We start from the raw sequence: 110,329 nt of genomic DNA, 5'->3' as shown, positions 1-110,329 counted from the left end.
CCACAGGCCGCGACCGAGGTCAGCGCCGCCACCACAGCGACGGACAGGCCCACGCGCCGTACGGTATTGGTCAACATCTGTGATTCCACCCCTCGTTCGACTCTCGGTCACCCACGCTAACGCAGGGCTCCGACAGTCATGTCCACGTACGAATGAGGACGAGCCCCGCACCTCGAAAGGTTGCGGGGCCCGTCCAATGTCACACGTGACGCGGCGGTCGTACGAGCGCGAGGGCTCAGACGGCGGCCGGGTCCTCCTCGACGAGGAGGTTACGGGTGCGGTTGGGGTCCAGCGGGATGCCGGGGCCCATCGTGGTCGCCAGGGCGGCCTTCTTGATGTAGCGCCCCTTCGCCGCGGACGGCTTCAGGCGGAGGACCTCCTCCAGCGCCGCTGCGTAGTTCTCCACCAGCTTGGTGTCGTCGAAGGACACCTTGCCGATGATGAAGTGCAGGTTCGAGTGCTTGTCGACGCGGAACTCGATCTTGCCGCCCTTGATGTCGTTGACAGCCTTCGCGACATCGGGGGTGACCGTACCGGTCTTCGGGTTCGGCATCAGACCACGCGGACCGAGCACGCGGCCGAGGCGGCCGACCTTGCCCATGAGGTCCGGGGTCGCGACGACGGCGTCGAAGTCCAGACGGCCCTTCGCCACCTCGTCGATGAGCTCGTCGGAGCCGACGATGTCGGCGCCGGCGGCTTCCGCGGCCGCAGCACGGTCACCGGTCGCGAAGACCAGGACCCGGGCGGTCTTGCCGGTGCCGTGCGGGAGGTTCACGGTGCCGCGGACCATCTGGTCGGCCTTGCGCGGGTCAACACCCAGGCGGAAGGCGACCTCGACGGTGCCGTCGAACTTCGTGGTGGCGGTGTCCTTGGCGAGACGGACGGCCTCGAGCGGGGCGTACAGGCGCTCCCGGTCGATCTTGGCGTCCGCAGCGCGGAGGTTCTTGCTGCGCTTCACTTCTACTCCTGATGGTTTTCAGAATGTGGAGTCGTGGTGCGGACCAGCGCCGGTCCTACCACTGAGGGAGTGGGGCTGAATCAGCCTTCGACCGTGATGCCCATGGAGCGGGCGGTGCCCTCGATGATCTTCGACGCGGCGTCGAGGTCGTTGGCGTTCAGGTCGGGGAGCTTCGTCGTGGCGATCTCGCGGACCTGGGCGGCCGTCAGCTTGGCGACCTTGGTCTTGTGCGGCTCGCCGGAGCCCTTCTCCACACCCGCGGCCTTGAGGATCAGCTTGGCGGCCGGCGGAGTCTTGGTGATGAAGGTGAAGGAGCGGTCCTCGTAGACCGTGATCTCCACCGGCACGACCATGCCACGCTGCGACTCGGTCGCGGCGTTGTAGGCCTTGCAGAACTCCATGATGTTGACGCCGTGCTGACCCAGTGCGGGGCCGACCGGCGGGGCCGGGTTGGCCGCACCGGCGTTGATCTGGAGCTTGATAAGCCCCGTGACCTTCTTCTTCTTGGGAGGCATGTGCTCTCTCCGGGTCCTAGTGAGAGTTTTCGCCGTCATCCGGTCATCCGGATGCAGGCATACCGCACAACGATAACGGGTATAGCCGTGCGACCAAAAACCAAGCAGGTCAGACCGGCTTCGAGAGCCTGTCTGACCTGCTCGGTAGGCATGTGTCCAGAAGCGGGCGGAAAGCTCAGTTCTTCTGGATCTGGTCGAAGCTCAGCTCGACCGGGGTCTCGCGACCGAAGATCTCGACCAGGCCCTTGACCTTCTTCGAGTCGGCGTTGATCTCGTTGATCGTCGCCTGGAGCGTCGCGAACGGGCCGTCGGTGACGGTGACCGAGTCGCCCACCTCGAAGTCCAGCACCTGGACCTCGACCTTGCGGGCCGGAGCCGGCTTGCCCTCGGCCTCGGCGGCCTCGCGGGCGGCCTTCTCCTCGGCCTCCGGAGCGAGCATCTTGACGATCTCGTCCAGCGTCAGCGGGTACGGGTCGTAGGCGTTGCCCACGAAGCCGGTGACGCCGGGGGTGTTGCGGACGACGCCCCAGGACTCGTTCGTCAGGTCCATGCGCACCAGGACGTAGCCCGGGAGCTTGTTCTGGCGGACGTTCTTGCGCTCGCCGTTCTTGATCTGGACGATTTCCTCCTCAGGCACCTCGGCCTGATAGATGAACTCCTCCACGTTCAGCGAGACGGCGCGCTGCTCCAGGTTCGCCTTCACACGCTTCTCGTAACCGGCGTACGTGTGGATGACGTACCACTCGCCCGGCAGCCCGCGGAGCTCCTCGCGCAGGGCCGTGACGGGGTCGACGGGCTCGGCCGGCTCGGCCTCCTCCTCGTCGGCCGCGTCCGCGGTCTCGTCCGCGGTGTCCTCGGACGTCTCGTCGCCGGCCTCGGGGGTCTCGTCGGCGTCGGCGGCCTCGGCCTGGTCCGACTCCTCGGCGTCCGCCGCCTCGACGTTGTCGAGCTCGTCCTCGGCGGACTCGAAGGCGCCCGCCGTCGGCTCGACGGCGTCGTTCAGGTTCGGGTCAGACACGGTGGCTTCTTCCTGGATACATATGGGTGGAACATGCGAAAGGGGCGCCCATCAGGCGCCCTTCGCGTGGATCAGCCGAAGACGGACTTCACGACCCGCGCGAAACCCAAGTCAATCACGGTTACGAGGCCGATCATGACGACGACGAACGCGATCACCACAGTGGTGTACGTCGTCAGCTGGTTGCGCGTCGGCCAGACGACCTTGCGGAGCTCCGCGACGATCTGGCGGTAGAAAAGCGCGAGACGGCCCAGCGGGCCCTTCTTGCCGCGCTTGCCGCCCTTCCGAGTCTTCTTCTTCGACTCGGGGGCCTCGTCCTCGGCATCAGGCTTGTCGATGGAGCCCACGGCGTCCGTCACGCTTCTCACCTGATTCCGGGTCGTGGCCGTGCCGCGCCCGGTGGAGCCGCACGGCGGTGCATTGAAGTACGTACATGCGCACACATCCTGGCGAAGGAGTGTGTAGCAGGGCCGGAGGGACTTGAACCCCCAACCGCTGGTTTTGGAGACCAGTGCTCTACCAATTGAGCTACGACCCTTTGTGGATTCCACCAACCTACCGCATGTTCCCGGATGACCCGAGTGCAGGAACGGTGCGGCTGGTGAAGGCCAACGACAGGAGAGTGTACGTGCTCAGCGGCCCGGCGTCGAACAGAAAGCTGCTGATCGCTCCCGGTCGCTTCGTGTCCGCATGCTGTCCGAGTGCTGTCCGGTCCCTGAAACCCCTGTGCCGACGCGGAAAACGGTCTGCGAGCATGGGGTCATGAGCGCTGCTACTTCTCCGTCCGAGAGCCGGGTCTCCGCCCGCATCGGTGCCATCTCCGAGTCCGCCACCCTCGCCGTCGACGCCAAGGCCAAGGCCCTCAAGGCCGCCGGCCGCCCGGTGATCGGCTTCGGTGCCGGTGAGCCCGACTTCCCGACCCCCGGCTACATCGTGGACGCCGCCGTGGAGGCGTGCCGCACCCCGAAGTACCACCGCTACACCCCGGCGGGCGGGCTCCCCGAGCTCAAGGCCGCCATCGCGGAGAAGACGCTGCGCGACTCCGGTTACGAGGTCGACGCGTCCCAGATCCTGGTGACCAACGGCGGCAAGCAGGCGATCTACGAGGCGTTCGCCGCGATCCTCGACCCGGGCGACGAGGTCATCGTCCCGGCCCCGTACTGGACCACCTACCCCGAGTCGATCCGGCTGGCCGGCGGTGTCCCGGTCGAGGTCGTGGCCGACGAGACCACGGGCTACCGGGTCTCCGTGGAGCAGCTGGAGGCGGCCCGTACGGAGCGTACGAAGGTCGTCCTGTTCGTCTCCCCGTCGAACCCGACCGGCGCGGTGTACAGCGAGGCGGACACCGAGGCGATCGGCCGCTGGGCCGTCGAGCACGGCCTGTGGGTGCTGACCGACGAGATCTACGAGCACCTGGTGTACGGGGACGCGAAGTTCACCTCGATGCCGGCGGTCGTGCCCGAGCTGCGCGACAAGTGCATCGTGGTCAACGGCGTCGCCAAGACGTACGCCATGACCGGCTGGCGTGTCGGGTGGATCGTCGGCCCCAAGGACGTGGTGAAGGCCGCGACCAACCTCCAGTCGCACGCCACGTCCAACGTCGCCAACGTCTCGCAGGCCGCCGCGCTGGCCGCCGTCTCCGGGGACCTGGACGCGGTCGCCGAGATGCGCACCGCCTTCGACCGCCGCCGGAAGACCATCGTGCGGATGCTCAACGACATCGACGGCGTCTTCTGCCCGGAGCCCGAGGGCGCCTTCTACGCGTACCCGTCGGTCAAGGAGCTGCTCGGCCGGGAGATCCGCGGCAAGCGCCCGCAGACCTCGGTGGAGCTGGCCGCGCTGATCCTGGACGAGGCCGAGGTGGCGGTCGTCCCGGGCGAGGCGTTCGGCACGCCGGGCTACCTGCGCCTGTCGTACGCCCTGGGCGACGACGACCTGGTCGAGGGCGTCTCCCGGCTCCAGAAGCTGCTGGGCGAGGCGAAGTCCTGACCACCACGCCGTCATTGCGTATAAGCGGGTCCCCGGTCGAGCCGGGGACCCGCTTATACGTTCAGGCAAGCGCTCGTTCGATGAATCCGGCTGCCTGGTGCGAGACCCTTGCGGCAGGATCTTGCAGTGACTCCTCCCCCTGCGAAGGGGGTTTCTCGTATGTGCACGCGGGCCATACGACGGACAAGCCCTGCCCGTGGCCTTTCGGCACAATGCGGAGCGTAACAGCTACAGAAGGTGATCGGCCATGGAACGTGATGTACGGCTGCTGCCCAAGGCCCACCTGCACCTGCACTTCACCGGGTCGATGCGGCCCACGACGCTGCTGGAGCTCGCCGACAAGTACGGGGTGCGGCTGCCCGAGGCCCTGACCGGCGGCGAGCCGCCCAAGCTGCGCGCCACGGACGAACGGGGCTGGTTCCGCTTCCAGCGGCTGTACGACATCGCCCGGTCCTGCCTGCGCGCCCCCGAGGACATCCGGCGCCTGGTGCGCGAGGCCGCCCAGGAGGACGTGGCGGACGGGTCCCGCTGGCTGGAGATCCAGGTCGACCCCACCTCGTACGCGCCCCTGCTCGGCGGGCTGATCCCGGCGATCGAGATCATCCTGGACGCGGTGGACGCCGCCTCGCGCGAGACCGGGCTGCCGATCCGGGTGGTCATCGCGGCGAACCGGATGAAGCACCCGCTGGACGCCAGGACCCTCGCGCGGCTCGCCGTGCGGTACGCGGACCGGGGCGTCGTCGGCTTCGGCCTCTCCAACGACGAACGGCGCGGGATGGCCCGTGACTTCGACCGGGCGTTCGCCATCGCCCGGGAGGGCGGCCTGCTGGCCGCCCCGCACGGCGGCGAGCTGTCGGGCCCGTCCAGCGTCCGGGACTGCCTGGACGACCTCGACGCGGCCCGCGTGGGGCACGGCGTGCGCGCCGCCGAGGACCCCCGGCTGCTGCGGCGGCTCGCGGAGGCGGGGGTGACCTGCGAGGTGTGCCCCGCGTCCAATGTGGCGCTCGGCGTCTACGAGAAGCCCTCCGATGTCCCCCTGCGCACTCTGTTCGACGCCGGGGTGCCGATGGCCCTCGGCGCGGACGACCCGCTGCTGTTCGGCTCCCGGCTGGCCGCGCAGTACGACCTGGTGCGCCGCCACCACGCGTTCACCGACGAGGAGCTGGCCGAGCTGGCCCGCCAGTCGGTGCGCGGTTCCACGGCGCCGGAGGCGGTGCGGGCGGAGCTGCTGGCGGGGGTCGACGCGTGGCTGGCGGGGCCGGTGGCCTGAGCCCCGGCCTGTGGGGCCGGTGGCCTGCGGCTCAGCCCGCGAGGCCGTTGAGCAGGGTCCGGGCCAGGGACGCCGCGAAGTCGTCCAGCGTCTGGGGCGGTTCGCCGGTGCCCGTGGCGTCGTAGGCGAACGCGCGCTGGGCGCAGGCGCCGAGGAGCAGTGAGGCGGCGGCGTAGGTGTCGGCGTCGGGCCGGACGCGGCCGGCGCTCTGTTCGGCCCGCAGATACGTGTCGACGCCGCGGATGGGCAGGTGGGGGCCGGTGCCGAGTGCGCGCATGGCCGCGTCGTGGCGCTCCTTGAGCCTCGGTTCGGCGTACAGGGAGGCGGCGATCGGGAAGCTCTGCTCGTAGAACAGGGCGGCCTGGCGGGCGATCCCGGTGAGGTTCTCCTCGACCGACCGCTCCCCCGCGCCCGGGTCGGCGATGAGCTCACGCAGGTCGACCTTGGGCAGCCGTTCCTGGAGGACCACCACGAACAGCTCCTCCTTGCTGAGGAAGTGCTTGTAGAGCGCGGCCTCCGAGCAGCCGGCGGCCTTGGCGATCTCCTTGGTGGTGGTCCGGGCCAGGCCCTTGGTGAGCATGAGCTGGTGGGCGGCGTCGATGAGGCGGACGCGGGCCGGCTTCTGCTCCATGGGCACTCCGATGAGACTTGACGGGTGAGTGATTACCCACCCACTCTAGAGGTGAGTGAATACTTACCCACCTCGAAGGGGTGTGCCATGAAGCTCACGGTTTTCGGTGCGACCGGCGGTATCGGGCAGGAGATCGTCCGCCAGGCGGTGGCGGCGGGGCACGAGGTGACGGCGGTGGTCCGCGACCCCGCCCGGCTCGCGCTCCCGCTCTCGGACGTCACGGTGCACACCGCCGCCCGGGTGGACGACCCGGAGGCGCTGCGGGAGGCGGTGGCGGGCCGGGACGCGGTCCTCTCCGGCCTCGGGTCCCGGGGCCGGAAGGCCGACGGCATCGCCGAACGGCTGACCCGCGCCGTACTGACGGCCATGGAGGCGGAGGGCACCCGGCGGCTGCTGGTGGTCAGCGCCGCCCCGGTCGCCCCCGCGCCCGCCGACGAGCCGCTGCTCGACCGGATGATGCTCTCGGTGATCGGCGCGGTCCTCAAGGAGGTGTACGCGGATCTCACCGCGATGGAGGCGGCGCTGGCGGCCTCGGCCACGGACTGGACGTCGGTCCGGCCGCCCAAACTGACGAACGGGCCCCTGACGGGCAGGTACCGGACGGTCGTCGGCGGCAACCCGCGCAGCGGCCGGTCGATCTCCCGGGCCGATGTGGCCCACGCGATGCTGGCCCTGACCGGCGACCCGGCGTCGGTGAAGCAGGGCGTGGGCGTGGCGTACTGAGGACCAGGGGGCCCGGCGCGGGGGCACGGGAAGCGGGGCGCGGGGCCAGGGGGCCCGGCGCGCGCTACAGGCTGACGCCCACCGTCACCGGTTCGTTGACCAGAGTGACGCCGAAGGCCGCGTGCACCCCGGCCACGACCTCGCGCGCCAGGGCGAGCAGGTCCTCGGTGGTCGCCGCGCCCCGGTTGGTGAGGGCGAGCGTGTGCTTGGTGGAGATGCGGGCGGGCCCGGTGCCGTAGCCCTTGGTGAAGCCGGCCCGGTCGATGAGCCAGGCGGCGGAGGTCTTGGTGCGGCCCTCGCCGGCGGGGAAGGCGGGGGGCGTCACGTCGGGGCCGAGCCGTTCGGCGACCCGGGCCAGGAAGGCGTCGAACTCGCCCTGCTCCAGGACCGGGTTGGTGAAGAAGGACCCGGCCGACCAGGTGTCGTGGTCCTCGGGGTCCAGCACCATGCCCTTGCCGGCGCGCAGCCGGAGCACGGTGTCACGGGCCTCGGCGGCGGGAACGCGGTCCCCTTCCCGGACGCCCATGGCCCGCGCGGTCTCCGGGTACTTCAGGGGTGCCGAGAGCCCGTGGGCCTCCTCCAGGCCGAAGCGGACGCGCAGCACCACGTACCGGTCGGCCTCGGCCTTGAAGCGGCTGTGCCGGTAGGAGAACGCGCACTCGGAGTTGGGCAGGACGACGGTTTCCCGGGTGCGCCGGTCGTAGGCGACGACCTCCGTGATGGTGGCGGACACCTCCTGCCCGTACGCCCCCACGTTCTGGATCGGCGTCGCGCCCGCCGAACCGGGGATGCCGGCGAGGCATTCGAGGCCCGCAAGGCCGGCTTCCACGGTGCGGGCGACGGCGTCGGTCCAGACCTCGCCGGCGGCCAGTTCCAGGGAGCCGCCGTCGAGGACGAAGCCCTTGGTGGCGATGCGCAGCGCGGTGCCCTCGAAGCCCTTGTCGCCGATGACCAGGTTGCTGCCGCCGCCGATGATCAGGAGCGGGGTGCCGCTGTCGTCGGCCTCGCGCACGGCGTCGATCACCTCGGTGTCCGTGGTGGCCGTGAGGAGCCGGGTGGCGGGGCCGCCGAGCCGGAAGGTGGTCAGGGGGGCGAGGGGGGCGTCGTGGAGTTCCTGCACGGGGACAAGGGTACGGTCCGTGGCTCCGCCGGCGGGGCGGGGCCACGGACCGTGTGGCGTGCGCGGGGTGCGTCAGGCGGGTACGGAGACCGGTTCCTCGGTGTGGGTCCCGGTCCCGGCCGCCCCGGCGGCGGGCTCCTGCGTACCGGCGGCGCGACGGCCGGGGATCAGCAGGGCGACGAGCGCGGCCAGGGCGACGACCCCGGAGCCGATCCAGACGGCGGGCACGGTGCCGTCGGTGAAGGACCGCGCGGATTCGAGGCCGCCCTGCGAGGCGAAGACGGTGGTGAGCACGGCGACCCCGAGGGCGCCGCCGACCTCGCGGAGGGCGTTGTTGGCGCCGGACGCGATGCCCTGGTCACCGGGGCGGACGCTGGACATCACCAGGCTGGCGGCCGGCGCGAAGTACAGGGCCATCCCGATGCCGCCGACGATCAGCGCGGGCAGCTGCGAGACGTAGGAGGCGTCCGGGGCGATGACCAGGGCGAAGAGGGCGAGGCCGAGCGCCTGGAGGGCGAGGCCGGCCACGACCACCGGCCGGCCGCCGAACCGGTCGGAGAGCATCCCGGCGAGGGGCGCGACGAGCATCGGCATGCCGGTCCAGGGCAGCATCCGCAGTCCGGCCTCGGTGGGCGAGTAGCCCAGGACGCCCTGGAGGTACTGGCTGAGCAGGAAGATCGCGCCGAACATCCCGAGGTACATCAGCATGCCGGCGATGTTGATCCCGAAGAAGCCGCGGTCCCGGAAGAGCCTCATGGGGAGCATGGGCTTGCGGCCCCGGAAGCCGTGGCGGACGAAGGCGCCGAGGAGCGCGGTTCCGGCGACGAGGGAGGTCAGGACGGTGGGGCTGGTCCAGCCGTCGGCGTTCGCGTTGACGAGCCCGTAGACGAGGCCGAAGAGACCGCCGCTGACGAGGAGCGTGCCGGGGACGTCGAGCCGGGCGCCCGGGGCGTACGACTCCGCGAGGCGGAAGCGGGCGAGCGGCAGCAGGAGCAGGCCGATCGGGACGTTGAGCCAGAAGATCCACTGCCAGGAGATGTGCTCGGTGAGGCTGCCGCCGATCAGGGGTCCGCTGGCCACGGCGAGGCCGGTCGCGGCGCTGAAGATGCCGAGCGCCATGCCCCGGCGGGCGGGTTCCACGGCGGCCGTGAGCAGGGTGAGCGTGAGCGGCATCATGATCGCGGCGCCGACGCCCTGGACGGCGCGGAAGGCGATGAGTTCGCTGATGCCGGGCGAGAGGGCGGCGGCGGCGGACGCGCCGGTGAAGACGGTGAGGCCGGTGAGGAAGAGCCGGCGGCGGCCGAAGCGGTCACCGAGGGCGGCGCCGAACATCAGCAGGACGGCGAAGGTGAGCGTGTAGGCGTTCACCGTCCACTCCAGCTCCTCCATGTCTCCGCCGAGGCTTTCGCGGATGGACGGCAGGGCGGTGGTGACGACGAGGTTGTCGAGTGCCGCCATGAAGCCGGCGACGCTGGTGATGACGAGGGCCCAGGCCGCTCCCGCGCGGCCTTTCGATTGCTGGTTCACTGCTCCCCCTGAGGGTTAGTTATTGATTACTAACTTTTCCGGGCAGAAAACCGGGCGGAACCCGGGGTCGGACGCGATCAGGAGACCGGCTGGGCGGAGGCGTAGAAACCGGACCAGATCCGGTGTCCGGCCGGAAAGCCGAGCGAGGTCAGCGTGTTGGCGAGCATGCCGTACGCGAGGAACGTGGTGGTGTCGTTCACCTCGGCGCCGAGCGCCAGATGGACGGAGTCGAAGAGCTCCAGCCAGCCGGCCCGCACCGATTCGCCGAACGCGTGGTCGCCGGCGGCTTCCGCGGCGGCCACGGCGGCGTAGGTCTGCATCTGCATCAGCAGCTTGTCGGGGTCGTCGGCGACCAGCAGCTGGTAGGCCCTGGCCATGGCGTGCAGCGCCTCTTCGCCCTCCAGCCCTTCGGCCGCCCCCGCGAAGACCTGCCGGGTCTCCGCGAAGCAGCGCTCGGAGGCCGCGAGGAACATCGCCTGCTTGTTGGGGAAGAGGCGGAAGAGGTACGGCTGCGAAACGCCGACCCGCTTGGCGATCGCCTCCGTGGAGGTCGCGCTGTACCCGCCGCGGGCGAACTCGGTGATCGCCGCGCGGATGACGCTCTCGCGCCGCTCATCTGCACTCATCCTTGCCATGGCAGTAAGTTAGTACTCAATCACTAACTTGGTCAAGCGGTGCGTGGGGCGGAGTCGCGGGCGGGGGTACGCGTAAGGGGCACGGCCCCATGGACCGTGCCCCTTACCTCGCGCCGCGTCGCCCCCGGACAGGCCCTAGGCGAGCTGCACCACGGCCCGGGACATGCCCAGGACCTTCTTGCCGTCGCTCATGACCGTCAGGTCCACCCGCACCCGCCGGTCGTCCAGCAGCGCGCCCACCTTGCCGCTGACCTCGATCCGCGCGCCCTTGTCGTCGTCCGGGACCACGACGGGCTTGGTGAAGCGCACCCCATACTCGACCACCGCGCCCGGGTCGCCCGTCCAGTCGGTGACCACGCGGATCGCCTCGGCCATGGTGAACATGCCGTGCGCGATCACATCGGGGAGCCCGACCTCGCGCGCGAAGCGCTCGTTCCAGTGGATCGGATTGAAGTCGCCCGAGGCGCCCGCGTACCGCACGAGCGTCGCCCGGGTGACGGGGAAGGACCGCGCCGGCAGCTCCGTACCGACCTCGACCGACTCGTAACTCACCTTCGCCGTCATCACGCCTCCTCGGCGGCGCGCGCCACCAGCTTCGTCCAGGCGGTCACGACCAGCTCACCGGACTCGTCGTGCACGTCACCGCGGACGTCCAGGATGTCGTTGCCCGCCATCGACTTCACGGCCTCGATGGTCGAGACGACCGACAGCCGGTCACCGGCGCGCACGGGGCGGACGTAGACGAACTTCTGGTCGCCGTGCACCACCCGGCTGTAGTCCAGACCGAGCTGGGGGTCCTCGATGACCTGGCCGGCGGCCTTGAAGGTGATCGAGAACACGAAGGTGGGCGGTGCGATCACATCGGCGTGGCCGAGCGCCGCGGCGGCCTCGGGGTCGGTGTACGCGGGATGGGCGTCGCCCACGGCCTCGGCGAACTCGCGGATCTTCTCCCGTCCGACCTCGTACGGCGCGGTGGGCGGATAGGTCCGTCCCACGAAGGACTGGTCGAGCGCCATGAACTCGCAACCTCCTGATGAAAGAACGTCTGGGCCGGCCTGTGGCGGCGTCCGGCACCATTCAACGCCACACCCGCCGCACAACGACACGAGGCCGCCCCCCGAAGGGGACGGCCTCGTGTACGAGCCTGATTCAGCGCGTTTCGCGGTGCGCGGTGTGCGAGTTGCAGCGCGGGCAGTGCTTCTTCATCTCAAGACGGTCCGGGTTGTTACGCCGGTTCTTCTTGGTGATGTAGTTCCGCTCCTTGCACTCCACGCAGGCCAGCGTGATCTTCGGGCGGACGTCGGTGGCAGCCACGTGAGTGCTCCTTGGACGGACGATGGACGGATGAACGCAGAAAAGAGTAGCCGATCGAAGGACCGACCCCACAATCGGCTACTTTTAGTAGCGGTGACCGGACTTGAACCGGTGACACAGCGATTATGAGCCGCTTGCTCTACCGACTGAGCTACACCGCTTTGATGACTGGGCCCCCCGCCGAAGCGGGGTTTCCGATCACCAGAGCCCCAATGCGGAATCGAACCGCAGACCTTCTCCTTACCATGGAGACGCTCTACCGACTGAGCTATTGGGGCGAGCGATGAAGACATTACACGCTCGGTCGCCGATCGCCCAAATCCGTTTCCCGGCGCCCGGCCAACCCGGGCCCGTACCCCGCTTCGGGCGTCCTCACACCGCTGATCAGCAAGGCCGCACCGGTACGACTATTGCGCTCCTCCTCCGGCCGGGCCCCGCCCGCCCCTAGGCTCTACTCACTCTGCGTGATCTTGACCCCTTCCCAGGAGCGCGATGCCCGACAGCCAGCCGCGGCAGCCCGACGACCACGCGGCCGACGCCACCGGCGGCCCGGAGACCTCCGCCCTGACGCTCTGCGGCGCCCGCCTCACCGACGGCCGCGTCGTGGACGTACGCGTCTGCGGCGACCGCATCGAGGCCGTCGGCACCGCGGGCAGCCTGACCGCCCCCGGCGCCCGCCTCGACCTGCGCGGCCACCTCCTGCTCCCCGCGCCCGCCGAGCCGCACGCCCACAGCGACACCGCCCTCACCGCGGACGGCGCCGGACCCGCCTCCGAGCGGCCCGAGGACATCCGGCGGCGCGCCACGGAGGCCGCGCTGCTCCAGCTCGGCCACGGGGCGACCGCCCTGCGCTCGCACGTACGGATCGGCGACCCCCAGGGCCTGGCGGCGCTCGAAGCCGTACTCCGGGCCGGGCGCTCGCTGCGCGGCCTGGCCGACCTGACCCCGGTCGCCGTCCCCCGGCTGCTCACCGGCGTCGCCGGGGCGGACAACCTGGCGATGCTCCGCGACGCGGTGAAGATGGGCGCCGGCGCGGTCGGCGGCCGGCCCGACCTGGACCCGGACCCGTCCGGATACGTCGAGGCCGTCCTGGCGGTCGCCGCCGAGCACGGCTGCCCCGTGGACCTGCACACGGACGGCGACGACCCCGCCCGGCTGGCCCGGTTCGCCGCGCTGGCGGGCGGGATGCGCCAGGAGGTCACCATCGGCCCGTGCGCCGGTCTCGCCCGCCTCCCCGTCGACGTCGCCGCCCGGACGGCCGGGCGGCTGGCGAACGCCGGGGTGAGCGTCATCTGCCTCCCCCAGGGCGGCTGCTGCGGTACGGAACACCGGGGCGCCGCCCCCGTACGGCTGCTGCGCGACGCCGGCGTCCGGGTCGCGGCGGGCGGCGGGGCGCTGCGCGATCCGGCCAACCCGGTGGGGCGCGGCGACCCGCTGGAGGCGGCGTTCCTGCTGTCCTCGCAGGGCGGCCTGAGCCCCGAGCACGCCTACGCGGCGGTGTCCGCCGAGGCCCGGCACGTCATGGGGCTCCCCGAGCTCCGCGTCGAAGCGGGCTTCCCGGCCGAGCTGCTCGCCGTACGCGGGGAGGGACTGGCCGGGGCGCTGTCGCTGGCGTACAGCCGGATCGTGGTGCACCGGGGGCGGGTGGTGGCCCGGACCAGCGCGGTGCGCGAGTACGGCGACCCGCAGGCCGGCGGCGGGCCGGGCCTTCCCCGCCAGGGACGGCCGGAATCCACCGGCGGGCCGTGAGCGGCGTGGCGCGCTCCGGCGTACCGTCGGTCGTATGCGCATTGTCATCGCAGGTGGACATGGTCAGATCGCGCTGCGGCTGGAGCGGTTGCTCGCCGCGCGCGGGGATGAGGCGGCCGGCGTCATCCGCAACCCGGGGCAGAGCGACGACCTCAGGGCGGTGGGCGCCGAGCCCGTGGTGCTGGACCTGGAATCGGCCACGGTCGACGAGGTCGCCGAGGTGCTGCGCGGCGCCGACGCGGCGGTCTTCGCGGCCGGCGCGGGCCCCGACAGCGGCACGGCCCGCAAGGACACCGTGGACCGCGGCGCGGCCGTGCTCTTCGCGGACGCGGCGGAACGGGCCGGGGTGCGGCGCTACCTCGTGGTCTCGTCCATGGGCGCCGACCCGGACCACGCCGGGGACGAGGTGTTCGACGTCTACCTGCGGGCCAAGGGCGCGGCGGACGCGGACGTACGCTCCCGCTCCGCCCTGGACTGGACGATCCTGCGCCCCGGGATGCTCACCAACGACGCCGGCACCGGCCAGGTCCTCCTCGCCGCGTCCACGGGCCGGGGCCCGGTCCCCCGCGACGACGTGGCGGCGACCCTGGTCGAACTCCTGGACACCCCGGCCACGGCGGGCCTGACCCTTGAGCTGATCTCGGGCAACGTGCCGTTGACGGTCGCGGTGAAGGACATCGCGGGCAACTGACCGGCACGCACGAAGAAGGCCCCCGTTCGAAGAACGGGGGCCTTACTTGTGGCGGCGCCAGGGTTCGAACCTGGGTAGGCTGAGCCGGCAGATTTACAGTCTGCTCCCTTTGGCCACTCGGGCACACCGCCAAGGGATGCCGCCGTCGAGTCCCGGTTTCCCGCGGTGCTCTCTGGCAACGACGTAAACAATACCTGATGACCGGGGGTGCTACGCCACCGGATTGTTCGGAGGCCCGTACGGCCCGGGGTGGCTAGGCTTTACGCGGCCGCTGCGCCAGGTACGCACTTTCCAGCACCCCCGATCCAAGGAGCCACACGTCATGGCCGACTCCAGTTTCGACATCGTCTCGAAGGTCGAGCGGCAGGAGGTCGACAACGCCCTCAACCAGGCCGCCAAGGAGATCTCCACCCGTTACGACTTCAAGGGCACGGACGCGTCGATCGCGTGGTCCGGCGAGAAGATCCTGATGCAGGCGAACGGCGAGGAGCGGGTCAAGGCCATCCTCGACATCTTCCAGTCCAAGCTGATCAAGCGCGGGATCTCGCTGAAGTCGCTGGACGCCGGTGAGCCGCAGCTGTCCGGCAAGGAGTACAAGCTGTTCGCCTCGATCCAGGAGGGCATCTCCCAGGAGAACGCCAAGAAGGTCGCGAAGATCATTCGCGACGAGGGGCCCAAGGGCGTCAAGGCCCAGGTCCAGGGCGAGGAGCTGCGGGTCACCTCGAAGAGCCGGGACGACCTCCAGGCCGTGCAGGCGCTGCTGAAGGCCCAGGACTTCGACTTCGACGTGCAGTTCGCGAACTACCGCTAGAGCCTCGTGGTCCGGGCGCGGAACGAGAAGTCCCGCGCCCGGACTGCATGTCCGAATACCGCCGGTTCCGACGGTTCGGGCGCAGCAGACTGGTCTGTGACGGACGGCGTTCCGGCCGGTCGTACGGACGAGGAGAGGGACCGGCCATGACCATGTACGCGACGGTCGACAGCCCGCTGGGTGAACTGCTGCTGGTCGGGGAAGAGGCCCCGGGAGCGGCTCCCCGAGCGGCGGGTACCGCGCTCGTCTCGCTCTCCGTGCCGGGCCAGAAGGGCGGCACCGTCGTCCAGGACGGCTGGGTGCGCGCACCGGAGGCGTTCGCGGGTGTCGCCGCCCAGCTGGACGAGTACTTCGAGGGGCGCAGGACGCGCTTCGACCTGGTGTACGCGGAGGGGCGGGGCACCGAGTTCCAGCGGCGGGTCTGGGCGGCGCTGGACGCCGTTCCGTACGGCGAGACCGTCTCGTACGGGCAGATCGCCGCGCGCGTCGGCGCCAGTGGCGCCGGGGTGCGGGCGGTGGGGACGGCGATCGGGCGCAATCCGCTGCTGGTCGTGCGGCCGTGCCACCGGGTGATCGGCGCGGACGGGGCGCTGCGCGGGTACGCGGGCGGGCTGGAGCGCAAGGAGCGGCTGCTGGGGCTCGAAGGGGCCCTGGCGGGGCGTTGAACGGGGCGTTGAAGGACCACCGCTGATGGACGGGCTCTTCCCGAGGTCGCGTGCCGTCGTCGCGCCGGGGGCCGTGCACGTGCCCGACTGGCTGTCACCCGCGCGGCAGCGCGAGTTGGTGGTGGCGTGCCGGGAGTGGGCGCGGGGGCCCGTGCCCTTGCGGCACACGGCGTTGCCGGGCGGCGGGGTGATGTCGGTGCGGACGGTGTGCCTCGGGTGGCACTGGCAGCCGTACCGGTACACGCGAACGGCGGACGATGTGAACGGTGCTCCGGTGGCCCCGTTCCCCGCCTGGCTCGCGGAGTTGGGCCGGGCGGCGGTGGCGGAGGCGTACGGGCCGGGAGGCGGCTCGGAGGCGTACGCGCCGGATGCCGCGCTGGTCAACTTCTACGACGGTACGGCCCGGATGGGCATGCACCGGGACGCCGAGGAGCGGTCGGACGCGCCCGTGGTGTCGCTCAGCATCGGGGACACCTGTGTCTTCCGGTTCGGCAACACGGAGGGCCGGGGCAGGCCGTGGACCGACGTGGAGCTGGCGTCCGGCGACCTGTTCGTCTTCGGCGGCCCGGCGCGCCGGGCGTTCCACGGGGTACCGGTGGTCCGGCCCGGCACCGCCCCTCCGGGCACGGGGATGAGCGGTGGCCGACTCAATGTGACGCTGCGTGAGACCGGGTTGAACGGCTGACGTCAGCGGCGTTCGCGGGAGTTGCCGAAGAGCAGTCGGTAAGCGATCAGCAGGACCAGTGAGCCGCCGATGGCCGCGACCCAGGTCGCCGGGTCGAAGAAGTCCTTGGTGATCTCGCGGTCCAGGAAGCGCGACGATATCCAGCCACCGAGGAACGCGCCGACGATCCCTATGAGCGTCGTGCCCACCAGGCCGCCGGGGTCGCGCCCCGGCAGCAGGATCTTGGCGATGACGCCCGCGACGAGCCCGAGAATGATCCAGCCGATAATGGTCATGCGTGCGAACCTACCCGTCCGTCCGTCCTGGAAGCCAAGACGCCGGGGACGGGCGGGCGGTTGCGCGCGACGGCCTGCGGGCCGGTGGTCTACCAGCCGGCGAACTGCTCGTCGGTGCGCACGATCTCCTTGCCGAAGGGCATGAGGGAGACCGGGATGAGCTTGAAGTTGGCGATGCCCAGGGGAATCCCGATGATCGTGACGCACAGGACGATGCCCGTGGTGATGTGCCCGAGCGCCAGCCACCAGCCGGCGAGGATCAGCCAGAGCACGTTGCCCACACAGGACGGCCCGCCCGCGTCCCGGCGGTCGACCACCCGGTACCCGAAGGGCCACAGGGCGTAGACGCCGATCCGGAAGGCGGCCAGGCCGAAGGGGATGCCGATGATCGTGATGCAGAGCAGGAGTCCCGCGAGCAGGTAGCCGAGGAACATCCAGAATCCGCAGAGGACCAGCCAGATGACGTTCAGAATGGTTTTCACGGGCGAGGACCTGCCATCCGTTCGAGTCGGGCGATGCGCTCCGCCATCGGCGGGTGGGTCGAGAACATCTTGGACATTCCCTGCCCCGCGCGGAAGGGGTTGGCGATCATCATGTGGCTCGCGGTCTCGATCCTGGGCTCCGGGGGGAGCGGGAGCTGCTGCGTCCCGGCCTCCAGCTTCCGCAGGGCGCCGGCGAGGGCCAGGGGGTCGCCGGTGAGCCGGGCGCCCGAGGCGTCCGCCTCGTACTCCCGGGAACGGCTGACGGCCAGCTGGATGACGGAGGCGGCGAGCGGACCCAGGATCATGATCAGCAGCATGCCGAGGAGGCCCGGGCCCTCGTCGTCGTTGGAGCGGCCGACCGGGATCAGCCAGGCGAAGTTGACGAGGAACATCACGACGGAGGCCAGTGCTCCGGCGACGGACGAGATGAGGATGTCCCGGTTGTAGACGTGGCTCAGCTCGTGGCCGAGGACGCCGCGCAGCTCGCGCTCGTCCAGGAGGCTCAGGATGCCCTCGGTGCAGCAGACGGCCGCGTTGCGCGGGTTGCGGCCGGTCGCGAAGGCGTTGGGCGCCTGGGTCGGGGAGATGTAGAGCCGGGGCATGGGCTGACGCGCCGACGTGGAGAGCTCGCGGACCATGCGGTAGAGCTGGGGCGCCTCGAACTCGCTCACGGGGCGGGCGCGCATGGCCCGCAGCGCCAGCTTGTCGCTGTTCCAGTACGCGTACGCGTTGGTGGCGATCGCCACCAGGAGGGCGACGATCAGGCCCGTACGCCCGAAGAAGCTGCCGATGACGAGGATGAGTGCGGACAGGCCCCCGAGGAGTACGGCGGTTTTCAGCCCGTTGTGCCGGCGGTGCACGGTACGCCCTCCAAATCGTGCAGCAGGGGAGCCCTTGGCGGGTGGGCTCCACCGCTCAGTGGAGCCTCCCGTACTGGTCAACGCCAGGCGGCGGGAGCGAGTTCCCCGGTGCGGACGGCCCGACGGCCCAGGCAGGCCCCGCTGTACGCGTGGGACCGTGCTCTGGGCCGTCCGGGTGGAGGTGCGGGGTGCGCTCAGCGCTGGGCGGGGAGCTTGGCGAGCTCCAGCGCCTCGGGGTCGGGCTCGACCTCGCTGGTGCAGTGGGCGCAGCGGGAGGCGATGGCCGGGATCTGCGTGTAGCAGCGGGGGCAGTCGCGCAGGGCGGCCTTGATGTCGACCGGCTCGTCGGCCTTCTTGGCGGTGAAGCGGTCCTGGACCTTGGCCATCGGCATGACGACGGCGAAGTAGAGGACCGACGCGGTGATGAGGAAGGCGATCGCGGCGGCGATGAAGAGGCCGTACGGGAAGTCCACCCCGTCGACCACGAAGTGCGCCTTGCTGAAGTCGCCGGTGCCGCGCGTGATGACGCCGATGAGCGGCACGATGAAGGCGTTGCTGAACCCGGTGACGACCGCGGTGAACGCGGCTCCTACGGCGAGACCGACCGCCATGGAGATGACGTTCCCGCGCAGGATGAAGTCCTTGAACCCGCTCAGCACTGCTCTGGCTCCTTGTGGTGAGGTGAACGTCGTACGCGTTCCAAGGCACCGACCTTGCCCTGTGCGGGCGGCCGGGGGCAAACCGATCTTGTCACCTTTCGAACAGGTGACCGAGATCAGAAGAGACTGACGGCGGCGAATCTCAGGACGGTCTGCGGGGCGCCCGACAGGACGACTCCGGCGGCGGCGGTGAGGACGATCGCGGCGGTCAGGGACGCCGGGACGCGGTGCCGTACGGCGGGCGCGGCCTCTTCCCCGTCCGCGGGCGCGCGGAACAGGGCGGCCGTCCACCGGAGGTAGTAGTACAGCGCGACGACGACGTTGACGGCCATCACCACGGCGAGCCAGCCCAGGCCCGCGTCCACGGCGGCGGAGAACACCGTGACCTTGGCGAAGAGCCCGATGATGCCCGGCGGCAGCCCGGCCAGGCAGAGCAGGAAGAACGCCAGCGCGAGGGCGGCCAGGGGCCGGGTGGCGTACAGGCCGCGGTAGTCGTCGAGACGGTTGCCGGGGCGGGTACGGGCGACCAGGGCGGCCACCGCGAACGCGCCGAGGTTCACGACGGCGTACATCAGGGCGTACGCGACGGTGGAGCCGATCCTGCGCTCCCCGGCGTACGCGGCGGCGGCTACGGGGACGAGCAGGTACCCCGCCTGGGCGACGGAGGACCAGGCGAGCAGGCGTACGGCGCCGCGGGCGCGGGAAGCGCTCTGGCGCAGCGCGGCGACGTTGCCGACGGTCATCGTGAGCGCGGCGAGGACCGCGAGGGCGGGGCCCCAGACGTCCGCGTACGCCGGGAAGGCGATCACGGTGACGAGGATGAGGCCGGTGAAGCCGACCGCCTTGCCGACGACCGAGAGGTAGGCGGCGATCGGCAGGGGGGCGCCGACGTACGTGTCGGGCACCCAGAAGTGGAAGGGCGCGGCGGCCGTCTTGAAGGCGAAGCCGACCAGGGTCAGCGCGACGCCCGCCCCGGCGAGGGTGGCGAGCTCCGGGTCGACGTGGCCGAGGCGGCCGGCCAGGTCGGTGAGGTGGAGCGTGCCGGTGGCCGCGTACACGAAGCTGACGCCGAGGAGCATCACGGCGGTGGCGGTCACGGAGGACAGGAAGAACTTCAGCGCGGCCTCGGAGGAGCGCCGGTCGCCGCGCTTGATGCCGACGAGCGCGAACGCGGGCAGCGAGGCGACTTCGAGGGCGATGACCAGCGTGGCGAGGTCCCGGGACGCGGGCAGGAGCGCGGCGCCGGCGGCGGACGAGAGCAGCAGGAACCAGAACTCGCCGGCCGGGAGCTTGCGGGTGTCGCCGAGCGAGAGCAGCGCGGTGAGCAGCGCGCCGCCGAGCACGAGGGCCTGGATGACCAGGGTGAAGTGGTCGGCGGTGTAGCTGCAGGCGTGGCTGCCCGTGGTGAGGCAGAAGGTGGAGCGGTCGCCGTCGTGGAGCGGGATGATCAGGGCGAGCGCGGCGACGAGTCCGGCGACGGCCCCGTGGCCGAGGAGCGGTTTGCGGGCCTCGGTGACGAAGAGGTCGGCGACCAGGACGACGAGGGCGACGGCCGCGGCGGTGAGCGGGGGCGCGATGGCGAGCCAGTCGACGGACTGGACGAGGCTGGTGGCGCTCTCGGCCGCTGTGGTCACGACTTGCCTCCTGCGAGGAGCTTCTGCACGGCCGGGTCGGTGAGGCCGAGGAGGACGGCGGGCCACAGGCCGGCGAGGACGGTGAGGGCCGCGAGGGGGGTCCAGGCGGCGAATTCATAGCTCTGGACGTCGGCGATCGCCTGCGGTTCGTCGCGGTTCGCGCCCATGCAGACGCGGCGGACCACGATCAGGAGGTACGCGGCGGTGAGCAGGGTGCCGAACGCGGCGACGGACATGAACGTCAGGAAGGCGGGCCGGCTCAGCCCCTCGGCCGGGTCGAACGCGCCGAACAGGGCGAGCATCTCGCCCCAGAACCCGGCCAGCCCCGGCAGCCCGAGGGAGGCGACCGCGGCGAACGCGAGGAGGCCGCCGAGGCGGGGCGCGCGGCCGTAGAGGGCGGCTCCGGTGGCCCCGGCGAGGGTGTCCAGGTCGGCGGTGCCGTACCGGTCCTTGACGGCGCCGACCAGGAAGAACAGCAGGCCGGTGATGAGCCCGTGGGCGATGTTCGCGAAGAGCGCGCCGTTGACGCCGGTGGGGGTCATGCTCGCGATGCCGAGGAGCACGAAGCCCATGTGGCCGACGGAGGAGTACGCGATGAGCCGCTTCAGGTCGCCCTTGGCGCCGGGCCGGGCGAGGGCCAGGCAGGCGAGCGATCCGTAAACGATCCCGGCGACGGCGAAGGCCGCGAGGTACGGGGCGAAGGTGTGCATCCCGTCCGGGGCGACCGGGAGCAGGATGCGGACGAACCCGTACGTGCCCATCTTCAGCAGGACGCCCGCGAGGAGCACGGAGCCGACGGTCGGGGCGGCGGTGTGGGCGTCGGGCAGCCAGCTGTGCAGCGGCCACATCGGGGTCTTCACGGCGAGCCCGATCCCGATCGCCAGAACGGCGGTGACCTGCACGGACGAGGTGAGCCCGCGGCCGTTGTCAGTGGCGAGTGCCACCATGTCGAAGGTGCCGCTGTTCAGTCCGATGAGGAGCAGGCCCAGCAGCATGACGACCGAGCCGAGCAGTGTGTAAAGGATGAATTTCCAGGCCGCCGCCTGCCTCCCGGCACCGCCCCATCGGGCGATCAGGAAGTACATCGGGATGAGCACCATCTCGAACGCCAGGAAGAACAGGAGCAGGTCGAGGACGGCGAAGGTGGCGAGGGTGCCGGATTCCAGGAGGAGGACCAGCGCGACGAACGCCTTCGGCGAGGGGCCTTCGGGCAGCTTGAAGTAGCTGTAGAGCGCGCAGAGGAAGGTCAGCAGCGCGGTCAGTACGAGCAGGGGGAGCGAGATGCCGTCGATGCCGAGGTGGATGCGCACGTCGAGCGCCGGAATCCAGCTGATGTCGGTGGTGGCCTGCATCTTCGACGGGTGGTCGTGGTCGAAGCCGGCGGCCAGCACCAGGGTCGCCAGGAGGATGACCCCGGTGACGGTCACGCCGTGGCGGAGCACGGCCTGGTCGGGGCTGCGGCCCTTCAGCCCGGGCGGGGCCGGGAGCAGGGCGGCGACGGCGCCGATGAGCGGGCCGACGACGACGAACGCCAGAAGGAACTGCATCACGGATGCGCTGATATCGATCACGGCTCAGGACCCCGCGTTGACGTTGGCGTAGACGACGGCGGCGACCGCCAGGACCAGGGAACCGGCCAGCAGTGCGCTGAGGTAGGTCTGCACGTTGCCGGTCTGGGCGCGGCGGACGGCGGTGCCGAGCCAGCGTGCGCCGGTGGCGGAGCCGCGTACGTAGGTCTCGACGACCTCGCGGTCCAGGAAGCGGACGAGGCGGGCCGCGGCCTGGACGGGGCGGACGAACAGCGCCGCGTACAGGGCGTCGAGGTGGAAGCCGGTGGCCGCGTGGCGGTGGAGCGGGCCGAGCAGCAGGCGTCCGGGGTCGGCGGGGTCCGGGGCGTCCCCGGCCGGCCCGTAGGCGGCGGTGCGGGCCTCGATGGCCTCGATCTCCACGAGGGCCGGTTCCGCGTCCGGGTGGGCCACGACCGAGCCCATGGGGACGCGGGCGGCGAGTGCGGTGGTGTGGCGCCAGGCCCCGTAGGTGACCAGTCCGCCGACGAGGCCGACGCCGGTGGACAGGACGGCGGTGGTCAGCGAGGGGACGAGGCGGTGGCCGTCGAACCAGTCGCCGATGACGCCGACGCTCAGCCCGAGGGCGATGGTCGGGACGGCCAGCACCCAGAGGACGGCCGTCATGGCGGCGGGCTGCCCGCCGTGGTCGGGGGCCTCGGCGCCCCGGCCCCGGAAGGCGAGGAGCCAGAGCCGGGTGGCGTAGGCGGCGGTGAGCACGGCGGCCAGCAGCCCGGCGACGAGGACCGTCCAGCCGGCGGCGGCCGGGGCGACGTGCCGGTCGCCGAGCGCGGTGTGCTCGGCGGCGACGAGGACGGCTTCCTTGGAGAAGAAGCCGGCGAACGGGGGGATGGCGGCGAGCGCGAGCAGCGCGACGGTCATCGTCCAGTAGGCGTCCGGGATGCGGCGGGCGAGGCCGCTCATCCGGGACATGGCGGCCAGTGAGTTGGTGCCGGCGGCGTGGATGACGACGCCGGCCGCGAGGAAGAGGACCGCTTTGAAGGCGCCGTGCGAGACGAGGTGGAAGACGGCGGCTCCCCGGTCGCCGACGGCCAGGGCGCCCGACATGTAGCCGAGCTGCCCGATGGTCGAGTAGGCGAGGACGCGCTTGATGTCGTCCTGGGCGAGCGCGGCGAGCCCGGACCCGATCATCGTGACGGCCGCCATCACCGCGAGCACGACGAGGGCCGCGCCGGACGCGGCGAAGACGGGGAGGAGGCGGGCGACGAAGTAGACACCGGCGGCGACCATCGTGGCCGCGTGGATCAGCGCCGAGACGGGGGTGGGGCCGGCCATGGCGTCGGGCAGCCAGGTGTGCAGGGGGAACTGCGCGGACTTGCCCGCGACCCCGGCCAGGAGGAGGAGCGCGATGAGCGTCGGGTGGTCGAGGCCGCCGTGGGCGACGGCGCCCAGGATGCGGGTGATGCGGAAGGAGCCGGTGTCGGCGGCGAGCGCGAACAGGCCGATGAGGAAGGGGACGTCGCCCAGCTTGGTGACCAGGAACGCCTTCAGGGACGCGGCGCGCGCCTCGGGCGTCTCCCAGTAGTGGCCGACCAGGAAGTACGAGCAGATGCCCATGACCTCCCAGCCGACCAGCAGCACCATCAGGTCGCCGGAGTAGACGACGAGCAGCATCGCGGAGGTGAAGAGGGAGACCAGCGCCGCGTACGAGGGGTAGCGGGGGTCGTCGCGGAGGTACGCGATCGAGTAGATCTGCACGCAGCTCGCGACGAGGGCGACCAGCACGGCGACGAGGACGGCGAAGCCGTCGAGGTGCAGCGCGAGGTCGATGGGGACGGAGCCGGTGGGAGTGAGCCGGGTCGCCGCGTCGACGGCCCGGCCGCCGCCCTGGCGCGAGGCGACCACGGCCGCGAGAACGAGCGAGACGAGCGTGGGCAGGACCGCGAGCGGGCGCACGTACGCGGGCGCGGTGCGGCCGATGAGCAGACCGGCCGCCGCGCCCAGGAACGGGAGGAGGGGGACGAGGACGGCGAGGGTCGTGGTGGTCACGGGGTGGCCTCCGCCTTCTTTGCCTTCCCTGCCGCAGCAGTGGCCTGGTCTTCGGGGTCGGTGAGGGCGTCGGCCGGGGCGTCGTCCTCGTCGTCGCCGGCCGGCACGGTCTCGGCCTCGTCGGTCTCGGCGGTGTCGCGGAGGCGGTCGACGTCGGAGCTGCCCCGGTTGCGGTACACGGCGAGGACGATCGCCAGGCCGATGCCGATCTCCGCCGCCGCGATGGCGATGGTGAACAGGGTGAGGGCCTGGCCGGAGTGGAGGCGGTCGCGGAGCCAGACGTCGAACGCGACCAGGTTGAGGTTGACGGCGTTGAGCATCAGCTCGACGGACATCAGGACGAGGATCGCGTTGCGGCGGGCGAGGACCCCGTACAGCCCGGTGCAGAAGAGGAGGGCGGCGAGCACCGCGGGATAGGCGAGGTGCATCAGCGCGCGTCCTCTCGGGGCGGGGTGGTGCCGGCCCGGTCCGCTGCCGTGCCGCCCTTGCGGGAGAGGACGATCGCGCCGACCAGGGCGGCGAGCAGCAGGACGGAGAGCGCTTCGAAGGGGAGCACCCAGTTGCGGAAGAGGAAGGCGCCGGTGGCCTTCGTGGAGCCCTGGGCGGGCCCGTCCAGCTCGATCCACGTCGTACGGAAGGCGTCCACCACGACCCAGACCAGGGTGCCGGCGGAGGCGACGGCCACCGTGAGGGCGGCCCAGCGGTTCTCCGAGTCGGCGTCCGGGGAGCGGCCGATGGGGGCCCTGGTGAGCATCAGGCCGAACAGGAGGAGGACGACGACGGAACCCACGTAGATCAGTACCTGCACCCAGGCGATGAACTCCGCCGTGAGCAGGAGGTACTCGACGGCGAGGCCGCCGAGCGCCACGATCAGCCAGAGGGCGGCGTGCACCAGCTGTCTGGTCGTCACGGTCACCAGGGCGGCGCCGAGGGTGGCGATGCCGACGAGGACGAAGGCGATCTCCACGCCGGTCGGGGAGAGGAAGCCGGGGGCCGCCGAGGCGGCCGCGAGAGCGGTGCTCATGCCTCGCCCTCCTCTGCGCCGGCATCCCGCGCCTGCTGGGCCTGCTCGGTCTGCTCGATCTGCTGTTCCTGCTGGGCCTGCTGGGCGCGGAGCTTGTCGGCCGTCTTGCGGGCCGCGGCGAGCTCCTTCGGTTCCTCGGCGCGCGGGTCGAGCGCGGGCGGTTCCGGGACCGTCCACATCCAGTCGCGCAGCTTGTCGCGCTCATGGGTGAGGTCCAGGATGTCCGTCTCCGCGTACTCGAATTCCGGCGACCAGAACAGTGCGTCGAACGGGCACACCTCGATGCAGATGCCGCAGTACATGCAGAGCGAGAAGTCGATCGCGAAGCGGTCCAGCACGTTGCGGCTGCGTTCGCGGCCGCCCGGGGCGGCGGCCGGCACCGTCTCCTTGTGGGAGTCGATGTAGATGCACCAGTCGGGGCACTCGCGGGCGCACAGCATGCAGACCGTGCAGTTCTCCTCGAACAGCGCGATCACGCCGCGCGAGCGGGGCGGCAGTTCGGGCTGCACGTCCGGGTACTGGGCGGTGACGGTCTTCTTCGTCATCGTCCGCAGGGTGACGGCGAGGCCCTTGGCCAGACCTGAGCCGGGGATCGGGGGCACTAGTCGATCGCCACCTTCACGATGCCGGTGAGCGCGATCTGCGCGAGAGCGAGCGGGATGAGGGTCGTCCAGGCGAGCTTCTGCAGCTGGTCCTCGCGCAGCCGCGGGTAGCTCACGCGCAGCCAGATCACGACGAACGCGAGGATGCCGGTCTTCAGCAGGGTCCAGACCCAGCCGAGTCCGTCGGCGCCCAGCGGGCCGTGCCAGCCGCCGAGGAACAGGACCGTGGTCAGCCCGCACAGCACGACGATGCCGGCGTACTCGGCGAGCAGGAAGAGCGCGAAGCGGAGGCCGGTGTACTCGGTGTACGCGCCGAAGATGATCTCCGAGTCGGCGACCGGCATGTCGAACGGGGGCCGCTGGAGTTCGGCGAGTCCGGCCACGAAGAAGACCAGGGCGCCGGTGATCTGCCAGGGCAGCCACCACCACTCGAACGCGTCGAGGATGCCGGGCAGCGAGACCGTGCCCGCCGCCATCGCCACCGAGGCGGCGGCGAGCAGCATCGGCAGCTCGTAGGCGAGGAGTTGCGCGGCGGTGCGGAGGCCGCCGAGCAGGGAGAACTTGTTGGCCGACGCCCAGCCGGCCATGAGCGAGCCGAGCACGCCCACGCCCATGACGGCGAGCACGAAGAAGAGGCCCGCGTCGACGGCCTGTCCGACCGCGCCCTCTCCGGGGCCGATCGGGATCGCGACCAGCACGAGCAGGTACGGGAGGAGGGCCACGGCCGGCGCCAGGCGGAAGACCTTGCGGTCGGCGCCGGCGGGGACGATGTCCTCCTTCTGCGCGAACTTCACGCCGTCGGCGACGAGCTGCGCCCAGCCGTGGAAGCCGCCCGCGTACATGGGGCCGAGGCGTCCCTGCATGTGGGCCATGACCTTGTGTTCGGTCTGGCCGACGACGAGCGGGAGGACCATGAAGACGGCGAAGACGATGACGATGCGGAGGGCGACGTCGAGGGCGTCGTTCACTCGGGATCGCCTCCGTTCTCGGGGGTGTCGGTGTCGGTGTCGGGTCGGGCCGGGGGCCGGGCCTCCGGCGCGTTGCGCCACGGAGCGTCCGCCGCCGGGGGCGGCCCCGGCTCACGCTGGCTCGCCGAGCCCTGGGACGCGGTGCGGCTGCGGCGCGGGCGGGGGGCCGGGGCCTCCGACGGGGTGCCGGGCGTCGCCTCGCCCGCCGTGCGGGTGCGCCTCGCCGGACGGGACGGGGCCGGCGGGAGCTGGCCCTTCAGCGGGCCCCACTCGTTCGGGTCCGGGACGCCCGGCGGAAGCATCGTGCGGCGCTTCGGGCCGCCGTGGTCCGACTCGCCCGGTTCCTTCGCGCCCGGCCACGCCTTCGCCACGCGGGCGGCCAGGACGAAGTCCTTGCGGAGGGGGTGGCCCTCGAAGTTCTCGGGGAGGAGGAGGGGGACCAGATGGGGGTGGTCCTCGAAGACGACGCCGAACATCTCGTGCGTCTCGCGTTCGTGCCAGGCGGCCCCCGCGTACACACCGATCGCCGTCGGCAGGGCCGGGGTCTCGTGCGGCACCGTCGTCCGCAGCAGGAGGCGGCGGACGCCGGTCCCTGCGGCGGACGGCAGCGCCGCCACATGCGCGCACACCCGGAAGCCCGTGCCCGGTTCGTCCACCGCGCTCAGCCAGTCGAAGTACGTGCAGCCGAGGGTGGAGCGGGCGGTTTCGAGTGCGGTGATCCACGCGGTGGGCGGGACGTCGACCGTCAGCAGGTCGTACGCCTGTGCGGCGGTGGCGTCCTCGCCGAAGACCTCGGTCACCGCGTCCGGGAGCCGGTCGAAGGGGGTCACTGCCCGGCCCCCTTCACCAGACCGCTGCGCAGCGCCTCCGTCGACGGGCGCCCGCCCGCCGCCTCGGCGTAGCGCGCGCCCAGCGACTCGCGGGCGATCTTCTCCTGGAGCTTCAGGATGCCCTGGAGCAGCGCCTCGGGCCGGGGCGGGCAGCCGGGGACGTAGACGTCGACGGGGATGATCTGGTCGACGCCCTTGGTGACGGAGTACGAGTCCCAGTACGGGCCGCCGCAGTTGGAGCAGGCGCCGAAGGAGATGACGTACTTGGGTTCGGGCATCTGCTCGTACAGGCGCTTGACCGCCGGGGCCATCTTGTCCGTCACCGTGCCGGAGACGATCATGAGGTCGGCCTGGCGCGGGCCCGGTGCGAAGGGGATCACACCGAGCCGGATGAAGTCGTGACGCGCCATGGAGGCGGCGATGAATTCGATGGCGCAGCAGGCGAGCCCGAAGTTGAAGACCCAGAGGCTGTAGCGGCGGCCCCAGTTGAGGACCACCTTCATCGGTTCCGGCGCGAGTCTGGACAGGAGGCCCAGGCGCTTCGGTTCCGGGAGGAACGTGGGTACGGCGGCGGGTTCGTCCCCCGCCCCGGCCGACTGCGGGCTCGTCACGTCCATTCGAGGACGCCCTTCTTCCATGCATAGAGCAGTCCCACGGCCAGGAAACCGAGGAAGATGAACATTTCCACCAGCGTGGTCGCGCCGTAGCCCGGCGCCGCGAAGACCGTCGCCCAGGGGAAGAGGAAGATCGAGTCGACGGCGAAGATCACGTACAGGAAGGCGTACACGTAGTAGCGGACCTGGGTGTGCGCCCAGCCCTCCCCCACCGGGTCCACACCGCACTCGTACGCGAGCAGCTTCTCCGGCGTCGGCACCACGGGCCGCAGCAGCCGGCCCGCGCCGAACGCGACGGCGACGAACAGGACGCCGACCAGGGCGAGCAGTCCGACCACCGAGTAGCTGTGGAAGTAGTCCGACGACGCGAGCACCGTCCGCGCCGGTGTCGATGCCGCACCGGGAAGGCCCGTCACGTCCGCCCCTCGCTCCCTCGCCCCGTCCCACGATCTGTACGCACGGGAGTCTAGGCCCTGTAAAGGACGGGTAAGCAGTTGCGTCGGGCAACGGACGGGGAACGGGAGCGGCACGGGTGGGGCGCACGGGTAGGGATATCCCTACTTCACCTCACCCACGAGCCCCATGGCATCCGCCTCGCGTGCCCGGCAGGCTGGTCGCATGACCATGAGCCCCCAGGTGCCCGCCCACGACGGGCCGCCTCCCGTCCACTTCGCCTTCGGCCGGTGGACATGGAAGGAGGTCGCGCACCTCCTCGCCAACCTGCCGATGGCGATCATCGGATTTGTTTACACAGTGTTGATGATCTCGATCGGCGTGGGCCTCGCGGTCACCGTGGTCGGTCTGCCGCTGCTGGCCGCCGGGCTCCAGGGTTCCCGGCTGATCGGGCGCGCCGAGCGCGCCCGCGCCCGGAAGCTCCTGGGGGTGCGCGTCGAGGAGCCGAGCCCGCCGGCCCGGGGCCGCGAGGACGACGGGTTCTTCGCGTGGCTGTGGACGGCCCTGCGCGACCCGGTCGCCTGGCGGGCGGCGCTGTACTCGTTCGTCCGGCTCCCGTGGGGCATCCTCACCTTCGCCGTGACGCTCGTCTGCCTCGTCGTGTGGCCGGCGCTCCCCTATACGGCGCGGCTGATGGGCAACGCGGACCGGGCCATGGTGCGCGGGCTGCTCTCCCCCTCCGGCGACCTGGAGCGCCGCATCGCGGAGCTGGAGTCGGACCGGGGTGTGGTGGTGGACACGGCAGCGGCGGACCTGCGCCGCATCGAGCGCGATCTGCACGACGGGGCCCAGGCCCGGCTCGTCGCCCTCGCCATGGACCTGGGCCTCGCCAAGGAGAAGCTGACCGACGACCCCGAGGCCGCCGCCCGCATGGTCGACGAGGCCCACGGCGAAGTGAAGGTCGCCCTCCAGGAACTGCGCGACCTCGCCCGGGGCATCCACCCCGCCGTCCTCACCGACCGCGGCCTGGACGCCGCCCTCTCCGCGATCGCCTCGCGCTGCACCGTGCCCGTCACCGTACGGGTGGATCTCCCGGGGCGTCCGGCGCAGGCCATCGAGGGCATCGCGTACTTCACCGTCTCCGAACTCCTCCAGAACGTCAGCAAGCACAGCGGGGCCCGTACCGCGTCCGTCGACGTGTGGCGCTCCGGCGACCGGCTGCTCATCCAGGTCGGCGACGACGGGCGGGGCGGGGCCTCGATGGACGCCGGTACGGGCATGGCGGGGCTCGCCGAGCGCCTGGACGCCGTGGACGGGGTCTTCGTACTCGAATCGCCCGCCGGGGGCCCGACGACCGTCACGGCCGAGCTGCCGTGGCGCGACCGGGGCGCCGAGAAGAGCGCGCAGCGCGTGAAGGGGTAGGGAAAACCCCCGGTCCGAGACGGCGACCGTCCTCATGGTGCGGCGGCCCGCCGCCCAGCACCCTTGAAGTACAGAGCACACGCGCATTCACCCACACGGCAGAAGAAACGGACGGACCCCCATGGCCACGGCATACGGACCGGACACACGGGAGCCTCAGCGGTCGGGCAGCGGCCTCGGGAACCGTCCCCCGCGGCGGCACGCCCTGCCGGCCGCGCTGCGGGCGCCCCTGGAGGGCAGGACCTGGCGCGAGTTCTGCTACCTGCTGCTGAGCCTGCCGATCAGCATCGTGCTGTTCACCTTCGCGATCACCATGGTCTCGCTGGGCGCGGGCCTGCTCGTCACCTTCCTGGGCATTCCGGTGCTGGCGGCGGGCCTGGCCATGTGCCGGGGCTTCGGGATGCTGGAACGGACCCGGGCGCGGGCGCTGCTGCGGCTGGACGTGGCCGATCCGGCGCCGGTGCGCGGCCGGAAGGGCGGGCTGATGTCCTGGGTCGGCGCGGTCCTGAAGAGCGGGGTGTCCTGGCGCCACCTGCTGTACGCGCTGCTGCACTTCCCGTGGGCGGTCTTCGCGTTCTGCCTGGCGCTGACGCTCCAGGCGTGGGGCTGGGCGGCGCTCACCTACCCGCTGTGGCACTGGTTCGTGCCCTCCCACACGGGCGTCTCGGGCATCCAGCTCTACGGGGACGCCCAGCACGAGGTCTACCTCGACTCGGGCGTCGATCTCGCGCTGACCGCCGGCCTGGGCCTGGGCATCGTCATCCTCACCCCCTGGGTGATCCGGGGTCTGGCGACCGTGGACCGGCTGATGGTGGCGGGGCTGCTGAGCCCGTCCCGGCTGGCGGAGCGCGTCACGGAGCTGGAGTCGGACCGGGGCGTGGTGGTGGACACGGCCGCGGCGGACCTGCGCCGTATCGAGCGCGATCTGCACGACGGGGCCCAGGCCCGGCTCGTCGCCCTCGCCATGGACCTGGGCCTCGCCAAGGAGAAGCTGACCGACGACCCCGAGGCCGCCGCCCGCATGGTGGACGAGGCCCACGGCGAAGTGAAGGTCGCCCTCCAGGAACTGCGCGACCTCGCCCGGGGCATCCACCCCGCCGTCCTCACCGACCGCGGCCTGGACGCCGCCCTCTCCGCCGTCGCCTCGCGCTGCACCGTGCCGGTCACCGTGGAGGTGGACCTGCCGTCCCGGCCCGCGCAGGCCATCGAGGGCATCGCGTACTTCACCGTCTCCGAACTCCTCCAGAACGTCAGCAAGCACGCCGGCGCCACCCGCGCCTCGGTCGACGTGTGGCGCACCGAGGACCGCCTGCTGCTCCAGGTCACCGACGACGGGCGCGGCGGCGCCGACCCGGCGTCCGGCAGCGGGCTCGCCGGTCTGACCGAGCGGCTGGACGCCGTCGACGGGGTCCTGGTCGTCGACTCGCCGGTGGGCGGCCCGACGAAGGTCACCGCGGAGCTGCCCTGGCGCGGCTGACGGCGGTCGCCCACGGCACGGCACTCGGAGGTCAACCCCGCGCACGCTCGCGACGTCACTGCCATTGCTGGGATGCTGGACGGCACAAGGGTCGTACCGGCGAGCGAGCAGCGGGGGAAACAGCGTCGTGGTGGAGGACAGGGTGCGCGTGGTCATCGCCGAGGATTCGGTACTGCTCCGGGAGGGACTGACCCGGTTGCTGACCGATCTCGGGCATGACGTCGTCGCGGGCGTCGGGGACGCGGAGGCGCTGATCAAGACGATCGGGGACCTCGCCGGGCAGGGCGCGCTGCCGGACGTGGTGGTCGCGGACGTGCGGATGCCGCCGACCCACACCGACGAGGGCGTCCGGGCGGCGGTGCGGCTGCGCCGGGAGCACCCGGGGATCGGGGTGCTGGTCCTGTCGCAGTACGTGGAGGAGCAGTACGCCACCGAGCTGCTGGCCGGGTCCAGCCGGGGCGTCGGGTACCTGCTGAAGGACCGGGTCGCCGAGGTCCGGGAGTTCGTGGACGCGGTGGTCCGGGTGGCGCAGGGCGGTACGGCGCTGGACCCGGAGGTGGTGGCGCAGCTGCTGGGCCGCAGCCGGAAGCAGGACGTGCTGGCCGGGCTGACGCCGCGTGAGCGCGAGGTGCTGGGCCTGATGGCGGAGGGGCGTACGAACTCCGCGGTGGCCAAGCAGCTGGTGGTGAGCGACGGGGCGGTCGAGAAGCACGTCAGCAACATCTTCCAGAAGCTGGGCCTGGCCCCGAGCGAGGGCGACCACCGCCGGGTGCTGGCGGTGCTGACGTATCTGAACTCCTGACGCGGCGCGACCGGCCCGGGCGCGCGGGTCCGACGGGGAGCGGGGCGGCTGGTGGATCATGACCGGCAGCATCGGGAACCGTCACGGCATCCGGATGCGCGACGCCATATCGCAACGTGCCGAATCGCGTCTCAAATTGCCGTCCATCATGTGATCTGCCGGAGGAAGGCGACCCTTACGGACGTAGGGTGGGCGGGGGACCTCCGGCGGGCCGGACGGTTCCGAGCCGCCGTGCCGAGGGAGGTCCAGTAAGTGACCAGCCAGGTCAGTAGCCCAGCCGAGCAGGCCGACGAGGCCAGCGAAGCGCTCGTAGGGGGACAGCGTGCCCCCCAGTCCGCAGCCGCGGGAAGCGGTGAGAAGGAAATCCGCCGTCTCGACCGGGTGATCATCCGCTTCGCGGGTGACTCGGGTGACGGCATGCAGCTCACAGGTGACCGGTTCACCTCGGAGACGGCGTCCTTCGGGAACGACCTGTCCACGCTGCCGAACTTCCCCGCCGAGATCCGCGCCCCCGCGGGCACCCTGCCGGGGGTCTCGTCGTTCCAGCTGCACTTCGCCGACCACGACATCCTGACCCCGGGTGACGCGCCGAACGTGCTGGTCGCGATGAACCCGGCGGCGCTGAAGGCGAACATCGCCGATGTGCCGCGCGGGGCCGAAATCATCGTGAACACCGATGAGTTCACGAAACGGCCGATGGCGAAGGTCGGATACGAGACCAACCCGCTGGAGGACGGCTCGCTGGAGGCGTACAACGTCCATCCGGTGCCGCTGACCACGCTCACGATCGAGGCGCTGAAGGAGTTCGGGCTCTCCCGCAAGGAGGCCGAACGCTCGAAGAACATGTTCGCGCTCGGGCTGCTGTCCTGGATGTACCACCGGCCGACCGAGGGCACCGAGGCGTTCCTGCGGGCGAAGTTCGCCAAGAAGCCGCAGATCGCCGAGGCGAACGTGGCCGCGTACCGGGCCGGGTGGAACTTCGGCGAGACGACGGAGGACTTCGCCGTCAGTTACGAGGTGGCGCCGGCCTCGCAGGCGTTCCCCGCCGGCACGTACCGGAACATCTCGGGGAACCTCGCCCTGGCCTACGGGCTGATCGCCGCGGGCCGTCAGGCCGATCTGCCGGTCTACCTCGGCTCGTACCCGATCACGCCGGCCTCGGACATCCTGCACGAGCTGAGCAAGCACAAGAACTTCGGCGTGCGCACCTTCCAGGCCGAGGACGAGATCGCGGGCATCGGTGCCGCGCTGGGCGCCGCGTTCGGCGGTTCGCTCGCCGTGACGACGACGTCCGGGCCCGGTGTGGCGCTGAAGTCGGAGACCATCGGGCTGGCGGTCTCGCTCGAACTGCCGCTGCTCATCGTGGACATCCAGCGCGGCGGCCCGTCGACCGGGCTGCCCACCAAGACCGAGCAGGCGGACCTGCTCCAGGCGATGTACGGGCGCAACGGCGAGGCGCCGGTGCCGATCGTGGCCCCGCGCACCCCGGCCGACTGCTTCGACGCGGCGCTGGACGCGGCCCGGATCGCCCTGGCCTACCGCACCCCGGTCTTCCTGCTCTCCGACGGCTACCTGGCCAACGGCTCCGAGCCCTGGCGCATCCCGGAGCTCGACCAGCTCCCGGACCTGCGCGTCCAGTTCGCCGGCGGCCCGAACCACGAACTGGCCGACGGCACCGAGGTGTTCTGGCCGTACAAGCGCGACCCGCAGACGCTGGCCCGCCCGTGGGCGGTCCCGGGCACGCCCGGCCTCGAACACCGCATCGGGGGCATCGAGAAGCAGGACGGCACCGGCAACATCTCGTACGACCCCGCCAACCACGACTTCATGGTCCGCACCCGGCAGGCCAAGGTGGACGGCATCGAGGTGCCGGACGTGGAGGTGGACGACCCCGCGGAGGCCCGGACCCTCGTGCTCGGCTGGGGCTCGACGTACGGCCCGATCACCGCCGCCGTGCGCCGGCTGCGCGCCTCGGGACGCTCCATCGCCCAGGCCCATCTGCGTCACATCAACCCGTTCCCGCGGAATCTGGGCGAGGTCCTGAAGCGTTACGACAAGGTGGTCGTCCCCGAGATGAACCTCGGTCAGCTGGCCACGCTCATCCGCGCCAAGTACCTGGTCGACGCGCACAGTTACAACCAGGTCAACGGCATGCCGTTCAAGGCCGAGCAGCTCGCGGCAGCTCTTGAGGAGGCCATCGATGCCTGAGACGAACGAACTGCTCCAGCTCGTGCCCAAGGCCGAGGCGAAGCAGTCCATGAAGGACTTCAAGTCGGACCAGGAGGTGCGCTGGTGCCCCGGCTGCGGTGACTACGCGGTCCTGGCGGCCGTGCAGGGCTTCATGCCCGACCTCGGTCTGGCCAAGGAGAACATCGTCTTCATCTCCGGCATCGGCTGCTCCTCGCGCTTCCCGTACTACATGAACACGTACGGGATGCACTCGATCCACGGCCGCGCCCCGTCGATCGCGACCGGCCTGGCCACCTCGCGGCGGGACCTGTCGGTGTGGGTCGTCACCGGTGACGGAGACGCGCTGTCCATCGGCGGCAACCACCTGATCCACGCGCTGCGCCGCAATGTGAACCTCAAGATCCTGCTGTTCAACAACCGGATCTACGGGCTGACCAAGGGGCAGTACTCCCCCACCTCCGAGCTGGGCAAGATCACCAAGTCGACGCCGATGGGCTCGCTGGACGCCCCGTTCAACCCGGTGTCGCTGGCGATCGGCGCCGAGGCGTCGTTCGTGGCCCGGACCGTCGACTCGGACCGCAAGCACCTCACGAGCGTGCTGCGCGCCGCCGCCGACCACCCGGGCACGGCTCTGGTGGAGATCTACCAGAACTGCAACATCTTCAACGACGGCGCGTTCGAGGTCCTGAAGGACAAGGACCAGGCGCAGGAGGCGGTGATCCGCCTGGAGCACGGGCAGCCGATCGTCTTCGGCGCGGAAGGCTCCAAGGGCGTCGTGCGGGACTCGCTGACCGGTGACCTCGAGGTCGTCGCGGTCACCGAGGAGAACAAGTCGCAGATCCTGGTCCACGACGCGCACGCCCCGAGTCCGACGACGGCGTTCGCGCTGTCCCGGCTCGCCGACGCGGACACGCTGCACCACACCCCGATCGGGGTGCTGCGCAGCGTGGAGCGGCCGGTGTACGACACGAAGATGGCCGAGCAGCTGGACACGGCGGTGGAGCGGCACGGCAAGGGCGACCTGGCCGCCCTGCTCGCCGGGAACGACAACTGGACGGTGGTCGGCTGACGCCGGTCCCCCGATACGCGAGAGCGCGCCGGACCTGCCCCTCGCGGGCGGGACCGGCGCGCTCTCGCGTGTCCGGGACAAGGGTCACTCCCGGACCGCTTTCTTTTAGTTAGCGCGTTCCGTAGGGTGGTGTAAGAACGAAGCGAACGAACGAGGAGAACCCCATGAGCATCGTCGTCACCGGAGCCACCGGAGCACTCGGCCGGCTCGTCGTGGACCACCTGCTGACCGCCGTCCCCGCCGCCGAGGTCGTCGCCGTGGTCCGCGACAAGGAGAAGGCCGCCGGTCTGGCCGCCCGGGGCGTCGAGCTGCGCATCGCCGACTACAGCCGCCCCGAGACCCTGGCGGACGCCTTTCGCCCCGGCGACCGGGTCCTCCTCATCTCCGGCAACGAGATCGGCAGCCGCATCCCCCAGCACGCCGCGGTCATCGACGCGGCCAAGGCGGCGGGCGTCGCCCAGCTCGCGTACACCGGGGCACTCGGCGGGCCCGACGCGGACTTCACGCTGGCCGACGAGCACCGGGCGACCGAGCAGCTGATCCTGGACTCCGGCCTGCCGTACACCTTCCTGCGCAACGGCTGGTACACGGAGAACCTCACCGAGAACCTGGCCCCGGTCCTGGCGCACGGCGCGGTCGTCGCCAGCGCGGGCGACGGCCGCATCGCCTACGCCTCCCGCGACGACTACGCGGCGGCCGCCGCCGCCGTCCTGACCGGCGAGGGCCACCTGAACCGCGCGTACGAGCTGAGCGGGGACACCGCCTGGTCCTACGCCGCATACGCGGCGGAGGTCGCGAAGGCCACCGGCAAGGAGATCGTCCACAACGACGTCCCGGCCGCCGTCCACCAGGAGATCCTGACCGGCGCCGGAGTGCCCGAGGGTTTCGCGGCGATCCTGGTCGATGTCGACCAGGCCGTCCGGCACGGGCGTCTCGCCGGCACCAGCGGCGACCTGGCCCGCCTGATCGGCCGCCCGACGACCCCGGTGCCCGACACCGTCGCCGCCGCGGTCGCCGCGCTCTGATCCGCACCCCGTCCGGTGTCATGACCGTCTGACGATACGGGTATGACACCGGACCCCGGCGGCGCTACCTTCATGTGGTTGACGGTCGTACGACAGCCACCCACCAGGAGGGGCCCGTGCAGGGGACGAATGACCAGCGGGCCGGACTCCTCTCCGGGTTCGCCGCGTACGGGATGTGGGGCCTCGTCCCGCTGTACTGGCCGCTGCTGAAGCCCGCCGGGGCGGTCGAGATCCTGGCCCACCGCATGGTGTGGTCGCTCGGCGTGGTGGCGGTCCTGCTGCTCGTCCTGCGCCGATGGTCCTGGATCGGCCCGCTGCTGCGGCAGCCGCGCAGACTGGGGCTGCTCGGCATCGCGGCGACCACGATCACCGTCAACTGGGGCCTGTACATCTGGGCCGTCAACAGCGGCCATGTCGTCGAGGCGTCCCTCGGCTACTTCATCAATCCGCTGGTCACCATCGCCATGGGCGTCCTGCTCCTGGGCGAGCGGCTGCGCCCGGCGCAGTGGGCGGCGGTCGCCACCGGCGTCGTGGCGGTGCTCGTGCTGGCCGTCGGCTACGGGAAGCCGCCGTGGATCTCGCTGATCCTGGCGTTCTCCTTCGCGACGTACGGCCTGGTCAAGAAGAAGGTCGACATGGGCGGCCTGGAATCGCTCACCGTCGAGACCGCCGTGCTCTTCCTGCCCGCGCTCGGCTATCTGATCTGGCTGGGCGCGCAGGGCACCTCGACCCTGACCTCCGAGGGCGCCGGGCACACCGCGCTCCTCGCCTCGACCGGTGTCGTCACGGCGGTGCCGCTGATCCTGTTCGGGGCCGCCGCGATCCGCATCCCGCTCTCGACCATCGGGCTGCTCCAGTACATGACCCCGATCGCCCAGTTCCTGCTGGGTGTCGCCTACTTCCACGAGGAGATGCCGCCGGAGCGGTGGGCCGGGTTCGGTCTGGTGTGGGTGGCGCTGATCGTCCTCACCTGGGATGCGCTGCGGACCGCGCGCCGCAACCGGGTCCGGGCGCAGGCGGCCCGCTCGGCCGCGACGGCGACGGGCGCGGGAGCGGAAGCGGACCGGATCGAGGTCTCACCCGGCAAAAGCCCCGGCGCCGGGACAGAATGCCGGTCATGACCCTTGAGTGGAAAGTCGTCATCGACGCCGCCGACCCGCACGCCCAGGCCGGCTTCTGGGCCCAGGCCCTCGGCTACGAGATCGAGGACAACAGCCCCCTGATCGAACGCCTGCTGGGCGTCGGGGCCGTACCGGAAGCCCTCACCACCACCGCGCACGGCCGACGCGCCTGGCTCGACCTGGCGGCGGTGCGGCACCCCGACGACCCGTACGACGAGGACAGCGGCGCCGGACACGGCCGCCGGCTGCTCTTCCAGCGCGTCCCGGAGCCGAAGACCGGGAAGAACCGCCTCCACCTCGACCTGCATGCGGGCCCGGAGCGCCGCGAGGCGGAGGTGGCGCGGGTGGTCGCGCTGGGTGCGAAGGTCGTGCGCGAGGCCGAGGAACCGGGCGGCCGGTGGACCGTGCTCACGGACCCGGAGGGCAACGAGTTCTGCGTCCAGTAGACGCGGGACGGGAGTCTGAGGGCGCCACCCGACTCGCCTGCTCGGGCCCGGTGTGTGCACACACCGCGCCCCCTCCGCAGCCCGTTACGCCCGCTCCGGCAAGTCCATCCGCGCCAGTTCCGCCGGGTCCACCCGCGCCGTGATCTCCGTGATGCGGTCGTCGGTGACCGTGAAGACGAGCAGCGAGAGCGGGGTGCCCTCCGGGGTCCAGGCGAGAATCGCCGGGAGGCCGTTGGCGGTGGCCGGGAGGCCGTGCGCTGCGGCGGCGCCCACACGGGCCCGGGTGGCGACCTCCGTGGCGCCGAGGGTGACGAACGTGCCGTCCGGGGTGTGCGCGGTCAGCTTCACCTCGGGGTGCAGGACCTCCAGCAGCCGCTCGAAGTGGCCGTCCCGGGCCGCCGCCAGGAACGCCTGGACCACCTCGCGCTGCCGCCGGTCCGCGCTCGCCGGCCGCTGCGCCCCCTGGACCTTCCGCCGCGCCCGGCTCGCCAGCATCTTCGTCGCGTCCGCCGACTTGCCCAGGATCGGGCCCACCTCCGCGAACGGCACCGCGAACACGTCGTGCAGCACGAAGGCGAGGCGTTCGTCCGGCCGCAGCGAGTCCAGCACCGTCAGCAGCGCGAGGCCCACGGAGTCGCCGATCGTCGCCAGCTCCTCCGGCGCGGGGGCGTCGTCCAGTGTCACGGTGTACTCCGGCCCGTCGTCGTACGACACCTCCGGCCGCGTCCGGCCCGACCGCAGCACGTCGAGGCTGATCCGGCCCACCACCGTGGTCAGCCAGCCGCCCAGGTTCTCGATCGTGCCGGGCTCCTGGCGCGACAGCCGCAGCCATGCCTCCTGGACCGCGTCCTCCGCGTCCGCGTGCGACCCGAGCATCCGGTACGCGACCGCCCTCAGCCGGTCGCGGTGGGACTCGAAAGCATCGGCGAGCGTCATCTTGTTACCTCCGTGGCAGCGGCTCCGTCATAGGGGTGACGCACACCAGCGCCGCAAGGTAACCCCACGAAGGAGCTTTCCCCCATCATGGAAAACCGCCTGAAGGACAAGAACGCCGCCAACCCCGACCTGTGGACCGCCGTCCGGCACCTCCACCAGGCCATCGCCGCCGGCGGCGTCGACCCTCGGCTGCTCGCCCTCGTCCATCTGCGCGTCAGCCAGATCAACGGCTGCTCGGCCTGCGTCTACGCCGCCGTGACCGCCGGGAAGAAGGCCGGCGACACCGACGAGCGACTCCACAACGTCGCGGCCTGGCGCGAGGCCCCCTTCTTCACCGACGCCGAGCGCGCCGCCCTCGCCCTCGCCGAGGGCGCCACCCGGCTCCAGGACGGTGCGCCCGGCGTCACCGACGAGATCTGGGACGAGGCCAACGCCCACTTCACCGAGGGGGAGATCGGAGCCCTCAACCTGGAGATCGCCATGACCAACTTCTTCAACCGCATCAACCGCACGATCAAGGAGCCCGCCGGGAAGACGTGGGGCTGACGCCCGCGTGCGCCGCCTCCACGTGCCGCCTGCGCAGCACCCGGGCGTCCGTCTCCCGGCTCCCGTCCCGCTCGCTCCGGGCGACGGCCTCTTCGAGGTCGAACTCCTGGCACGTGCGGCACGGTTCGGGCTCCTCCGGGGCGCTCACGCGACCTCGCCCCGGCTGCGGGCGTTCTCCCGGGCGGTGCGCGCCGCGAGCCGTTCGGCGGGGGTCGCCTCCCGGGTGTGCTCGGGCCGCACCTCCCACTCCGTACCGCCCTTCGGTGACCGGAGCGTCCAGTAAGGGCCGGCAACCCCTCGGAACTCCCCGACCAGCGGCTGATCCCACCGACCGACGTCCACGATGATCGCCCCGACGGCGGGAGTCTGTTCGTCCACAGACATAGCTCGTACCTCTCCGTAGTCGTTCCACTACCAAGCGGGCTCAGCGTGGCCTACAGTGCAGAGGTCTTCAACTTGCACGATTTGTACGGAGAGTTGGGCGGTGAGCCGTGAACCGCAAGGAGCTGAACCCCGAGGATTCACTAGTCGCGGCCTTTGGCGAACGTCTTCGCAGGTTACGAGACGAGCGCGGCTGGACCCAGGACGAGCTGGGAGCGATCATGGGGTACTCGGGGACGCATATCTCGGCCGCTGAAACTGGTCGACGACCTCCAACTCCCCGCTTCGCGAACAGAGCTGACAGAGCCTTTGGAACCGGGGATCTGTTCGAGCGCCAGGCGCGGGCGGCACGGGACACGGCCTTACTGGAGGGCTTCCCCGAGTACGTGAGACACGAGAGCCGGGCCGCCGAGATCCGGCTCTACGAGGTCGGCGTCATTCCCGGCCTGCTTCAAACCCCGGAGTACGCGAGGGCACTGACTGAGAGCGCCGTCAAGCGGGGGGCGATCACGACCGACCAGGCGCTCCAGCGGGTGGAACTCGTCGCGGAGAGGCAGGCTTCGCTTCTGCGGCCGAACCCCCCGCTGGTCCTAGTGGTGCTGGACGAGAGCTGCGTTCGCCGCCCCATCGGCGAACCCGACGTCATGAACGCACAGTTTGACCGCCTGCTTGCATTTGCAGAGCTGCCTACCACGGTGCTCCAGATTGCCCCGTTCACGATGGGCGCGAGTCGCCCCTTCGACCTGCCTCTCTACATACTGACGATGCCCGATCGCTCGCTGATGTCCTACGCGGAGTCCGCCCAGATGGGCCACTTGGAACGTGAAAGCTCGTTCGTCCTGCCTCAGTTGACGGCCTACCATCAGCTACAAGCCGGGGCGCGCTCTCAGGCGTCGTCCGTGGCCATGATCGAGCAGTTACGAAAGGGCACTCCGTGACGACCGAATCCCCCCGCTGGTACACGTCCTCCTACAGCAACAACGGCGGCGCCTGCGTTCAGGTCGCCACCAACCTCGCCGCCACCACCAGCACCGTCCCCGTCCGCGACTCCAAGAACCCCACCGGCCCCGCCCTCGGCCTCCACGCCGACGTGTACGCCGCCTTCGTCACGGGCATCAAGGACGGCAGGTTCGACACCGCCTGATCCCCCCTACGAAGGGAAGCCCCGTGGCGACAGAGACCCCCCGCTGGTACACCTCCTCGTACAGCAACAACGGCGGCGACTGCGTCCAGGTCGCCACCAACCTCGTCGCCACCACCGGCACCGTGCCCGTCCGCGACTCCAAGGCCCCGGACGGGCCCACCCTCCCCCTCCACGCCGGAGCGTTCACCGCCTTCGTCGCGGGACTCAAGCGTGACGGGTTCAGCCCGGCACGGGACCTGTCCTGACCTGAGATCGCCCCCACCCCCTCCGTGGCGAGCCACGCACTCATTGCGTAAGGTTCACTCGACGCTATTACCTATTACAGCTCAGGGGGCGGGCGGCGATGCCGGACATAGGGATCAGCGAGCTTGTGCGGATGTGGATCGACGGCTGGATCGTGTCCCGGGGCGCCGCGGACCCGGTCGCGGAACCGTGGGGATGGACGATCGACGTCGGACAACCCCGACACGTCGCCCGGCACGTGCTGCCGGAGCCCACCGAGGCCGACGTGCGCAAGATCGTCGCCGGAACGAGCGCGCCCGGGACGTGGCTGAAGCTGTTCGCCGAGGACGAGGCGGTCCTGCCCTGGCTCGGGCCGGGCTGGAAAAGCGACGTTCCCGGCTTCCTGATGACCCGCCCGCTGGCGCCGGAGCCTCACGAGGCGCCGGCCGGTTACACGCTCACCAGCTGGGCCCGGGGCGGCGTCATCCGCGTGCTGGTCCGCACGCAGGCCGGGCACTTCGCCGCCCGTGGGCAGATCGCCCTGGTGGGCACCCATGCCGTGGCCGACCAGATCGAGACCGCCACCGACCACCGGCGCAAGGGGCTCGGCAGCCTGGTGATGCGCACGCTGCAGAGCACCGCGTACGAAGCCGGCGCGAGGACCGGCCTCCTGGTCGGCACGCCCGAGGGCCGGGCGCTCTACTCCTCGCTGGGCTGGGCCACGCGCTCCCCGATGGCCAGCCTCTGGTACGAGCCGTCGGAGGCCGCCCGCTGACCTACGCGGCGCCGTTCCGTTCCCCGTGCCGCGAGATCAGAGCGGCGCCTGGTCGAGTCCGCTGATCCGGCGCAGCATGTCCAGGAACCGGGCCCGCTCGTCCGGGTTCAGCGGGGCCAGCAGTTCCGCGTTGGCCCGGTCGCCCGCTGCCGTGCACTCCTCCAGGCGGCGGCGCCCCGCCGCCGTCAGGCTTACCGCGTTCTTGCGGCGGTCCTTCGGGTCCGGGGCGCGGACGATCAGGGACTCCTGCTGAAGGTCGTTCAGGATGCCGACCAGGTCCTTCGGGTCGAGCGCGACCGCGCGGCCCAGGTCGGCCTGGGCCACCGGTTCCAGGTCCTCGGCCGCCGCGAGCACCACGTGGTGCCACATCTTCATGCCGTGCCCGGCCAGCGCATCCGCCACCAAGGACCGGCCGCGGGCCGCCGCCCGGCCCAGGAGCCAGCTCGGGAGCGGGTGGATGCGGCTCGGAGCCGTCGTGGCTGCTGCCTTGTCTGCCATGCCTCGCATCGTATCCAGGAATCGTTGGACTTCCCCACGACTTTGAGCTTACCGTTGGGATTCCCAACGAAGCCGGTCGGTCGGAGGTCATCGCCATGCGGCGCATGCGGTATGAACACAGCGGCGGGCCCGAGGTGTTGTTCGAGGAGGACGCGCCCGTGCCCACGCCCGGACCCGGCGAACTCCTCGTCAAGGTCCAGGCGGTCGGCGTCACCCTGCCGGTCGTGCGAAAGGTCCGCGAGAGCCGGGAGCCCATCCCGCTCGGCGGCGAAATCGCCGGGGAGGTGGCGGCGCTGGGGGACGGCGCGAGCGCGCACACCGTGGGCGACCGCGTCACCGGCCTCTGCTTCGGGCACGCGTACGCCGAGTACGCCCTGCTGAACCAGACGATGGCGTCCGCCATCCCCGCCGGGGCCACCGCCCAGGACGCCGTCGCGCTCGTCCGCAGCGGCGCCATCGCGCTCGGGGTCCTGGAGGCCGCCCGGCCCGAGAAGGGCGAGTCGGTCCTCGTCACGGCCGCCGCGAGCGGGGTCGGGCACCTGGCTCTCCAGTTCGCCCGGCTCCGGGGCGCGTCCCGGGTCGTGGCGGCCGTGGGCGATCCGGCGAAGGCGGACTTCGTACGGTCGCTGGGGGCCGACGAGGTGGTGACGTACACCGACGAGAGCTGGGGCGAGCCCTGCGACATCGTCCTGGACGCGGTCGGCGGCGATCTCCTTCCCCGGGCCGTCCGCGCACTCGCCCCCGGTGGCCGGCTCGTCGCCTACAGCTCGGGCGGCGGCACGATCGAGGCGTACGACCTCCTCGTCGGCGGCACGTCGGTCATCGGCTTCCAGGTGGCGCACATCGCCAGGACCCGGCCCGCGCTCTACGCCCAATGGATCGCCGAACTGTGGGCGCTGCACGCCGAGGGCAGCCTGCGCCCCGCCGTCCACGCGGCCCACCCGCTCGCCGACGCGGCCCTCGCGCACGCCGCGATCGAGAACAGGACCAACCGGGGCAAGGTCGTCCTCACGGTCCCGTGAGATCTCGCCGCACGCCGGCCGGTCGGGAAATCCGTTGCGGCGGAACAGGCGGATGCGGCAATACTCCGCCATGAGCAGAGACGCCGAGGTCATCGTGCTCGCCCGCCGGGCGCACGAAGTGATGGAGCCCCTGACCAGGGACGATTCGGAACGAACGTGGCGGGGCCGCTTCGTTCCGATAGTGGGGCACTGGGACTACGGGATCGGGTGGGCCCTGGAACTGGACAAGGTACGTGCCCGCAAGGGCCTGCTCAGGCACCTGGAGTCGCTGCCGTGGCCGGATCCGCTGACGGTGCAGGTCCTTCTGCGCGACCAGGACGACGACTGCTTCGGGCTGTGGATGTTCCAGGAGGGCCGGCTCGTGGAGGTCGCCCTCCCGCGCACCGAGCGCTTCCACATGCCGGCACCGCCCGACGAGTACTTCGAACCCGACCCCGGCATGCTGCTGCGCACGGACGGGCACGAGTTCCTGCCCGAGCAGACCCCGGAGGCGCTCCGCGACACCCGCCCGCCCTGGTGAGCCGCGCGCGAGAAGGCCGGCTCGCCGCCAGAACGCCCCCTACTCCGCATGCTCCTTCAGGAACGCCCCCGCGTGGGCCGCCGCCTCCTCCTTCGTCGGGAACGCGCGCCCCGCGTCGTCCGTACCGTCGGCGCCCCGGCCCGACCAGCACCAGCCCCCCGGCACCTCGTCCCAGCTCAACTCGACCCTCCCGCCGAACAGTTCCAGCGTGCTCGCCTCGCGCCGCCTCCCCACCGCGTCCGGCCACTTCTTGCGGGCGCCCTGCCGCGTGATCCCCCAGGCCGCCCCCAGCCGCTCGTAGCTCGCCCCGTACGAGCCGGCCGTCCCGGCGGCTATCGCGGTCAGCCGCTTGACCTCCTCGTCCACGACCTTCCACGCGGCCAGGACGGACAGCGACACCTCCACCGGCTCCGCCGCCCACATGCGGTCCGGCGGCAGCCCTGTCGCCCGCGCCTGGAGCGACGCGGCCACCGGGTTCAGCGCCTCCAGCAGCGCCGCGTCCAGCGCCACCCGGTCCACGTCCTGACCCGTCACCGCGTTCTCGATCTCCCCAGAGTTCCCCATGTCTCGTAACTTTAGTTGTCGAGACGTGATTCGACAACCCTTGTTGTCAGATTCCTCGCCCTCTACCTCACGCGCCTGCCCCGCCACAACTCACGGCCGGGCGCCGGAATCCGGCGCCTACGCTTGCCACCATGCCCATCCCACCCGCATATGCCCTCGTCGCCACGGACCTCGACGGCACCCTCCTGCGCGGCGACGACACCGTCAGCCCCCGCACCCGCGCCTCGCTCGCCCTGGCCCGAGCGGCCGGCGCCCGCCACCTGGTCGTCACCGGGCGGCCCGTGCCCGGCGTGCGGGAGCTGCTGGACGGGCTCGGGTACGAAGGGCTGGCCGTCTGCGGGCAGGGCACGCAGGTGTACGACGCCGGGGCCCGGCGCACCGTGCGGGCGGTCACGCTCGACCGGGAGGCGGCCGGGACCGCGCTCGGGAAGATCGAGGCCCAGGTGGGCCAGGTCTTCGCCGCCGTCGACCAGGACGGGGCCGAGGGGCGCACGCTCATCGAGCCCGGCTACCGGCTGCCGCACGCCACGCTGCCCGCGCAGCGGACCCGGCACCGGGACGAGCTGTGGACCGAGCCGGTGATCAAGGTGCTCATCCGGCACCCCGAGCTGAGCGACGAGGCGCTGACCGCCGAGGCCCGGGCGGTCGTCGGGGACCTCGCCACGGTGACGCACTCCGGTCCCGGGACCGTCGAGCTCCAGCCGTACGGCATCGACAAGGGCGCCGGGATCGCGCTCGCCGCCGAGGAGTTGGGCGTGGACCCGCGCACGGCGATCGCGTTCGGCGACATGCCCAACGACCTGCCGATGTTCCGCAGCTGCGGCTACGGGGTCGCCATGGGCAACGCCCACCCGGAGCTGCGCGCGGCGGCCGACGAGGTGACGCTGTCCAACGAGGACGACGGCATAGCGGTCGTCCTCGAACGGCTCTTCGGCTGAGGTGCCGGTCCGCCCGACGCCGCCGGGGCAACCCTGTGGCCGCGTGCGCGGTCATACCGGCATGGCCTCCCCTCTGATCCTGCGCGGCCGTGGCATCACGGCCCACTTCGACGACCGGTCGGTTCTGCTGGAGAAGGACGGCGCCCTCCGGCGCGTTCCGGTGCGGGCGATCCGGGAGGTGCGAGCGGGAGGAGCGGGCGGCGACACGGTCGAGATCGAGCTGACCAGCGCCGGCGGCGATCCCGCCGTCTTCGTGGTGTCCCGGGCCTCACCGGCCGCCGTGGCGGCCTTCGTCACGGCGGTGACCGCCGCGCTGCCGGAGGAACGCGCCCCCCGCGACGGCATGGAGCTGGTGACCGAGGAGGCGCCCGAGGCCCCGGCCTGGCGTCTGCTCCTGGCCCGACGCACCGGAGCGGTCGTGGCGGCCGGGTGCGCGGTGGCCGTCTGGGCGGCCCTCGTGGTCCACGCCGCGGCGACGGGAGGGCCCGGCCGGTGGCTCATGCCGGTCTTCGGGGCGCCCCTGCTGCTGGCCGTGGGCCGCTTCGCGCAGCTGGGCGCCGGCATCGCGCGGGACCACCGGTCCACCCGGCGTCACGGCATCACGGTCGCGGCGGACTTCGCGGGCCGGAACAACGCGCACAAGGAGACCTGGCGGTTCACCGACGCGGAGGGCCGGGAGCGCCTCTACGTCGGGAGCGGAAGGGTGGTCAGCCGCGACCCGCGCAGGATCGAGGTGCGCTACGACCCGCGCCGCCCCGACGAGCCGTACGCCCCTCAGCCCACGATCCTGTACGTGGTCGTCGGACTCGTCGTGGGTCCCATGCTGGCGGGCGTCCTGACCCTGGGCCTGGGGCTCACCTTCTGGCCGCTCACCGAGGCGCTCACCGGCTAGTGCCGCACTAGACCGTCGCCCCCAGCGCCCGCAGCACGTGGTCCACCAGCTTCCCCACGTCCTCCGCGTCCTGCATCGGCTTTCGGAGCACATGGCGGTAGTACAGGGGGCCGTAGAGCATCTCCACCGCGAGGTCGAGGTCCGCGTCCGGGGGGATCTGGCCCCGGTCCTGGGCGCTGCGCAGCCGGCCGACCGCCTCCTGGAAGCGGGGGTCGATGAGCCGCGTGCGAACCGTTTCGGCCAGTTGGTCGTCGTGGTGGAGTTCCGAGAGGATGCCCGCGTAGGCGGGGCCGAACGGGGGTACGGCGAGGACGTTCACCGCGCCCGTGAGGTGGGTGCGCAGGTCCCTCGCGATGTCGCCGGTGTCCACGAACGGGGTCGCCGACACCAGCATCTCCGTGAAGGCTTCCAGCAGCACCGCGCTCTTCGACGGCCACCAGCGGTAGATCGTCTTCTTGCTCACGCCCGCCCGCGCCGCGATCGCCTCGACCGTGACCCGCCCGTAGCCCCTCTCCGTACAGAGGTCGAGGGCGGCTTGCAGGGTCGCCCTGCGTGAGCTCTCGCTCCGGCGCAGTGAACTCGGCGATGTGTTCATTCGGTGAGCATAGGTCTGTTTGAGCCAAACCTTATTGACAGCGCGTCGCCACAAGTCGAACAATGCTTTCGCGGAAACGGAACGTACCGTGTCGGCTCGTTCCTTCGGTTTCCGCGCCGTTCGTGCCGTTCGTGCCGCGACGAGCCGATCGGGGGACGGCTCGCCGGCCGACGGTACGGGCGCGGCTCCCGGTCAGGCGGTGATGTCCTTCGCCGTGAACCGGGCCCAGGCCGCAGAGCCGAACACCGCCGCGTACAGCGCCTGGAGCTCCAGGTTCTTGACCACCTCGGTCCAGTAGACGGGCTCGCGCAACAGGTCCGCGAAGGACAGCCAGTAGTGCGGGAAGAGGTAGGGGTGGACCCCGCTCAGCTGGGGGATGGTGTCCACGATCTGGACGGTGATCAGCACCCCGACCGTCGCCGCCATGGCCGCGATCCCGCTGTTCGTGAGGGTCGAGACGAACAGTCCGAGCGCCGCGAAGCCGGTCAGGGACGCCGCCACGAACACCGCGACGACCCCCGCCCGTACCAGGCCCTCGCCGAAGCCGATCGTCGTCCCCGAGATCGTCGTGACGTCCCCCACCGGGAACAGCAGCGCGCCCACGGCCAGTGCGGACGCCGCCACGACGAGCGTCGCGACCAGGCAGAAGGCGAGCGTGGCGGCGTACTTGGCGAGCAGCAGCCGGGTCCGGCCGGCCGGGGCGACCAGCAGATAGCGCAGGGTGCCCGCGTTGGCCTCGCCCGCGACCGCGTCGCCCGCGATCACGCCGACGGCCATGGGCAGGAAGACCGGGAGCGTCGCGGCGAGCGCGGCGAAGACCAGGAAGAGCCCGTTGTTGGTCACCTGCGACAGGAACGCGGGCCCGCCTTCCCCGCCGCCGGGCCCGGCCGGGGAGCCGTCCGCCGTCTCGATGCGCACGGCGATCCCGATCAGGACGGGAACGGCGGCCAGCACACCGAGCAGGGCGAGGGTGCGCCAGCGGCGCAGGGTGGTGAACAGCTCGGAGCGGAGGATGCCGAACGTCCACAGGGGGCTGCGGGCGGCGTCCGCGCGGACGGGCCCCTCGGCTCCCGGACGGACGGCCCCTGCGCGGGCGGCCTCCGCGGCCGGCTCCCCGGCGGCCCCGGCCGCCCCCTCAGCTCGCGACATCGAATCCCTCTCCCGTCAGGGCCACGAACGCGTCCTCCAGCGACGCCCGTTCCACGCCGAACGCGCGCACCCGGACGCCCGCCCGCACCAGCGCCGCGTTGAGGTCGGCCGGCTCCACCGTGCCCGGCGGGGCGTCGGCGCGGACCCGGTCCCCGTCCACCGTGACGCCCGTGACGCCGTGCTCCTTCAGCACCCGCGCCGCGTCCGCCGGGTCCGGTGTGGTGACGGCGAGCCGGCCGCCCGTGGCCAGGCCCGCGACCGGGCCCTGGGTGAGGAGGCGGCCCCGGGCCATCACCGCGGCGTGCGTGCAGACCTGCTCGATCTCGTCCAGGAGATGGGAGGACAGGAAGACCGTGGTGCCGTCCGCCGCCAGCTCCCGGACCAGGGCGCGGATCTCGCGCATGCCCTGCGGGTCCAGGCCGTTGGTCGGCTCGTCCAGGACGAGCAGCCGGCGCGGCCTGAGCAGCGCGGCGGCGAGGCCGAGGCGCTGCTTCATGCCCAGCGAGTAGGCCCGCGCCTTCTTCCCGGCCGCCGGGGCGAGCCCGACCCGCTCCAGCGCCTCGCCGACCCGGGCGGCGCGGGTGCGCGGATCGGCGGTGGGGTCGGCCCGGTCGAACCGCAGGAGGTTGTCCCGGCCGCTCAGGAACCCGTACAGCGCGGGTCCCTCGATCAGCGCGCCGACCTCGGGGAGGACGGTGCGCGAGGCGTCCGGCATGGGGCGGCCGAGGACGCTCGCGGTGCCGGAGGTCGGGGCGATGAGGCCCATCAGCATCCGGATGGTGGTGGTCTTGCCGGAGCCGTTGGGCCCGAGGAAGCCGAAGACGCTGCCGCCGGGGACGGTGAGGTCCAGGCCGTCCACGGCGAGCTGGCCGCCCCGGTAGCGCTTGGTCAGCCCGCGCGTCTCGATGACGGGCACTGCCATGGTGTGCTCCCCACTGGGTCGTACGCTCGCGCCCGCCCCGCCGCGAAGCACACGGCGGGGCGGGCGGGGCACCTGGGCGTCAGCCCGCGTTCGCGGCGGCGACCAGCGCGTCCTTCGTGACCGCGCCCACGTAGACGCGGCCGTCGTCCGTCATCAGCGCGTTGATCAGGCGGGTCTTGAAGACCGTGCCCGAGCCGAACTTCCCGCTGACCTTGTCACCGAGCGCGTCCAGGAACTGCCCGGCCTCCGCCGGGAGGTCCTTCGACGCCTCGGACGGCAGGGCCGCGCCGCCGGGGGTCTTGAAGGCGGCGATGCTGTTCCAGCCCTTGCCGATGATCTTCGGGGCGACGGCGCCCTCCGCGTCCCCGGACGTGACCAGGTCGCGCCGCGCCTTCTCGGCGGCCTCGCGGGCCTCCTTCCCGTGGCCCTTGGCCCCGGCGTCGTCGGCCTCGGTGACCTTCGCGCCCTTGGGCGGGGTGAAGGCGAACGAGGAAGCGGCGGGCTTCCCGAAGTCGACCGAGGTGAAACCGGCGTCCACGACCGCCTTGCCGCCGCTGCTGGGCTGCAGCATGAACTTCAGCGGCACGCCGTTCTCCGCGTCCACGGCGATGGTGACGGACCCGACCGTGGAGCCCTTCTGCTCGGGCTTCAGGACCAGGCGGTACGCGTCGCGCCCGGCGACCCGCGCGGTGCCGTCCACCGTGACGGACGTGGTGCCGTCGGCGGCCTTCAGCGCCTCCTCGGCGAGCTCCTTCGGCGTGGACGGGACGCCCTCGGGGGCGGCCCGGTCCTTGCCGTGGGGGGCCTCGCCCTCGCCCTCGGCGTGGTAGACCGCGTTGGAGCCGCTGTCGTACGCCCAGACGTCGTCGCCGTTGTGGACCAGGCTGTACTCGGACGCCTTGTCCAGGACGGACAGGCGCTGCTTGTCGGGGCCGTCGGCGGCCACCCGGAGGGTGTGCGTGCCGGAGGCGAGTTCGGTGAGCTTGGTCTGCGGGTCGGCGCTCGACGTGTCCTCGCCGCCGTCGCCGCCCCCGGCCGCGCCGGACAGGAACGAGCCGGCCAGGCCGCCCATGGACGGGATGCCGAGGTCCGTGCTGATCTTCACCGTGCCGGAGAACTGCTCGGTGTCCGAGGCGGCGATCTTCTCGATGAGTTCCTGAGCGGTGATCTTCGGCAGATCGGGGTCGCCCGAGCTGGCGAGCGCCGGGACGAGGCCGATCGTCGCCGCCGCCACCCCCGCCACCGCTACGGGGACGATGTAACGCGCGGCCTTGCGGCGGCCGGCGGGCCTCCGGGCGGCCGTGCCGCCGGTCTCCGCGCTGTCGTTCGGTGCCATGTGTGCCCTACCTCCGTGGTCGGCGGCTTCCGTCGGGATGCACTCGTCCACTCCGTGCCGCCATTCTCACCCGTTTTGGTCAGGAGTGGTTGTTCTCCATCTGACCAAATCGGGCGGCCCGAAGCGTCAGCCCCCGGGAGCAACCTCGCGTACCTCTTCGGTATGACTGCGGACGGCCGTTTCTCCGCCGTCCAGTAGGGGTTGGGCCGTCAGGGACCCGAGGCCCCGTCAGCCGGCGCGGTGGACCACCGCGTCGCACATCTCTTCCAGGGCGAGCTTCGCGTAACACTCGGGCAGCGGCTTCAGCACGGCCCGCGCCTCCTGGGCGTACCGGACGGTGTCGCGGCGGGCCTGGGCCAGCGCCGGGTGGGCGCGCAGCCGGCGGAGCGCCTCGGCGAGCCGGTCCGGGTCGGCGAGGTCGCCGTCGAGCAGTTCCACGAGGGCCAGGTCGTCCGGCTTGCCGTCCGCCGCGGCCTGGGCCCGGAGGTGGAGGACGGGGAGGGTCGGGATGCCCTCCAGGAGATCGGTGCCGGGGGTCTTGCCGGACTCGTGGGAGTCCGACGCGATGTCCAGGACGTCGTCGGCGAGCTGGAAGGCGACGCCGAGCCGTTCACCGTACTGGGTGAGGATGTCCACCGCGGACTCGTCGGCGCCGGCCATCAGCGCGCCGAACCGGCAGGCGACGGCGATCAGGGAGCCGGTCTTGCCGCGCATCACTTCGAGGTAGTGGTCGACCGGGTCGCGGCCGTCGCGCGGGCCCGCGGTCTCCAGGATCTGGCCGGTGACCAGGCGCTCGAACGCCTCCGCCTGGATGCGGACGGCCTCCGGGCCGAGGTCGGCCAGGATGTGCGAGGCGCGCGCGAAGAGGAAGTCGCCGGTGAGTACGGCGACCGAGTTGCCCCAGCGGGAATTGGCGCTGTCGACGCCGCGCCGCACATCGGCCTCGTCCATGACGTCGTCGTGGTACAGCGTCGCGAGGTGGGTCAGCTCGACCACGACGGCCGCGGGCACCACGCCCGGTGCGTCGGCGTCACCGAACTGGGCGGCGAGCATCGCGAGCAGCGGCCGGAACCGCTTGCCGCCCGCGCGCACCAGGTGCTGGGCGGCTTCCGTGATGAAGGGCACGTCGCTCTTGGTGGCATCGAGCAGGCCCGACTCGACAGCAGCCAAACCGGCCTGGACACCGGCTTCAAGAGCCTGGTCCCGCACGCTCAGTCCGAACGGCCCGACGACGGTCACGAGGGGATCTCCTGTCTGCTGACGATCACACGGAATGTCGATGTGTCGTTGTCACCACTCAAGTCAGCGTATCCGGTCCCCTTTGGATCACCGTGGGCGCCTTCCCGCCACCGCCGGTATGTTCGGGATCAGCTCATACGATCAGGAGTTGCCGCTTTGTCCCACGCCGCAGCAGACACCGAACCGGCGCAGCCGCCCCCGGCCGACGACCACGCCTTCTTCGGCCAGCCCCGGGGTCTGATGACCCTGTCCGGCCTGGAGGTCTGGGAGCGGTTCTCCTTCCTGGGCATGCAGGCGATCCTGGTCCTCTACTTCGCGGACACGGTCGCCCACGGCGGCATGGGCATGGAGGCCGGGACGGCCGCGTCCGTCTCGGCCGCGTACGGCACGCTCGTCTATCTGGTGTCGGTGGCGGGCGGCTGGCTGGCCGACCGCATCCTGGGCTCGTACCGGGCGGTGCTCTACGGGGGCGTCCTGATCGCCTGCGGGCATTACGCCATGGCGGTGCCCACCGACGCGATGACGTGGGTCGGCCTGGGTCTGATCAGTGCCGGTACGGGGCTGCTGAAGCCCAACGTGGCGACGATGGTCGGCAAGCTCTACCGCACGGACGACGAGCGGCGGGACGCGGGCTTCGCCCTCTATTACATGGGCATCAACATCGGCGCGTTCCTCGGTCCGCTGATCACCGGCTGGCTCGGTGACCACGCGAGCTGGCACTGGGGGTTCTCGGCCGCCGCCTTCGGCATGACGCTGGGCCTCATCCAGTACGTGGCGGGCCGCCGTCACCTGGCCGGGCGAAAGCACGCCGCCGAATTCGCCCTGGCCCCCGGGCCGATGCGGCGGGCGGTCCTGCTCATCGTCGTCGGGGCCGTGGTGGTGGCGGCCGTCGCCACTGCGCTGGCCCTGGCCGGGTGGCTGACCATGGACCGGTTCGTGGACGTGCTCACCCTGATCTCGGTGATCGCGCCCGTCGTCTACTTCGCGGTGATGTTCCGCAGCCCCCGGGTCACCGCCGACGAGCGCGGCAGGCTGCGCCCGTACGTGGTGCTGTTCCTGGCGTCCGTGGTGTTCAACTTCATCCTCTTCCAGGCGTACTCGACGATGATGCTGCTCGCGTCGACCAACGCCCGTACCGAGATCTTCGGCTTCCACTTCCCGGCGAGCTGGTACGCCTCCGCGCTCGGCGCCTTCGAGGTGCTGCTCGCCCCGGTGGTCGCGGCCGTCTGGGCGAGGATGGGGCCGCGTCAGCCGCACGCGTCCAACAAGATCGCGATCGGAGTGATCCTCGGCGGTCTCTCGTTCCTGCTGATGGTCCTGCCCACCTCCGGGCACACCGGCGACACCTACAAGATGGCCGCCTGGTGGATCGTCGGCTCCTATCTGCTGCTGGGTCTCGGCGACATCCTGCTGGAGACCTCCGGCATGTCGGCGACGACCAAGCTCGCCCCGCGGGCGTTCGCCAGCCAGACCATGGCCCTCTGGTTCCTCTCGCTGGCCCTCGCCAACGGCATCCAGGCCCAGATCGTGAAGCTGTACGGCGAGGTGTCCAACCCCGCCTACTTCGGTGTCAACGGCGCCGTGGCGGTGGTGGCCGGTGTGGCCGTCATCGCCGCCGCCCCCTGGCTCAGGCGCACGATGCACCCCGTCCACTGAGGTACGCCCATGCACATCCAGACCGCGTTCCCGTACGAGACGACCCGCGAGGACCTCTACATCCCGCTGTCGGACGGCACCCAGCTGTACGCCCGGATCTGGCGGCCGGTCACGGACGAACCCGTGCCCGCCCTGCTGGAGTACCTGCCGTACCGGCTGAGCGACTGGACCGCGCCGCGCGACTGGCAGCGCCACCCCTGGTACGCCGGACACGGCTACGCCTCCGTCCGGGTGGACGTGCGCGGGCACGGCAACAGCGAGGGCATGCCGGGCGACGAGTACGACGCGACGGAACTGGCGGACGGGGTCGCCGTCGTCCACTGGCTGGCGCAGCAGGAGTGGTGCTCCGGCCGGGTCGGCATGTTCGGCATCTCCTGGGGCGGCTTCAACTCCCTCCAGATCGCCGCGCTGGCCCCGGAGCCGCTGAAGGCGGTCGTCACCGTGTGCTCGGCGGACGACCGCTACGACAACGACGTCCACTACATGGGCGGCTCGGTCCTCGCGGTGGACATGCACGCCTGGGCGGCGACCATGCTCGCCTTCGTCTGCCGGCCGCCCGACCCGGCGGACGTCGGCGACGACTGGCGGCAGATGTGGCTGGACCGGCTCGAAGCCGTGGACCCCTTCATCCACACCTGGCTCTCCCACCAGACCCGGGACGACTACTGGAAGCACGGCAGCGTCTGCGAGGACTACTCCGCGATCAAGGCGAACGTCCTCGCGGTCGGCGGCTGGCACGACCCGTACCGCGACACCGTCCTCCGGCTGGTCGAGCACCTGGACCCGGCGAAGGTGCGCGGGATCATCGGCCCCTGGTCGCACCAGTACCCCGACCGGGGGCTGCCGCCCGGACCGGGCATCGGCTTCCTCCAGGAGACCCTGCGCTGGTGGGACCAGCACCTGAAGGACGAGGACACCGGGGTGATGGCGGAGCCGCTGCTGCGGTCCTGGATCAGCGAGTCGCACCGGCCCGCCACGGTGTACGAGACGCTGCCCGGCCGCTGGGTCGGCGAGACCAGCTGGCCGTCGGAGAACGTCACCCCGGTCGCGTACGCCCTCCAGGGCGGGCCGCAGATCGTCCACTCGCCGCAGCAGACCGGGCTGGACGCCGGGCGGTTCTTCCCCTTCGGCAACGACGCCGACCTGCCGCCGGACCAGCGCGACGAGGACGCCAAGTCGCTCTGCTTCGAATTCCCGGTCGCCGACGCGCCGATCGAGATCCTGGGCAGACCCCGGGTGAGCCTGCGCATCACGATGGACGTGCCGCGCGGCCAGGCCGTCGTCCGGCTCTGCGACGTCGCCCCCGACGGCTCCTCCACCCTCGTCACGCGCGGCGCCCTCAACCTCGCCGCCCGGGGCGGCCGCGACCGCACCGAGGACTGGACCCCCGGCGCCACCGAGGACGTGACCTTCGAGCTGAACGGCATCGGGCACACCTTCCCGCCCGGCCACCGCATCCGGCTCGCCGTCTCGTCCTCGTACTGGCCCTGGATCTGGCCGCAGGCGGGCTCGGCCGGCTTCACCCTGGAGGCGGACGGCAGCCTCCTCGAACTCCCGGTGCGGCGGCACACCGAGGACCCCGCCATCCGCTTCGAGGAGCCCGAGCAGTCCGAACCGCTGGGCGTGGTGTACCCGGAGACGCTGGACGCGCCGCGCCCCGAACGGCTCGTCGTCCGCGATGTCGCGAAGGGCGAGTGGCGGCTGGAGGTGGACCCGCGCTACGGCGGCACGCGCGTCTACCCGGACGGGCTGGAGTTCACCGAGGACGCGGTGGAGACGTACACGATCCAGGAGGGCGACCCGCTCTCCGCGCGGACCCGGTCCGACTGGACGATCCGGCTGCACCGGCCGGAGATGTCCTGGGACGTGCAGATCGACACCCGCTCGGAGATCACCGCCGACGCGGACGACTTCCACACCGTCAACGAGGTCGTCTGCACCGAGGGCGGCGAGGTCGTCTTCCACCGGACCTGGGAGAAGAGCATTCCGCGCACTTCCGGGTGACAGCACAAGTGAGGCGTACTTTCCGGGGCATTGGGGATGGTTGGGGCACTGCCCCGCGGCAGTCCTCCCGACGTAACGTTGTCCCCAAGCGACCCGGAAAGCGAGGCAGCGACCGATGCCCGAGCAGAGCAGTCCGCTCGATGTGGCCGAGGGCGACCCCTTCGGCCCGCACAACCTGCCGTACGGCGTGTTCTCCACCCCCGACCGCCCGGGCGAGCGGCGCGTCGGCGTCCGCATCGGCGACCACGTCCTGGACGCCGGGGCCGCCGCGCTCGCCCTCGGTTCGCCCTACGCCCGGCTGCTGGCCCAGCCGGACCTGATGGCCCTGCTCTCGGCCGGGCGCACCGCCTGGCGCGATGTGCGCCGGGCCCTGACCGCGTGGGTCACGGTCCCCGCACACCGCGCGGACATGGAGCCGCTGCTGCACCCGCTGCACGCGGTCACGCTGCACCTGCCCTACCAGGTCGCGGACTACGTCGACTTCTACGCGAGCGAGCACCACGCCACCAACGTGGGCCGGATCTTCCGGCCCGACGCGGACGCGCCGCTCACCCCCAACTGGAAGCACCTCCCGATCGGTTACCACGGCCGCGCCGGGACCGTCGTGGTCTCCGGCACCGATGTGGTCCGCCCGGCGGGCCAGCGCAAGGCACCGGCCGACCCGGCGCCCGTCTTCGGCCCGTCCGTGAAGCTCGACATCGAGGCGGAGGTCGGCTTCGTCGTCGGCACCCCGTCCGAACAGGGCAGGCCCGTCGCCCTCACGGACTTCCGCGAGCACGTCTTCGGGCTCTCGCTGCTCAACGACTGGTCGGCGCGCGACATCCAGGCGTGGGAGTACGTCCCGCTCGGCCCGTTCCTCGGCAAGTCCTTCGCGACCTCCGTCTCCGCCTGGGTCACCCCGCTGGAGGCCCTGGACGCCGCCCGCACCGCCCCGCCCGCCCGCGACCTCCCCGTCCTCCCCTATCTGGAGGACGCGGACGAGGACGAGCCCGGCGGCTACGACCTGCGGATCTCCGTCGCGGTCAACGGGCACGTCGTCGCGGAGCCGCCGTTCTCCACGATGTACTGGACGGCCGCCCAGCAGCTCGCCCAGATGACGGTCAACGGCGCCTCGCTGCGCACCGGCGACCTCTACGCCTCCGGCACGGTCAGCGGCCCCGAGCCGTCCCAGCGCGGCTGCCTCCTCGAGCTCACCTGGAACGGCCGCGATCCGCTGGACCTGCCCGGGGGCGAGCGGACCTTCCTGGAGGACGGCGACACGGTGACGATCACCGCCTGGGCCCCGGGGCCGGACGGCACCCGGGTGGGGCTGGGCGAGGTGTCGGGGCGGGTCGTGGCCGCGGGGTGAGCGGGGGGCGTGAGGGGGCGGTCAAGGGCGCGTGAGTCGCTCACACGTTCAGGGGAGCCGCTTCCGGTTCCCGGCGGATACGCTGGACGGACCCGCCAGACTCCGGCTCATGGGAGCACTGATGAGCGTCGAACCCGAGGCCCCCGAGCCGCGGTGGGCGGTTCCGCCCGTGGGCGGCTGGACCGCCGATGACCTGGACACACTCCCGAATCTGCCTCCGCATACGGAGCTGATCGACGGGAGCCTTGTTTTCGTGAGTCCGCAGACCGTGTTCCACGAGCGCGCGATCGACTACCTCAAGTGGCAGCTGCAGTCGGTCGCCCCTCCGGATCTGGAGATCTTCCGCGAGTTCACCATCGACGTCGACTTCCAGAACCGGCCCGAACCCGATGTGGTCGTCGTGCGCGCCGACGCCGTCGAGAGTCTGCGGCAGACCCGGTTCCCCGCGAGCAGCGTGCTGCTGGCCATCGAGGTCGTGTCCGACGAGTCCGTCACCCGCGACCGGGAGACCAAGCCCGTGAAGTACGCGCGGGCGAAGATCCCGCACTACTGGCGGGTGGAGAACCAGGACGGCCGCCCGGTGGTGTACGTCTTCGAGCTGGAGCCCGCGACCGGCGCCTACACCTCCACCGGGATCTTCCACGACCGCATGAAGGTGTCCGCGCCCTTCCCGGTCGAGCTGGACCTGGCCGCGATCGTCTCGCGGCGGCGGGCGGCGGACCCGCAGTAGATCCGCCGCGCCACCCGCCCGGCTCACTCGTACTCCGGGGGCTCCTCGTCCCAGCCGAACTCCGTGTCGTCGGGGGCGGCGGGCGCGGGCTTCTCGGCAGGGGCCGGGGCGGCTGCCGTCGGGGCTGCCCGGGGCGTGGCCTCCGGGGCGGCCGCGTCGAGCTCTGCCAGGACTTCCAGCACCCCCTCCCCGTACGTCGCCAGCTTCTTCTCGCCCAGGCCGCTGATGCCGCCCAGCTCGCCCAGCGTCGTCGGGCGGACCGTGGCGATCTCGCGCAGGGTGGCGTCGTGGAAGATCACGTAGGCCGGGAGGCCCAGTTCCTTGGCCTGGGCGGCTCGCCAGGCGCGCAGGGTCTCGAAGACGGGGACGGCCGCCTCGGGGAGGTCGGCGGCGGCCGCCGCCTTGGGCTTGCGCTCGCCCCGGGCGGAGGAGGACCGGGCGGTCGTCGGCTTCTTCGGCTCCTTGCGGAGCTGGACCTCGCGCTCACGGCCCAGGACCGCGCCGCTCGTCTCCGTGAGGACCAGCGTGCCGTACTCGCCCTCGACGGCGATCAGGCCCTGGGCCAGGAGCTGGCGGACCACGCCGCGCCACTCCGCCTCGGCCAGCTCCTCACCGATGCCGAACACCGACAGCTGGTCGTGGTCGAACTGGATGACCTTGGCCGTGCGGCGGCCGAGCAGGATGTCGATGATCTGGCCCGCGCCGAACTTCTGGCCGCGCTCCCGCTTCAGCCGGACCACCGTGGACAGCAGCTTCTGCGCGGCCACCGTGCCGTCCCAGGTCTCCGGCGGGGTGAGGCAGGTGTCGCAGTTGCCGCAGGACGCGGCCGTGGGCTCCTGGCCGAAGTACGTGAGGAGCTGGGCACGGCGGCACTGGGCGGTCTCGCACAGGGCGAGCATGGAGTCCAGGTGCGAGGCGGCCCGGCGGCGGAAGGACTCGTCGCCCTCGCCGCCCTGGATGAGCTTGCGCTGCTGGACGACGTCCTGGAGGCCGTACGCCATCCACGCGGTGGACGGGGCGCCGTCGCGGCCGGCCCGCCCGGTCTCCTGGTAGTAGCCCTCGACGGACTTCGGCAGGTCCAGATGGGCGACGAACCGGACGTCCGGCTTGTCGATGCCCATGCCGAAGGCGATCGTCGCGACGACGACCAGGCCCTCCTCGCGCAGGAAGCGGGACTGGTGGGCCGCGCGGGTCCCGGCGTCGAGCCCCGCGTGGTACGGGACGGCCTCGATGCCGTTGCGGCAGAGGAATTCGGCGGTCTTCTCCGTGGACGCGCGGGAGAGGCAGTAGACGATGCCCGCGTCCCCGGCGTGCTCCTCCTTGAGGAAGGCGAGCAGCTGCTTCTTCGGGTCGGCCTTGCCCACGATCCGGTACTGGATGTTGGGCCGGTCGAAGCTGGCCACGAAGTGCTTGGCGTCGGGCATGCCGAGCCGCTGGGTGATCTCGCGGTGCGTGGCGTCCGTCGCCGTGGCCGTCAGGGCGATGCGCGGCACGTCGGGCCAGCGCTCGCCGAGGACGGACAGGGCGAGGTAGTCGGGGCGGAAGTCGTGGCCCCACTGGGCGACGCAGTGCGCCTCGTCGATCGCGAAGACGGAGACCTCGCCCCGGGCCAGCAGCGCGAGCGTGGAGTCCAGCCGCAGCCGCTCCGGGGCCAGGTAGAGGAGGTCCAGCTCGCCCGCGACGAACTGGGCCTCCATCGAGCGGCGCTCGTCGAAGTCCTGCGTGGAGTTGATGAAACCGGCCCGCACGCCGAGCGCCCGCAGCGCGTCGACCTGGTCCTGCATGAGGGCGATCAGCGGGGAGATCACGACGCCGGTGCCCCGCCGGACCAGGGCCGGGATCTGGTAGCAGAGGGACTTGCCGCCACCGGTGGGCATCAGCACGACGGCGTCCCCGCCGGCCACCACGTGGTCGACGATCGCCTCCTGCTCGCCGCGGAACGCCTCGTAACCGAAGACGCGGTGCAGCGTGCGCCGCGCCTCGCTCTCGGTCGCGGCGGCCCCGCCCGTGCTCACTTCCGTGGTCATGCCCGTCACGCCCGTCCCGCTCATCGCTCTGTCCCCCGATACCGGTCCCGCTGCGTCCCAGCGCTCTCCCCTGCCACGATAGGCGCCGCCTGTGACAACGCCGGACGGGCTTGACTTCCCGAGGGAAGGCCAAGCCCGTCCGGCGTTGCCGTCTAGCCGCTTCCGGCTACCTCACGAACGTGCCCGCCTGGCCCGCCAGGTCCAGGAAGTACTGCGGGGCCACGCCCAGCACCACGGTCACGGCCACGCCGATCGCGATCGTGGCCATCGTCAGCGGGGACGGGACGGCGACCGTGGGGCCGTCCGCCTTCGGCTCGCTGAAGAACATCAGCACGATGACCCGGATGTAGAAGAACGCGGCGATCGCCGAGGAGATCACACCGACCACGACCAGGCCGCCCGCGCCACCGTCCGCCGCCGCCTTGAACACCGCGAACTTCCCGGAGAAGCCCGAGGTCAGCGGGATACCGGCGAAGGCCAGCAGGAACACCGCGAAGACCGCGGCGACCAGCGGCGAGCGGCGGCCGAGCCCGGCCCACTTCGACAGGTGCGTCGCCTCGCCGCCCGCGTCCCGCACCAGCGTGACGACGGCGAAGGCGCCGACCGTCACGAAGGAGTACGTGCCGAGGTAGAAGAGGACCGACGAGATGCCGTCCGGGGTGGCCGCGATCACACCGGCCAGGATGAACCCGGCGTGCGCGATCGAGGAGTAGGCCAGCAGTCGCTTGATGTCGGTCTGGGTGATCGCGACGACCGCGCCGCCCACCATCGTGACGATCGCGACGCCCCACATGACCGGCCGCAGGTCCCAGGTGAGCCCCGGCAGCACCACGTACAGCAGGCGCAGCAGCGCGCCGAACGCGGCGACCTTCGTGGCGGCGGCCATGAAGCCGGTGACCGGGGTCGGCGCGCCCTGGTAGACGTCCGGGGTCCACATGTGGAACGGCACGGCGCCGACCTTGAAGAGCAGGCCGGTCAGGATCATCGCGCCGCCGATGAGCAGCAGCGCGTCGTTGCCCATGGTGCCGGCGAGCGCCGGGTCGATCTTCTGGATCGTGCCGTCGACCACGGTCGCGATCTGCGCGTACGAGACGGAGCCCGCGTACCCGTAGAGGAGGGCGATCCCGAACAGCAGGAACGCCGAGGAGAACGCGCCGAGCAGGAAGTACTTCACGGCCGACTCCTGCGACATCAGCCGCTTGCGGCGGGCGACGGCGCACAGGAGGTACAGCGGGAGGGAGAAGACCTCCAGGGCCACGAACAGCGTCAGCAGGTCGTTGGCCGCCGGGAAGACCAGCATGCCCGCCACCGAGAAGAGGACGAGCGGGAAGACCTCGGTGGTGGTGAACCCGGCCCTGACCGCGGCCTTCTCGCTGTCGCTGCCGGGCACCGACGCGGCCTGCGCGGCGAAGGAGTCCACGCGGTTGCCGTGGGACTCGGGGTCGAGCCGCCGCTCGGCGAACGTGAAGACCGCGACCAGGGACGTCAGCAGGATGACGCCCTGGAGGAACAGGGACGGTCCGTCGACCGCGATGGCGCCCATCGCGGCGATGTGCGCCTTGGTCGTCCCGTAACCGCCGGCCGCGAGGCCGACCACCGCGGCGAACGCGGCGACCAGCGCGACGACGGTCAGGAACACCTGGGTGTGGTACCGGGCCCGGCGCGGCACGAACGCCTCGACCAGGATGCCGACGACCGCGACGCCGATCACGATCAGGACCGGCATGAGCTGGGTGTACTCGATGACCGGGGCGGTGAACTTCTCGTCCGGGGCGGCGGATGTCACCCCGCCCGCCGTCGTCCACAGGCTGTGGACAGCTGTTGCGCTCACTTGGCGGCCTCCACCTCGGGCTGGGGGTCCTTCTTCTGTACGTCCGACATGGTGTGCCGCACCGCCGGGTTGACGATGTCCGTCAGGGGCTTCGGGTAGACCCCCAGGAAGAGCAGCAGCGCGATCAGCGGGACGACCACCACGAGCTCACGGGCCTTGAGGTCCGCCATGCCCTGCACCTCGGCCTTGACCGGGCCGGTCATGGTGCGCTGGTAGAGGACCAGGACGTAGATCGCGGCGAGCACGATGCCGGTGGTGGCGATGATGCCGACCGCCGGATACGCGGCGAACGCGCCGACCAGGACCAGGAACTCGCTGACGAACGGGGCGAGCCCCGGCAGCGACAGCGTGGCCAGGCCGCCGATCAGGAAGGTGCCGGCCAGGACCGGGGCCACCTTCTGCACCCCGCCGTAGTCGGCGATGAGGCGCGAGCCGCGCCGGCTGATCAGGAAGCCCGCGACCAGCATCAGCGCGGCCGTCGAGATGCCGTGGTTGACCATGTACAGCGTCGCGCCGGACTGGCCCTGGCTGGTCATCGCGAAGATGCCCAGGATGATGAAGCCGAAGTGCGAGATGGACGCGTAGGCGATCAGCCGCTTGATGTCGCGCTGGCCGACCGCGAGCAGCGCCCCGTACACGATGCTGATCAGCGCCAGGACCAGGATCACCGGCGTCGCCCACTTGCTGGCCTCCGGGAAGAGCTGGAGGCAGAAGCGGAGCATCGCGAACGTGCCGACCTTGTCCACCACGGCGGTGATCAGCACGGCGACCGGCGCCGTCGCCTCACCCATGGCGTTGGGCAGCCAGGTGTGCAGCGGCCACAGCGGGGCCTTCACCGCGAAGGCGAAGAAGAACCCGAGGAACAGCCACCGCTCGGTGCTGGTCGCCATGGAGAACGTGCCGTTGGCCCGGGCCTCGGCGATCTCGGAGAGCGAGAACGAACCCGCGACCACGTACAGGCCGATCACCGCGGCCAGCATGACGAGGCCGCCGACCAGGTTGTAGAGGAGGAACTTCACGGCGGCGTACGAGCGCTGCGCCGCCGCGTTCTCGTCGCTGCCGGTGTGCGCCCGGTCCCCGAAGCCGCCGATGAGGAAGTACATCGGGATGAGCATGGCTTCGAACAGGATGTAGAAGAGGAAGACGTCGGTGGCCTCGAAGGAGAGGATCACCATCGCTTCGACCATCAGGATCAGGGCGAAGAAGCCCTGGGTGGGGCGCCAGCGCGAGGAGTTCGTCTCCAGGGGGTCGGCGTCGTGCCAGCCGGCCAGGATGACGAACGGGATCAGCAGGGCGGTGAGCGCCATGAGCGCCACGCCGATGCCGTCGACGCCCAGTTCGTAGCGGACGCCGAAGTCCTCGATCCAGGCGTGCGATTCGGTGAGCTGGAAGCGGTCGCCGCCGGGCTCGAAGCGGGCGAGCGCGATGCCCGCCAGGACGAGCGTGGCCAGCGAGAAGAGCAGCGCCAGCCATTTGGCGGCGGTGCGCCGGGCGGCCGGGACGGCGGCGGTGGCCACCGCGCCGATCGCCGGGAGCGCCGCCGTCGCTGTCAGGAGGGGAAAGGACATGTGATCAGACCGCCCTCATCAGCAGGGTCGCGGCGATGAGAACCGCCGTACCGCCGAACATCGAGACCGCGTAGGAGCGGGCGTAGCCGTTCTGCAGCTTGCGCAGCCGGCCGGAGAGCCCGCCCATGGACGCGGCCGTGCCGTTGACGACGCCGTCGACCAGGCTGTGGTCGACGTAGACCAGGGAGCGGGTCAGGTGCTCGCCGCCGCGGACCAGGACCACGTGGTTGAAGTCGTCCTGGAGGAGATCGCGGCGCGCGGCGCGGGTGAGCAGCGAGCCGCGGGGGGCGGTCACCGGCACCGGCTTGCGGCCGTACATCGCCCAGGCGATGGCGACACCGACGACCAGGGCGACCATGGTGGCCGCGGTGACGGTCGAGGCGCCGATCGGGGCGTCGCCGTGGTCGTGGCCGGTGACGGGCTCCAGCCAGTGCAGGAAGCGGTCGCCGATCGAGAAGAAGCCACCGGCGAAGACCGAGCCGAAGGCCAGCACGATCATGGGGATCGTCATGGACTTCGGGGACTCGTGCGGGTGGGGCTCCGCGTACTCGCCGCGCGTCTCGGCGGCGGGCTCGACGTCCGGCGCGTCCGGGGACGGCGTCGCCGTGCGGCGCCAGCGCTCCTCGCCGAAGAAGGTCATCAGCATCACGCGCGTCATGTAGAACGCGGTGATCGCGGCGCCGAGCAGGGCCACGGAGCCGAGGATCCAGCCCTCGGTGCCGCCCTTGGCGAACGCCGCCTCGATGATCTTGTCCTTGGAGAAGAAGCCGGAGAGGCCGGGGAAGCCGATGATCGCGAGGTAGCCGAGGCCGAAGGTGACGAAGGTGACCGGCATGTACTTCCGCAGGCCGCCGTACTTCCGCATGTCCACCTCGTCGTTCATGCCGTGCATGACCGAACCGGCGCCGAGGAAGAGCCCGGCCTTGAAGAAGCCGTGCGTCACCAGGTGCATGATCGCGAAGACGTAGCCGATGGGGCCGAGCCCGGCGGCCAGGATCATGTAGCCGATCTGCGACATCGTGGAGCCGGCGAGGGCCTTCTTGATGTCGTCCTTCGCGCAACCGACGATCGCACCGAACAGCAGCGTGACCGCGCCGACGACCACGACGACCATCTGGGCGTCCGGGGCGGCGTTGAAGATCGCGCCGGAGCGGACGATGAGGTAGACACCGGCGGTGACCATGGTCGCGGCGTGGATGAGGGCGGAGACCGGGGTCGGGCCCTCCATCGCGTCACCGAGCCAGGACTGCAGCGGCACCTGGGCGGACTTGCCGCAGGCGGCGAGGAGCAGCATCAGGCCGATCGCCGTCAGCTTGCCCTCGCTCGTCTCACCGGTCGCCTCCAGGACGGGGCCGTACGCGAACGTGCCGAAGGTGGTGAACATCAGCATGATCGCGATCGACAGGCCCATGTCGCCGACGCGGTTGACCAGGAACGCCTTCTTCGCGGCGGTGGCCGCGCTGGGCTTGTGCTGCCAGAAGCCGATGAGCAGGTACGAGGCGAGGCCGACGCCCTCCCACCCGACGTACAGCAGCAGGTAGTTGTCGGCGATGACCAGGATCAGCATCGCCGCCAGGAACAGGTTCAGATAGCCGAAGAAGCGGCGCCGGCGCTCGTCGTGCTCCATGTAGCCGATCGAGTAGATGTGGATCAGCGTGCCCACACCGGTGATCAGCAGGACGAAGGTCATCGACAGCTGGTCGAGCTGGAAGGCCACATCGGCCTGGAAGCCCTCGACCGGAATCCAGCTGAACAGCTTCTGGTGCAGCGCCCGGTCCTCGGCGCCCTTCCCCAGCATGTCGGTGAAGAGCACCACGGCCACGACGAACGAGGCGCCGGCGAGCAGGGTGCCGAGCCAGTGCCCGGCGCGGTCGAGGCGCCGGCCGCCGCAGAGCAGCACCGCCGCTCCGAGCAGGGGCGCCGCGACGAGCAGCGCAATCAGGTTCTCCACAGTGCAAACGCCCCTTACAGCTTCATCAGGCTGGCGTCATCGACCGAGGCCGAGTGGCGGGAACGGAACAGCGACACGATGATCGCGAGCCCGACCACGACCTCCGCGGCGGCGACGACCATCGTGAAGAAGGCGATGATCTGGCCGTCGAGGTTGCCGTGCATCCGGGAGAAGGTCACGAACGCGAGGTTGCAGGCGTTGAGCATCAGCTCGACGCACATGAACACCACGATCGCGTTCCGCCGGATCAGCACACCGGCCGCGCCGATCGTGAACAGCAGGGCGGCCAGGTAGAGGTAGTTGACCGGATTCACTTGGCGACCTCCTCTTCTTCGGTGTCCCGGCCCAGCCGCTCACCGGAGCGCTGCTCCAGTGCCTTGAGGCCGGCCAGTGATTCCTGGGACACGTCACGCATCTGGCCGCGCTTGCGCAGCGTGTTCATGACGGTCAGCTCGGACGGGGTGCCGTCGGGGAGGAGGCCCGCGATGTCCACCGCGTTGTGCCGGGCGTAGACGCCGGGGGCGGGCAGCGGCGGGAGGTGGTTGCTCCGCACGCGCTCCTCCGACATCTCCCGCTGGGTCTTGGCCCGTTCGGTGCGCTCGCGGTGCGTGAGCACCATCGCGCCGACCGTCGCGGTGATCAGCAGGGCGCCGGTGATCTCGAAGGCGAAGACGTACTTGGTGAAGATGAGGCTGGCGAGCCCCTCCACGTTCCCGCCGTGCGCGGAGTTGGCGGTCCCCAGGCCGTTGAAGGTCTTGAGCGAGGCGTTGCCGATCCCGGCGATCAGCAGGACGCCGAAGCCGATGCCGCATCCGGCGGCCAGCCAGCGCTGGCCCTTGATGGTCTCCTTCAGCGAGTCCGCCGCCGTGACGCCGACGAGCATGACCACGAAGAGGAACAGCATCATGATCGCGCCGGTGTAGACGACGATCTGGACGATGCCGAGGAAGTAGGCGCCGTTGGCGAGGTAGAACACCGCGAGGATGATCATCGTCCCGGCGAGGCACAGTGCGCTGTGCACGGCCTTCTTCATGAGCACCGTGCACAGGGCGCCGATCACGGCGACCGTGCCGAGCACCCAGAACTGGAACGCCTCGCCGGTCGAGGTCTGCGAGGCCGCTGCGGCCAGGCCGGTCATGCGTCCACCTCCTGCGCCGCGCCGTTGCTCTCGGCCTCGTCGGACGGCTTCTCACCCTTGGACACGGCGGGCTGGCGCTCCGTACCGGGGGCGGCCTCGGTGACCAGCCCCCGGTAGTAGTCCTGTTCGTCCATGCCGGGGAAGATCGCGTGCGGGCTGTCGACCATGCCTTCCTCCAGGCCCGCGAGCAGCTCGTCCTTGGTGTAGATGAGGCTTTCGCGGGTGGTGTTGGCGAGCTCGAACTCGTTGGTCATCGTGAGCGCCCGGGTCGGGCACGCCTCGATGCACAGTCCGCAGAGGATGCAGCGCGCGTAGTTGATCTGGTAGACGCGGCCGTAGCGCTCACCCGGGGAGTAGCGCTCCGCTTCGGTGTTGTCCGCGCCCTCCACGTAGATGGCGTCGGCGGGACAGGCCCAGGCGCACAGCTCGCAGCCGACGCACTTCTCCAGCCCGTCCGGATGGCGGTTGAGCTGGTGGCGGCCGTGGAAGCGGGGCGCCGTCACCTTCGGCGTCTCCGGATACTGCTCGGTGAGCCGCTTCTTGAACATGGCCTTGAAGGTCACGCCGAAGCCGGCCACCGGGTTGAGGAACTTGTCCTCCGAGGACGAGGAGGACTGCGACGCCGTCGACCCCGTCGGGGCGGTGGATTTCGCCGGCCTCTTGGACCCCGGCGCATCAGGCAGTTCAGACACCGTCGGCCTCCTTTCCGTCACTCGGACTTCCGTCACTCTGAGTATCCACGCCGCCACTGACAACGAGCTCCCGCTCGCGGCGCGGCCTGCGCCTCGGCACGGGCGGCAGGGTCTGTCCGGGCAGCGGCGGCACCGGGAATCCGCCCGCCATCGGGTCGAACGCCGGCTCGGGTCCGGCCTGCGCGGCGGCGGCCTTGTCCTTCTTGTCGCGGAAGATGTCGGCGACGAAGGAGATCAGCAGCACCGCGATCACGGCACCGGCCACGTAGAGCAGGATTCGGGAGAAGTCGTAGCCCTCGTTGCGCAGCGCCCGTACGGTCGCCACCAGCATCAGCCAGACGACGGAGACCGGGATCAGGACCTTCCAGCCGAGCTTCATCAGCTGGTCGTAGCGGACGCGGGGCAGGGTGCCGCGCAGCCAGATGAAGAAGAACAGCAGCAGCTGGACCTTGAGGACGAACCAGAGCATCGGCCACCAGCCGTGGTTCGCGCCCTCCCAGAAGGTGCTGATCGGCCACGGGGCCCGCCAGCCGCCCAGGAACAGGGTCGTGGAGACCGCGGAGACGGTGACCATGTTGACGTACTCGGCGAGCATGAACATCGCGAACTTGATCGACGAGTACTCGGTGTTGAAGCCGCCCACGAGGTCGCCCTCGGACTCCGGCATGTCGAAGGGGGCGCGGTTGGTCTCACCGACCATCGTGACGATGTAGATGATGAACGAGACCGGCAGCAGGATGATGAACCATCGGTCCTCCTGTGCCTCCACGATCTTCGACGTCGACATCGACCCCGAGTAGAGGAACACCGAGGCGAACGCGGCACCCATGGCGATCTCGTACGAGATCATCTGCGCGCAGGAGCGGAGCCCGCCGAGCAGCGGGTACGTCGACCCGGACGACCAGCCGGCCAGCACGATGCCGTAGATGCCGACCGAGGCGACCGCGAGGATGTACAGCATCGCGATCGGCAGGTCGGTGAGCTGCATCGCCGTGCGGTGGCCGAAGATCGAGACCTGGTTGTCGGCCGGGCCGAACGGGATCACCGCGATGGCCATGAAGGCGGGGATGGCGGCGACGATCGGCGCGAGGACGTAGACGACCTTGTCCGCGCGCTTGACGACGACGTCCTCCTTCAGCATCAGCTTGATGCCGTCGGCGAGCGACTGGAGCATGCCCCAGGGGCCGTGCCGGTTGGGGCCGATGCGCAGCTGCATCCAGGCGACGACCTTGCGCTCCCACACGATGGAGAAGAGCACGGTCACCATCAGGAACGCGAAGCAGAAGACGGCCTTGATGACGACGAGCCACCAGGGGTCGTTGCCGAACATCGACAGGTCCTCGGCGGCGAGCACCGAACCGTGCGGTGCCGCGGCCAGTTGAGCGAAGGCGGTCACGCCCGCACCTCCGGTGTGACGTCGGGAGTACCGGGAGCGGCGGGGCCGATCCGGACCACTCCGCCGGGGCGGGCCCCGGTCGTGGCCGGCACGCCCCGCCCGGTGGAGTTCAGCGGCACCCAGACCACGCGGTCCGGCATGTCGGTGACCCGGAGCGGGAGTTCGACGCTGCCGGCGGGCCCGGACACGGCCAGCAGGTCGCCGTCCTTGACCCCGCTCTCCGCGGCCGTGGCGGCCGACAGCCGGGCCACCGCCTCGTGCCGGGTCCCGGCGAGCGCGGTGTCGCCCTCCTGGAGGCGGCCCAGGTCGAGCAGCATCCGGTGGCCGGCCAGAATCGCCTCGCCGTCGCCGGGCCGGGGCAGCGGCTGCGCGGAGACGCGCGGCTCGTCCGCGTACCCGCCCTGCCAGCCGCCGAGGCGGTCCAGCTCGCGGCGGGCGGCCCTCAGGTCCGGCAGCCCGAGATGCGCGTCCATCGCGTCGGCCAGCATGTGCAGCACCCGCGCGTCGCCCGGGGCGAGGTTCCGCGTCATCTGGTCGGGCTTCAGCGCGGCCTCGAACATCCGCGCCCGGCCCTCCCAGTTGAGGAAGGTCCCGGACTTCTCGGCGACCGCGGCCACCGGGAACACCACGTCGGCGCGGTCGGTGACCTCGCTCGGCCGGAGCTCGAAGGAGACCAGGAAGCCGACCCGGTCCAGCGCCTCCAGGGCCCGCGCCGGGTCCGGCAGGTCCTCGGTCCCGACGCCGGCGACGACCAGCGCGCCCAGCTCACCGGAGACCGCGGCCTCGATGATCTGGCCGGTGTCGCGGCCGAAGCGGGACGGGAGTTCGGCGACGCCCCACGCGGCGGCGACCTCGTCCCGGGCGCGCGGGTCGGTGGCCGGGCGGCCACCGGGCAGCAGCGACGGGAGCGCGCCCGCCTCCACCGCGCCGCGTTCGCCCGCCCGGCGCGGAATCCACACCAGCCGGGCCCCAGTAGCGGTCGCGGCCCGGACCGCGGCGGTCAGCCCGCCGGGCACCCCGGCCAGCCGCTCGCCGACCACGATCAGCGCGCCCTCACCGCGCAGCGCCTCGGCCGCGGCGGCGCCCTCGCCCTCCAGGCCGACACCGCCCGCGATGGCGTCCAGCCATTCGGTTTCGGTGCCGGGCGCGGCGGGAAGCAGCGCGCCGCCCGCCTTCACCAGGCCCCGGGTGGCGTGCGAGGCGACGGAGAAGGTGCGCAGGCCGTGCTTGCGGTGGGCCTTGCGCAGCCGCAGGAAGACCCCGGGGGCCTCCTCCTCCGACTCGAACCCGACCAGCAGCACGGCCGGGGCCTTCTCCAGCGAGGTGTACGTGACACCCGAACCGTCCAGGTCCTTGCCGCGCCCGGCGACGCGCGCGGCCAGGAAGTCGGCCTCCTCGTCGCTGTGGACCCGGGCCCGGAAGTCGATGTCGTTGGTGTCCAGGGCGACCCGGGCGAACTTGCTGTACGCGTAGGCGTCCTCGACGGTCAGCCGGCCGCCGGTGAGGACGCCGGTCCGGCCGCGCGCGGCGGACAGGCCCTCGGCCGCGGCCGCCAGGGCCTCGGGCCAGCTCGCAGGTTCCAGCTCGCCCGACCCGCCCCGGACCAGCGGGGTGGTGAGGCGGTCGCGCTGCTGGGCGTAGCGGAAGCCGAAGCGGCCCTTGTCGCAGAGCCATTCCTCGTTGACCTCGGGGTCGTTGGCCGCGAGGCGGCGCATGACCTTGCCGCGCCGGTGGTCGGTGCGGGTGGCGCAACCGCCGGAGCAGTGCTCGCAGACCGAGGGCGTCGACACCAGGTCGAAGGGGCGGGAGCGGAACCGGTAGGCCGCCGAGGTCAGCGCCCCGACCGGGCAGATCTGGATGGTGTTCCCGGAGAAGTACGACTGGAACGGGTCGCCCTCGCCGGTGCCGACCTGCTGGAGCGCGCCGCGCTCGATCAGCTCGATCATCGGGTCGCCGGCGACCTGGTTGGAGAACCGGGTGCAGCGCGCGCAGAGCACGCACCGCTCACGGTCCAGCAGCACCTGCGTGGAGATCGGCACGGGCTTCTCGTACGTCCGCTTCCTGCCTTCGAAGCGCGAGTCCGGGTCGCCGTGCGACATCGCCTGGTTCTGGAGCGGGCACTCGCCGCCCTTGTCGCAGACCGGGCAGTCCAGCGGGTGGTTGATGAGCAGCAGCTCCATCACACCGCGCTGCGCCTTGTCGGCGACGGGCGAGGTGATCTGCGACTTGACGACCATGCCGTCGGTGCAGGTGATGGTGCAGGACGCCATCGGCTTGCGCTGGCCCTCGACCTCGACGATGCACTGGCGGCAGGCGCCGGCCGGGTCGAGCAGGGGGTGGTCGCAGAACCGGGGGATCTCGATGCCGAGGAGTTCGGCGGCGCGGATGACCAGGGTGCCCTTGGGCACGCTGATCTCGATGCCGTCGATGGTCAGCGTGACCAGGTCCTCGGGCGGGATCGCCGCTTCGCCGCCCCCGGAGGGCGCACTCGTGGTGACTGTCATGCGTTCACCCCCTGGTGAGCGTTCTTGTCGTCGGCCCAGAGGGTCGACTTGGCGGGATCGAAGGGGCAGCCCTTGCCGGTGATGTGCTGCTCGTACTCCTCGCGGAAGTACTTCAGCGAGGAGAAGATCGGCGAGGCGGCGCCGTCGCCGAGGGCGCAGAACGACTTGCCGTTGATGTTGTCGGCGATGTCGTTGAGCTTGTCGAGGTCGGACATCCGGCCCTTGCCCGCCTCGATGTCGCGGAGCAGCTGGACGAGCCAGTACGTGCCCTCGCGGCAGGGGGTGCACTTGCCGCAGGACTCGTGGGCGTAGAACTCGGTCCAGCGGGTGACGGCCCGCACCACGCAGGTCGTCTCGTCGAAGCACTGGAGCGCCTTGGTGCCGAGCATGGACCCGGCCGCGCCGACGCCCTCGTAGTCGAGGGGCACGTCGAGGTGCTCGTCGGTGAACATCGGCGTGGAGGAGCCGCCGGGGGTCCAGAACTTGAGGCGGTGGCCGGGGCGCATGCCGCCGCTCATGTCGAGGAGCTGGCGCAGCGTGATGCCGAGCGGCGCCTCGTACTGGCCGGGGCCCGCGACATGGCCGCTGAGCGAGTAGAGCGTGAAGCCCGGGGACTTCTCGCTGCCCATCGACTTGAACCAGTCCTTGCCCTTGTTCAGGATCGCGGGAACCGAGGCGATGGACTCGACGTTGTTCACCACGGTGGGGCAGGCGTACAGACCGGCGACCGCGGGGAAGGGGGGACGCAGCCGGGGCTGGCCACGCCGTCCTTCGAGCGAGTCGAGCAGCGCGGTTTCCTCACCGCAGATGTACGCGCCGGCGCCCGCGTGCACCGTGAGTTCCAGATCGAGTCCGGAACCGAGGATGTTCGTCCCCAGGTATCCCGCCTCGTACGCCTCGCGGACGGCCTCGTGCAACCGTCGCAGCACGGGGACGACCTCGCCGCGCAGGTAGATGAACGCGTGCGACGACCGGATCGCGTAACAGGCGATCACGATGCCCTCGATGAGGCTGTGCGGGTTGGCGAAGAGGAGCGGGATGTCCTTGCAGGTCCCCGGCTCCGACTCGTCGGCGTTGACGACCAGGTAGTGGGGCTTGCCGTCCCCCTGCGGGATGAACTGCCACTTCATGCCGGTGGGGAAGCCGGCGCCGCCGCGTCCGCGCAGACCGGAGTCCTTGACGTACGCGATGAGGTCGTCCGGGGACATGGTGAGGGCCTTGCGCAGTCCCTCGTACCCCTCGTGGCGGCGGTAGGTGTCCAGGGTCCAGGACTCCGGCTGGTCCCAGAAGGCGGACAGGACGGGCGCGAGCAGCTTCTCGGGGCTGGTCCCGTTGTGATCGAGCTCGGTGGCCAACGTCATCACTCCCCCTCCTCGGCCGCGGGTCCTGCCGGGTGGTCCGGGTCGGATGCCGAGGTCTGCTGCGGCGCGTCATGGGAGCTGAGGTGCTCGGCGCCCTTCTGCGGCTGGTCGCTGGGCGCCTCGCCGCGCGGGCCGACCACGCGGGCCTTGGGCGCGGCCTCGCCCTTGGCCAGCTTGAGGCCGATGAGCGAGGCATGGCCCGCGCCGCCGGTGGCCGCGACGGCGCCGGGGCGCTCGTCGGGGAAGCCGGCGAGGATGCGCGCGGTCTCCTTGTACGTGCACAGGGGCGCGCCGCGGGTGGGTTCGACGGTGCGGCCGGCGATGAGGTCGTCCACCAGCTGGGTGGCGCTCTCCGGGGTCTGGTTGTCGAAGAACTCCCAGTTGACCATCACGACGGGCGCGAAGTCGCAGGCGGCGTTGCACTCGATGTGTTCGAGGGTGACCTTGCCGTCCTCGGTCGTCTCGTCGTTGCCGACGCCGAGGTGCTCCTTGAGCCGGTCGAAGATCGCGTCGCCGCCCATCACCGCGCAGAGCGTGTTGGTGCAGACGCCGACCTGATAGTCGCCGCTGGGCCTGCGCCGGTACATCGTGTAGAAGGTGGCGACCGCGGTGACCTCTGCGGTGGTGAGGTCGAGCATCTCGGCGCAGAAGGCCATGCCCGTACGCGAGACGTATCCCTCCTCGGACTGCACGAGGTGCAGCAGCGGCAGCAGTGCGGAGCGGCTGCCGGGGTAGCGGGCGATCACCTCCTTCGCATCCGCTTCGAGCCTGGCGCGCACCTCGGCCGGGTAGGCGGGGGCGGGGAGCTGCGGCATCCCCAGACTGACTTCCTGACGTGCTTCGGTCACCGGTCGACGCCTCCCATCACGGGGTCGATGGATGCGACGGCGACGATGACGTCGGCGACCTGGCCGCCCTCGCACATCGCCGCCATGGCCTGGAGGTTGGTGAAGGACGGGTCGCGGAAGTGGACCCGGTAGGGGCGGGTTCCGCCGTCCGAGACGACGTGCACGCCGAGTTCGCCCTTGGGGGACTCGACGGCGGTGTACGCCTGTCCGACGGGGACCCGGAAGCCCTCGGTCACCAGCTTGAAGTGGTGGATCAGGGCCTCCATGGAGGTGCCCATGATCTTCTTGATGTGGTCCAGCGAGTTGCCCAGGCCGTCCGGGCCGAGAGCGAGCTGCGCGGGCCAGGCGATCTTCTTGTCGGCGACCATGACCGGTCCGGGTTCGAGCCGGTCGATGCACTGCTCGATGATCCGCAGCGACTGGCGCATCTCCTCCAGGCGGATGAGGAAGCGGCCGTAGGCGTCGCAGCTGTCGGCGGTGGGGACCTCGAAGTCGTAGGTCTCGTAGCCGCAGTACGGGTCGGTCTTGCGCAGGTCGTGCGGGAGGCCCGCCGAGCGCAGGATCGGGCCGGTGGCGCCGAGGGCCATGCAGCCGGTGAGGTCGAGGTAACCGACGTCCTGCATGCGGGCCTTGAAGATGGGGTTGCCGGTGGCGAGCGCGTCGTACTCCGGCAGGTTCTTCTTCATGGTCTTCACGAACTCGCGCAGCTGGTCGACCGCGCCCGGGGGCAGGTCCTGGGCGAGGCCGCCGGGGCGGATGAACGCGTGGTTCATGCGGAGCCCGGTGATCAGCTCGAAGAGGTCGAGCACCAGCTCCCGGTCGCGGAAGCCGTAGATCATGATCGTGGTGGCGCCGAGCTCCATGCCGCCGGTGGCGATGCACACCAGGTGCGAGGAGAGCCGGTTGAGCTCCATCAGGAGCACGCGCAGGACGGTGGCCCGGTCGGGGATCTGGTCCTCGATGCCGAGCAGCTTCTCGACGCCGAGGCAGTACGCCGTCTCGTTGAAGAACGGCGTCAGGTAGTCCATGCGCGTGACGAAGGTGGTGCCCTGCGTCCAGCTGCGGAATTCGAGGTTCTTCTCGATGCCGGTGTGGAGGTAGCCGATGCCGCAGCGGGCCTCGGTCACGGTCTCGCCGTCGATCTCCAGGATGAGCCGGAGCACGCCGTGCGTGGACGGGTGCTGCGGGCCCATGTTGACGATGATGCGCTCGTCGTCGGAGGCGGCGGCGTTCTCGACGATCTCGTCCCAGTCGCCGCCGGTGACCGTATATACGGTCCCTTCCGTGGTGGCGCGAGGCGTTGCGTGGGGAGTGGTCATCAGGAGTACGACCTCCGCTGGTCCGGAGCCGGGATCTGGGCGCCCTTGTACTCGACGGCGATGCCGCCGAGGGGGTAGTCCTTGCGTTGCGGGAAGCCCTGCCAGTCGTCCGGCATCATGATCCGGGTGAGGGCGGGGTGCCCGCCGAAGACGAGCCCGAAGAAGTCGTACGCCTCGCGCTCGTGCCAGTCGTTGGTCGGGTAGACCGGGACGAGGGACGGCAGGTGGCGGTCGTCGTCCGGGGTGGAGACCTCAAGCCGGATCAGCCGGCCGTGGGTGATCGAGCGCAGGTGGTAGACCGCGTGCAGCTCGCGGCCCTTGTCGCCGGGGAAGTGGACGCCGCTGACGCCGGTGCACAGCTCGAAGCGGAGCGCCGGGTCGTCGCGCAGGGTCCTGGCGACGGTGACCAGGTGCTCGCGGGCGATGTGGAAGGTGAGTTCGTCCCGGTCGACCACCGTCTTCTCGATGGCGTTCTCCGGGAGGAGGTCCTGCTCCTCCAGGGCGCCTTCGAGCTCGTCGGCGACTTCGTCGAACCAGCCGCCGTAGGGGCGGGAGGAGGCGCCGGGGAGGGCGACGGTACGGATGAGGCCGCCGTATCCGGAGGTGTCGCCGCCGTTGTTGGCGCCGAACATCCCCTTCCGTACGCCGATGACCTCGCCGTGCTCGTCGCGCGGGGCGGGGACGGCGGAGCCGTTCAGCTCGTCGCTCATCGCAGGAGCCCCTTCATCTCGATGAGGGGCAGGGCGTTGAGCGCCGCTTCCTCCGCCTCGCGGGCGGCCTCCTCGGCGTTGACCCCGAGCTTGGAGCCCTGGATCTTCTGGTGCAGCTTGAGGATCGCGTCCATCAGCATCTCGGGCCGCGGTGGGCAGCCCGGCAAATAAATATCAACCGGGACAATGTGATCAACACCCTGAACAATGGCGTAATTGTTGAACATTCCGCCCGATGATGCGCAAACGCCCATGGAGATGACCCACTTGGGGTTCGGCATCTGGTCGTAGACCTGCCGCAGGACGGGCGCCATCTTCTGGCTCACCCGCCCGGCCACGATCATCAGGTCCGCCTGCCGCGGCGAGCCGCGGAAGACCTCCATGCCGAAGCGGGCCAGGTCGTAGCGGCCCGCCCCGGTGGTCATCATCTCGATGGCGCAACAGGCGAGGCCGAAGGTCGCCGGGAAGACGGAGGACTTCCGCACCCAGCCGGCCGCCTGCTCGACGGTGGTCAGAACGAAGCCGCTCGGCAGCTTCTCTTCGAGTCCCATGGTGTGCCCCTCAGCCCCTCAGTCCCATTCCAGACCGCCGCGCCGCCACACATACGCGTAGGCGACGAAGACGGTGAGCACGAAGAGCAGCATCTCCACGAGCCCGAAGATCCCCAGGGCGTCGAAGCTGACCGCCCAGGGATAGAGGAAGACGATCTCGATGTCGAAGACGATGAAGAGCATCGCCGTCAGGTAGTACTTGATGGGAAAGCGGCCGCCTCCGGCCGGCGTGGGTGTCGGTTCGATACCGCACTCGTACGCTTCGAGCTTTGCCCGGTTGTACCGCTTGGGGCCGATAAGCGTGGCCATGACCACGGAGAAGATCGCAAACCCTGCCCCGAGGGCGCCGAGCACGAGGATGGGCGCGTAGGCATTCACGCTCCTCGCTCCTTCCAGTCGTCCTTGACCGTTGGACCGCATCGGGCGAACCGGCTCCCCGCCTCACCAAGATCGTGCACATGTGAGGCAGTTCACAAGCCCGACTGCCCCGCATCCTATGCCCGCCGTCCTGTGATCTGCGACACGGGGGTCACCAACGTCTTTGTGATCTCCACCACCTGACGAACGATCATGAAGTCGGATGAGCGGTGATCTTCGTACACGAAGCGGCCGAGTGATCACGAGAGGTGACATCTCCTGCCGTCGTCGCTGGTCAAAGGGGTGTCGCACTATCAAGCCGCGGCGCTGCGCGCAAAATTGGCGATGGACACGATGGGGTGATAAAGGGATCTGCCCCACTCTGGGACCGCGAAGGCCGGGTCGGGGTGACCGAAGGTGCGGGCCGGACCGGGGTCACTCGCGCGGGGGTTCACACGGAATGAAGTGGACGCGGACCGCCGCTTCCCGTGCCGGAGCCGCGTATGCCCGTCACAGCAGGACCATGCTGTGAGCTGCGTCACTCCACATCAGCCGTTATAGAAGCGGACTTGGCCAACTGTGTGAACGGGTGGTAAGCGGCGGGCAATTCGGGCGTATTGCAGATAACCCATGATCACAGCCATGATCACGACTGCCCGATTTGCCCGTTACGGCGTCAATAAAGGCCCTCAGAAAGCGGATTCACAGATTCCGGACGTAACTGTGTCGCAACACACGTTTCTTGATGGGACCCCGCACGCCCTGATAGCGCTAGTACCCATGTCCCACACCGCTCTCATACCCAGCCACCGGAAGCCCCGCCGGAACGCCTCGACGACGGCGCTGCGTGCCGGAGTTGCCGGTGGCGTCCTCAGCACCATCGCGGTCGCGGGTGCCGCGGGCCCGGCCCAGGCCGAACCGGTGACCCAGACGATCGAGATGCCCACCATCACGGCGGGACTCTCCACCACCGTCGCCGCCTCCGCCGAGGCGACGCAGCAGGTCGCCCTGGACCTGGAGACGCAGGCCCAGGAGGACGCGGCGGCCAGCAGCGCCGCCAAGGACGCCAAGAAGGCCAAGGCCGAGGCCGTCCGCAAGGCCGAGGCGAAGAAGAAGGCCGCGGCAGCCGCCAAGGCCAAGGCGGAGGCCGCCGAGCGCGCCTCCCGCGACTCCGCGCGCACCACGCTCCAGCAGAACACCGGTTCCTCGTCGTCCGGCTCCACCAGCGCCGCCACGACCTCGTACTCCTCCAACGCCACCGGCTCCGCCGCGTCCGTCGTCGCGTTCGCCCGGGCGCAGGTCGGCGACGCGTACGTGTCCGGCGGCACCGGCCCGAACTCGTGGGACTGCTCGGGCCTGGTCCAGGCCGCGTTCCGCACGGTGGGCGTCGACCTGCCGCGCGTCTCGCAGAGCCAGTCGACCGCCGGCACCCAGGTCTCGCTGAGCAACCTCCAGCCCGGCGACATCCTGTACTGGGGCGGCGCGGGCAGCGCGTACCACGTCGGGATCTACGTGGGCGGCGGCCAGTTCGTCGGTGCGCAGAACTCCTTCACCGGCGTCGTGCAGCGCTCGCTGGACTACGACATGCCGACCGGCGCGGTCCGCGTCCTCTAGGCCCCGTCCGCGTTCACGGATTCACAAGCGTGATCCGCACGTCACGCACACGAAGGAGCCGTCACTCCCCCGCTCGGGAGCGACGGCTCCTTCGTTTGTGAACGGGCGCTACGAGCGCGGCGCCACCTTCGCCAGCCCGTTGATGACGCGGTCCATCGCGTCGCCTCCGGTCGGGTCGGTGAGGTTGGCGAGCATCTTCAGCGTGAACTTCATCAGCAGCGGGTGCGTCAGGCCGCGCTGGGTCGCCACCTTCATGACCTTCGGATTGCCGATCAGCTTCACGAAGGCGCGGCCCATCGTGTAGTAGCCGCCGTAGGTCTCCTTGAGCACCTTCGGGTAGTTGTTCAGCGCCAGCTCCCGCTGGGCCGGGGTCGCGCGGGCGTGCGCCTGGACGATGACGTCGGCCGCGATCTGGCCCGACTCCATGGCGTACGCGATGCCCTCACCGTTGAACGGGTTGACCATGCCGCCCGCGTCACCGACGAGCAGCAGGCCCTTGGTGTAGTGCGGCTGGCGGTTGAAGGCCATCGGCAGGGCGGCGCCCCGGATCGGCATCGTCATGTTCTCCGGGGTGTACCCCCAGTCCTCCGGCATGGACGCGCACCACGCCTTCAGGACCTCGCGCCAGTCCAGCTCCTTGAACGCGGACGAGGAGTTGAGGATGCCGAGGCCGACGTTGGAGGTGCCGTCGCCCATGCCGAAGATCCAGCCGTAGCCGGGCAGCAGCTTCTCCTGGGGGCCGCGCCGGTCCCACAGCTCCAGCCAGGACTCCAGGTAGTCGTCGTCGTGCCGGGGCGAGGTGAAGTACGTCCGCACGGCGACGCCCATCGGGCGGTCCTCGCGGCGGTGCAGGCCCATCGCGAGGGAGAGCCGGGTGGAGTTGCCGTCGGCGGCGACCACGAGCGGGGCGTGGAAGGTGACCGGGGTCTTCTCCTCGCCGAGCTTGGCGTGCACCCCGGTGATCCGGCCGGTGCGCTCGTCGGTGACCGGGGCGCCGACGTTGCACCGCTCGTACAGCCGGGCACCGGCCTTCTGCGCGTTCCGGGCCAGCTGCTCGTCGAAGTCGTCGCGCTTGCGGACGAGTCCGTAGTCCGGGTAGGAGGCGAGATCCGGCCAGTCCAGCTGGAGCCGGACGCCGCCGCCGATGATGCGCAGGCCCTTGTTGCGCAGCCAGCCCGCCTCTTCGGAGATGTCGATGCCCATGGCCACGAGCTGCTTGGTGGCACGCGGGGTGAGGCCGTCGCCGCAGACCTTCTCGCGCGGGAACGCGGTCTTCTCCAGGAGGAGGACGTCGAGTCCGGCCTTGGCCAGGTAGTACGCGGTCGTGGAGCCGGCGGGGCCCGCCCCGACGACGATGACGTCCGCGCTGTGTTCGGACAGGGGTTCGGTCACGGTCGGTTCTCCCGAAGACTCGAATTCGCGTGCCGCGCGGCACAGGTCCAAGGCAGTCTATGGGGGCCTGCCGATCAACCCTCCGAAGGGCTGCCTCATGTCAATCGCGCCTGCCGCTCCCCCCGTCGTACAGCTGCGTGTCCCGACCGACGAGGACGCCGTCGCCTGGCACCGGGCCTTCGACGACCCGGAGGTGATGCGGTTCTTCGGCGGGCGGCCGGAGGAGCTGTCGATGTACGAGGAGTGGACCGCGCGGCAGCGCAGACACGACGCCGAACTCGGGTACTGCCTGTGGACCGTGCTCGACCGGGAGGGGCGGGTCGTCGGCTTCACCGGCGCGCAGCCGTGGGGGCCGACGGCGTACGGACCGGTGGGCGAGACCGAGATCGGCTGGCGGCTGGCCCGGCCGGCCTGGGGACTGGGATACGCGACGGCCGCCGCACGCCTCACGCTGGAGCGGCTGCGCGCGGCGGGGGTGGAACGGGTGGTGGCGGCGGTCGACGTGCTCAATGAGCGGTCGGCCGCGGTGGCCCGGCGGCTCGGCATGGAGCCGGCCGAGACCTTCACGACGTCGCTGCCGGGCCAGGAGGTGCGGTGCTTCCGGCTGGAGCTTTGACGGTCAGTCGACGTCGTTGAGCATCCAGGTGGACAGGGCGGTGTCGAAGACCTCCCGGGCACCCACCCAGTCCACGTCCCGTTCGGTGACGTAGACGGCGTACTCGGTGCCGTCCTCGGCGATGTAGCTCTGGTCGATCGCGTGGATGGGCACCCCGCTCCGGTCCTCGTAGGTGTACTCCCACCGGGCGCCCGGGCGGCCCTGGAAGGTGTTGGCCGACAGCTGGACCTGCTGGTAGTTCCGCTGGTTGGCCGACGCGGTCTTCTCCAGGGCCTTGAAGTTCTCGTACGAGGTGTACGGGGCGTCCGCGACGACCCCCACCTTGAGCAGGCCGGTGTCGCCCGCCGACCCGGCGTACGTGACCTGGTGGTTCTCCTCGCTCTGCCGCTCCCAGTCGTCCGGCACGGCGAGCGAGAAGCCGGCCGTGTCGGCGACGCGGCGGTAGCCGTCCGGGACGACGGGTCCGGCCGGGCCGGTGGTGGCGGTGGCCGCCGGGGAGGGGGCCTCGCTCGTCCGGTCCTGGGCGGGCGTCGCCCGGTCGCGGCCCTTGTCCTCGCCGTTCTCCGAGGTGCCCGGTCCGTCGTCGTGGCGGTCCATCAGGGCGAGGGTGCCCGCGGTGGCCCCGCCGCCGAGGACCAGGGCGGCGGCGAGCGTGGCGCCCCAGACGAGGACGGCCCGCCGGCGCCGGGGCGCGCGAGGCTGCGCGGGGGCCGGGGCGGGGACGTACGGGCCGGGCAGGGTGCTGGTGGGCGGCTCCGCGGCCGGCACGGGTGCGGGTGCGGCGGCCTCGGCGGCCGTGGTCTGCGCGGGCGGGGGGTACGGGCCCGGCCCCTGCGGCCCGGGCTTCGGGGCGTACGCGCCGGGGGGCGGGGTCTGGCCGGGGGCGGGGGTGTACGGGCCGGGGGCCGGGGTGTACGGGCCGGGGACGTGCGGGCCCGGGTTCTGCGGGCCGTAGGGGCTCGGCGGGGCCGGGTGGGCCGGGGAGCCGCCGCCCGGTCCGCCGCCGCCCGCCATCCGCGCCAGGTAGGGCGCGACGAGCACCGCGCCGCCGACCCACAGCAGCCCGAACAGCAGCGCGTCGGCGACGCTGGGCGAGACCTCCAGGGTGCCCGAGCCGCCGATGTCGGCGACGTTGCCGGAGAACTCGGCGGACAGGCCGCTCATCGCGGTGAGCGCGAGGAAGCCGAGCAGGAACAGGCCGCCGGCGGTGACCTGTTCGCGCCGGTCGGCGGAGCGCCGGCCGGCGAGCAGCCCGACGATGAGCGCGCAGACGACGCCGGCGGCGAGCGCGCCGACGAGGGCCCAGTCGTTGGCCGCGTCGCTCAGCTCACCGAGCCCGAAGGAGCCGTGCTCCGCACCGGGGCCGATGAGGTCCGCCCGGCCCTGCATGTCGTACTCGACGGAGCCGCCCCAGCTCACCGAGAGCACCATCAGCGCGATGTTGGGCAGCAGCGGCAGGGCCATCAGCAGGGCCGTGCCGTCGACGTCGTCCAGGGTGGCGTACGTGATGTAGCCGATCAGGCCGCAGAGCAGGAGGACGGCGCCGAGCGCGCGGACGGCGGTCCCGGCCGCGCGTACGAAGCTCTGCGTGCCCGGCCGCTGGGCCAGCCAGGCGGCCGCGACGTCGCGTTGCAGGACGGCGCAGGTGGTGACGAGCGCGAGGGCGAGGGCGCCGAGCGCCGCGAGGACCGGCGAGGAGTGGAGCGAGTAGTTCTCGATCTCCGGCTGGGCGTAGAGCCCGAGCACCAGGACCGCGGCGGTGGCCACGACGCTGATCCGGACCGCCGCGTCGAGCCCGCCGCCCTGTCGGCGGACGGCCCTGGCGCCGAGGACGAGGGCGCCGATCCACAGGACGGTGACGGTGAGCGGGATCAGCGAGAGCGACGTCTGGCTCTGCCCGCCCGGATCGAAGTCGCCGTACGTGTCCCCGTACGGCGAAGCGCCCCCGTATCCGCCGCCGCCCGGCAGGACGGCCTGGACCTCGAAGCCGCCGCCGAACGCCTGGAGCAGCATCGCGAGCGCGATCCGCAGCCGGTCGCTCCACCCGACGACGACGTCGTCCCCCTGCCCGTAGTCCGGGATGGCGAGCGCCACGGCGAGCCCGATGATCAGCCCGGTCGGCCAGACGGCCGCCTTCAGCGAGCCCGCCCAGTCCCCGCGCATCACCCGCCCGAAGAAGATCCCGGCCGGCGAGGGCCCGGCCGGCGCCGGCGCGTACCCGGGCGGCGGGGCGGCGGGCCGCGTCATGTAGGCGGGCACCGCGGGCGGTTCGACGGGCGGCGCCCCGGCCGGCGGCGGCGGGGCGGCGGGCTGCGGGGGCGCGGCGGGCGCGGCGGGGCGTTCCCGCCCGCACTTCATGCAGAAGCGCGCCTCGTCGGGCGCCTGGGTTCCACAGAACGGGCAGTACGAGGGCATGAGAGCTCCGCAACGGGCCGGGGACGGGCGAGACGGTGACACACGGAAACGGGGAAGACGCGTGCCGTATCAACGGACACATCTTCCCCGTCCACCGGTTCCCGTCAACTCGGAATACCGGCGACCGCTTTCGCGCGTTCACCGCGCAGTCCCGTGCCCTTGTCGTTCGTGGGGTGGTGCGATGATCTGCCGTGACCATCAAGAAACTCATCACGGTGCGCGGCTCCCTGATAGCCGCAGCCCTCGCCCTGTTGTGCTCCACGTTCTTCGTACTCCCGGCGAACGCCGAGGCGTTCGACGACTGCCCGGCCGGACAGCTCTGTCTGTACAGCGCGTCGGAGGGCGGCGGCACGAAGCGTACGTTCACCGTGCAGGACGACGGGACGCGTTACGACGCTTCCTGGGACGACACGACACTCTCCGCGCAGAACAACACCCCCTACTGGGCCTGCGTGTACGTGGACACCGACTTCGGCGGGCTGCTCCAGACGATCAAGCCCGGCAATGACGACGAGTACGGGGGCGACCCCCGGTTCGCCGGCAAGATCAGTTCCCACAAACTGGTCCCCTCCCGGGCCCACTGCTTCACCGGATTCGAGCGCTGCCCCGACAACCGCGTCTGCACCTTCACCGAGGCGGCGGGGCGCGGCCGGATGACGGTGCACATGCCCGTGACCGACCCGGCCACGAAGAACTACGGCAACGCGTACGGCGCCGAGGTGGCACCCGTCTCCGTGTGGAACCGCACCGCACGCCATGTCTGCTTCTACCCGACCGAAAAGTTCACCGGCACCTGGACCGACCCGGCCGCTCCGGCCACCGAGTACGGCGCCTACGTCGTGCTGAAGGGCGACAGCACCACCGTCCCAGCGCCCTTCGCCGGAACCTTCCGCTCGCACGAGCTCGTCAACGGAACCTCGGAGTGCCAGTAGTCATGAGCAGATCCCTCACCCGCACCTGGGCGACGGTGGCGGCGGCCCTGAGCGCCCTCGTCCTCACCGCTCCCGGCGCACCGGCCGCCGACGCGCCGACGAGCCCGCTGGCCGCCAACTGGGACGAGCAGCCCCAGACGAAGATCACGACCGGAGTCACGCTGACCCGGTACACCGAGCGCGTGCCCGAGAACCGGACGCTGGGCCGCGTCCTGAACTTGGTCGAGATCGACCCGACCGCCTCCGCGCTCACCCTGGAGAGCGTCGTCGGCCCGGCCGACGGACTGCCCGAGACGGTCGCCGACCAGCTCGCCGGAGTCTCGACGGTCGCCGCCCGCCACCCCTACGCGGGGGTCAACGGCGGCCTGTTCGACGGCGAGCCCGCCCACCCCGACCTCGTACTCCCGGCCGGCGCCGACGGCACCACGCTCGCGCACAAGGGCGTCTCGGTCACCGACGGCGTCCTGCACAGCTCCAGCTGCTGGATGAACGGGGCCGGCAGCAACGGGGTGGTGCTCCAGTACGGCATCCCGTACATCACCAAGCTCCGTACGGACATGAAGCTGACCACCGCGTCCGGCGCGACCGTACGGATCGACGACGTCAATCGCGATCCCGGCCGCAGCCGGGGCTGCGCCCGGGACGCCGAGGACACGGCGGTACCGGACCAGAAGGCGCTGTACACCGACCCGGACGAGATCGTCCTGTTCACCGACGACTACGGCATCCCCGTGCCCAAGCCGGGGATCGACCCGAGGATCACGACGGACGACGACCCCGGCTTCGAGGTCGTCCTCGACGCGCACGGCGTCGTCACCGACGCCCGGGAGGGCCGGGGCGGCCGGACGGCGGCCGAGCAGGTCCACGTCCCCGACGGGGGCCGGATTCTGCAAGGGGTGGGCACCGGGGCGGACTGGCTGCGCACCCATCTCACCCGCGACGACCACGTGTCCGTCGACCAGAAGCTCCACGACGTGACACTCGACCGGGACATACCCCTGGACGCGTCGGTCGACGTCGTCGGCTCGTTCCACCAGCTGCTGCGCACCAACCGGGTCCCGGCCGAGCTGCCCGACTCGTGCAACGGCCGGGTGACCGGTGCCGACGGCACGACCTCGATCTGCACCGACTCCCGGACGGCCCTGGGTACGAACACCAAGGGCCACCCGGTCTTCATCACCCTCGCCGGGCAGCTTCAGGACAGTCCCTCGACCACCCACGAGGACGGGGACTCGCTCCGCGCGTTCGCCCGGCTGCTGGAATCGGCGGAGCTGGCGCTGGTCGACGTACTCAACCTCGACGGCGGCGGGTCCACGACGCTCATCACGGGGACGACGGCGCAGACACCGCCGACCGACAGGGGCAAGGACCCCGCCGGGCCGAAGTACGTCCACCGGCGCGTCGCCGACTCGGTGTACACCGGGGTCGGCGGCTACGGCATGTACGCCCGGTAGCGTCAGGCGGCCCTGACACCCCGGTGCAGGGCCACCACGCCGCCCGTCAGGTTGCGCCAGGCGACCTGGGACCAGCCGGCCTGCTGGAGCTTCTTCGCCAGGCCGGCCTGGTCGGGCCAGGCGCGGATGGACTCGGCAAGGTAGACGTAGGCGTCGGGGTTGGAGGAGACCGCGCGGGCGACCGGGGGCAGGGCGCGCATCAGGTACTCGATGTAGACCGTGCGGAACGGGGTCCAGACGGGCTGGGAGAACTCGCAGATGACGACCCGGCCGCCCGGCTTGGTGACCCGGTGCAGCTCGCGCAGCGCCGTGTCCGTGTCCTGGACGTTGCGCAGGCCGAAGGAGATGGTCACCGCGTCGAAGGTCTCGTCACGGAACGGGAGTTTCGTGGCGTCGCCGGCGGTGAAGGGCAGCCAGGCGTGGCGCTTCTTGCCCTCGCGGAGCATGCCGATGGAGAAGTCGCACGGCACGACGTACGCGCCGGTCGCGGCGAACGGCAGCGAGGACGTCGCCGTGCCGGCCGCCAGGTCGAGGACCTTCTCGGCGGGCCGGGCGTTCACCGCCTTGGCGACCTCCTTGCGCCACAGCCGGTCCTGGCCGAGCGAGAGCACGTCGTTGGTCAGGTCGTAGTTCGCCGCCACGTCGTCGAACATCGAGGCGACTTCGTGCGGCTGCTTGTCCAGGGAGGCTCGGGTCACGCACCCCATTCAAGCAGCCCGCCCCGTGCCGGCCGGCGGCGGACGCCCCCGGCGGAAATCCGCTTCAACCTTTTCCGTCCGGCGGCACTCAGTAGTCAGGGAGAGACCTTCGAGGGGGGGAGGGGGCAGATGTTCACGGGAGCCACCCGGGGTGCCGACGGCTTCGAGGAGTTCGCCCGCGCCGGTCAGCACCGGCTCTACCGCACCGCGTACCTGCTCTGCGGTGACGCCGACGCCGCGCGCGACCTGACCCAGACGACGCTGGCCAAGCTGTTCCAGCACTGGCACCGGGTCCGCGCCGCCGACCACCCGGACGCCTACGCCCGGACCGTGCTCACCCGCACCTACATCGCCGAGCGGCGCCGCCGGCTGCGCGACCTCCTCGCCCACACGCCGATCGCCGCGCCCGCCCCGGCGGTGGGCCCCGAGCTCACCGTCACCCTGCTCGCCGCCCTCGCCGAACTGCCGCCCCGCGCCCGGGCGATGGTCGTCCTGCGCTACTGGGAGGACCTGAGCGTGGACACCGTCGCCGACCTGCTGCGGTGCAGCCCGTCCACCGTCAAGAGCCAGTGCTCGCGCTCGCTGGCCACGCTGCGCGCCCGCCTGGGCGACGCGCACCTCTACACCGCCCGAAGCTGAGGAGTCACACCGTGTACGTGTTCATGGACACCGCTCCGGGCGACGGGCCCGGCCGGGACGACGACGAGCTGCTCGTCCGGACCGCCATGGAGCGGGCCACCGACGGGGCGCCGCCACTGCCCGATCTGGTCCCCGGCGCCCGGGCCGAGGGGCGCCGCCGCCGGGTCCGGGCCCGGGCCGCCGTCGGCGCGACGGCGCTCGCGATCGTCGGCCTGGGGCTCTTCGGCGCCGCCCTGCCGGTGTGGGGCGGCGACGGGGAGCCGGCACGCGGCTGGTCGGCCGCCTCGCAGACCTCGCCGGTCCCCACGCCCACGTCCGCGCCCGTGCCCGTCCGCGCCCCCGTGCACGTCGAGCCGAGCCCCGGCGAGTCCTCCATGGCGGACCTGCCGGAGCGCGAGTCCTCGCGGCAGCGGGGCTTCCAGAACGAGGCGGCGGCGGTGCTGGAATCCCTGCTGCCCGAGGCGCTCGGCCCGGTCCGTCCGGTCGACATCGCCGTCAACCGGTACCAGGGCGGGGCGGACGGCGGCCCTGCCTTCCCCCTCTCCTTCTCGGTCCGCCCGCTGGCCACGGGCAAGGCGGCCCGGGCCGACCGGGCCTGTCTCGATGTCGCGGTGAAGCACCTCCGGTGCGACGAGGTGTCACTGCCAGGGGGCATGATGGCCCAGGCGATCACGGCGGCCGGAAACGCCGAGGGGGGCAAGACGGTCACCAGCGTCACCGTCCGCTTCACGTACGGGCACAGCCGCGTCACGCTCGCCGTGGGGGGCGACACCGACGCGATGGTGTCGGCGCCGGTCACCGCCGACGACCTGCTGGTCGTCGCCCGGGACGCGCGGTTCATGGAATTGGTCGCTTACGCGGACGCACGTCCGATGGAAGCCAGGGAGGGGTCTGTCCGTGGGGGCTGAGAGCAGGCGGGGGCGGCACGGCGGAGGCGGGCGCCGGCGCGCGAGACGGGCGCGGCGCAGCCGCGTACGGATAGTGGCCGCCGTCGCCGTACCGGCGGCGCTGATCGGCGTCGTGGTGCTCCTCGCACCCCGCTGGGCGGGCGGCGAGGGGTCCCCGGCGTCCGCCGCCGCGCGTACCCCGTCGGCCGCCGCCGCGTCCCCCGCCTCGGCCACGCCGTCCGCGAAGGGCGGCCGGAGCCCGAAGCCGTCCCGCTCGCCGTCCGCCTCCCCGTCCCCCTCCCCCAGCCCCACCCGGGTGCGCGTCCCCGCCTCCGGCCCCGGCACCTTCACGGTCGCCCGCGCCGACGCGTCGTCGTCCGGGCAGTACGCGTACCGCGTCGAGGTCGAGGACGGCTCGGGCGTCGACCCGGAGGAGGCCGCCGACCGGATCGCCGGCATCCTCGCCGCACCGCGCGGCTGGGGGCAGGGCGGGAAGCGCACGTTCCACCGGGTGGCCTCGGGCCCGGCCGGGCTGGTCGTCCGCATCGCGACGGCGGCCACCACGGACCGGATCTGCGGGCAGGGCGGGATGAACACACACGGCGAGGTGAACTGCCGGATCGGTGAGAAGGTGATGGTCAACCTCAAGCGCTGGCAGACCGGTTCGCCCGAGTTCGACGGCCCGCTGAACGACTACCGGGCCCTGATCATCAACCACGAGGTCGGCCACTGGCTCGGCCACGGCCACGAGACCTGCCCCGGCGCGGGCCGCCCCGCCCCCGCGATGATGCAGCAGATCTACGGGCTCAAGGGGTGCGTCGCCAACGCCTGGCCGTACGACGAAAACGGGACGTACCTGGGCGGACCCTCGGTGCCGTAACGATTCTCCGGGCGGCCCCTCCACGACTCGATGTGGATGTGGACTGAACCAATCACCCCGATCACCGGTCCTACAGCGGGGGACGGATCGCCGATCGCTGGGGAGGGTTACGGATGCCCGGAAGGAATGGGCGCCGGGGGGAGAGCGGCCGGAACAGGCTGCTCGCATGGGCTGTCGTCCCCGTCGTACTCGCGGCGGCCGCCGTCGCCGGACTCCGCTGGAACGACGCGCGCGGGCCCGCACCCGCCGCCTTCACCGTGGCCCGCGCCGCCGCCACCGACAGCGGGAAGGGGAGCGCCTACCGGGTGGAGGTGGAGGACGGCTCCGGGCTCGACGCGGACCGGGCCGCCGCCGTCGTCGCCCGCATCCTGGCCGCGCCCCGGGGCTGGTCGCACCACGGTGAGCACAGGTTCCGCCAGGTGGCGCGGGGCCGGGCGGGGCTGGTCATCCGGATCGCGACCCCGGAGACCACCGACCGCGTCTGCGGCGAGAGCGGGCTCGACACGCACGGCGAGGTCAACTGCCGGGTCGGCACGGTCGTGATGGTCAACCTGAAGCGCTGGCAGACGGGTTCGCCCGAGTTCGACGGGCCGCTGGGCGAGTACCGGGCCCTGATCATCAACCACGAGGTCGGCCACTGGCTGGGCCACGGCCACGAGACCTGCCCCGGCGAGGGGCGCCCGGCGCCCGCGATGATGCAGCAGATCGACGGCCTGAAGGGCTGCGTCGCCAACGCCTGGCCGTACGACTCCGAGGGCCACTACCTCGGCGGTCCCCCGGTGCCGTAGCCGCTACCGCCCCCGGTACACCAGCCGTCCGCCCGCGATCGTCGCCACACAGCTCGCCGCGCCCGCCGCCAGCAGCGCCGCCTCGTCCGGGGCGTCGAAGGCGGCGAGGTCCGCGCGGCCCCCGGCGGCGAGCGGTGCCGCCGTCGCCTCGCCCACCGCTCCGGCCCCGGCCAGCGGGTCGAGCCGGGGCCCGCCGCTCCGGGCGGAGGACGCGCCGAGGACCGTCAGCCCGGACCGGCGGACCGCCGTCAGCAGGGCGGGCGGTGTCCCCGGGACGGCCGTCACCGCCGTCGTGCCGTGCCGGAGCATCCGGTGCAGCCCGCGCCGCACGCTGCCCGCGCGCCAGGTCTCCTCGGGGCCCAGCGCGTCGAGCGCGGCGCCGGTCAGGGGCTCGGTGCCCAGCGCGTCCGCCTCGCGGGGGTCCGGGAAGTACCACTCGTCCAGGAGCCGGACCGCGTCCCGCTGCACCAGCCCCGGCGTCAGGACGCCCGGCCAGCGCCGGACGCGGGCGCCGGGGTGGGCGGCGGCCAGTTCCCCGTACGGCCCGAACGCCTCGACCGAGGCGTCCCGTACGGCCACCGCGCCGCCGGGCACGGGTGCGCGGCCGCCGCCCGGCAGGAGCAGGGCGGCGGCGTGGATCGTCAGCAAGGCGCGGTCAGTTGGCGCTCAGGAGCTTGAGCTCCGGGTGCGCGGTGCCGCCCTCGATCGCGACGGACGAGATGTGCGAGACGACGCGCTCGTCGACCGGGTCGTTCGCCGGGTCGTCGTGCACGACGAGGTGTTCGTACGTCGTGGAGCGCTGGGCCGGGACGCGGTCCGCCTTGCGGATGAGGTCGATGATCTCCAGCCGGTTGGAGCGGTGCTTGGCACCGGCCGAGGAGACGACGTTCTCCTCCAGCATGATCGAGCCGAGGTCGTCCGCGCCGTAGTGCAGCGACAGCTGGCCGACCTCCTTGCCGGTGGTGAGCCAGGAGCCCTGGATGTGGGCGACGTTGTCCAGGAACAGCCGGGCGATGGCGATCATCCGCAGGTACTCGAAGAGCGTGGCCTGCGTCTGCCCCTTCAGCTTGTTGTTCTCCGGCTGGTACGTGTACGGGATGAACGCCCGGAAGCCGCCGGTGCGGTCCTGCACGTCACGGATCATGCGCAGGTGCTCGATGCGCTCGGCGTTCGTCTCGCCCGTGCCCATCAGCATGGTCGAGGTGGACTCGACGCCCAGGCCGTGCGCGATCTCCATGATCTCCAGCCAGCGCTCGCCGGACTCCTTGAGCGGCGCGATGGCGGTGCGCGGCCGGGCCGGCAGCAGCTCGGCGCCGGCGCCCGCGAAGGAGTCGAGACCGGCGGCGTGGATACGGCTGATGGCCTCCTCGGCGGAGACCTTCGAGATCCGGGCCATGTGCTCGATCTCGGAGGCGCCGAGCGAGTGGATCACCAGCTGCGGGAACGCCTTCTTGATGGCCGAGAAGTGCTCCTCGTAGTACTCCACGCCGTAGTCCGGGTGGTGGCCGCCCTGGAACATGATCTGCGTCCCGCCCAGCTCGACGGTCTCCGCGCAGCGGCGCAGGATGTCGTCCAGGTCCCGGGACCAGCCCTTGGCGGTGTCCTTCGGCGCGGCGTAGAACGCGCAGAACTTGCAGGCCGTGACGCACACGTTGGTGTAGTTGATGTTGCGCTCGATGATGTACGTCGCGATGTGCTCCGTACCGGCGTACCGGCGTCGGCGCACGGCGTCGGCCGCCGCGCCCAGGGCGTGCAGCGGGGCCGACCGGTAGAGGTCGAGCGCCTCCTCCGGGGTGATCCGGCCGCCTTCGGCGGCTCGGTCGAGGATGGGCTGGAGGTCGGCCTTCTCGGTCACCGGGCTGTCACCTTTCGGCGGTTTTTCAACGGTCTACGGACCGGTTCAGCGTACGCCAGGGGGGTCGGCGGTCAGCCGTCGGACCGGGTGAGCGTGCCGTACGGCTGTCCCGCGCCCTTCTCGTCGGAGCGGAAGCGGAGGGTGCCGTCGTCCGCCCGGGTGAAGTGGAGGTCGGCGGGCGTCGTGGTGCAGAACCCGGCCGTGCCGGAGCGGTCCGGGTCGGCGCGCTCGCGCAGCTTCAGCTCGTCGTCGGAGGCGGTGGTGAGGGAGGCGACGCTGTAGCAGGTGATGTCGATGCCCACGGAGAGGGAGGTGGTCAGGTGGACCACGTCCGCGCCCTCGCGGCCCTTGGTGAAGACCGCGGTGAGCGTGCCGTGCGGCTGCCCCGTGGTCTTCTCGGTGAGCGGACCCTTCCAGGTCCCGACGAACGCCTCGGGCAGCTCGGCGGACCCGCCCGACGTGGCGGACGGCGCGGATGGTGTGCCGCTCGATTCGCGCCCGACGTTGCTGCTGTCGCCGCCCCGGCCCGGCACCAGGTCCAGCAGGAAGGCGCTGCCCACCGTCACCGCGGCCAGCGCCCCGGCCACCGCGAGCGCGAGCGTGCAGCTCACCCGGCGGCGCCCCGTCCCGTCTCCGCCCGCCGTCGCGCCGAGGGTCAGCCCGCGCCCGCCGGTCCGCTGCCCCGGCACGCCGTCCGCCCCGGCGGTCGCGGGGTGCGACGGGGCGAACGGCGGGCCGAAGACCCCGAGCGCGCCGCCCGGACCGCCGGAGGCCGAGCCGCCGGGCGCGGGTTCGCCCGCCCCCGCTCCCGCTCCCGCTCCCGCCCCGAACGACGGATTGCTGAACGGCACCGGGCCCGACTGCGCGGGGGCCTCCTGCGGTTCCAGGTCCAGCAGCGCCACCGCCGACCGGCTGACCTCGCGGACCAGCGGTCCGGGCAGCCAGCCCGCCGCGACCGCCGCCGCCGCGCCGCCCGGCAGCAGCCGACGGGCCAGCTCGTCCGGGGTCGGCCGCCGCTCCGGGTCCTTGGCCAGGCAGGCGGCGATGGTCTCGCGGAGCCCGCCCTCCAGCTCGCCCAGCTCCGGTTCCTCGTGGATGACCTTGTAGAGGAGGACGGCCGACGAGTCGCCGAGGAACGGCGCGGAGCCGGTCGCCGCGTACGCCAGGACCGCGCCCAGCGAGAAGATGTCGGCCGCGCCCGACATCTCGGTGCCCCGGATCTGCTCCGGTGCCATGTAGCCGGGCGAGCCGACCGAGACCCCGGTGGAGGTGAGGGAGGTGGTCGCGTCGATGGCCCGGGCGATGCCGAAGTCGATCAGACGGGGGCCGTCCAGGGCGAGCAGGACGTTGGACGGCTTCACGTCCCGGTGGATCAGGCCCCGCCCGTGCACCGCGGCCAGCGCCTCGCCGAGCCCGGCGCCCAGCACCCGGACCGCGTGCTCGGGCAGCGGGCCGTGCTCGGTGACGGCCGCGGAGAGCGGCGGCCCCGCCACGTAGCCGGTGGCGATCCAGGGGACCGGGGCGTCCGGGTCGGCGTCCAGGACGGGCGCGGTCCACTCGGCGCCGATCCGCCGGGCCGCTTCCACCTCGCGCCGGAACCGGGCGCGGAACTGCTCGTCGAGCGCGAAGTGGGGGTGGACGACCTTGACGGCGACGGTGCGGCCGCCGGCGCTGCGTCCGAGGTACACGCGGCCCATGCCGCCGGCGCCGAGTCGGCCCAGCAGCCGGTAGGAGCCGATGCTGCGCGGTTCCCCGGCTTCCAGCGGCTGCATATTAAGGACTCCCCCTGTGAACCGGCCGGACCTCCGACCGAAGCCTAGTTCGTGTCCGTGAAGTCTCGTCCGGTCACGGGAGAAACCATCCGCCGATTTCGCCCCCAAGGGAACGAACGACGTCATTCACCGCGATAAAAGGCGTGAATGCGCCGGTCTCCCCCGATGACCGATTGCGCAATCCGCCATTCATCGCACGTTCAACGAAATCGAAAATGCCATTCCCCGGCGGCGGGATGTTCTCATCCGCCGAGGAGCTCCACCTTCACGTCCGCCGGGAAGCCCGCGACGTCGCCGGTGCGGCGGGCGAACTCCTCGACGCCCGCCAGCTGGTCCGGGCCGAAGCGGAAGTCGAGCGTGGTGAAGTAGCGCTCCAGGACCTCCGCGTCGAACGCCTCCCAGCGCGCCGCCTGCTCGGCGACCTTGGTGACCTCCTCCAGGGACAGGTCGCGGGAGGCCAGGAACGCCTCGTGCACCTGCTTGACCGCGGTCGGCTCGGCGGCCAGGTAGTCCTTGCGGGCGGCCCAGACGGCGAAGACGAACGGCAGGCCCGTCCACTCCTTCCACATCGCGCCCAGGTCGTGGACCTGGAGCCCGAGGCGGGGCGCGTCGTGCAGGTTGGCGCGGAGGGCCGCGTCACCGATGAGGACGGCGGCGTCCGCCTCCTGCATCATCAGGCCCAGGTCCGGCGGGCAGGTGTAGTAGTCGGGGGTGACGCCGTACCGCTCGGCGAGCAGCAGCCGCGCCAGCCGTACGGACGTCCGGGAGGTCGAGCCGAGCGCGACGCGGGCCCGGTCCAGGTCCTCCAGGGGCCGCTGCGAGACGATCACGCAGGACATGACGGGGCCGTCGCAGCCGACCGCGATGTCGGGGAAGGCGACCAGGTCGTCCGCGTTGCGCAGGAACTCGACCAGGGTGACGGGGGCGATGTCCAGCTCGCCCCTGACCAGTTGCTCGCTGAGCTTCTCCGGGGTGTCCTTCGACAGCTCCAGGTCGAGCAGGGTTCCGGTCCGTGCCAGCCCCCAGTAGAGGGGAAGGCAGTTGAGGAACTGGATGTGGCCGACGCGCGGCCGGGGGCGACGGTCGTCGCCCGCGACGTTTGAAACGGTTGAATTGTCCACATCGCGAGGCTAGACCCGCCCCGGGCGGGTCGCCCCACCGGGGGCCGCGGCGCACGGGAGGGCCCTCTCGGATGGCTCATCCGGGCAGCTATCAAACATCCGGGTGAAGTGATCTTTCCCTCTACCCTTACGGACACGCTGCGTGCTAGGCTCGACGGCAAGTTGCAGTTTGGTTTCCCTTGCAGTACAGAGCCTGCGGAGCATGTGACCCCGCAGGCTTTTGTAGTTTTCAGACTTCATTGCAGGTTCTGGAGCAGGGCAACCCTTTGGCCCAAGGAGGGCTTATGGCTACCGGAACCGTCAAGTGGTTCAACGCTGAAAAGGGCTTCGGCTTCATCGCCCAGGACGGCGGCGGCCCGGATGTCTTCGTCCACTACTCCGCGATCAACGCGTCCGGGTTCCGCTCCCTCGAGGAGAACCAGGTCGTGAACTTCGACGTCACTCAGGGTCCGAAGGGCCCGCAGGCTGAGAACGTCACCCCGGCCTAGTTGCCCGGGTCGGCCGATCGCGGCCGGTAAGAGCAGTACCCAAGGAGCCCCGCTCCTCCGCACCGGCGGAGGAGCGGGGCTCCTGCCCGTGCGCGGCCCGTCCCGGCCGCGCGAAGAAGCGTCTTGACCTTCACACCGTGTGAAGCCGTGCAGTGGAGGACGTCATGTTCACCATCGGAGACTTCGCCCGGTACGGGCGGGTGTCGGCCCGCATGCTCCGTCATTACGACGAGATCGGGCTGCTGCACCCGGACCGCACCGACCCCTCGACCGGCTACCGCTACTACGGCGCCGCCCAGCTCGCCCGGCTCAACCGGATCATCGCGCTCAAGGACCTCGGCTTCACGCTCCAGCAGGTGGCGGCCGTCCTGGACGACGCGGTGGGTCCGGAGGAGCTGCGCGGGATGCTGCGGCTGCGGCGTACGGAGCTGGAGGCGGCGATGGCGGCGGCGGCCGCACGGCTGGCGCAGGTCGAGGCGAGGCTCCGGTCCATCGAGAGCGAGGGACACATGTCCACGGACGACGTCGTGATGAAGAAGGTGCCCGCGGTGCGGGTCGCGGAGCTGACGGGGGTGGCCGGGAGCTACGAGCCGCAGGACATCTCCCCGGTCATCGGCCCGCTGTACGACCGGCTCTTCCCCCTCCTCGGGGCGGCGGGCCTGACCCCGTCGGGTCCGGGGATCGCCCGGTACGAGGACGCGCCGGACGGCGGCGGCGTCGTCGTGCACGCCGGGGTGACGGTCTCCGCGCCCGTCGGCCCGGTCGGTGACACCGGGATCACCGTGGTGGAGCTGCCCGCGTTCGAAGCGGCGACCGTCGTGCACCGGGGCTCCATGGACAACGTGCTGCCCACCGCCCAGACCCTGGCCCGCTGGATCGACGCCAACGGCTACCGCTCGTCGGGGTACGCCCGCGAGATCAGTCTGGAGTGCCCGGAGGACCGGGACGGGTGGGTGACCGAGCTCCAGGAGCCGGTGGTCCGGGCGACGGCCTGAGACCGGGGGCGCCCGTCCCCGGACGGGCGCCCCGCTTCGTGCCTTCCTGTCCCCAACTGCCCCGTTCGAATCGTTGTCGAGGGCTTGTGCAGAGAGTCATCCGTTGCTGACGGGCCGACCCTTCGCAAGGCAGACTGTTGACGGCGATATCAACGGTATGGAGCAATCCGGACGGTCTGTGACCGATCCGGACACAGTGGCCGTGCCGGGCTGTGCGCAGGCAGGACAGGAGGCAGCAATGGGCCGTGACGACGGGCCACGGGTACGCGTACCGCAGCAGCGGGCGCCCGAGCGGGGCCCGGAGGACGAGGCCGCGCTGCACTTCTCCGTACTCGGCCCCGTACGGGCCCGGCGGGGCGGCGAGGCACTGCCGTCCGGATCGCCGCAGCAGCGCGCGCTGCTGACGGCGTTGCTGCTGCGCGGCGGGCACACGGCGACGGCCGCCGAGCTCATCGACGGCATCTGGGGCGACGAACCGCCCTCGCAGGCGCTGGCCGCCGTCCGCACCTACGCGTCCCGGCTGCGCAAGGTCCTCGGCCCCGGAACGCTGGTCAGCGACTCCGGCGGTTACGCGATGCGCACCGGCGCCGACGCGCTGGACCTGACCGTGGCTCAGGAGCTGGCGGCCGGGGCGGAGAAGGCGCGGGCCGGCGGCGACCGGGACACGGCGCGATCCCTGCTGAACAAGGCGCTCGGCCTGTGGGACGGCGAGGCGCTGGCCTCCGTGCCCGGCCCGTACGCGGAGTACCAGCGCACCCGGCTGGAGGAGTGGCGGCTCCAGCTCACCGAGACCCGGCTCGACCTGGACCTGGAGGCCGGCTGCCACGCGGAGGCGGTCTCCGAACTGACCGCGCTCACCGCCGCGCACCCCTTGCGGGAGCGGCTGCGGGAGCTGCTGATGGTGGCCCTGTACCGCAGCGGCCGGCAGGCGGAGGCGCTGGCCGTCTACGCGGACACCCGGCGGCTGCTCGCGGAGGAGCTGGGGGTCGATCCGCGCGCGGAGCTGGGCCGGCTCCAGCAGCGCATCCTGCGCGCCGACGAGGAACTGGCCCGCCCGGCGGACGACCCGGCCCCGGCCGCCGCGCCGGTCCGCCCGGCCCAGCTGCCCGCCACCGTCCCGGACTTCACGGGGCGGGACGCGTTCGTCCGCGAGCTGGGCGACCGGCTGGGCACGGCGGAGGGGTCCGTGATGGCCGTCTCCGCGCTGGCCGGGATCGGGGGCGTCGGCAAGACGACGCTCGCCGTCCACGTGGCCCACCAGGCCCGCCGGCACTTCCCGGACGGGCAGTTGTACGTCGACCTCCAGGGCGCGGGGGCCCGGGCCGCCGAGCCGGAGACGGTGCTCGGCGCGTTCCTGCGGGCGCTCGGGACGGCGGATTCGGCGATCCCGGAGACGCTGGACGAGCGGGCCGCGCTGTACCGCTCCACGCTCGACGGCCGCCGGGTCCTGGTCCTCCTGGACAACGCCCACGACGCGGCCCAGATCCGCCCGTTGCTCCCCGGCACGGAGGGGTGCGCGGCGCTGGTGACGAGCCGGGTGCGGATGGTCGACCTGGCCGGGGCGCATCTGGTCGACCTGGACGTGATGTCACCGGAGGAGGCGCTTCAGCTCTTCACCCGGATCGTCGGCGGGGAGCGGATCACCTCGGAGCGGGAGGCCGCGCTCGACGTGGTCGCCGCGTGCGGCTTCCTTCCCCTCGCGATCCGGATCGCCGCCTCCCGGCTGGCCTCCCGCCGCACCTGGACCGTCTCGGTGCTGGCCGCCAAGCTGGCCGACGAGCGCCGGCGCCTGGACGAGCTCCAGGCGGGCGACCTCGCGGTGAAGGCCACCTTCGAACTCGGCTACGGCCAGCTGGAACCGGCCCAGGCCCGCGCCTTCCGCCTCCTCGGCCTCGCGGACGGCCCGGACATCTCCCTCGCCGCCGCGGCGGCCCTCCTCGACCTGGACCCGCACGTGGCGGAGGACCTGCTGGAGGCCCTGGTCGACACGTCCCTGGTGGAATCGGCCGCGCCGGGCCGCTACCGCTACCACGACCTGGTCCGCCTGTACGCGCGCTCCTGCGCGGAGCGGGACGAGCAGGAGCCGGGTGAGCGGGAGGAGGCGTTGTCGCGGCTGCTGGACTTCTACCTGGCGACGGCGGCGGGGGTCTACGCGCTGGAGCGGCCGGGGGAACGGGTCCTGGACCACTTCGAACCCACCGGCCGCCCCGGCCTGGCCTTCACCACGCCGACGAAAGCACTGGACTGGCTCTTCAGCGAGTCCAGCGGCGTCCTCGCGTGTGCCCGGCAGTCCGCGGCCAAGGACACGGTCGGCAAGGCCGCCGACCTTCTGATGGCCGCCGTCGACCTGGGTGAATCAGGTGCGAACTCCCGCCAGTTCACCCAGGCCGCGACGGCGGTGTCGGAAGCTGCTCGGGCGGCCGGGGCCGTCAGGGCGGAGGCGCGGGCGCGCACGATGCTGACGCATGTGCACAGCATTTCCGGCCGCTTCGCCGACGCCAGGAGCGACGCTCTGCGAGCCCTGGAACTGGGCCTGGCCGCCGGAGACCCCGTCTCGTCGAGCCAGGCGCCCAATCAGCTCGGCATCATCGCCCTGTACGAGAACCGACACGCTGACGCGGAGGCGCACTTCGCCCAGGCCTTGGACGCCTTCCGGGCGGACGGCAACAAGTCGGGCGAGGCGTCCGCCCTGTGCAACATGTCCAGGGTGCACCTGGCCACGGACCGCAAGACGAGCGCGGTGAGCCTGGCACAGCAGGGCATCGCCCTCTACGAGGCGGACGGCAGGGAGCAGGCTCTCCGGCTGGCCAACGGAAAGTACGCGCTCGGCCTGGCGTTCACCGGCGCGGGTCAGACGTCCGAGGCGCGCCATGTACTCACCGAGGCGTTGACCGTGTTCCGCGAGAGCCGACAGCGCTTCTGGCACGGCATGACCCTGTTCCGGCTGTCGGAGGTTGACCTGGCCGACGACCAGCACGCCCAAGCCGCCGCACTGGCCGAGCAGGCGCTCGCCGTTCTGCACGGCATCGGCGGGGAGTGGCGGCGCGCCAACGTACTCACCGTGCTGGGCCTCAGCCTCATGCCGCTCGGTCAGACCGATCGCGCGCAGGCGTGCTGGCGTGAGGCGCTGAACGTCTTCGAAGAACTCGGGTCGGCCGAGGCCGACGACGTGCGTGTTCTGCTGGAGTCGACGTCGGTGTGCTGAGCCCTCCCGGCTCGTTCATCATTCGTTTATCGCGCCGGGCCACTCTCTCCTCATCGATCCGTCGCGTCGGGGGGCAGGCGGATCGGCGGGGGGCCTCACCACTAGGGTGAACGGCCCGGTGTGACCGTCCGGCGATCCACGGGGGAACCGCCGGACGGGCACACCATCCACTGCATCCACGCTTCAGCTTTCAGGAGTTGACCCTCATGGCCGACAACAACGGCATCTTCAAGCCGACCGACGCCCACGCCTCCGGCGAGGAGCTGACGACGCAGGACGCCCACGCCTCCAGCGAGCCCCTCAAGCCGACCGACGCCCACGCCTCGGGCGAGGAGATCACCACGCTCGACGCCCACGCCTCGGCGCCGAAGCCCAACTAGTCCAACCGGCACGGGGGAACGGCCGCGGCGGCGCGGAGGGGAAGCCGCCGCGGCCGTTGCATGTCCGCGCTCGGCCGGTCCACGCGCCCCTAGACGTCCCGGACCACCACTCCGGCCCCGCGCGGGACATCGCCCAGTCCCAGGCCGGCCACCGAACCCTGCTGTGGTAGGCCTCGACATGGGGTGACGACTTCACTCCCAGGGGCAGCGCTCAGTACCTCAGCTCCGCCGTGACCTCGCACTTCTTGACGCGGGCCACCTGGCGCGGGCTGTCCATCCGGACGGACACGGTCCTCGTGTCGCCGTAGTCGGCCTCCACGGTGGCCTCGCCCGTGTCGACCACGCTGCCCATCGCGTCCAGGAAGGTCACGTCGATCTCGTAGGTGTGCGTGCCGGAGGCGACCGGGGTCAGACGGACGGTGGACGCGGTGACCGCCTTGCGCTTGCCCTTCGCGGGCTGGGCGCAGCGGAAGACGTACACCTGCGGCGCGTCCGACGCGGTGGCGGTGGGGGTCGGGTCGGTGTACGTGGAGCCCGACGAGCCGCTCGACGAGCCGTAGTCGTCGTAGTCGTCGTCCGAGTCCGTGTCGTGGTACGTGCCGTTGCTCTTCTTCGAGTTGGAGCACCCGCCGCCGCCACCGCTGCCGTGGCTGCCGGACCGGCTCTTTCCGCTCTTCCCGCCGTGGCTGCCGCTGGAGAAGCCGGTGAGCGCGAGTACCACCGCCACCAGGACCACCGTCAGCTTGACGTGCTGCCGTCTCATCGAATCCGCCCCCGATTGTGTGCCGTTGTGCCCGCCGGGCCGGGTGGCCGGGCGACACGGAACCGTAACGCACAGCATGGCGTGGATGACCGGCGGGCCGGTCATGGCCCTGTCACGGTCTCGTCTCCGTCTGGTGGCGGCTGTCACACGGGCGGCGTAGCGTCGGAGCGAGAGCGCTCTGGAGGTACGGAGATGATCCGCAACGTTCTCGGTGCGGTCCTCGCTCTCGCCGGAGCGGCGGCCGCCGTGCCGAGCCCCTTCCGTGACCGGCGCGACGGCCGCCCCGGGCGGCGCCGCCCCCGCGCCCACGAGTCCGACGCGCCGGACTCCGACGCCCCCGAGACGTGGCCCCCGACGTGGGAGCCCGGGCCCTCGGTCCAGACGAGCCCGTGGCCGGAGCCGGAGGGGGACGACCCTTACGTGGGGCCTGAGAAACCGAGCCCGTCGGGCTGAGACTCAGGCCCGTGTGCGGGCGCCCGTGCCCTTCAGGGCGTCCAGCGCGTACACGCAGCGGTCCTTGCTGCACGCGTACACCACGCCGCCCCGGGCCACCGGCGAGCCCGTGATCTCGCCGCCCGTGGCGAGCTTCCAGCGGAGCTGGCCGCCCGCCGCGTCGAGGGTGTACAGGACGTGGTCCGCGGAGCCGAAGTGGACGCGGCCGTCCGCGACGACCGGGGCGCCCACCACCTCGCCGCCCGCCGCGAACCGCCACTTCGGGGTGCCGGTGACCGCGTCGAGGGTGTAGAGCGCGCTGCCGCTGCCCACATGGACGTTGCCCGCGACGACGAGCACCGGCTCCGACGACTGCCGGGCCTCCGTGGCGATGCGCCAGCGGTCCTTGCCGGTCGCGGCGTCCAGGGCGTACACGGTGCCGAGGTAGTCCGCGAGGTAGACCCCGCCGCCGGTGACGGCCGGGCCGGGGGCGAAGGCGGGCGGGGACAGGAAGACCGCGGGGCACTCGAAGTGCCAGCGGACGTGCCCGGCCGCGATGTCCACGGCCAGCACCCGCGTCCCGGCGGCGACGTACACGTAGCCGTCCGGCGCGGGCGTCACCCGGACCGGGACGCCGCCGCAGGAGGCCGCGTCGCCGATGGGGTACGACCAGCGTTCGGCGCCGGTCCGGGCGTCGAGGGCCTTCAGGCGGGCGTCCTGCCAGACGTACACCGTGCCGTCGTGGATGACCGGCCCGCCCTCCGGCGTCTCGAAGTCCGTCTGCGCGCCGCTCAGGTCCCACAGCTTCTCGCCGGTCGCCGCCTCCCACGCCTGGACGCCGCCGCCCCGGGTGGCCGTGACGACCGTGCCCCGGTCGGCCTTCAGGGCGTACACCCAGGCGTCGGTCCCGACCCGCCACCGCTCGGCGCCGCTGGTGGCGTCCAGGGCGTAGAGGGAGGGCCCGTCCGACGCGTGGATGCGACCGCCCTCGACGGCCATCGCCCAGGCGACGTCCCGGGTCTTGAACTGGCGCCGCCCGTTGCCGGTGTCCAGCGCGTGGACCTCGAAGGACGTGACGTACAGCAGGTCGCCGACCACGACGGGCGTGCCCCACACGTCGTTGGACATGCGGAACCGCCAGGGCCGCCACCGGGCGGGCCCGGACTGCGCGGCCTCGGGGGCCTGCGCCGGAGGGGGCACGGGGACGGGCGGGGGCGTGCCGTTGACCCCGGCGGGCGGGCGGACCCAGCCGGTCGCCGGGCCCGCGTCGGCGCCGGAGGCCGAGGCGCGGACGTCCCGCACGCGGGGCCCGGGCCCGATCGGCACCTGGACCCCGGTCAGCCGCACCGGCCCCCCGGCGTCCGGCACCGGCGCGGGCGGGGCCGGCGGGCGGGCGGGGGCGCCGCTGTGCCAGGGGCCGTCCCAGTCCGTGCCGGGCGGCCGGTGGGGCGCGGTCCCGGCGGACCGCGGCGGCGCGACCGGCGGGGCGGGCTCGGGCGGAGGCGACACGGGCGGGGCGGCGGGCGGAGCCGTACGGCCACCGCCGCGGCGCCGCTCGATCAGCTCGGTCGCGGCGGCCGGCAGCCACGCGGAGGCCGTACCGCCGTCGTCGTCCCCGCCGCCGGAGGCGAAGAGGTGCGGGGCGAGCTGGGCCTGGAGGTCGGCCGGGGTGGGCCGCAGGCCCGGGTCCGTCTGCATGCACGACTCGATCAGCGGGCGCAGATCGTCCGGCAGGCCGGACAGGTCGGGGCTCTCGCGCAGCAGCATGAACACCGTCTCGACCGGGTTGGCCCCCCGGTACGGGGCGTGCCCGGTCGCGGCGAAGACGAGCGTCGAGCCGAGCGAGAAGATGTCGCTGGCCCCCGTCACGCTCCGCGAGTCCCGGGCCTGCTCCGGTGACATGTACGCCGGGGTGCCGACGGCCACGTTGGTCATGGTGAGCCGGGTGTTGGAGACGCCGGACGCGATGCCGAAGTCGATGACCCGGGGGCCGTCCTCCACGACGAGCACGTTCGACGGCTTCATGTCGCGGTGGACGAGCTGCGCCCCGTGGATGGACTGGAGGGCCTCCGCGATGCCGGCCGCCAGCCAGCGCACCGCCTGGGTCGGCATGGGCCCGCACTCGTTCACTATCTCTTCGAGCGAGGGGGCGGGCACGTACGCGGTGGCGAGCCACGGCACGGCGGCGCGCGGGTCGGCGTCGACGACGGCGGCCGTGTAGAAGCCGCTGACGGCGCGCGCGGCCTCCACCTCGCGTGTGAAGCGCACCCGGAACAGCTGGTCCTCGGCCAGCTCCGTGCGGACGGTCTTGATCGCCACCCGGCGGCCCGACGCCGACCGGGCCAGATAGACCAGCCCCATGCCGCCGGCCCCGAGCCGTCCCAGCACCTCGAAGGGGCCGATCCGCCTCGGGTCGTGCTGCGTCAGCTGCTCCACTACCTGCCACCTCCCCGTACGGGCCTCAGGTGACAGAGGCCCGCGAAAATCCCGCCGTGTGCAGCGTCTCATCAGTGGACGCGGCCCGGCGGTGCGCACCCCGATTGTTCCTGGCCGGGGCCCCGGTTGCGAACCCGGGGGCGGATCGGGGTGTCCCGTGCCACTCCGCCCTTATCGGGACACAGGCTCCTGAAGTACGGCGAACTCGGCACCCTGGTCGTCCTGGAGGACCGCCATCCTCCCGTACGGGATGTCGAGCGGGGGTTCGGTGACCCGGCCGCCGAGCCGCTGGACGGTACGGGCGGTGTCGTCGCAGTCCGCGACGTTGAAGTAGCTCAGGAAGTGGCTGGGCAGCTCGGCGGGGAAGGCGGCCGTGATGACGCTGCGCCCGCCAACCGCCGTCTCGGGCCCCGGTTCGGTGCCGGGCGGGGACCACGTACGGAAGTCCACCCGGTGCTCGTCGGTGTCGGGGACGTCCAGGGGCGAGTCGTCCACGTCCGCGCAGCGGAAGCCGAAGACCTCCTCGTAGAAGGGGTCGACGCGCTCCTTGGACCGGGTGTGGACCTCGGTCCAGCAGAAGGAACCGGGCTCGTTCTGCTTCTGGAAGCCCGCGCGCTCGCCGGCCTGCCAGAGGCCGAAGACCGCGCCGCCGGGGTCGGCGGCCTGGGCGAGCACGCCGTGGCGGCCGGCCGGGACCGGTTCGGTGATGACCTGGCCGCCGGCCGCGCGGACGCGGGTGACCGACGCCTCGATGTCGTCGGTGGCGAAGTAGACGCCCCAGGCGGTCGGCATCCGCCCGTCCTTCTTCGCGGCCAGCGCGGCGACGAGCTTCCCGTCGCTGAGGGCGTCGGCGCGGGGACCCTCGGCCGGACGGAAGGTCCAGCCGAACAGCTCGCCGTAGAAGCGCTTGCCCGCCTCCAGGTCGGGGAGCTGCACATCCACCCAGCACGGTGCGGACTGCGCGAACGCGGCCATGGGTCCCGGTCCTTCCGTCGTGGAGTGACGCCCGTCACCGTCACGGTAGCTTTACGGTGCGTGCGGCGCGCCCCGGAGCGATTGTTTGCGAACGCAGGTTCGAAAGTTATCCACCGAAGTTATCCACAGGCTGTTAATAACACTGTTCAGACTGTGGGCGACGAGGCCGGCACGAGTGCCGGGAACCGGGGTCGACATGGGCCCCGTTCCCCATTTGCTTCGGCCGAATCGCGCTCCCATCACCCGTCGGTAAGCTGACGGCATGACAGGACAAGTACGCACCGTCGACGGCCGCGTGGCCGGTCGACGCGGTCAGGCGACGCGGCAGAAGCTGCTCGACTGCCTCAGCGAGATGCTCAGCTCCTCGCCGTACCGGGACGTCAAAGTCATCGACGTCGCCCGGAAGGCGGGGACTTCACCAGCGACCTTCTACCAGTACTTCCCCGACGTCGAGGGCGCCGTCCTCGAACTCGCCGAGGACGTCGCCAAGGAGGGGGCCGGGCTGACCGAACTGGTCGCCGGGCGCTCCTGGGTCGGCAAGTCGGGCTGGCAGACCTCCGAACAACTCGTGGAGGGCTTCCTCGACTTCTGGCGGCGCAACGACGCCATCCTGCGCGTGATCGACCTCGGCGCGGCGGAGGGCGACAAGCGGTTCAACAAGATCCGCATGAAGGTCCTGAACTCCGTGACCGGCTCCCTGACGGAGTCCGTGAAGGAGCTCCAGGCGAAGGGCAAGGTCGACAAGGACATCAGCGCCGCCGCGATGGCGGGCTCCCTGGTCGTCATGCTGGCCGGCGTCGCCTCGCACCAGAAGGGCTTCACGGCCTGGGGCGTCAAGCAGGCCGAAATCAAGCCGAACCTGGCACAGTTGGTGCATCTCGGCATGACCGGCAAGAAGCCGGCGAAGTAACCGATCCCGCTGGGCGACGCGCGGTGACCCCGGCGCCCCCAGGTCCTGTCTCACCGACGGCGGACCACGCCTGTGGTCCGCCGTCGGCGTATCCGGACGGGCGTGCCGGCGGGCAGACCCAGCGAGGTTTTTTTCAGCCCGCCCTGATCGCCCCCACCGGGCAGGCGCGTACCGCCTCCGCGACCATCGGGCCCGGCTCCGGCTCCGGCAGGAGTTCGCTGAGGCCGTCCTCGTCCTGGGTGAAGACCTTCGGGGCCGCCAGGGCGCACTGGCCCGCGCCGATGCACACGTCCTTGTCGATGTCGATCCGCATGGGGTTCTCCTCCGTCACCACGTCACCGGCAGTTCCAGCAGGCCCTGCACCGTGTCGCCCGGTTTGAACGGCACGTCCTCCGGCTCCACCGCCAGCCGGAGCCCCGGCAGGCGGCGGAAGAGCGCGGGCAGGGCGATCTCCAGTTCGGCGCGGGCCAGGTTCTGGCCCAGGCACTGGTGGATGCCGAAGCCGAAGGCGATGTGGTTGCGCGCGCCGCGCCCGAGGTCCAGCTCGTCGGGCGTCTCGAAGACGGCCGCGTCCCGGTTGACCACCGCGGTGGACAGGAGCACGCCCTCCCCCGCCCGCAGCGTCTCGCCGCCGATCTCGATGTCCTCCACCGCCACCCGGGACAGCCCGTCCGCGATGGACAGGAACCTCAGCAGCTCCTCCACGGCGGCCGGCACCGCCTCCGCGCCGCCGCCGGTCAGCCGGGCCAGCTGGTCCGGGTGCCGGAGCAGCGTGAACGTGCCGAGCGAGATCATGTTCGCGGTCGTCTCGTGGCCGGCCACGAGCAGGATCTCCGCCAGGCGGACCAGCGCGTCCCGTTCAACCGCCCCGGTCTCCAGCTGCTCGGCGATCAGCTCGTCCAGCAGCCCGTCGCCCGGCTCGCGCCGCTTCCGCTCGATCAGGTCGCGGAAGTACGCGTCCAGGTCCTCCCGGGCCTCGATCACGTCCGCCGGGCCGGGTCCCCGGAGCAGCTTGCGCGAGCGGTCCTCGAAGAACTCGTGGTCTTCGTACGGCACCCCGAGCAGTGCGCAGATGACCGTCGACGGCACCGGGAGCGCGAAGGCCTCCACCAGCTCGGCCGGCGGCCCCTGCGCCACCATCGCGTCGAGCAGCCGGTCCACGGTCTCCTGGATGCGCGGCCGCAGCGCCGCCGTCCGCCGGAGCGTGAAGCTGGGGATCAGCATCCGGCGCTGGGTGTTGTGCTCCGGATCGTCCACGCCGAGCAGTTCGACACGCCGCTGCTGGACCGCGGCGAGCCTCGGCGCGAAGAAGGGGAACTCCGGGTGCGAGCGGTCGGACGACAGCCGGGGGTCGGACAGCAGCGCCCGGGCCTCGGCGTGGCCGGTCACCAGCCAGACCGTACGGCCGTCGAAGAGGCGGGCCCGGGACACCGGCCGCCGGCCTCGGTCCGCGCTCGGGTAGCCGGTGGGCGGGTGGTAGGGGCAGGTGCGGTCCTGCGGGAAGGCAATGGGCTCGGACTGGGTCTCTGTCATGACGGACCTCGCAACGAGGGGGGTGTGGTGGTCCTGCCGATCACCCTCACTAGATGCCTCAGGCATCTACCCGGCCTAGATGATGTTCGGCCATACCCGCCGAACGGAGCATCGGCATCCACTTTCGGCCGCCGAGGAGCACCATGGAGACAGGCGAGGAGTGGAGGTCACCCATGGCCAGAACCCGTAGCCGGTACGCCCCCGACCGTGGCCTGACCACGCGTATGGTCACCACCATGTTCCTGATCGGACTGCTGTACGTGGTGCTGGTCGGCGTGCTCCTGGCGGTGCTGCGCGGGGCCTGGCCGGTCATCCTGGTGATCACCGGCGGGATGTTCGTCGCCCAGTTCTGGTTCAGCGACCGGATCGCCGCGTTCAGCATGGGCGCCCGGGAGGTCTCCCCCGCCGAGGCGCCGGAGCTGCACGGGGCGATCGACCGGATATGCGCCCTTGCCGATATGCCGAAACCACGTGTGGCGATCGCGCAGAGCGATGTGCCGAACGCCTTCGCGACCGGGCGCAGCCAGAAGTCCTCGCTGGTCTGCGCGACGACGGGGCTGCTGCGCAGACTGGAACCGGAGGAGCTGGAGGGCGTCCTCGCGCACGAGATGTCGCACGTCGCGCACCGGGACGTGGCCGTGATGACGATCGCCTCGTTCCTCGGCGTCCTGGCCGGGATCATCACCCGGGTCGCGCTGTGGGGCGGCTTCGCCCGCAACAGCCGGAGCAACGACCCGATCGGCATCCTCGTCCTGCTCATCCCGCTGGTCAGCGCGGTCGTCTACGCGCTGAGCTTCCTGCTCACCCGGCTGCTCTCGCGGTACCGGGAACTCACCGCCGACCGCACGGCCGCCCTCCTCACCGGCCGCCCCTCGGCCCTCGCGTCCGCGCTCACCAAGGTGAGCGGCCGGATGGCCCGGATTCCGACGGAGGACCTGCGGAAGGCGGAGCCGTACAACGCCTTCTACTTCGTCCCGGCGTTCGCCTCGAAGGAGAGCATCGGCCGGCTGCTCTCCACGCACCCGACCCTGGAGCAGCGCCTCGACCAGCTGGCCCGCATCTCGGCCGACCTGTCCCGTCCGTGAAGGAGTCCGTCCGTAAGGAGTCCCCGTGGGCCTGCTCGACACGATCCTGGGCCGCAGCAAGCCGGTCCGCCCCGACCTCGACCAGCTCTTCGCCGTCCCGTCCGCCGCGCTGACCCTCCAGGCCGCGACGGGCCTCACGCCGACGGGTCTCGGCTCGGTGTGCTTCGCGGGCGTGGAGGGCTCCGCCTTCGCCCGGGTCCGGCAGGACGTGCGCGAACTGCTCGACGCGGATACGGGGCGCGGCGGCGTCCCGGTGGAGTTCAGCCGCGACGCGTACGGCTACACCTGGCTGCTCGCGCGCCAACCGCCCGAGGACACCGCCGCGCTGGTCAACGACCTGCACGCGGTGAACACCCTGCTCCAGGACGGCGGCTTCGGCCCGCAGCTGCTGTGCTCGCTGGTCGCCTTCCGGGACGGGGAGGGCCGCTCGCTGGCGCTGGTGTACCTGTACAAACGCGGCACGTTCTATCCGTTCGCCCCGGTCCCGGGCGGTGCCGAGAAGCGCGACAACCGGCTGGAGCTGGAGGTCCGGGCCGTGCTGGGGGACGACCTGCGCGTGGAGCAGGACCTGTCGCGGTGGTTTCCGGTGTGGGGGGCGCCGGGGTTGTGACCTCGCACGCGGTCAGGGACGCCTGGCCACCTCGGGGTGTGACTTGATGACGACCGTCGTCGTTCCGACCGTGCCGAAGTAGGCGCCCGGCCCGCCGTAGGCCGCGTGGAACGATCGCTGGAGGTCTCCCACCGTGTAGATCTCGGAGTCGGCCGCGGCCAGGTTGGGCGGGCTGTTCCCGTCCGACCAGGCTTGCAGGACGACGCAGTCGTTCCCGTCGCGGGCCACCACCGCGCCGGCGTGGAACTGGCTCATCTCCTTCTCCGGGTCGGGTTTGGTGACCACGATGACGAACGCCTCCCCCGCCCGGGGATCGGCCATCTCATTCTTCGGGCCGGCGAACTGGCGGGCCTGGCGGCGATTGGACGGGTCCGCCTGACCGAACGCCTCGGTCGGACCGAAGCGCTTGTCGGTGGTCTCGATCGTGCTGTACTCGCCCTCGCCCCAGCCGAGTTCGCGGACACGGTTGTTGATGATCTCCTCGGCGGCGTGCAGGCAGTCCTGCTGGACGTCGCCGCCCAGCCAGTGCCTGTAGTACGTCCCCCCGTTCCACTGCATCGCGTCGTTGTCCGCCCGCCTCAGGGCGGGTGCGACACTGCCCGCCGGCGCGTCCTCCCGGACCCAGACGTACGGGGTGTCGGGGCGGGTCAGGAAGAGACCGTTCTCGGACGCCCGGAGGACTTCCCCGTTCACGTCGACGTCGGCGTAACGCTGCACGGCCTCACCGGTCCGGGCGGCCGTCCTCGTGTCCGCCCGGTGTGCGGCGTCTTCGCCGCGTTCGGGCGCCGGCCCCCTCATCACCCGGGTCGCGTTCGCCTCGGCTTCGCGCTCGAACCGGTCGCCCGGGTCGCTGACCCGGAGCCCGGAGCCGTTGTCCGTACCGGCGACCGGCCCCCGGCGCTGCTGGATGACGTGGGTCAGCTCGTGGGCGAGCGTGTGCTTGTCGGCCCCGCCGTCACCGATGACGACGTGGTGCCCGGAGGTGTAGGCGCGGGCCCCGACCCCGGCGGCCGAGGCCTTGGCGGCGGCGTCGGTGTGGATGCGGACGTCGGAGAAGTCCGCCCCGAGCCGGGACTCCATCTCCGTGCGGACGGCACTGTCCAGCGGCCGGCCCGCGGAGCGCAGCACATCCGTGACGGCCGCGCGCTGCACCGGCTGCTCCGCCTCCTCGTGGCCGCAGTGCGCGTGGCCGGCGGCCCGCAGCATCTGGACGACGGCCTGGTTCCCGAGGCTGCCCTGCAGTGCGAGGAGTTCGGTGGCGGGCATCCCGGCCGCGGCGGCGGGCTTGCGGGCCGCCGCGTGCCCCCCGCGATCCGCACCGGTCTTCGCAGCACCGTCCTGGCCGCGCATGGGCACCTCTTCCTGCCGGGGTTGTGACCCCTCCTGCATATCCCGTCGCCCGGCCCCGGTTCCAGGTCCCCCGGGGCAGAGTTGACTGGCCCGGGGGCCCGGTCCGGCGGCGCCGGCGTACATCCGGTCTCCCGCCGCCGCGAGCCGGGCCCCCACCGGGTGCTCCGGTCCTCACGTCCGTTTGAAGTACTCGATCTCGCCCAGGGCGATCGGGTGTCCGCCGCCCCGGCCGGCTGCCTCGCGGATCGTGAAGCGGACCGACACGACGTCGCTGACGCCCATCCGCAGGGTCTGCTCGCCCGGCTTGTCCGCCAGGGTCATCGTCTTCTCGTGGACCTTTCCGTCCTTCGTCCTGATGCTCAGGTCCGCCCGGGTCGGCCTGGCCCCCTTCTGGAAGACCTCCGGCTTCGCCGAGACGCCCGTGTGGACCGTGACGCCGACCAGCCGGAACGGGTCCTCGAACTCCGCCGTCAGCGCGTCGCCCGTCTTCGGCGCGCCCCAGTACGTGTTCGTCACGCCGTCCACCGCCGCCTTCGCGGGGTGGCCGGGGGCGGACCCGGTCGCGGTGACGTGGGCCGGGGAGACCTCGCCCGTGCCGCCGAGCTTGTCGCGTACGTCCTCCACGACGTACCGCCCGGCCGGGATCAGCAGGAAGCCCGCGACCAGGAGGGCCGCGACGACCAGGGCGATGAGGCTGCCGCGCAGCAGCCGCCCCGAGCCCGCCCGCACCCGGCGGTTGAACGGCCACCTGGTCCGCCACCAGGGCAGCGGAGCTGCCGTGGCACGGGGTTTCAGGGGCTCGGCGCAGTTCCGGCAGAACGTGCGGCCCGGGCGGTTGTTCGCGCCGCACGAGGGGCACGGCTCGCCGTCCGGTTCGTCGTCCACCGCGGCCGTCCTGACGGTGGGCCGGGCCGCGACGGGTACGCCGGGCAGGACCGCGCCGACCGGCTCGTCGGCCGGTTCCGCCACCGGCCCCGGCGGGGCCGGCCGGGCCGGCCGTACGGGGGCGGGCGCGGGGGGCCGCGGGGCGGCCGGGGGCGGGGTAGGGGCCGGGGCCGGCGTGGCGGGTGCGGCGGGGTCCGGGGTTGCGCGCGGCTCCGGGGCCTCCGGCGCGGGGGCGGCAGGCGCGCCGGGGCTCGGGGTCGCACCCCGTTCCGGGTCGGGCGCGGGGGCGGGGGCGGGCGCCGGGGTCGGGGTCCTCCGCCACGCCGGGCGCCGCGGCGCGCGCGGCTCCGGTGCCGGCGCGGGGGCCGGGTCGGGCGCGGGGGCCGGGTCCGGGGCGGGGGTGGCCGGGCTCGGGGCCGTACGCGCCTCCGGGGCCGGCGCGGGGGCAGCGGGTCCGCTCGGGCTCGGGGTGGTGCCCCGTTCCGGGGCCGGGGCCGGGTCCGGGGTGGCCGGGGTGGCCGGGGGCGTGGCCGGCTCCGGTTCGGGGGCCGGGTCCGGGCGCCCGGGCCGCACCCGCGTCGACCAGCCCAGATACGTACCGCAGCTCCCGCAGAAGTCCTCGTCCTCCGCGTTCGCGGCGCCGCAGGCCGTGCATGGGCGGGTCATGTGGGGCTCCCTGTGATCTCGACCCGGCAGGTCAGGTGCGCCGGGCAGGAGGCGCGGACCACCGCCAGGACGCGGGCCTCGTCCAGGGGGCGGTCCGACCGGACCCGGACCAGCAGCTCCCCCGTCGGGGCGGGCGGCAGCGCGGAGTCCGGCTCGGACGACCACGCGACGCCGCCGCCGCCGTCCTGGATGTCCGCCTCCACGCCGAAGCAGAGGCGCAGGTGGTCCGCCAGGCCCTGGCGGGTGCCCCGGCGGCGGTGGATCTCGACGGCGCGGGCGACGGCGGCGCGGCGGCGGTCCTGCGGCCAGGCCGGGTCGATGCCCGCGCCGACCCAGGAGGAGAGCCAGGACAGGAAGTCGTCCGGGGTCAGGGCCGGGTCGAAGTAGGCCGGAAGGTTGTCGAGCGTGGACAGGACCGGGGCGAGGACCGTGTCCAGGCCCGCCGTGAAGCGCTGGGCGAGGTCGTCGTCCGCGTACAGGGCGGGCAGCAGCGCGCCGATCGGGTAGCGGCTGGGGAGGCCGGGGACGGCGGCCCGGGTCATCGGCGCTCACCGGGCCCGGTGGCGGTGACCGCGATCTGGTGCTGGTGGGAGAAGACCAGGGCGTTCGGGGCGATGTCGATCCGGTCCACCGCTCCGCCGCGCCTCCCGGTGAGCGGGTCCGCGGGGAACAGGCGGACCTCGTCGACCAGGCGGACGCCGGGCACGGCCTGGAGGGCGGCGAACACCTCCCCGTACTGCACGGGCCGGCCGAACGGCCAGCCGGTGCCGTCCGGGCCGCCCCGGAGCGGGTCGACGAGGCGGAAGAGCGCGTCGAGCGCGGCGCTCCGGACGCGGTCCGTGTCGCCCTCGTCCGCGACCAGACCCGCGACGACGGTGACGCCCTGGTAGGCGGGGGGTTCGACGACCAGGCGGGTGCCGACCAGCCGCCGTTCGTCCAGGCGCCCGGCCACCGCCGCGAGCACGGAGTCCGGCGGGATCAGCTGCTCGAAGCGGAGCCGCCCGCCCTCGTCCGGGACCGCGTCGGGCACGACCAGGACCCGGACCGCGCCGCCCTCGCCGGGGGCGGCGGGCAGGCAGCGGACCCGGCGCAGCGAGGGCGCGGCCTCGCGGGC

Annotated in this window: 111 protein-coding genes and 4 tRNA genes (2 of these 115 running past the window's edge); 45 read left to right on the top strand and 70 right to left on the bottom strand. The window is 71.9% G+C overall.

The genetic code is table 11. The features are described from left to right. The 6 genes from ACFUJY_RS12340 to ACFUJY_RS12315 form a co-directional block, all read right to left on the bottom strand. A protein-coding gene (locus ACFUJY_RS12340) for a hypothetical protein (protein WP_383297961.1) crosses the window boundary here: on the bottom strand, positions 1–77 show its start. 850 nt of this gene lie to the left of the window's left edge; only the first 77 of its 927 coding nucleotides appear in the window; the start codon lies at positions 75–77; its stop codon lies beyond the left edge, outside the window. A gap of 158 nt (positions 78–235) precedes the next feature. Continuing rightward, positions 236–958 (bottom strand): 50S ribosomal protein L1, encoded by a 723-nt coding sequence (rplA, locus tag ACFUJY_RS12335; protein ID WP_073964463.1) that lies wholly within the window; start codon positions 956–958, stop codon positions 236–238. An 80-nt stretch (positions 959–1,038) separates the two neighbouring features. Continuing rightward, complete coding sequence (rplK, locus tag ACFUJY_RS12330; protein WP_143621126.1) at positions 1,039–1,473, bottom strand: 50S ribosomal protein L11; 435 nt, start codon at positions 1,471–1,473, stop codon at positions 1,039–1,041. 175 nt (positions 1,474–1,648) lie between these two features. Continuing rightward, the gene (gene nusG / locus ACFUJY_RS12325) at positions 1,649–2,491 is read right to left on the bottom strand and encodes a transcription termination/antitermination protein NusG (protein WP_383297959.1); all 843 of its coding nucleotides are present in this window, start codon (positions 2,489–2,491) and stop codon (positions 1,649–1,651) included. Positions 2,492–2,562: 71 nt separating this feature from the next. Next, positions 2,563–2,850 carry a preprotein translocase subunit SecE gene (secE, locus tag ACFUJY_RS12320; protein ID WP_383297958.1) on the bottom strand — a complete coding sequence of 96 codons (288 nt, stop codon included), beginning with the start codon at positions 2,848–2,850 and terminating at the stop codon, positions 2,563–2,565. 106 nt (positions 2,851–2,956) lie between these two features. After that, a tRNA-Trp gene (locus ACFUJY_RS12315) sits at positions 2,957–3,029 on the bottom strand. A gap of 224 nt (positions 3,030–3,253) precedes the next feature. Between ACFUJY_RS12315 and ACFUJY_RS12310 the strand changes: the two genes are divergently transcribed. Together ACFUJY_RS12310 and ACFUJY_RS12305 are read left to right on the top strand one after the other, a co-directional pair. Next, a complete protein-coding gene (locus ACFUJY_RS12310) occupies positions 3,254–4,480 on the top strand; it encodes a pyridoxal phosphate-dependent aminotransferase (protein WP_383297957.1) in 1,227 nt (408 codons plus the stop codon). 247 nt (positions 4,481–4,727) lie between these two features. After that, entirely contained in the window at positions 4,728–5,750 is a 1,023-nt protein-coding gene (locus ACFUJY_RS12305; RefSeq protein ID WP_383297955.1) for an adenosine deaminase, read from the top strand. A 31-nt stretch (positions 5,751–5,781) separates the two neighbouring features. Here ACFUJY_RS12305 and ACFUJY_RS12300 read toward each other — a convergent pair whose 3' ends face one another. Continuing rightward, positions 5,782–6,381 (bottom strand): TetR/AcrR family transcriptional regulator, encoded by a 600-nt coding sequence (locus ACFUJY_RS12300; protein WP_383297953.1) that lies wholly within the window; start codon positions 6,379–6,381, stop codon positions 5,782–5,784. Between the two features lie 87 nt (positions 6,382–6,468). Here ACFUJY_RS12300 and ACFUJY_RS12295 point away from each other — a divergent pair, with 87 nt between their 5' ends. Beyond that, positions 6,469–7,104: an NAD(P)-dependent oxidoreductase gene (locus ACFUJY_RS12295; RefSeq protein ID WP_383297951.1), complete on the top strand. Its 636-nt coding sequence runs from the start codon at positions 6,469–6,471 to the stop codon at positions 7,102–7,104. Between the two features lie 64 nt (positions 7,105–7,168). On the opposite strand, the gene ACFUJY_RS12290 is transcribed toward ACFUJY_RS12295, so the two are convergent. The 8 genes from ACFUJY_RS12290 to ACFUJY_RS12255 all read right to left on the bottom strand — a co-directional run bounded on the left by ACFUJY_RS12290 (position 7,169) and on the right by ACFUJY_RS12255 (position 11,978). Further along, positions 7,169–8,224 carry a UDP-N-acetylmuramate dehydrogenase gene (locus tag ACFUJY_RS12290; RefSeq protein ID WP_383297950.1) on the bottom strand — a complete coding sequence of 352 codons (1,056 nt, stop codon included), beginning with the start codon at positions 8,222–8,224 and terminating at the stop codon, positions 7,169–7,171. Positions 8,225–8,296: 72 nt separating this feature from the next. Continuing rightward, complete coding sequence (locus ACFUJY_RS12285; RefSeq protein WP_383297948.1) at positions 8,297–9,751, bottom strand: MFS transporter; 1,455 nt, start codon at positions 9,749–9,751, stop codon at positions 8,297–8,299. 77 nt (positions 9,752–9,828) lie between these two features. Next, positions 9,829–10,377 carry a TetR/AcrR family transcriptional regulator gene (locus tag ACFUJY_RS12280; protein WP_383297946.1) on the bottom strand — a complete coding sequence of 183 codons (549 nt, stop codon included), beginning with the start codon at positions 10,375–10,377 and terminating at the stop codon, positions 9,829–9,831. A 144-nt stretch (positions 10,378–10,521) separates the two neighbouring features. After that, complete coding sequence (locus tag ACFUJY_RS12275; RefSeq protein ID WP_383297945.1) at positions 10,522–10,950, bottom strand: MaoC family dehydratase; 429 nt, start codon at positions 10,948–10,950, stop codon at positions 10,522–10,524. After that, positions 10,950–11,402 (bottom strand): MaoC family dehydratase N-terminal domain-containing protein, encoded by a 453-nt coding sequence (locus tag ACFUJY_RS12270; RefSeq protein ID WP_383297943.1) that lies wholly within the window; start codon positions 11,400–11,402, stop codon positions 10,950–10,952. The genes ACFUJY_RS12275 and ACFUJY_RS12270 overlap by 1 nt, the downstream gene beginning before the upstream one ends. A gap of 133 nt (positions 11,403–11,535) precedes the next feature. After that, positions 11,536–11,700, bottom strand: a complete 165-nt coding sequence (rpmG, locus tag ACFUJY_RS12265) for a 50S ribosomal protein L33 (RefSeq protein ID WP_003956487.1) — start codon at positions 11,698–11,700, stop codon at positions 11,536–11,538. 88 nt (positions 11,701–11,788) lie between these two features. Continuing rightward, positions 11,789–11,861: transfer RNA gene (locus ACFUJY_RS12260), tRNA-Met, on the bottom strand. Positions 11,862–11,905: 44 nt separating this feature from the next. Beyond that, positions 11,906–11,978, bottom strand: a tRNA-Thr gene (locus ACFUJY_RS12255). A gap of 214 nt (positions 11,979–12,192) precedes the next feature. Here ACFUJY_RS12255 and ACFUJY_RS12250 point away from each other — a divergent pair. Together ACFUJY_RS12250 and ACFUJY_RS12245 are read left to right on the top strand one after the other, a co-directional pair. After that, a complete protein-coding gene (locus ACFUJY_RS12250; RefSeq protein ID WP_383297941.1) occupies positions 12,193–13,449 on the top strand; it encodes an amidohydrolase family protein in 1,257 nt (418 codons plus the stop codon). A 34-nt stretch (positions 13,450–13,483) separates the two neighbouring features. Beyond that, positions 13,484–14,140 carry an SDR family oxidoreductase gene (locus tag ACFUJY_RS12245; RefSeq protein ID WP_383297939.1) on the top strand — a complete coding sequence of 219 codons (657 nt, stop codon included), beginning with the start codon at positions 13,484–13,486 and terminating at the stop codon, positions 14,138–14,140. Between the two features lie 49 nt (positions 14,141–14,189). Here ACFUJY_RS12245 and ACFUJY_RS12240 read toward each other — a convergent pair. Further along, positions 14,190–14,271: transfer RNA gene (locus tag ACFUJY_RS12240), tRNA-Tyr, on the bottom strand. Between the two features lie 191 nt (positions 14,272–14,462). On the opposite strand from ACFUJY_RS12240, the gene ACFUJY_RS12235 reads away from it, so the two are divergent. The 3 genes from ACFUJY_RS12235 to ACFUJY_RS12225 all read left to right on the top strand — a co-directional run bounded on the left by ACFUJY_RS12235 (position 14,463) and on the right by ACFUJY_RS12225 (position 16,301). Beyond that, positions 14,463–14,951, top strand: a complete 489-nt coding sequence (locus ACFUJY_RS12235; RefSeq protein WP_018519335.1) for a YajQ family cyclic di-GMP-binding protein — start codon at positions 14,463–14,465, stop codon at positions 14,949–14,951. Between the two features lie 146 nt (positions 14,952–15,097). Beyond that, positions 15,098–15,616: a methylated-DNA--[protein]-cysteine S-methyltransferase gene (locus tag ACFUJY_RS12230; RefSeq protein ID WP_383297937.1), complete on the top strand. Its 519-nt coding sequence runs from the start codon at positions 15,098–15,100 to the stop codon at positions 15,614–15,616. A 25-nt stretch (positions 15,617–15,641) separates the two neighbouring features. Next, entirely contained in the window at positions 15,642–16,301 is a 660-nt protein-coding gene (locus ACFUJY_RS12225) for an alpha-ketoglutarate-dependent dioxygenase AlkB family protein (protein WP_383297935.1), read from the top strand. A 2-nt stretch (positions 16,302–16,303) separates the two neighbouring features. Here ACFUJY_RS12225 and ACFUJY_RS12220 read toward each other — a convergent pair whose 3' ends face one another. The 14 genes from ACFUJY_RS12220 to ACFUJY_RS12155 all read right to left on the bottom strand — a co-directional run bounded on the left by ACFUJY_RS12220 (position 16,304) and on the right by ACFUJY_RS12155 (position 28,240). Beyond that, positions 16,304–16,576 carry a GlsB/YeaQ/YmgE family stress response membrane protein gene (locus ACFUJY_RS12220; protein ID WP_143626001.1) on the bottom strand — a complete coding sequence of 91 codons (273 nt, stop codon included), beginning with the start codon at positions 16,574–16,576 and terminating at the stop codon, positions 16,304–16,306. An 89-nt stretch (positions 16,577–16,665) separates the two neighbouring features. After that, the gene (locus tag ACFUJY_RS12215) at positions 16,666–17,058 is read right to left on the bottom strand and encodes a YccF domain-containing protein (protein WP_361023467.1); all 393 of its coding nucleotides are present in this window, start codon (positions 17,056–17,058) and stop codon (positions 16,666–16,668) included. Continuing rightward, positions 17,055–17,918: a zinc metalloprotease HtpX gene (gene htpX, locus ACFUJY_RS12210; protein ID WP_383297933.1), complete on the bottom strand. Its 864-nt coding sequence runs from the start codon at positions 17,916–17,918 to the stop codon at positions 17,055–17,057. The genes ACFUJY_RS12215 and htpX (ACFUJY_RS12210) overlap by 4 nt, the downstream gene beginning before the upstream one ends. A gap of 194 nt (positions 17,919–18,112) precedes the next feature. Further along, positions 18,113–18,577, bottom strand: coding sequence for a large conductance mechanosensitive channel protein MscL (gene mscL, locus ACFUJY_RS12205; protein WP_383297931.1), 465 nt, complete (start codon positions 18,575–18,577; stop codon positions 18,113–18,115). Between the two features lie 116 nt (positions 18,578–18,693). Continuing rightward, positions 18,694–20,211, bottom strand: coding sequence for an NADH-quinone oxidoreductase subunit N (locus tag ACFUJY_RS12200; protein WP_383297930.1), 1,518 nt, complete (start codon positions 20,209–20,211; stop codon positions 18,694–18,696). Further along, complete coding sequence (locus tag ACFUJY_RS12195; RefSeq protein WP_383298087.1) at positions 20,208–21,758, bottom strand: NuoM family protein; 1,551 nt, start codon at positions 21,756–21,758, stop codon at positions 20,208–20,210. The genes ACFUJY_RS12200 and ACFUJY_RS12195 overlap by 4 nt, the downstream gene beginning before the upstream one ends. Before the next feature lie 27 nt (positions 21,759–21,785). After that, positions 21,786–23,786 (bottom strand): NADH-quinone oxidoreductase subunit L, encoded by a 2,001-nt coding sequence (locus ACFUJY_RS12190; RefSeq protein WP_383297928.1) that lies wholly within the window; start codon positions 23,784–23,786, stop codon positions 21,786–21,788. Continuing rightward, on the bottom strand, positions 23,783–24,214 hold the full coding sequence (gene nuoK, locus ACFUJY_RS12185) for an NADH-quinone oxidoreductase subunit NuoK (RefSeq protein ID WP_383297927.1): 432 nt from the start codon (positions 24,212–24,214) through the stop codon (positions 23,783–23,785). Before nuoK (ACFUJY_RS12185) ends, ACFUJY_RS12190 begins: the two co-directional genes overlap by 4 nt. Then, complete coding sequence (locus ACFUJY_RS12180) at positions 24,214–24,810, bottom strand: NADH-quinone oxidoreductase subunit J (RefSeq protein ID WP_383297925.1); 597 nt, start codon at positions 24,808–24,810, stop codon at positions 24,214–24,216. Before ACFUJY_RS12180 ends, nuoK (ACFUJY_RS12185) begins: the two co-directional genes overlap by 1 nt. Further along, positions 24,807–25,412 (bottom strand): NuoI/complex I 23 kDa subunit family protein, encoded by a 606-nt coding sequence (locus ACFUJY_RS12175; protein ID WP_383297924.1) that lies wholly within the window; start codon positions 25,410–25,412, stop codon positions 24,807–24,809. The genes ACFUJY_RS12180 and ACFUJY_RS12175 overlap by 4 nt, the downstream gene beginning before the upstream one ends. After that, complete coding sequence (locus ACFUJY_RS12170; RefSeq protein WP_383297923.1) at positions 25,412–26,380, bottom strand: NADH-quinone oxidoreductase subunit H; 969 nt, start codon at positions 26,378–26,380, stop codon at positions 25,412–25,414. Before ACFUJY_RS12170 ends, ACFUJY_RS12175 begins: the two co-directional genes overlap by 1 nt. Beyond that, positions 26,377–27,210: an NADH-quinone oxidoreductase subunit C gene (locus ACFUJY_RS12165; protein WP_383297921.1), complete on the bottom strand. Its 834-nt coding sequence runs from the start codon at positions 27,208–27,210 to the stop codon at positions 26,377–26,379. The genes ACFUJY_RS12170 and ACFUJY_RS12165 overlap by 4 nt, the downstream gene beginning before the upstream one ends. Beyond that, the gene (locus ACFUJY_RS12160; RefSeq protein WP_383297919.1) at positions 27,207–27,827 is read right to left on the bottom strand and encodes an NADH-quinone oxidoreductase subunit B; all 621 of its coding nucleotides are present in this window, start codon (positions 27,825–27,827) and stop codon (positions 27,207–27,209) included. Before ACFUJY_RS12160 ends, ACFUJY_RS12165 begins: the two co-directional genes overlap by 4 nt. Beyond that, on the bottom strand, positions 27,818–28,240 hold the full coding sequence (locus ACFUJY_RS12155; RefSeq protein ID WP_383297917.1) for an NADH-quinone oxidoreductase subunit A: 423 nt from the start codon (positions 28,238–28,240) through the stop codon (positions 27,818–27,820). Before ACFUJY_RS12155 ends, ACFUJY_RS12160 begins: the two co-directional genes overlap by 10 nt. Before the next feature lie 202 nt (positions 28,241–28,442). On the opposite strand from ACFUJY_RS12155, the gene ACFUJY_RS12150 reads away from it, so the two are divergent. The 8 genes from ACFUJY_RS12150 (at position 28,443) to ACFUJY_RS12115 (ending at position 37,769) form a co-directional block, all read left to right on the top strand. Further along, positions 28,443–29,639 (top strand): sensor histidine kinase, encoded by a 1,197-nt coding sequence (locus ACFUJY_RS12150; protein ID WP_383297915.1) that lies wholly within the window; start codon positions 28,443–28,445, stop codon positions 29,637–29,639. A 121-nt stretch (positions 29,640–29,760) separates the two neighbouring features. Next, positions 29,761–31,116, top strand: a complete 1,356-nt coding sequence (locus ACFUJY_RS12145; protein ID WP_383297913.1) for a sensor histidine kinase — start codon at positions 29,761–29,763, stop codon at positions 31,114–31,116. Positions 31,117–31,258: 142 nt separating this feature from the next. Then, entirely contained in the window at positions 31,259–31,918 is a 660-nt protein-coding gene (locus ACFUJY_RS12140; protein ID WP_383298085.1) for a LuxR C-terminal-related transcriptional regulator, read from the top strand. 252 nt (positions 31,919–32,170) lie between these two features. Continuing rightward, positions 32,171–34,126, top strand: coding sequence for a 2-oxoacid:acceptor oxidoreductase subunit alpha (locus ACFUJY_RS12135; protein ID WP_383297912.1), 1,956 nt, complete (start codon positions 32,171–32,173; stop codon positions 34,124–34,126). Continuing rightward, positions 34,119–35,177: a 2-oxoacid:ferredoxin oxidoreductase subunit beta gene (locus ACFUJY_RS12130; RefSeq protein ID WP_383297910.1), complete on the top strand. Its 1,059-nt coding sequence runs from the start codon at positions 34,119–34,121 to the stop codon at positions 35,175–35,177. Before ACFUJY_RS12135 ends, ACFUJY_RS12130 begins: the two co-directional genes overlap by 8 nt. 164 nt (positions 35,178–35,341) lie before the next feature. Next, a complete protein-coding gene (locus ACFUJY_RS12125) occupies positions 35,342–36,202 on the top strand; it encodes an SDR family oxidoreductase (RefSeq protein ID WP_383297908.1) in 861 nt (286 codons plus the stop codon). A gap of 116 nt (positions 36,203–36,318) precedes the next feature. Then, positions 36,319–37,323, top strand: a complete 1,005-nt coding sequence (gene rarD / locus ACFUJY_RS12120) for an EamA family transporter RarD (protein ID WP_383297906.1) — start codon at positions 36,319–36,321, stop codon at positions 37,321–37,323. Then, the gene (locus ACFUJY_RS12115) at positions 37,311–37,769 is read left to right on the top strand and encodes a VOC family protein (protein WP_383297905.1); all 459 of its coding nucleotides are present in this window, start codon (positions 37,311–37,313) and stop codon (positions 37,767–37,769) included. Before rarD ends, ACFUJY_RS12115 begins: the two co-directional genes overlap by 13 nt. 84 nt (positions 37,770–37,853) lie before the next feature. On the opposite strand, the gene ACFUJY_RS12110 is transcribed toward ACFUJY_RS12115, so the two are convergent. After that, positions 37,854–38,705 (bottom strand): sigma-70 family RNA polymerase sigma factor, encoded by an 852-nt coding sequence (locus tag ACFUJY_RS12110; protein WP_383297904.1) that lies wholly within the window; start codon positions 38,703–38,705, stop codon positions 37,854–37,856. 87 nt (positions 38,706–38,792) lie between these two features. Here ACFUJY_RS12110 and ACFUJY_RS12105 point away from each other — a divergent pair, with 87 nt between their 5' ends. After that, entirely contained in the window at positions 38,793–39,251 is a 459-nt protein-coding gene (locus ACFUJY_RS12105) for a carboxymuconolactone decarboxylase family protein (RefSeq protein WP_383297902.1), read from the top strand. 144 nt (positions 39,252–39,395) lie between these two features. Here ACFUJY_RS12105 and ACFUJY_RS12100 read toward each other — a convergent pair whose 3' ends face one another. Then, complete coding sequence (locus ACFUJY_RS12100; RefSeq protein WP_383297900.1) at positions 39,396–39,635, bottom strand: hypothetical protein; 240 nt, start codon at positions 39,633–39,635, stop codon at positions 39,396–39,398. 107 nt (positions 39,636–39,742) lie between these two features. Here ACFUJY_RS12100 and ACFUJY_RS12095 point away from each other — a divergent pair, with 107 nt between their 5' ends. The 4 genes from ACFUJY_RS12095 (at position 39,743) to ACFUJY_RS12080 (ending at position 41,773) form a co-directional block, all read left to right on the top strand. After that, positions 39,743–40,570 carry a helix-turn-helix transcriptional regulator gene (locus ACFUJY_RS12095; RefSeq protein WP_383297898.1) on the top strand — a complete coding sequence of 276 codons (828 nt, stop codon included), beginning with the start codon at positions 39,743–39,745 and terminating at the stop codon, positions 40,568–40,570. Next, on the top strand, positions 40,567–40,776 hold the full coding sequence (locus tag ACFUJY_RS12090; protein WP_383297896.1) for a DUF397 domain-containing protein: 210 nt from the start codon (positions 40,567–40,569) through the stop codon (positions 40,774–40,776). The genes ACFUJY_RS12095 and ACFUJY_RS12090 overlap by 4 nt, the downstream gene beginning before the upstream one ends. A 23-nt stretch (positions 40,777–40,799) precedes the next feature. Further along, positions 40,800–41,021, top strand: a complete 222-nt coding sequence (locus ACFUJY_RS12085) for a DUF397 domain-containing protein (protein WP_383297894.1) — start codon at positions 40,800–40,802, stop codon at positions 41,019–41,021. Between the two features lie 98 nt (positions 41,022–41,119). Then, positions 41,120–41,773, top strand: coding sequence for a GNAT family N-acetyltransferase (locus tag ACFUJY_RS12080; RefSeq protein ID WP_383297892.1), 654 nt, complete (start codon positions 41,120–41,122; stop codon positions 41,771–41,773). Positions 41,774–41,809: 36 nt separating this feature from the next. Here the strand turns inward: ACFUJY_RS12080 and ACFUJY_RS12075 are convergent, their stop codons facing one another. Beyond that, positions 41,810–42,280, bottom strand: a complete 471-nt coding sequence (locus ACFUJY_RS12075) for a MarR family winged helix-turn-helix transcriptional regulator (protein ID WP_383297891.1) — start codon at positions 42,278–42,280, stop codon at positions 41,810–41,812. An 86-nt stretch (positions 42,281–42,366) separates the two neighbouring features. Between ACFUJY_RS12075 and ACFUJY_RS12070 the strand changes: the two genes are divergently transcribed. Both ACFUJY_RS12070 and ACFUJY_RS12065 read left to right on the top strand, forming a co-directional pair. Beyond that, the gene (locus ACFUJY_RS12070) at positions 42,367–43,293 is read left to right on the top strand and encodes a zinc-binding alcohol dehydrogenase family protein (RefSeq protein WP_383297890.1); all 927 of its coding nucleotides are present in this window, start codon (positions 42,367–42,369) and stop codon (positions 43,291–43,293) included. Between the two features lie 70 nt (positions 43,294–43,363). Further along, positions 43,364–43,813, top strand: a complete 450-nt coding sequence (locus tag ACFUJY_RS12065) for a hypothetical protein (RefSeq protein ID WP_383297888.1) — start codon at positions 43,364–43,366, stop codon at positions 43,811–43,813. A gap of 39 nt (positions 43,814–43,852) precedes the next feature. Here the strand turns inward: ACFUJY_RS12065 and ACFUJY_RS12060 are convergent, their stop codons facing one another. Then, positions 43,853–44,377, bottom strand: coding sequence for a hypothetical protein (locus ACFUJY_RS12060; protein WP_383297886.1), 525 nt, complete (start codon positions 44,375–44,377; stop codon positions 43,853–43,855). Positions 44,378–44,508: 131 nt separating this feature from the next. On the opposite strand from ACFUJY_RS12060, the gene ACFUJY_RS12055 reads away from it, so the two are divergent. Next, positions 44,509–45,315: an HAD family hydrolase gene (locus ACFUJY_RS12055; protein WP_383297885.1), complete on the top strand. Its 807-nt coding sequence runs from the start codon at positions 44,509–44,511 to the stop codon at positions 45,313–45,315. A gap of 61 nt (positions 45,316–45,376) precedes the next feature. Further along, positions 45,377–46,207, top strand: coding sequence for a hypothetical protein (locus tag ACFUJY_RS12050; RefSeq protein WP_383297883.1), 831 nt, complete (start codon positions 45,377–45,379; stop codon positions 46,205–46,207). Between the two features lie 7 nt (positions 46,208–46,214). On the opposite strand, the gene ACFUJY_RS12045 is transcribed toward ACFUJY_RS12050, so the two are convergent. The 5 genes from ACFUJY_RS12045 to ACFUJY_RS12025 all read right to left on the bottom strand — a co-directional run bounded on the left by ACFUJY_RS12045 (position 46,215) and on the right by ACFUJY_RS12025 (position 51,448). Next, positions 46,215–46,802 carry a TetR/AcrR family transcriptional regulator gene (locus ACFUJY_RS12045; RefSeq protein WP_383297881.1) on the bottom strand — a complete coding sequence of 196 codons (588 nt, stop codon included), beginning with the start codon at positions 46,800–46,802 and terminating at the stop codon, positions 46,215–46,217. Between the two features lie 192 nt (positions 46,803–46,994). Next, positions 46,995–47,951 (bottom strand): ABC transporter permease, encoded by a 957-nt coding sequence (locus ACFUJY_RS12040; protein ID WP_383297880.1) that lies wholly within the window; start codon positions 47,949–47,951, stop codon positions 46,995–46,997. After that, positions 47,938–48,873, bottom strand: a complete 936-nt coding sequence (locus ACFUJY_RS12035; protein WP_383297878.1) for an ATP-binding cassette domain-containing protein — start codon at positions 48,871–48,873, stop codon at positions 47,938–47,940. Before ACFUJY_RS12035 ends, ACFUJY_RS12040 begins: the two co-directional genes overlap by 14 nt. 79 nt (positions 48,874–48,952) lie before the next feature. Continuing rightward, positions 48,953–50,209, bottom strand: coding sequence for an outer membrane lipoprotein carrier protein LolA (locus ACFUJY_RS12030; RefSeq protein WP_383297876.1), 1,257 nt, complete (start codon positions 50,207–50,209; stop codon positions 48,953–48,955). A gap of 228 nt (positions 50,210–50,437) precedes the next feature. Then, positions 50,438–51,448, bottom strand: coding sequence for a polyprenyl synthetase family protein (locus ACFUJY_RS12025; RefSeq protein WP_383297874.1), 1,011 nt, complete (start codon positions 51,446–51,448; stop codon positions 50,438–50,440). A gap of 156 nt (positions 51,449–51,604) precedes the next feature. Here ACFUJY_RS12025 and ACFUJY_RS12020 point away from each other — a divergent pair, with 156 nt between their 5' ends. The 4 genes from ACFUJY_RS12020 (at position 51,605) to ACFUJY_RS12005 (ending at position 57,186) form a co-directional block, all read left to right on the top strand. Continuing rightward, the gene (locus ACFUJY_RS12020) at positions 51,605–53,104 is read left to right on the top strand and encodes a peptide MFS transporter (protein WP_383297873.1); all 1,500 of its coding nucleotides are present in this window, start codon (positions 51,605–51,607) and stop codon (positions 53,102–53,104) included. A 9-nt stretch (positions 53,105–53,113) separates the two neighbouring features. Then, the gene (locus ACFUJY_RS12015; RefSeq protein ID WP_383297871.1) at positions 53,114–55,108 is read left to right on the top strand and encodes a CocE/NonD family hydrolase; all 1,995 of its coding nucleotides are present in this window, start codon (positions 53,114–53,116) and stop codon (positions 55,106–55,108) included. Between the two features lie 115 nt (positions 55,109–55,223). Further along, positions 55,224–56,456, top strand: a complete 1,233-nt coding sequence (fahA, locus tag ACFUJY_RS12010) for a fumarylacetoacetase (protein ID WP_383297870.1) — start codon at positions 55,224–55,226, stop codon at positions 56,454–56,456. 121 nt (positions 56,457–56,577) lie between these two features. After that, complete coding sequence (locus tag ACFUJY_RS12005; RefSeq protein WP_383297868.1) at positions 56,578–57,186, top strand: Uma2 family endonuclease; 609 nt, start codon at positions 56,578–56,580, stop codon at positions 57,184–57,186. 23 nt (positions 57,187–57,209) lie between these two features. Here ACFUJY_RS12005 and recQ read toward each other — a convergent pair whose 3' ends face one another. From recQ to ACFUJY_RS11930, 15 genes are all read right to left on the bottom strand, one after another. Continuing rightward, positions 57,210–59,237: a DNA helicase RecQ gene (recQ, locus tag ACFUJY_RS12000; RefSeq protein WP_383297867.1), complete on the bottom strand. Its 2,028-nt coding sequence runs from the start codon at positions 59,235–59,237 to the stop codon at positions 57,210–57,212. A gap of 142 nt (positions 59,238–59,379) precedes the next feature. Next, positions 59,380–61,044: an NADH-quinone oxidoreductase subunit NuoN gene (gene nuoN, locus ACFUJY_RS11995; protein WP_383297866.1), complete on the bottom strand. Its 1,665-nt coding sequence runs from the start codon at positions 61,042–61,044 to the stop codon at positions 59,380–59,382. Then, a complete protein-coding gene (locus ACFUJY_RS11990; RefSeq protein ID WP_383297864.1) occupies positions 61,041–62,612 on the bottom strand; it encodes an NADH-quinone oxidoreductase subunit M in 1,572 nt (523 codons plus the stop codon). Before ACFUJY_RS11990 ends, nuoN begins: the two co-directional genes overlap by 4 nt. 4 nt (positions 62,613–62,616) lie before the next feature. Further along, a complete protein-coding gene (nuoL, locus tag ACFUJY_RS11985; RefSeq protein ID WP_383297863.1) occupies positions 62,617–64,563 on the bottom strand; it encodes an NADH-quinone oxidoreductase subunit L in 1,947 nt (648 codons plus the stop codon). A 14-nt stretch (positions 64,564–64,577) separates the two neighbouring features. Then, positions 64,578–64,877, bottom strand: a complete 300-nt coding sequence (gene nuoK / locus ACFUJY_RS11980) for an NADH-quinone oxidoreductase subunit NuoK (RefSeq protein WP_018101339.1) — start codon at positions 64,875–64,877, stop codon at positions 64,578–64,580. Next, positions 64,874–65,701, bottom strand: a complete 828-nt coding sequence (locus ACFUJY_RS11975; protein ID WP_383297861.1) for an NADH-quinone oxidoreductase subunit J — start codon at positions 65,699–65,701, stop codon at positions 64,874–64,876. The genes nuoK (ACFUJY_RS11980) and ACFUJY_RS11975 overlap by 4 nt, the downstream gene beginning before the upstream one ends. Beyond that, positions 65,698–66,393 carry an NADH-quinone oxidoreductase subunit NuoI gene (nuoI, locus tag ACFUJY_RS11970; RefSeq protein WP_383297859.1) on the bottom strand — a complete coding sequence of 232 codons (696 nt, stop codon included), beginning with the start codon at positions 66,391–66,393 and terminating at the stop codon, positions 65,698–65,700. Before nuoI ends, ACFUJY_RS11975 begins: the two co-directional genes overlap by 4 nt. Beyond that, positions 66,386–67,789, bottom strand: a complete 1,404-nt coding sequence (gene nuoH, locus ACFUJY_RS11965; protein ID WP_383297857.1) for an NADH-quinone oxidoreductase subunit NuoH — start codon at positions 67,787–67,789, stop codon at positions 66,386–66,388. Before nuoH ends, nuoI begins: the two co-directional genes overlap by 8 nt. After that, positions 67,786–70,293, bottom strand: coding sequence for an NADH-quinone oxidoreductase subunit G (locus tag ACFUJY_RS11960; protein ID WP_383297855.1), 2,508 nt, complete (start codon positions 70,291–70,293; stop codon positions 67,786–67,788). Before ACFUJY_RS11960 ends, nuoH begins: the two co-directional genes overlap by 4 nt. Then, entirely contained in the window at positions 70,290–71,654 is a 1,365-nt protein-coding gene (nuoF, locus tag ACFUJY_RS11955; protein WP_383297853.1) for an NADH-quinone oxidoreductase subunit NuoF, read from the bottom strand. The genes ACFUJY_RS11960 and nuoF overlap by 4 nt, the downstream gene beginning before the upstream one ends. Further along, positions 71,654–72,469 (bottom strand): NADH-quinone oxidoreductase subunit NuoE, encoded by an 816-nt coding sequence (gene nuoE, locus ACFUJY_RS11950; protein WP_383298083.1) that lies wholly within the window; start codon positions 72,467–72,469, stop codon positions 71,654–71,656. The genes nuoF and nuoE overlap by 1 nt, the downstream gene beginning before the upstream one ends. 29 nt (positions 72,470–72,498) lie before the next feature. Then, entirely contained in the window at positions 72,499–73,821 is a 1,323-nt protein-coding gene (locus ACFUJY_RS11945; RefSeq protein ID WP_018101346.1) for an NADH-quinone oxidoreductase subunit D, read from the bottom strand. Continuing rightward, positions 73,821–74,531 (bottom strand): NADH-quinone oxidoreductase subunit C, encoded by a 711-nt coding sequence (locus ACFUJY_RS11940; RefSeq protein WP_383297851.1) that lies wholly within the window; start codon positions 74,529–74,531, stop codon positions 73,821–73,823. Before ACFUJY_RS11940 ends, ACFUJY_RS11945 begins: the two co-directional genes overlap by 1 nt. Continuing rightward, positions 74,528–75,082: an NADH-quinone oxidoreductase subunit B family protein gene (locus ACFUJY_RS11935; RefSeq protein WP_073964532.1), complete on the bottom strand. Its 555-nt coding sequence runs from the start codon at positions 75,080–75,082 to the stop codon at positions 74,528–74,530. Before ACFUJY_RS11935 ends, ACFUJY_RS11940 begins: the two co-directional genes overlap by 4 nt. An 18-nt stretch (positions 75,083–75,100) precedes the next feature. After that, on the bottom strand, positions 75,101–75,460 hold the full coding sequence (locus tag ACFUJY_RS11930; RefSeq protein WP_003967084.1) for an NADH-quinone oxidoreductase subunit A: 360 nt from the start codon (positions 75,458–75,460) through the stop codon (positions 75,101–75,103). A 759-nt stretch (positions 75,461–76,219) separates the two neighbouring features. On the opposite strand from ACFUJY_RS11930, the gene ACFUJY_RS11925 reads away from it, so the two are divergent. Next, positions 76,220–77,053, top strand: coding sequence for a C40 family peptidase (locus ACFUJY_RS11925; protein ID WP_383297849.1), 834 nt, complete (start codon positions 76,220–76,222; stop codon positions 77,051–77,053). A gap of 108 nt (positions 77,054–77,161) precedes the next feature. On the opposite strand, the gene ACFUJY_RS11920 is transcribed toward ACFUJY_RS11925, so the two are convergent. Then, positions 77,162–78,445 carry a geranylgeranyl reductase family protein gene (locus ACFUJY_RS11920; protein ID WP_383297847.1) on the bottom strand — a complete coding sequence of 428 codons (1,284 nt, stop codon included), beginning with the start codon at positions 78,443–78,445 and terminating at the stop codon, positions 77,162–77,164. Positions 78,446–78,542: 97 nt separating this feature from the next. Here ACFUJY_RS11920 and ACFUJY_RS11915 point away from each other — a divergent pair, with 97 nt between their 5' ends. Further along, positions 78,543–79,061, top strand: coding sequence for a GNAT family N-acetyltransferase (locus tag ACFUJY_RS11915; RefSeq protein WP_383297845.1), 519 nt, complete (start codon positions 78,543–78,545; stop codon positions 79,059–79,061). Between the two features lie 3 nt (positions 79,062–79,064). Here the strand turns inward: ACFUJY_RS11915 and ACFUJY_RS11910 are convergent, their stop codons facing one another. After that, the gene (locus ACFUJY_RS11910) at positions 79,065–81,476 is read right to left on the bottom strand and encodes a zinc ribbon domain-containing protein (RefSeq protein ID WP_383297844.1); all 2,412 of its coding nucleotides are present in this window, start codon (positions 81,474–81,476) and stop codon (positions 79,065–79,067) included. 191 nt (positions 81,477–81,667) lie between these two features. On the opposite strand from ACFUJY_RS11910, the gene ACFUJY_RS11905 reads away from it, so the two are divergent. Both ACFUJY_RS11905 and ACFUJY_RS11900 read left to right on the top strand, forming a co-directional pair. After that, the gene (locus ACFUJY_RS11905; RefSeq protein ID WP_383297842.1) at positions 81,668–82,408 is read left to right on the top strand and encodes a peptidase inhibitor family I36 protein; all 741 of its coding nucleotides are present in this window, start codon (positions 81,668–81,670) and stop codon (positions 82,406–82,408) included. A 2-nt stretch (positions 82,409–82,410) separates the two neighbouring features. Continuing rightward, a complete protein-coding gene (locus ACFUJY_RS11900; RefSeq protein ID WP_383297840.1) occupies positions 82,411–83,862 on the top strand; it encodes a phosphodiester glycosidase family protein in 1,452 nt (483 codons plus the stop codon). Positions 83,863–83,864: 2 nt separating this feature from the next. Here ACFUJY_RS11900 and ACFUJY_RS11895 read toward each other — a convergent pair whose 3' ends face one another. Beyond that, positions 83,865–84,560 carry a demethylmenaquinone methyltransferase gene (locus tag ACFUJY_RS11895; protein WP_383297838.1) on the bottom strand — a complete coding sequence of 232 codons (696 nt, stop codon included), beginning with the start codon at positions 84,558–84,560 and terminating at the stop codon, positions 83,865–83,867. 129 nt (positions 84,561–84,689) lie between these two features. On the opposite strand from ACFUJY_RS11895, the gene ACFUJY_RS11890 reads away from it, so the two are divergent. The 4 genes from ACFUJY_RS11890 (at position 84,690) to ACFUJY_RS11875 (ending at position 87,754) form a co-directional block, all read left to right on the top strand. After that, a complete protein-coding gene (locus ACFUJY_RS11890; protein ID WP_383297837.1) occupies positions 84,690–85,199 on the top strand; it encodes a SigE family RNA polymerase sigma factor in 510 nt (169 codons plus the stop codon). Between the two features lie 11 nt (positions 85,200–85,210). Further along, positions 85,211–86,107, top strand: a complete 897-nt coding sequence (locus ACFUJY_RS11885) for a hypothetical protein (RefSeq protein ID WP_383297835.1) — start codon at positions 85,211–85,213, stop codon at positions 86,105–86,107. A gap of 70 nt (positions 86,108–86,177) precedes the next feature. After that, the gene (locus ACFUJY_RS11880) at positions 86,178–86,966 is read left to right on the top strand and encodes a DUF3152 domain-containing protein (RefSeq protein ID WP_383298082.1); all 789 of its coding nucleotides are present in this window, start codon (positions 86,178–86,180) and stop codon (positions 86,964–86,966) included. Between the two features lie 113 nt (positions 86,967–87,079). Continuing rightward, the gene (locus tag ACFUJY_RS11875) at positions 87,080–87,754 is read left to right on the top strand and encodes a DUF3152 domain-containing protein (RefSeq protein ID WP_383297834.1); all 675 of its coding nucleotides are present in this window, start codon (positions 87,080–87,082) and stop codon (positions 87,752–87,754) included. A 3-nt stretch (positions 87,755–87,757) separates the two neighbouring features. Here ACFUJY_RS11875 and ACFUJY_RS11870 read toward each other — a convergent pair whose 3' ends face one another. The 4 genes from ACFUJY_RS11870 to ACFUJY_RS11855 form a co-directional block, all read right to left on the bottom strand. Beyond that, positions 87,758–88,402, bottom strand: coding sequence for a hypothetical protein (locus ACFUJY_RS11870; protein WP_383297832.1), 645 nt, complete (start codon positions 88,400–88,402; stop codon positions 87,758–87,760). Between the two features lie 7 nt (positions 88,403–88,409). After that, complete coding sequence (mqnC, locus tag ACFUJY_RS11865) at positions 88,410–89,609, bottom strand: cyclic dehypoxanthinyl futalosine synthase (protein WP_143620460.1); 1,200 nt, start codon at positions 89,607–89,609, stop codon at positions 88,410–88,412. 71 nt (positions 89,610–89,680) lie between these two features. Beyond that, a complete protein-coding gene (locus tag ACFUJY_RS11860) occupies positions 89,681–91,381 on the bottom strand; it encodes a serine/threonine-protein kinase (RefSeq protein ID WP_383297830.1) in 1,701 nt (566 codons plus the stop codon). A 242-nt stretch (positions 91,382–91,623) separates the two neighbouring features. Next, positions 91,624–92,502, bottom strand: coding sequence for a menaquinone biosynthetic enzyme MqnA/MqnD family protein (locus tag ACFUJY_RS11855; protein WP_383297828.1), 879 nt, complete (start codon positions 92,500–92,502; stop codon positions 91,624–91,626). 284 nt (positions 92,503–92,786) lie between these two features. Here ACFUJY_RS11855 and ACFUJY_RS11850 point away from each other — a divergent pair, with 284 nt between their 5' ends. The 4 genes from ACFUJY_RS11850 to ACFUJY_RS11835 all read left to right on the top strand — a co-directional run bounded on the left by ACFUJY_RS11850 (position 92,787) and on the right by ACFUJY_RS11835 (position 97,570). After that, positions 92,787–92,990, top strand: a complete 204-nt coding sequence (locus tag ACFUJY_RS11850) for a cold-shock protein (RefSeq protein ID WP_003967102.1) — start codon at positions 92,787–92,789, stop codon at positions 92,988–92,990. Between the two features lie 164 nt (positions 92,991–93,154). Beyond that, on the top strand, positions 93,155–93,985 hold the full coding sequence (locus ACFUJY_RS11845) for a MerR family transcriptional regulator (RefSeq protein ID WP_383297826.1): 831 nt from the start codon (positions 93,155–93,157) through the stop codon (positions 93,983–93,985). A 238-nt stretch (positions 93,986–94,223) separates the two neighbouring features. Beyond that, the gene (locus ACFUJY_RS11840; RefSeq protein ID WP_383297825.1) at positions 94,224–97,190 is read left to right on the top strand and encodes a BTAD domain-containing putative transcriptional regulator; all 2,967 of its coding nucleotides are present in this window, start codon (positions 94,224–94,226) and stop codon (positions 97,188–97,190) included. 206 nt (positions 97,191–97,396) lie between these two features. After that, the gene (locus tag ACFUJY_RS11835) at positions 97,397–97,570 is read left to right on the top strand and encodes a hypothetical protein (RefSeq protein WP_383297823.1); all 174 of its coding nucleotides are present in this window, start codon (positions 97,397–97,399) and stop codon (positions 97,568–97,570) included. Between the two features lie 211 nt (positions 97,571–97,781). On the opposite strand, the gene ACFUJY_RS11830 is transcribed toward ACFUJY_RS11835, so the two are convergent. Next, entirely contained in the window at positions 97,782–98,333 is a 552-nt protein-coding gene (locus tag ACFUJY_RS11830) for a hypothetical protein (protein ID WP_383297821.1), read from the bottom strand. Positions 98,334–98,525: 192 nt separating this feature from the next. Between ACFUJY_RS11830 and ACFUJY_RS11825 the strand changes: the two genes are divergently transcribed. Further along, entirely contained in the window at positions 98,526–98,786 is a 261-nt protein-coding gene (locus ACFUJY_RS11825) for a hypothetical protein (RefSeq protein ID WP_383297819.1), read from the top strand. Positions 98,787–98,789: 3 nt separating this feature from the next. Here ACFUJY_RS11825 and ACFUJY_RS11820 read toward each other — a convergent pair whose 3' ends face one another. Beyond that, on the bottom strand, positions 98,790–101,201 hold the full coding sequence (locus tag ACFUJY_RS11820) for a PQQ-binding-like beta-propeller repeat protein (protein WP_383297817.1): 2,412 nt from the start codon (positions 101,199–101,201) through the stop codon (positions 98,790–98,792). Positions 101,202–101,372: 171 nt separating this feature from the next. Beyond that, positions 101,373–102,176: a VOC family protein gene (locus ACFUJY_RS11815; RefSeq protein WP_383297816.1), complete on the bottom strand. Its 804-nt coding sequence runs from the start codon at positions 102,174–102,176 to the stop codon at positions 101,373–101,375. Between the two features lie 262 nt (positions 102,177–102,438). On the opposite strand from ACFUJY_RS11815, the gene ACFUJY_RS11810 reads away from it, so the two are divergent. Beyond that, entirely contained in the window at positions 102,439–103,086 is a 648-nt protein-coding gene (locus ACFUJY_RS11810; RefSeq protein ID WP_383297814.1) for a TetR family transcriptional regulator, read from the top strand. 133 nt (positions 103,087–103,219) lie between these two features. Here the strand turns inward: ACFUJY_RS11810 and ACFUJY_RS11805 are convergent, their stop codons facing one another. Then, positions 103,220–103,399 carry a ferredoxin gene (locus ACFUJY_RS11805; RefSeq protein WP_383297813.1) on the bottom strand — a complete coding sequence of 60 codons (180 nt, stop codon included), beginning with the start codon at positions 103,397–103,399 and terminating at the stop codon, positions 103,220–103,222. Between the two features lie 14 nt (positions 103,400–103,413). Beyond that, positions 103,414–104,619, bottom strand: a complete 1,206-nt coding sequence (locus ACFUJY_RS11800; protein WP_383297811.1) for a cytochrome P450 — start codon at positions 104,617–104,619, stop codon at positions 103,414–103,416. A 173-nt stretch (positions 104,620–104,792) separates the two neighbouring features. Between ACFUJY_RS11800 and htpX (ACFUJY_RS11795) the strand changes: the two genes are divergently transcribed. Beyond that, positions 104,793–105,704, top strand: coding sequence for a zinc metalloprotease HtpX (htpX, locus tag ACFUJY_RS11795; protein ID WP_383297810.1), 912 nt, complete (start codon positions 104,793–104,795; stop codon positions 105,702–105,704). Positions 105,705–105,729: 25 nt separating this feature from the next. Continuing rightward, positions 105,730–106,314: a hypothetical protein gene (locus ACFUJY_RS11790; RefSeq protein WP_383297808.1), complete on the top strand. Its 585-nt coding sequence runs from the start codon at positions 105,730–105,732 to the stop codon at positions 106,312–106,314. 12 nt (positions 106,315–106,326) lie between these two features. On the opposite strand, the gene ACFUJY_RS11785 is transcribed toward ACFUJY_RS11790, so the two are convergent. From ACFUJY_RS11785 to ACFUJY_RS11770, 4 genes are all read right to left on the bottom strand, one after another. After that, complete coding sequence (locus tag ACFUJY_RS11785; protein WP_383297806.1) at positions 106,327–107,664, bottom strand: DUF4157 domain-containing protein; 1,338 nt, start codon at positions 107,662–107,664, stop codon at positions 106,327–106,329. 171 nt (positions 107,665–107,835) lie between these two features. After that, complete coding sequence (locus ACFUJY_RS11780) at positions 107,836–109,215, bottom strand: zinc ribbon domain-containing protein (protein ID WP_383297804.1); 1,380 nt, start codon at positions 109,213–109,215, stop codon at positions 107,836–107,838. Further along, positions 109,212–109,757 (bottom strand): phage tail protein, encoded by a 546-nt coding sequence (locus tag ACFUJY_RS11775; protein ID WP_383297803.1) that lies wholly within the window; start codon positions 109,755–109,757, stop codon positions 109,212–109,214. The genes ACFUJY_RS11780 and ACFUJY_RS11775 overlap by 4 nt, the downstream gene beginning before the upstream one ends. Then, positions 109,754–110,329, bottom strand: the 3' portion of a protein-coding gene (locus ACFUJY_RS11770) for a putative baseplate assembly protein (protein WP_383297801.1). The gene runs 1,386 nt beyond the window's last position; the window shows 576 of its 1,962 coding nt (coding positions 1,387–1,962); the start codon falls outside the window, past its right edge — the gene reads right to left on this strand; it ends in the stop codon at positions 109,754–109,756. Before ACFUJY_RS11770 ends, ACFUJY_RS11775 begins: the two co-directional genes overlap by 4 nt.

This window comes from Streptomyces sp. NPDC057249 (assembly GCF_042669245.1).
Taxonomy (GTDB): Bacteria; Actinomycetota; Actinomycetes; order Streptomycetales; family Streptomycetaceae; genus Streptomyces.
This window is presented reverse-complemented; position numbering and strand designations above follow the sequence as displayed.

What these genes read in the sequence shown, in the direction of transcription:
- rplK (WP_143621126.1), bottom strand. Translation starts at nt 1,473, where the DNA reads ATGCCTCCCAAGAAGAAGAAGGTCACGGGGCTTATCAAGCTCCAGATC.
- ACFUJY_RS12310 (WP_383297957.1), top strand. Translation starts at nt 3,254, where the DNA reads ATGAGCGCTGCTACTTCTCCGTCCGAGAGCCGGGTCTCCGCCCGCATC.
- ACFUJY_RS12305 (WP_383297955.1), top strand. Translation starts at nt 4,728, where the DNA reads ATGGAACGTGATGTACGGCTGCTGCCCAAGGCCCACCTGCACCTGCAC.
- ACFUJY_RS12300 (WP_383297953.1), bottom strand. Translation starts at nt 6,381, where the DNA reads ATGGAGCAGAAGCCGGCCCGCGTCCGCCTCATCGACGCCGCCCACCAG.
- ACFUJY_RS12295 (WP_383297951.1), top strand. Translation starts at nt 6,469, where the DNA reads ATGAAGCTCACGGTTTTCGGTGCGACCGGCGGTATCGGGCAGGAGATC.
- ACFUJY_RS12280 (WP_383297946.1), bottom strand. Translation starts at nt 10,377, where the DNA reads ATGAGTGCAGATGAGCGGCGCGAGAGCGTCATCCGCGCGGCGATCACC.
- ACFUJY_RS12275 (WP_383297945.1), bottom strand. Translation starts at nt 10,950, where the DNA reads ATGACGGCGAAGGTGAGTTACGAGTCGGTCGAGGTCGGTACGGAGCTG.
- ACFUJY_RS12270 (WP_383297943.1), bottom strand. Translation starts at nt 11,402, where the DNA reads ATGGCGCTCGACCAGTCCTTCGTGGGACGGACCTATCCGCCCACCGCG.
- ACFUJY_RS12250 (WP_383297941.1), top strand. Translation starts at nt 12,193, where the DNA reads ATGCCCGACAGCCAGCCGCGGCAGCCCGACGACCACGCGGCCGACGCC.
- ACFUJY_RS12245 (WP_383297939.1), top strand. Translation starts at nt 13,484, where the DNA reads ATGCGCATTGTCATCGCAGGTGGACATGGTCAGATCGCGCTGCGGCTG.
- ACFUJY_RS12235 (WP_018519335.1), top strand. Translation starts at nt 14,463, where the DNA reads ATGGCCGACTCCAGTTTCGACATCGTCTCGAAGGTCGAGCGGCAGGAG.
- ACFUJY_RS12230 (WP_383297937.1), top strand. Translation starts at nt 15,098, where the DNA reads ATGACCATGTACGCGACGGTCGACAGCCCGCTGGGTGAACTGCTGCTG.
- ACFUJY_RS12225 (WP_383297935.1), top strand. Translation starts at nt 15,642, where the DNA reads ATGGACGGGCTCTTCCCGAGGTCGCGTGCCGTCGTCGCGCCGGGGGCC.
- ACFUJY_RS12220 (WP_143626001.1), bottom strand. Translation starts at nt 16,576, where the DNA reads ATGACCATTATCGGCTGGATCATTCTCGGGCTCGTCGCGGGCGTCATC.
- ACFUJY_RS12195 (WP_383298087.1), bottom strand. Translation starts at nt 21,758, where the DNA reads ATGCAGTTCCTTCTGGCGTTCGTCGTCGTCGGCCCGCTCATCGGCGCC.
- nuoK (WP_383297927.1), bottom strand. Translation starts at nt 24,214, where the DNA reads ATGCACCTCGCCTATCCCGCGGTGCTCGCCGCCCTCCTCTTCTGCACC.
- ACFUJY_RS12180 (WP_383297925.1), bottom strand. Translation starts at nt 24,810, where the DNA reads ATGAGCACCGCTCTCGCGGCCGCCTCGGCGGCCCCCGGCTTCCTCTCC.
- ACFUJY_RS12160 (WP_383297919.1), bottom strand. Translation starts at nt 27,827, where the DNA reads ATGGACGTGACGAGCCCGCAGTCGGCCGGGGCGGGGGACGAACCCGCC.
- ACFUJY_RS12150 (WP_383297915.1), top strand. Translation starts at nt 28,443, where the DNA reads ATGACCATGAGCCCCCAGGTGCCCGCCCACGACGGGCCGCCTCCCGTC.
- ACFUJY_RS12145 (WP_383297913.1), top strand. Translation starts at nt 29,761, where the DNA reads ATGGCCACGGCATACGGACCGGACACACGGGAGCCTCAGCGGTCGGGC.
- ACFUJY_RS12130 (WP_383297910.1), top strand. Translation starts at nt 34,119, where the DNA reads ATGCCTGAGACGAACGAACTGCTCCAGCTCGTGCCCAAGGCCGAGGCG.
- ACFUJY_RS12125 (WP_383297908.1), top strand. Translation starts at nt 35,342, where the DNA reads ATGAGCATCGTCGTCACCGGAGCCACCGGAGCACTCGGCCGGCTCGTC.
- ACFUJY_RS12115 (WP_383297905.1), top strand. Translation starts at nt 37,311, where the DNA reads ATGCCGGTCATGACCCTTGAGTGGAAAGTCGTCATCGACGCCGCCGAC.
- ACFUJY_RS12110 (WP_383297904.1), bottom strand. Translation starts at nt 38,705, where the DNA reads ATGACGCTCGCCGATGCTTTCGAGTCCCACCGCGACCGGCTGAGGGCG.
- ACFUJY_RS12105 (WP_383297902.1), top strand. Translation starts at nt 38,793, where the DNA reads ATGGAAAACCGCCTGAAGGACAAGAACGCCGCCAACCCCGACCTGTGG.
- ACFUJY_RS12100 (WP_383297900.1), bottom strand. Translation starts at nt 39,635, where the DNA reads ATGTCTGTGGACGAACAGACTCCCGCCGTCGGGGCGATCATCGTGGAC.
- ACFUJY_RS12080 (WP_383297892.1), top strand. Translation starts at nt 41,120, where the DNA reads ATGCCGGACATAGGGATCAGCGAGCTTGTGCGGATGTGGATCGACGGC.
- ACFUJY_RS12075 (WP_383297891.1), bottom strand. Translation starts at nt 42,280, where the DNA reads ATGCGAGGCATGGCAGACAAGGCAGCAGCCACGACGGCTCCGAGCCGC.
- ACFUJY_RS12070 (WP_383297890.1), top strand. Translation starts at nt 42,367, where the DNA reads ATGCGGCGCATGCGGTATGAACACAGCGGCGGGCCCGAGGTGTTGTTC.
- ACFUJY_RS12065 (WP_383297888.1), top strand. Translation starts at nt 43,364, where the DNA reads ATGAGCAGAGACGCCGAGGTCATCGTGCTCGCCCGCCGGGCGCACGAA.
- ACFUJY_RS12060 (WP_383297886.1), bottom strand. Translation starts at nt 44,377, where the DNA reads ATGGGGAACTCTGGGGAGATCGAGAACGCGGTGACGGGTCAGGACGTG.
- ACFUJY_RS12055 (WP_383297885.1), top strand. Translation starts at nt 44,509, where the DNA reads ATGCCCATCCCACCCGCATATGCCCTCGTCGCCACGGACCTCGACGGC.
- ACFUJY_RS12050 (WP_383297883.1), top strand. Translation starts at nt 45,377, where the DNA reads ATGGCCTCCCCTCTGATCCTGCGCGGCCGTGGCATCACGGCCCACTTC.
- ACFUJY_RS12045 (WP_383297881.1), bottom strand. Translation starts at nt 46,802, where the DNA reads ATGAACACATCGCCGAGTTCACTGCGCCGGAGCGAGAGCTCACGCAGG.
- ACFUJY_RS12040 (WP_383297880.1), bottom strand. Translation starts at nt 47,951, where the DNA reads ATGTCGCGAGCTGAGGGGGCGGCCGGGGCCGCCGGGGAGCCGGCCGCG.
- ACFUJY_RS12035 (WP_383297878.1), bottom strand. Translation starts at nt 48,873, where the DNA reads ATGGCAGTGCCCGTCATCGAGACGCGCGGGCTGACCAAGCGCTACCGG.
- ACFUJY_RS12030 (WP_383297876.1), bottom strand. Translation starts at nt 50,209, where the DNA reads ATGGCACCGAACGACAGCGCGGAGACCGGCGGCACGGCCGCCCGGAGG.
- ACFUJY_RS12015 (WP_383297871.1), top strand. Translation starts at nt 53,114, where the DNA reads ATGCACATCCAGACCGCGTTCCCGTACGAGACGACCCGCGAGGACCTC.
- fahA (WP_383297870.1), top strand. Translation starts at nt 55,224, where the DNA reads ATGCCCGAGCAGAGCAGTCCGCTCGATGTGGCCGAGGGCGACCCCTTC.
- ACFUJY_RS12005 (WP_383297868.1), top strand. Translation starts at nt 56,578, where the DNA reads ATGAGCGTCGAACCCGAGGCCCCCGAGCCGCGGTGGGCGGTTCCGCCC.
- recQ (WP_383297867.1), bottom strand. Translation starts at nt 59,237, where the DNA reads ATGAGCGGGACGGGCGTGACGGGCATGACCACGGAAGTGAGCACGGGC.
- ACFUJY_RS11990 (WP_383297864.1), bottom strand. Translation starts at nt 62,612, where the DNA reads ATGTCCTTTCCCCTCCTGACAGCGACGGCGGCGCTCCCGGCGATCGGC.
- ACFUJY_RS11975 (WP_383297861.1), bottom strand. Translation starts at nt 65,701, where the DNA reads ATGACCGGCCTGGCCGCAGCGGCCTCGCAGACCTCGACCGGCGAGGCG.
- ACFUJY_RS11960 (WP_383297855.1), bottom strand. Translation starts at nt 70,293, where the DNA reads ATGACAGTCACCACGAGTGCGCCCTCCGGGGGCGGCGAAGCGGCGATC.
- nuoF (WP_383297853.1), bottom strand. Translation starts at nt 71,654, where the DNA reads ATGACGTTGGCCACCGAGCTCGATCACAACGGGACCAGCCCCGAGAAG.
- nuoE (WP_383298083.1), bottom strand. Translation starts at nt 72,469, where the DNA reads ATGCCGCAGCTCCCCGCCCCCGCCTACCCGGCCGAGGTGCGCGCCAGG.
- ACFUJY_RS11945 (WP_018101346.1), bottom strand. Translation starts at nt 73,821, where the DNA reads ATGACCACTCCCCACGCAACGCCTCGCGCCACCACGGAAGGGACCGTA.
- ACFUJY_RS11940 (WP_383297851.1), bottom strand. Translation starts at nt 74,531, where the DNA reads ATGAGCGACGAGCTGAACGGCTCCGCCGTCCCCGCCCCGCGCGACGAG.
- ACFUJY_RS11935 (WP_073964532.1), bottom strand. Translation starts at nt 75,082, where the DNA reads ATGGGACTCGAAGAGAAGCTGCCGAGCGGCTTCGTTCTGACCACCGTC.
- ACFUJY_RS11925 (WP_383297849.1), top strand. Translation starts at nt 76,220, where the DNA reads ATGTCCCACACCGCTCTCATACCCAGCCACCGGAAGCCCCGCCGGAAC.
- ACFUJY_RS11915 (WP_383297845.1), top strand. Translation starts at nt 78,543, where the DNA reads ATGTCAATCGCGCCTGCCGCTCCCCCCGTCGTACAGCTGCGTGTCCCG.
- ACFUJY_RS11910 (WP_383297844.1), bottom strand. Translation starts at nt 81,476, where the DNA reads ATGCCCTCGTACTGCCCGTTCTGTGGAACCCAGGCGCCCGACGAGGCG.
- ACFUJY_RS11900 (WP_383297840.1), top strand. Translation starts at nt 82,411, where the DNA reads ATGAGCAGATCCCTCACCCGCACCTGGGCGACGGTGGCGGCGGCCCTG.
- ACFUJY_RS11890 (WP_383297837.1), top strand. Translation starts at nt 84,690, where the DNA reads ATGTTCACGGGAGCCACCCGGGGTGCCGACGGCTTCGAGGAGTTCGCC.
- ACFUJY_RS11875 (WP_383297834.1), top strand. Translation starts at nt 87,080, where the DNA reads ATGCCCGGAAGGAATGGGCGCCGGGGGGAGAGCGGCCGGAACAGGCTG.
- ACFUJY_RS11860 (WP_383297830.1), bottom strand. Translation starts at nt 91,381, where the DNA reads ATGCAGCCGCTGGAAGCCGGGGAACCGCGCAGCATCGGCTCCTACCGG.
- ACFUJY_RS11850 (WP_003967102.1), top strand. Translation starts at nt 92,787, where the DNA reads ATGGCTACCGGAACCGTCAAGTGGTTCAACGCTGAAAAGGGCTTCGGC.
- ACFUJY_RS11845 (WP_383297826.1), top strand. Translation starts at nt 93,155, where the DNA reads ATGTTCACCATCGGAGACTTCGCCCGGTACGGGCGGGTGTCGGCCCGC.
- ACFUJY_RS11840 (WP_383297825.1), top strand. Translation starts at nt 94,224, where the DNA reads ATGGGCCGTGACGACGGGCCACGGGTACGCGTACCGCAGCAGCGGGCG.
- ACFUJY_RS11835 (WP_383297823.1), top strand. Translation starts at nt 97,397, where the DNA reads ATGGCCGACAACAACGGCATCTTCAAGCCGACCGACGCCCACGCCTCC.
- ACFUJY_RS11830 (WP_383297821.1), bottom strand. Translation starts at nt 98,333, where the DNA reads ATGAGACGGCAGCACGTCAAGCTGACGGTGGTCCTGGTGGCGGTGGTA.
- ACFUJY_RS11825 (WP_383297819.1), top strand. Translation starts at nt 98,526, where the DNA reads ATGATCCGCAACGTTCTCGGTGCGGTCCTCGCTCTCGCCGGAGCGGCG.
- ACFUJY_RS11815 (WP_383297816.1), bottom strand. Translation starts at nt 102,176, where the DNA reads ATGGCCGCGTTCGCGCAGTCCGCACCGTGCTGGGTGGATGTGCAGCTC.
- ACFUJY_RS11810 (WP_383297814.1), top strand. Translation starts at nt 102,439, where the DNA reads ATGACAGGACAAGTACGCACCGTCGACGGCCGCGTGGCCGGTCGACGC.
- ACFUJY_RS11805 (WP_383297813.1), bottom strand. Translation starts at nt 103,399, where the DNA reads ATGCGGATCGACATCGACAAGGACGTGTGCATCGGCGCGGGCCAGTGC.
- ACFUJY_RS11800 (WP_383297811.1), bottom strand. Translation starts at nt 104,619, where the DNA reads ATGACAGAGACCCAGTCCGAGCCCATTGCCTTCCCGCAGGACCGCACC.
- htpX (WP_383297810.1), top strand. Translation starts at nt 104,793, where the DNA reads ATGGCCAGAACCCGTAGCCGGTACGCCCCCGACCGTGGCCTGACCACG.
- ACFUJY_RS11785 (WP_383297806.1), bottom strand. Translation starts at nt 107,664, where the DNA reads ATGCGCGGCCAGGACGGTGCTGCGAAGACCGGTGCGGATCGCGGGGGG.
- ACFUJY_RS11780 (WP_383297804.1), bottom strand. Translation starts at nt 109,215, where the DNA reads ATGACCCGCCCATGCACGGCCTGCGGCGCCGCGAACGCGGAGGACGAG.
- ACFUJY_RS11775 (WP_383297803.1), bottom strand. Translation starts at nt 109,757, where the DNA reads ATGACCCGGGCCGCCGTCCCCGGCCTCCCCAGCCGCTACCCGATCGGC.